At 72.1% G+C, this 113,121-nt stretch carries 101 protein-coding genes, 1 tRNA gene and 2 pseudogenes (1 of these 104 only partly in view); 41 read left to right on the top strand and 63 right to left on the bottom strand.

Features of this window, described 5'->3' with window-relative positions:
• Positions 1-108: 108 nt before the first annotated feature.
• Complete coding sequence (gene glgP / locus ACFV7Q_RS00615; protein ID WP_385422036.1) at positions 109-2,763, bottom strand: alpha-glucan family phosphorylase; 2,655 nt, start codon at positions 2,761-2,763, stop codon at positions 109-111.
• Between the two features lie 178 nt (positions 2,764-2,941).
• Positions 2,942-4,234, bottom strand: a complete 1,293-nt coding sequence (locus tag ACFV7Q_RS00620; protein ID WP_385422038.1) for a PKD domain-containing protein — start codon at positions 4,232-4,234, stop codon at positions 2,942-2,944.
• A gap of 562 nt (positions 4,235-4,796) precedes the next feature.
• Here ACFV7Q_RS00620 and ACFV7Q_RS00625 point away from each other — a divergent pair.
• The 4 genes from ACFV7Q_RS00625 to glgB all read left to right on the top strand — a co-directional run bounded on the left by ACFV7Q_RS00625 (position 4,797) and on the right by glgB (position 12,576).
• Positions 4,797-6,791, top strand: coding sequence for a maltotransferase domain-containing protein (locus ACFV7Q_RS00625; protein WP_385422041.1), 1,995 nt, complete (start codon positions 4,797-4,799; stop codon positions 6,789-6,791).
• On the top strand, positions 6,788-8,482 hold the full coding sequence (treS, locus tag ACFV7Q_RS00630) for a maltose alpha-D-glucosyltransferase (protein WP_385422044.1): 1,695 nt from the start codon (positions 6,788-6,790) through the stop codon (positions 8,480-8,482). Before ACFV7Q_RS00625 ends, treS begins: the two co-directional genes overlap by 4 nt.
• 252 nt (positions 8,483-8,734) lie before the next feature.
• Positions 8,735-10,228, top strand: coding sequence for a maltokinase (locus ACFV7Q_RS00635; RefSeq protein WP_385422046.1), 1,494 nt, complete (start codon positions 8,735-8,737; stop codon positions 10,226-10,228).
• Positions 10,225-12,576, top strand: coding sequence for a 1,4-alpha-glucan branching enzyme (glgB, locus tag ACFV7Q_RS00640; protein ID WP_385422048.1), 2,352 nt, complete (start codon positions 10,225-10,227; stop codon positions 12,574-12,576). The genes ACFV7Q_RS00635 and glgB overlap by 4 nt, the downstream gene beginning before the upstream one ends.
• Here glgB and ACFV7Q_RS00645 read toward each other — a convergent pair.
• Both ACFV7Q_RS00645 and ACFV7Q_RS00650 read right to left on the bottom strand, forming a co-directional pair.
• Positions 12,566-12,934 carry a thioredoxin family protein gene (locus tag ACFV7Q_RS00645; protein ID WP_385422050.1) on the bottom strand — a complete coding sequence of 123 codons (369 nt, stop codon included), beginning with the start codon at positions 12,932-12,934 and terminating at the stop codon, positions 12,566-12,568. The genes glgB and ACFV7Q_RS00645 overlap by 11 nt on opposite strands.
• Positions 12,935-12,948: 14 nt before the next feature.
• Positions 12,949-13,353: a MerR family transcriptional regulator gene (locus ACFV7Q_RS00650; RefSeq protein ID WP_385422052.1), complete on the bottom strand. Its 405-nt coding sequence runs from the start codon at positions 13,351-13,353 to the stop codon at positions 12,949-12,951.
• Between the two features lie 336 nt (positions 13,354-13,689).
• Between ACFV7Q_RS00650 and ACFV7Q_RS00655 the strand changes: the two genes are divergently transcribed.
• Positions 13,690-14,397, top strand: a complete 708-nt coding sequence (locus ACFV7Q_RS00655; protein WP_385422054.1) for a helix-turn-helix domain-containing protein — start codon at positions 13,690-13,692, stop codon at positions 14,395-14,397.
• On the opposite strand, the gene ACFV7Q_RS00660 is transcribed toward ACFV7Q_RS00655, so the two are convergent.
• Positions 14,394-16,406: a hypothetical protein gene (locus ACFV7Q_RS00660; protein WP_385422056.1), complete on the bottom strand. Its 2,013-nt coding sequence runs from the start codon at positions 16,404-16,406 to the stop codon at positions 14,394-14,396. The two genes, ACFV7Q_RS00655 and ACFV7Q_RS00660, sit on opposite strands and share 4 nt — an antisense overlap.
• Before the next feature lie 284 nt (positions 16,407-16,690).
• Complete coding sequence (locus ACFV7Q_RS00665; RefSeq protein WP_385422058.1) at positions 16,691-17,716, bottom strand: ATP-dependent 6-phosphofructokinase; 1,026 nt, start codon at positions 17,714-17,716, stop codon at positions 16,691-16,693.
• Between the two features lie 218 nt (positions 17,717-17,934).
• Between ACFV7Q_RS00665 and pta the strand changes: the two genes are divergently transcribed.
• The 6 genes from pta to ACFV7Q_RS00695 all read left to right on the top strand — a co-directional run bounded on the left by pta (position 17,935) and on the right by ACFV7Q_RS00695 (position 24,815).
• On the top strand, positions 17,935-20,016 hold the full coding sequence (gene pta / locus ACFV7Q_RS00670) for a phosphate acetyltransferase (protein WP_385422060.1): 2,082 nt from the start codon (positions 17,935-17,937) through the stop codon (positions 20,014-20,016).
• A gap of 38 nt (positions 20,017-20,054) precedes the next feature.
• Positions 20,055-21,272: an acetate kinase gene (locus ACFV7Q_RS00675; RefSeq protein WP_385422062.1), complete on the top strand. Its 1,218-nt coding sequence runs from the start codon at positions 20,055-20,057 to the stop codon at positions 21,270-21,272.
• Positions 21,273-21,334: 62 nt separating this feature from the next.
• The gene (gene pyk, locus ACFV7Q_RS00680; protein WP_385422064.1) at positions 21,335-22,765 is read left to right on the top strand and encodes a pyruvate kinase; all 1,431 of its coding nucleotides are present in this window, start codon (positions 21,335-21,337) and stop codon (positions 22,763-22,765) included.
• Positions 22,766-23,199: 434 nt separating this feature from the next.
• Positions 23,200-23,838, top strand: a complete 639-nt coding sequence (locus ACFV7Q_RS00685; protein WP_385422066.1) for a hypothetical protein — start codon at positions 23,200-23,202, stop codon at positions 23,836-23,838.
• Positions 23,774-24,484, top strand: a complete 711-nt coding sequence (locus ACFV7Q_RS00690) for a hypothetical protein (protein ID WP_385422068.1) — start codon at positions 23,774-23,776, stop codon at positions 24,482-24,484. Before ACFV7Q_RS00685 ends, ACFV7Q_RS00690 begins: the two co-directional genes overlap by 65 nt.
• Positions 24,477-24,815, top strand: a complete 339-nt coding sequence (locus ACFV7Q_RS00695; protein WP_385422070.1) for a hypothetical protein — start codon at positions 24,477-24,479, stop codon at positions 24,813-24,815. The genes ACFV7Q_RS00690 and ACFV7Q_RS00695 overlap by 8 nt, the downstream gene beginning before the upstream one ends.
• A gap of 95 nt (positions 24,816-24,910) precedes the next feature.
• Here the strand turns inward: ACFV7Q_RS00695 and ACFV7Q_RS00700 are convergent, their stop codons facing one another.
• The 4 genes from ACFV7Q_RS00700 to ACFV7Q_RS00715 form a co-directional block, all read right to left on the bottom strand.
• Entirely contained in the window at positions 24,911-26,170 is a 1,260-nt protein-coding gene (locus tag ACFV7Q_RS00700; protein WP_385422072.1) for a hypothetical protein, read from the bottom strand.
• Complete coding sequence (locus tag ACFV7Q_RS00705; RefSeq protein ID WP_385422074.1) at positions 26,160-26,726, bottom strand: DUF6114 domain-containing protein; 567 nt, start codon at positions 26,724-26,726, stop codon at positions 26,160-26,162. Before ACFV7Q_RS00705 ends, ACFV7Q_RS00700 begins: the two co-directional genes overlap by 11 nt.
• 112 nt (positions 26,727-26,838) lie before the next feature.
• Positions 26,839-27,483 (bottom strand): DUF6230 family protein, encoded by a 645-nt coding sequence (locus ACFV7Q_RS00710; protein ID WP_385422076.1) that lies wholly within the window; start codon positions 27,481-27,483, stop codon positions 26,839-26,841.
• Between the two features lie 605 nt (positions 27,484-28,088).
• Positions 28,089-29,081 carry a tetratricopeptide repeat protein gene (locus ACFV7Q_RS00715; protein ID WP_385422078.1) on the bottom strand — a complete coding sequence of 331 codons (993 nt, stop codon included), beginning with the start codon at positions 29,079-29,081 and terminating at the stop codon, positions 28,089-28,091.
• A 320-nt stretch (positions 29,082-29,401) separates the two neighbouring features.
• Here ACFV7Q_RS00715 and ACFV7Q_RS00720 point away from each other — a divergent pair, with 320 nt between their 5' ends.
• Positions 29,402-30,031, top strand: coding sequence for a TetR/AcrR family transcriptional regulator (locus ACFV7Q_RS00720; RefSeq protein ID WP_385422080.1), 630 nt, complete (start codon positions 29,402-29,404; stop codon positions 30,029-30,031).
• A 244-nt stretch (positions 30,032-30,275) separates the two neighbouring features.
• Here ACFV7Q_RS00720 and ACFV7Q_RS00725 read toward each other — a convergent pair whose 3' ends face one another.
• From ACFV7Q_RS00725 to ACFV7Q_RS00740, 4 genes are all read right to left on the bottom strand, one after another.
• Complete coding sequence (locus ACFV7Q_RS00725) at positions 30,276-31,976, bottom strand: methylmalonyl-CoA mutase (RefSeq protein ID WP_385422082.1); 1,701 nt, start codon at positions 31,974-31,976, stop codon at positions 30,276-30,278.
• Between the two features lie 75 nt (positions 31,977-32,051).
• Positions 32,052-32,381 carry a DUF3817 domain-containing protein gene (locus ACFV7Q_RS00730; RefSeq protein ID WP_385422084.1) on the bottom strand — a complete coding sequence of 110 codons (330 nt, stop codon included), beginning with the start codon at positions 32,379-32,381 and terminating at the stop codon, positions 32,052-32,054.
• A 109-nt stretch (positions 32,382-32,490) separates the two neighbouring features.
• Positions 32,491-33,000: a MarR family winged helix-turn-helix transcriptional regulator gene (locus ACFV7Q_RS00735; protein WP_385422086.1), complete on the bottom strand. Its 510-nt coding sequence runs from the start codon at positions 32,998-33,000 to the stop codon at positions 32,491-32,493.
• A gap of 21 nt (positions 33,001-33,021) precedes the next feature.
• Positions 33,022-34,293, bottom strand: coding sequence for an MFS transporter (locus tag ACFV7Q_RS00740; RefSeq protein WP_385422088.1), 1,272 nt, complete (start codon positions 34,291-34,293; stop codon positions 33,022-33,024).
• Between the two features lie 163 nt (positions 34,294-34,456).
• On the opposite strand from ACFV7Q_RS00740, the gene ACFV7Q_RS00745 reads away from it, so the two are divergent.
• Complete coding sequence (locus tag ACFV7Q_RS00745; protein ID WP_385422090.1) at positions 34,457-35,458, top strand: DUF5937 family protein; 1,002 nt, start codon at positions 34,457-34,459, stop codon at positions 35,456-35,458.
• Positions 35,459-35,899: 441 nt separating this feature from the next.
• On the opposite strand, the pseudogene ACFV7Q_RS00750 reads toward ACFV7Q_RS00745, so the two are convergent.
• Positions 35,900-36,226: pseudogene (locus ACFV7Q_RS00750) on the bottom strand (XRE family transcriptional regulator); the annotation flags it as partial.
• Between the two features lie 264 nt (positions 36,227-36,490).
• Here ACFV7Q_RS00750 and ACFV7Q_RS00755 point away from each other — a divergent pair.
• Positions 36,491-36,721 carry a hypothetical protein gene (locus ACFV7Q_RS00755; protein WP_385422092.1) on the top strand — a complete coding sequence of 77 codons (231 nt, stop codon included), beginning with the start codon at positions 36,491-36,493 and terminating at the stop codon, positions 36,719-36,721.
• Positions 36,722-36,983: 262 nt separating this feature from the next.
• Here ACFV7Q_RS00755 and ACFV7Q_RS00760 read toward each other — a convergent pair whose 3' ends face one another.
• Both ACFV7Q_RS00760 and ACFV7Q_RS00765 read right to left on the bottom strand, forming a co-directional pair.
• Entirely contained in the window at positions 36,984-37,274 is a 291-nt protein-coding gene (locus ACFV7Q_RS00760; RefSeq protein ID WP_361088838.1) for an MTH1187 family thiamine-binding protein, read from the bottom strand.
• Entirely contained in the window at positions 37,271-37,636 is a 366-nt protein-coding gene (locus ACFV7Q_RS00765; RefSeq protein WP_385422094.1) for a DUF3817 domain-containing protein, read from the bottom strand. Before ACFV7Q_RS00765 ends, ACFV7Q_RS00760 begins: the two co-directional genes overlap by 4 nt.
• Positions 37,637-37,857: 221 nt before the next feature.
• Between ACFV7Q_RS00765 and ACFV7Q_RS00770 the strand changes: the two genes are divergently transcribed.
• The 4 genes from ACFV7Q_RS00770 (at position 37,858) to ACFV7Q_RS00785 (ending at position 40,495) form a co-directional block, all read left to right on the top strand.
• Positions 37,858-38,496, top strand: coding sequence for an AIM24 family protein (locus ACFV7Q_RS00770; RefSeq protein ID WP_385422096.1), 639 nt, complete (start codon positions 37,858-37,860; stop codon positions 38,494-38,496).
• A complete protein-coding gene (locus ACFV7Q_RS00775) occupies positions 38,496-39,146 on the top strand; it encodes an AIM24 family protein (protein WP_179173249.1) in 651 nt (216 codons plus the stop codon). The genes ACFV7Q_RS00770 and ACFV7Q_RS00775 overlap by 1 nt, the downstream gene beginning before the upstream one ends.
• Positions 39,147-39,157: 11 nt before the next feature.
• Positions 39,158-39,955: an AIM24 family protein gene (locus tag ACFV7Q_RS00780; protein WP_385422098.1), complete on the top strand. Its 798-nt coding sequence runs from the start codon at positions 39,158-39,160 to the stop codon at positions 39,953-39,955.
• Between the two features lie 63 nt (positions 39,956-40,018).
• A complete protein-coding gene (locus tag ACFV7Q_RS00785) occupies positions 40,019-40,495 on the top strand; it encodes a MarR family winged helix-turn-helix transcriptional regulator (protein WP_385422233.1) in 477 nt (158 codons plus the stop codon).
• A 151-nt stretch (positions 40,496-40,646) separates the two neighbouring features.
• Here ACFV7Q_RS00785 and ACFV7Q_RS00790 read toward each other — a convergent pair whose 3' ends face one another.
• The 3 genes from ACFV7Q_RS00790 to ACFV7Q_RS00800 form a co-directional block, all read right to left on the bottom strand.
• Complete coding sequence (locus ACFV7Q_RS00790; protein ID WP_099895366.1) at positions 40,647-40,721, bottom strand: 50S ribosomal protein bL37; 75 nt, start codon at positions 40,719-40,721, stop codon at positions 40,647-40,649.
• 156 nt (positions 40,722-40,877) lie between these two features.
• On the bottom strand, positions 40,878-41,837 hold the full coding sequence (gene meaB, locus ACFV7Q_RS00795) for a methylmalonyl Co-A mutase-associated GTPase MeaB (protein WP_385422100.1): 960 nt from the start codon (positions 41,835-41,837) through the stop codon (positions 40,878-40,880).
• An 86-nt stretch (positions 41,838-41,923) separates the two neighbouring features.
• Positions 41,924-43,126: an acetyl-CoA C-acetyltransferase gene (locus ACFV7Q_RS00800; protein WP_385422102.1), complete on the bottom strand. Its 1,203-nt coding sequence runs from the start codon at positions 43,124-43,126 to the stop codon at positions 41,924-41,926.
• Positions 43,127-43,263: 137 nt separating this feature from the next.
• Between ACFV7Q_RS00800 and mce the strand changes: the two genes are divergently transcribed.
• The 7 genes from mce (at position 43,264) to ACFV7Q_RS00835 (ending at position 54,137) form a co-directional block, all read left to right on the top strand.
• Positions 43,264-43,707, top strand: a complete 444-nt coding sequence (gene mce / locus ACFV7Q_RS00805; protein ID WP_385422104.1) for a methylmalonyl-CoA epimerase — start codon at positions 43,264-43,266, stop codon at positions 43,705-43,707.
• Between the two features lie 571 nt (positions 43,708-44,278).
• Positions 44,279-48,808 (top strand): polarized growth protein Scy, encoded by a 4,530-nt coding sequence (gene scy, locus ACFV7Q_RS00810; protein ID WP_385422106.1) that lies wholly within the window; start codon positions 44,279-44,281, stop codon positions 48,806-48,808.
• Between the two features lie 198 nt (positions 48,809-49,006).
• The gene (locus ACFV7Q_RS00815) at positions 49,007-49,942 is read left to right on the top strand and encodes a cellulose-binding protein (RefSeq protein WP_385422108.1); all 936 of its coding nucleotides are present in this window, start codon (positions 49,007-49,009) and stop codon (positions 49,940-49,942) included.
• Positions 49,943-50,114: 172 nt separating this feature from the next.
• Entirely contained in the window at positions 50,115-51,137 is a 1,023-nt protein-coding gene (locus ACFV7Q_RS00820) for an ABC transporter ATP-binding protein (RefSeq protein WP_385422110.1), read from the top strand.
• A gap of 1 nt (position 51,138) precedes the next feature.
• Complete coding sequence (locus ACFV7Q_RS00825) at positions 51,139-51,915, top strand: ABC transporter permease subunit (protein WP_385422112.1); 777 nt, start codon at positions 51,139-51,141, stop codon at positions 51,913-51,915.
• A 204-nt stretch (positions 51,916-52,119) separates the two neighbouring features.
• Complete coding sequence (locus ACFV7Q_RS00830; protein WP_385422114.1) at positions 52,120-53,247, top strand: ABC transporter ATP-binding protein; 1,128 nt, start codon at positions 52,120-52,122, stop codon at positions 53,245-53,247.
• Positions 53,244-54,137, top strand: coding sequence for an ABC transporter permease (locus ACFV7Q_RS00835; protein ID WP_385422116.1), 894 nt, complete (start codon positions 53,244-53,246; stop codon positions 54,135-54,137). Before ACFV7Q_RS00830 ends, ACFV7Q_RS00835 begins: the two co-directional genes overlap by 4 nt.
• 18 nt (positions 54,138-54,155) lie before the next feature.
• On the opposite strand, the gene ACFV7Q_RS00840 is transcribed toward ACFV7Q_RS00835, so the two are convergent.
• Positions 54,156-54,509 (bottom strand): ATP/GTP-binding protein, encoded by a 354-nt coding sequence (locus tag ACFV7Q_RS00840; RefSeq protein ID WP_385422118.1) that lies wholly within the window; start codon positions 54,507-54,509, stop codon positions 54,156-54,158.
• A gap of 239 nt (positions 54,510-54,748) precedes the next feature.
• Between ACFV7Q_RS00840 and ACFV7Q_RS00845 the strand changes: the two genes are divergently transcribed.
• Positions 54,749-55,768: an LLM class flavin-dependent oxidoreductase gene (locus ACFV7Q_RS00845; RefSeq protein ID WP_385422120.1), complete on the top strand. Its 1,020-nt coding sequence runs from the start codon at positions 54,749-54,751 to the stop codon at positions 55,766-55,768.
• A gap of 236 nt (positions 55,769-56,004) precedes the next feature.
• Here the strand turns inward: ACFV7Q_RS00845 and ACFV7Q_RS00850 are convergent, their stop codons facing one another.
• Positions 56,005-56,397, bottom strand: coding sequence for an SCO5389 family protein (locus tag ACFV7Q_RS00850; protein WP_360635747.1), 393 nt, complete (start codon positions 56,395-56,397; stop codon positions 56,005-56,007).
• 220 nt (positions 56,398-56,617) lie between these two features.
• Here ACFV7Q_RS00850 and nucS point away from each other — a divergent pair, with 220 nt between their 5' ends.
• The gene (gene nucS / locus ACFV7Q_RS00855) at positions 56,618-57,289 is read left to right on the top strand and encodes an endonuclease NucS (protein WP_385422122.1); all 672 of its coding nucleotides are present in this window, start codon (positions 56,618-56,620) and stop codon (positions 57,287-57,289) included.
• Positions 57,290-57,355: 66 nt separating this feature from the next.
• Here the strand turns inward: nucS and ACFV7Q_RS00860 are convergent, their stop codons facing one another.
• The 3 genes from ACFV7Q_RS00860 to ACFV7Q_RS00870 form a co-directional block, all read right to left on the bottom strand.
• A complete protein-coding gene (locus tag ACFV7Q_RS00860) occupies positions 57,356-59,920 on the bottom strand; it encodes an ATP-binding protein (RefSeq protein ID WP_385422125.1) in 2,565 nt (854 codons plus the stop codon).
• 186 nt (positions 59,921-60,106) lie between these two features.
• Positions 60,107-60,430 carry an STAS domain-containing protein gene (locus ACFV7Q_RS00865; protein ID WP_385422127.1) on the bottom strand — a complete coding sequence of 108 codons (324 nt, stop codon included), beginning with the start codon at positions 60,428-60,430 and terminating at the stop codon, positions 60,107-60,109.
• Between the two features lie 194 nt (positions 60,431-60,624).
• Positions 60,625-61,473, bottom strand: coding sequence for a 3-hydroxyacyl-CoA dehydrogenase family protein (locus tag ACFV7Q_RS00870; RefSeq protein WP_385422129.1), 849 nt, complete (start codon positions 61,471-61,473; stop codon positions 60,625-60,627).
• A 195-nt stretch (positions 61,474-61,668) separates the two neighbouring features.
• On the opposite strand from ACFV7Q_RS00870, the gene ACFV7Q_RS00875 reads away from it, so the two are divergent.
• The gene (locus ACFV7Q_RS00875; RefSeq protein WP_385422131.1) at positions 61,669-62,244 is read left to right on the top strand and encodes a cob(I)yrinic acid a,c-diamide adenosyltransferase; all 576 of its coding nucleotides are present in this window, start codon (positions 61,669-61,671) and stop codon (positions 62,242-62,244) included.
• On the opposite strand, the gene ACFV7Q_RS00880 is transcribed toward ACFV7Q_RS00875, so the two are convergent.
• A complete protein-coding gene (locus tag ACFV7Q_RS00880; protein ID WP_385422133.1) occupies positions 62,241-62,816 on the bottom strand; it encodes a hypothetical protein in 576 nt (191 codons plus the stop codon). The two genes, ACFV7Q_RS00875 and ACFV7Q_RS00880, sit on opposite strands and share 4 nt — an antisense overlap.
• Before the next feature lie 198 nt (positions 62,817-63,014).
• Here ACFV7Q_RS00880 and ACFV7Q_RS00885 point away from each other — a divergent pair, with 198 nt between their 5' ends.
• From ACFV7Q_RS00885 to ACFV7Q_RS00895, 3 genes are all read left to right on the top strand, one after another.
• Positions 63,015-64,235, top strand: a complete 1,221-nt coding sequence (locus ACFV7Q_RS00885) for a sensor histidine kinase (protein WP_385422135.1) — start codon at positions 63,015-63,017, stop codon at positions 64,233-64,235.
• Complete coding sequence (locus tag ACFV7Q_RS00890) at positions 64,232-64,885, top strand: response regulator (RefSeq protein ID WP_385422137.1); 654 nt, start codon at positions 64,232-64,234, stop codon at positions 64,883-64,885. The genes ACFV7Q_RS00885 and ACFV7Q_RS00890 overlap by 4 nt, the downstream gene beginning before the upstream one ends.
• Before the next feature lie 132 nt (positions 64,886-65,017).
• The gene (locus tag ACFV7Q_RS00895; protein ID WP_385422139.1) at positions 65,018-66,913 is read left to right on the top strand and encodes a glycosyl hydrolase family 18 protein; all 1,896 of its coding nucleotides are present in this window, start codon (positions 65,018-65,020) and stop codon (positions 66,911-66,913) included.
• A 96-nt stretch (positions 66,914-67,009) separates the two neighbouring features.
• On the opposite strand, the gene ACFV7Q_RS00900 is transcribed toward ACFV7Q_RS00895, so the two are convergent.
• The 25 genes from ACFV7Q_RS00900 to ACFV7Q_RS01020 all read right to left on the bottom strand — a co-directional run bounded on the left by ACFV7Q_RS00900 (position 67,010) and on the right by ACFV7Q_RS01020 (position 93,147).
• Positions 67,010-67,456, bottom strand: a complete 447-nt coding sequence (locus ACFV7Q_RS00900; RefSeq protein ID WP_361088883.1) for a DUF2550 domain-containing protein — start codon at positions 67,454-67,456, stop codon at positions 67,010-67,012.
• Positions 67,457-67,586: 130 nt separating this feature from the next.
• Positions 67,587-67,961, bottom strand: a complete 375-nt coding sequence (locus ACFV7Q_RS00905; RefSeq protein ID WP_385422141.1) for a F0F1 ATP synthase subunit epsilon — start codon at positions 67,959-67,961, stop codon at positions 67,587-67,589.
• Positions 67,962-68,088: 127 nt separating this feature from the next.
• Positions 68,089-69,531, bottom strand: a complete 1,443-nt coding sequence (atpD, locus tag ACFV7Q_RS00910; RefSeq protein WP_385422143.1) for a F0F1 ATP synthase subunit beta — start codon at positions 69,529-69,531, stop codon at positions 68,089-68,091.
• Positions 69,531-70,448: a F0F1 ATP synthase subunit gamma gene (locus ACFV7Q_RS00915; protein WP_385422145.1), complete on the bottom strand. Its 918-nt coding sequence runs from the start codon at positions 70,446-70,448 to the stop codon at positions 69,531-69,533. Before ACFV7Q_RS00915 ends, atpD begins: the two co-directional genes overlap by 1 nt.
• A gap of 20 nt (positions 70,449-70,468) precedes the next feature.
• On the bottom strand, positions 70,469-72,055 hold the full coding sequence (atpA, locus tag ACFV7Q_RS00920) for a F0F1 ATP synthase subunit alpha (protein ID WP_385422147.1): 1,587 nt from the start codon (positions 72,053-72,055) through the stop codon (positions 70,469-70,471).
• A gap of 138 nt (positions 72,056-72,193) precedes the next feature.
• Complete coding sequence (locus ACFV7Q_RS00925; protein WP_385422149.1) at positions 72,194-73,009, bottom strand: F0F1 ATP synthase subunit delta; 816 nt, start codon at positions 73,007-73,009, stop codon at positions 72,194-72,196.
• The gene (locus ACFV7Q_RS00930; RefSeq protein WP_385422151.1) at positions 73,006-73,548 is read right to left on the bottom strand and encodes a F0F1 ATP synthase subunit B; all 543 of its coding nucleotides are present in this window, start codon (positions 73,546-73,548) and stop codon (positions 73,006-73,008) included. The genes ACFV7Q_RS00925 and ACFV7Q_RS00930 overlap by 4 nt, the downstream gene beginning before the upstream one ends.
• A 37-nt stretch (positions 73,549-73,585) precedes the next feature.
• Positions 73,586-73,837, bottom strand: coding sequence for a F0F1 ATP synthase subunit C (locus tag ACFV7Q_RS00935; protein ID WP_385422153.1), 252 nt, complete (start codon positions 73,835-73,837; stop codon positions 73,586-73,588).
• Positions 73,838-73,913: 76 nt separating this feature from the next.
• Positions 73,914-74,750, bottom strand: a complete 837-nt coding sequence (gene atpB, locus ACFV7Q_RS00940; RefSeq protein WP_385422235.1) for a F0F1 ATP synthase subunit A — start codon at positions 74,748-74,750, stop codon at positions 73,914-73,916.
• Positions 74,751-74,960: 210 nt separating this feature from the next.
• A complete protein-coding gene (locus ACFV7Q_RS00945; RefSeq protein ID WP_385422155.1) occupies positions 74,961-75,398 on the bottom strand; it encodes a hypothetical protein in 438 nt (145 codons plus the stop codon).
• Positions 75,399-75,673: 275 nt separating this feature from the next.
• Positions 75,674-77,008, bottom strand: a complete 1,335-nt coding sequence (locus ACFV7Q_RS00950) for an MraY family glycosyltransferase (RefSeq protein ID WP_385422237.1) — start codon at positions 77,006-77,008, stop codon at positions 75,674-75,676.
• A gap of 104 nt (positions 77,009-77,112) precedes the next feature.
• Complete coding sequence (gene glyA, locus ACFV7Q_RS00955; protein ID WP_385422157.1) at positions 77,113-78,342, bottom strand: serine hydroxymethyltransferase; 1,230 nt, start codon at positions 78,340-78,342, stop codon at positions 77,113-77,115.
• 136 nt (positions 78,343-78,478) lie between these two features.
• Positions 78,479-79,135, bottom strand: coding sequence for a protein-tyrosine-phosphatase (locus ACFV7Q_RS00960; protein WP_385422159.1), 657 nt, complete (start codon positions 79,133-79,135; stop codon positions 78,479-78,481).
• Positions 79,132-79,779, bottom strand: a complete 648-nt coding sequence (locus ACFV7Q_RS00965; RefSeq protein ID WP_360637101.1) for an L-threonylcarbamoyladenylate synthase — start codon at positions 79,777-79,779, stop codon at positions 79,132-79,134. The genes ACFV7Q_RS00960 and ACFV7Q_RS00965 overlap by 4 nt, the downstream gene beginning before the upstream one ends.
• 46 nt (positions 79,780-79,825) lie before the next feature.
• Positions 79,826-80,671 (bottom strand): peptide chain release factor N(5)-glutamine methyltransferase, encoded by an 846-nt coding sequence (gene prmC, locus ACFV7Q_RS00970; protein WP_385422162.1) that lies wholly within the window; start codon positions 80,669-80,671, stop codon positions 79,826-79,828.
• 39 nt (positions 80,672-80,710) lie between these two features.
• Positions 80,711-81,796 carry a peptide chain release factor 1 gene (gene prfA, locus ACFV7Q_RS00975; RefSeq protein ID WP_385422164.1) on the bottom strand — a complete coding sequence of 362 codons (1,086 nt, stop codon included), beginning with the start codon at positions 81,794-81,796 and terminating at the stop codon, positions 80,711-80,713.
• A 112-nt stretch (positions 81,797-81,908) separates the two neighbouring features.
• Positions 81,909-82,127, bottom strand: a complete 219-nt coding sequence (gene rpmE, locus ACFV7Q_RS00980; RefSeq protein WP_030153765.1) for a 50S ribosomal protein L31 — start codon at positions 82,125-82,127, stop codon at positions 81,909-81,911.
• A gap of 218 nt (positions 82,128-82,345) precedes the next feature.
• On the bottom strand, positions 82,346-83,446 hold the full coding sequence (locus ACFV7Q_RS00985) for an LCP family protein (RefSeq protein WP_385422166.1): 1,101 nt from the start codon (positions 83,444-83,446) through the stop codon (positions 82,346-82,348).
• A 377-nt stretch (positions 83,447-83,823) separates the two neighbouring features.
• Entirely contained in the window at positions 83,824-85,899 is a 2,076-nt protein-coding gene (rho, locus tag ACFV7Q_RS00990; protein ID WP_385422168.1) for a transcription termination factor Rho, read from the bottom strand.
• Positions 85,900-86,329: 430 nt separating this feature from the next.
• Positions 86,330-87,256, bottom strand: coding sequence for a homoserine kinase (thrB, locus tag ACFV7Q_RS00995; RefSeq protein ID WP_385422170.1), 927 nt, complete (start codon positions 87,254-87,256; stop codon positions 86,330-86,332).
• Between the two features lie 420 nt (positions 87,257-87,676).
• Complete coding sequence (thrC, locus tag ACFV7Q_RS01000) at positions 87,677-88,747, bottom strand: threonine synthase (RefSeq protein WP_385422172.1); 1,071 nt, start codon at positions 88,745-88,747, stop codon at positions 87,677-87,679.
• Positions 88,748-88,753: 6 nt separating this feature from the next.
• Entirely contained in the window at positions 88,754-90,046 is a 1,293-nt protein-coding gene (locus ACFV7Q_RS01005; RefSeq protein ID WP_385422174.1) for a homoserine dehydrogenase, read from the bottom strand.
• A gap of 125 nt (positions 90,047-90,171) precedes the next feature.
• A complete protein-coding gene (lysA, locus tag ACFV7Q_RS01010; RefSeq protein ID WP_385422176.1) occupies positions 90,172-91,563 on the bottom strand; it encodes a diaminopimelate decarboxylase in 1,392 nt (463 codons plus the stop codon).
• 19 nt (positions 91,564-91,582) lie between these two features.
• Entirely contained in the window at positions 91,583-92,554 is a 972-nt protein-coding gene (nrtL, locus tag ACFV7Q_RS01015; protein WP_385422178.1) for an ArgS-related anticodon-binding protein NrtL, read from the bottom strand.
• A 116-nt stretch (positions 92,555-92,670) separates the two neighbouring features.
• A complete protein-coding gene (locus tag ACFV7Q_RS01020) occupies positions 92,671-93,147 on the bottom strand; it encodes a PleD family two-component system response regulator (RefSeq protein WP_385422180.1) in 477 nt (158 codons plus the stop codon).
• A 99-nt stretch (positions 93,148-93,246) separates the two neighbouring features.
• On the opposite strand from ACFV7Q_RS01020, the gene ACFV7Q_RS01025 reads away from it, so the two are divergent.
• Positions 93,247-93,318 (top strand) — tRNA-Arg (locus ACFV7Q_RS01025).
• Between the two features lie 271 nt (positions 93,319-93,589).
• On the opposite strand, the gene ACFV7Q_RS01030 is transcribed toward ACFV7Q_RS01025, so the two are convergent.
• Together ACFV7Q_RS01030 and ACFV7Q_RS01035 are read right to left on the bottom strand one after the other, a co-directional pair.
• On the bottom strand, positions 93,590-93,805 hold the full coding sequence (locus ACFV7Q_RS01030; RefSeq protein WP_385422182.1) for a DUF6243 family protein: 216 nt from the start codon (positions 93,803-93,805) through the stop codon (positions 93,590-93,592).
• A 693-nt stretch (positions 93,806-94,498) separates the two neighbouring features.
• Positions 94,499-95,814: pseudogene (locus ACFV7Q_RS01035) on the bottom strand (phosphoribosyltransferase family protein).
• A gap of 196 nt (positions 95,815-96,010) precedes the next feature.
• Between ACFV7Q_RS01035 and ACFV7Q_RS01040 the strand changes: the two are divergent.
• The gene (locus ACFV7Q_RS01040; RefSeq protein WP_385422184.1) at positions 96,011-97,045 is read left to right on the top strand and encodes an XdhC family protein; all 1,035 of its coding nucleotides are present in this window, start codon (positions 96,011-96,013) and stop codon (positions 97,043-97,045) included.
• 45 nt (positions 97,046-97,090) lie between these two features.
• On the opposite strand, the gene ACFV7Q_RS01045 is transcribed toward ACFV7Q_RS01040, so the two are convergent.
• Entirely contained in the window at positions 97,091-97,414 is a 324-nt protein-coding gene (locus ACFV7Q_RS01045) for a plasmid stabilization protein (protein WP_385422186.1), read from the bottom strand.
• Between the two features lie 127 nt (positions 97,415-97,541).
• Here ACFV7Q_RS01045 and ACFV7Q_RS01050 point away from each other — a divergent pair, with 127 nt between their 5' ends.
• Positions 97,542-97,946 (top strand): DUF6479 family protein, encoded by a 405-nt coding sequence (locus tag ACFV7Q_RS01050; protein ID WP_385422188.1) that lies wholly within the window; start codon positions 97,542-97,544, stop codon positions 97,944-97,946.
• Positions 97,947-98,026: 80 nt separating this feature from the next.
• Here the strand turns inward: ACFV7Q_RS01050 and ACFV7Q_RS01055 are convergent, their stop codons facing one another.
• Together ACFV7Q_RS01055 and ligD are read right to left on the bottom strand one after the other, a co-directional pair.
• A complete protein-coding gene (locus ACFV7Q_RS01055; RefSeq protein WP_385422239.1) occupies positions 98,027-99,031 on the bottom strand; it encodes an ATP-dependent DNA ligase in 1,005 nt (334 codons plus the stop codon).
• Complete coding sequence (gene ligD, locus ACFV7Q_RS01060) at positions 99,031-99,972, bottom strand: non-homologous end-joining DNA ligase (RefSeq protein WP_385422190.1); 942 nt, start codon at positions 99,970-99,972, stop codon at positions 99,031-99,033. The genes ACFV7Q_RS01055 and ligD overlap by 1 nt, the downstream gene beginning before the upstream one ends.
• Positions 99,973-100,003: 31 nt before the next feature.
• Between ligD and ACFV7Q_RS01065 the strand changes: the two genes are divergently transcribed.
• Positions 100,004-101,185 carry a Ku protein gene (locus ACFV7Q_RS01065; RefSeq protein ID WP_385422192.1) on the top strand — a complete coding sequence of 394 codons (1,182 nt, stop codon included), beginning with the start codon at positions 100,004-100,006 and terminating at the stop codon, positions 101,183-101,185.
• Between the two features lie 124 nt (positions 101,186-101,309).
• Here the strand turns inward: ACFV7Q_RS01065 and ACFV7Q_RS01070 are convergent, their stop codons facing one another.
• Positions 101,310-102,110 (bottom strand): nuclease-related domain-containing protein, encoded by an 801-nt coding sequence (locus ACFV7Q_RS01070; RefSeq protein ID WP_385422194.1) that lies wholly within the window; start codon positions 102,108-102,110, stop codon positions 101,310-101,312.
• A 185-nt stretch (positions 102,111-102,295) separates the two neighbouring features.
• Here ACFV7Q_RS01070 and ACFV7Q_RS01075 point away from each other — a divergent pair, with 185 nt between their 5' ends.
• From ACFV7Q_RS01075 to ACFV7Q_RS01085, 3 genes are all read left to right on the top strand, one after another.
• Complete coding sequence (locus ACFV7Q_RS01075; protein ID WP_385422196.1) at positions 102,296-102,898, top strand: hypothetical protein; 603 nt, start codon at positions 102,296-102,298, stop codon at positions 102,896-102,898.
• 144 nt (positions 102,899-103,042) lie between these two features.
• Complete coding sequence (locus ACFV7Q_RS01080) at positions 103,043-103,738, top strand: hypothetical protein (RefSeq protein ID WP_385422198.1); 696 nt, start codon at positions 103,043-103,045, stop codon at positions 103,736-103,738.
• Complete coding sequence (locus tag ACFV7Q_RS01085; RefSeq protein WP_385422200.1) at positions 103,735-105,003, top strand: ATP-binding protein; 1,269 nt, start codon at positions 103,735-103,737, stop codon at positions 105,001-105,003. Before ACFV7Q_RS01080 ends, ACFV7Q_RS01085 begins: the two co-directional genes overlap by 4 nt.
• A 54-nt stretch (positions 105,004-105,057) precedes the next feature.
• Here ACFV7Q_RS01085 and ACFV7Q_RS01090 read toward each other — a convergent pair whose 3' ends face one another.
• The 4 genes from ACFV7Q_RS01090 to ACFV7Q_RS01105 all read right to left on the bottom strand — a co-directional run bounded on the left by ACFV7Q_RS01090 (position 105,058) and on the right by ACFV7Q_RS01105 (position 107,661).
• Positions 105,058-105,441: a hypothetical protein gene (locus ACFV7Q_RS01090; protein WP_385422202.1), complete on the bottom strand. Its 384-nt coding sequence runs from the start codon at positions 105,439-105,441 to the stop codon at positions 105,058-105,060.
• 114 nt (positions 105,442-105,555) lie between these two features.
• Complete coding sequence (locus ACFV7Q_RS01095; RefSeq protein WP_385422204.1) at positions 105,556-105,843, bottom strand: hypothetical protein; 288 nt, start codon at positions 105,841-105,843, stop codon at positions 105,556-105,558.
• A 10-nt stretch (positions 105,844-105,853) separates the two neighbouring features.
• Positions 105,854-106,573, bottom strand: a complete 720-nt coding sequence (locus tag ACFV7Q_RS01100) for a TetR/AcrR family transcriptional regulator (RefSeq protein ID WP_385422206.1) — start codon at positions 106,571-106,573, stop codon at positions 105,854-105,856.
• Positions 106,574-106,701: 128 nt separating this feature from the next.
• Positions 106,702-107,661: a diiron oxygenase gene (locus ACFV7Q_RS01105; RefSeq protein WP_385422208.1), complete on the bottom strand. Its 960-nt coding sequence runs from the start codon at positions 107,659-107,661 to the stop codon at positions 106,702-106,704.
• A gap of 279 nt (positions 107,662-107,940) precedes the next feature.
• Here ACFV7Q_RS01105 and ACFV7Q_RS01110 point away from each other — a divergent pair, with 279 nt between their 5' ends.
• Positions 107,941-109,170: a ferritin-like domain-containing protein gene (locus ACFV7Q_RS01110; RefSeq protein ID WP_385422209.1), complete on the top strand. Its 1,230-nt coding sequence runs from the start codon at positions 107,941-107,943 to the stop codon at positions 109,168-109,170.
• A 178-nt stretch (positions 109,171-109,348) separates the two neighbouring features.
• Here ACFV7Q_RS01110 and ACFV7Q_RS01115 read toward each other — a convergent pair whose 3' ends face one another.
• Positions 109,349-110,905, bottom strand: coding sequence for a penicillin-binding transpeptidase domain-containing protein (locus tag ACFV7Q_RS01115; RefSeq protein ID WP_385422211.1), 1,557 nt, complete (start codon positions 110,903-110,905; stop codon positions 109,349-109,351).
• The gene (locus ACFV7Q_RS01120) at positions 110,902-112,281 is read right to left on the bottom strand and encodes an FtsW/RodA/SpoVE family cell cycle protein (protein WP_385422213.1); all 1,380 of its coding nucleotides are present in this window, start codon (positions 112,279-112,281) and stop codon (positions 110,902-110,904) included. The genes ACFV7Q_RS01115 and ACFV7Q_RS01120 overlap by 4 nt, the downstream gene beginning before the upstream one ends.
• Positions 112,282-112,376: 95 nt before the next feature.
• On the opposite strand from ACFV7Q_RS01120, the gene ACFV7Q_RS01125 reads away from it, so the two are divergent.
• Together ACFV7Q_RS01125 and ACFV7Q_RS01130 are read left to right on the top strand one after the other, a co-directional pair.
• Entirely contained in the window at positions 112,377-112,766 is a 390-nt protein-coding gene (locus ACFV7Q_RS01125) for a DUF6325 family protein (RefSeq protein ID WP_385422215.1), read from the top strand.
• Positions 112,766-113,121: the 5' portion of an SHOCT domain-containing protein gene (locus tag ACFV7Q_RS01130; RefSeq protein ID WP_385422217.1), read on the top strand. 94 nt of this gene lie beyond the right edge of the window; the window shows 356 of its 450 coding nt (coding positions 1-356); it begins with the start codon at positions 112,766-112,768; its stop codon lies beyond the right edge, outside the window. Before ACFV7Q_RS01125 ends, ACFV7Q_RS01130 begins: the two co-directional genes overlap by 1 nt.

Below are 113,121 nucleotides of genomic sequence, written 5' to 3' on the forward strand. Positions count from 1 at the left end.
TTTAATAGAGACTGTTGCCAGTCCCTGGGGGCGCCGGGGGTCGGTCGGGGGGGGGTTTGGGGCGTTGCCCCCGACCGCCCGCCCCTGCCGAGGGGCCCTGCCGGGCCGCTACCGCAGCAGTACGCCGCCCTGCGGGCCGCCCTCGCCGCCCGCGTCGGTGTGCACGGGGGCGGCGACCAGCCCCAGCTCGGCCGGCGAGGCCAGCATCGGGTGCGAGGGGAGGATCCGCACGGTGTAGCCGAAGGGCCCGGTGCGGTCGAGGGCGAGCGGGCCCTCGTACACCCAGCGTCCCTCCAGGTCCGGCCCGACGGCCGGCTTGAGGGGGAAGGGCCGCCCGTCGCGGATCACGTCCTGCGGGTCCACCCGGCCGGCGACGGCCTGCACTTCCACGTCCTCGGGTGCGAGCGAGTGCAGCGCCACCCGGACGCGCAGGGTGAGGGTGGCCCCCAGCTCGGCGGTGCCGTTCACGGGAGCCGCGGCCAGCGCCTCCACGTGCTCGACGGCGACCTGGGGCCAGGCGGCCCGGACCCGGCCCTTCCACCAGGCCAGGTCACGGGCCGCCGCGGGGTCCAGTGCCCGGTGGGCGCGGGCGGCCGGGGCGTACAGCCGCTCCACGTACTCGCGGACCATGCGCCCGGCGAGGACCTTGGGGCCCAGGGAGACGAGGGTGCGACGGACCATTTCGATCCACCGCACCGGCAGTCCGCTGCGGTCGGCGCGGTCGTAGAAGCGGGGAGCGACCCGCTCCTCGATCAGCTCGTAGAGACCGGCCGCCTCCAGGTCGTCGCGCCGTTCCTCGTCGGCGCCGAGCCCGTCGGCGGTCGGGATGGCCCAGCCGAAGTCGGGTTCGAACCACTCGTCCCACCAGCCGTCGAGCACGGACAGGTTGAGGCAGCCGTTGAGCGCGGCCTTCATCCCGCTGGTACCGCACGCCTCCAGCGGTCGGAGCGGGTTGTTCAGCCAGACGTCGCACCCCGGGTAGAGCTTCTGCGCCATGCCCATGCCGTAATCGGGCAGGAACACGATCCGGTGGCGCACCCGCGGGTCGTCGGAGAACCGGACCAGCTCCTGCACCAGCCGTTTGCCGCCGTCGTCGGCGGGGTGGGCCTTGCCCGCGACGACGATCTGCACGGGCCGTTCGGGGTGCAGCAGCAGTCGGCGCAGCCGCTCCGGGTCGCGCAGCATCAGCGTGAGCCGCTTGTACGAGGGGACGCGGCGGGCGAAGCCGATGGTGAGGACGTCCGGATCGAGCACGGAGTCCACCCAGCCGAGTTCGGCGTCGGCGGCCCCGCGTTGGCGCCAGGAGGCCCGCAACCGTTCGCGGACCTCCAGCACCAGCTGCTCGCGCAGGCCCCGCCGCAGGTCCCAGACGTCCTGGTCGGCGATGTCGGCGACGGCGTCCCAGCGCTGGGACCCGCCCACCGAGAGGGCGTCCTCGGTGCGGCCGGCGCCGATCTGGCGTGCCCCGAGCCGGACCACCTCGGGGGCGACCCACGTCGGGGCGTGCACCCCGTTGGTCACGGAGGTGATGGGCACGTCCGCCGGGTCGAAGCCCGGCCACAGGCCGGCGAACATGCCGCGGCTGACGGCCCCGTGGAGGGTGGAGACGCCGTTGGCGCGCTGGGCCAGGCGCAGCCCCATCACCGCCATGTTGAACACCCCGGGGTCGCCGCCGGGGTAGGACTCGGCGCCCAGGTCCAGGATCCGCTCGACGGGTACGCCGTCCAGCTCGCCGCCGGGGCCGAAGTGGCGGGCGACCAGGGACCGGTCGAAGCGGTCGATGCCGGCGGGCACCGGGGTGTGGGTGGTGAACACGGTTCCGGCGCGGACCGCCTCCAAGGCGGCGTCGAAGCCGAGGCTGTGCTCGCCGTCGAGTTCCCTCATGCGTTCGAGGCCGAGGAAGCCGGCGTGTCCCTCGTTCGTGTGGAACACCTCGGGCTCGGGGTGGCCGGTGAGCGCGCAGTACGTCCGTACGGCCCGGACGCCGCCGATGCCGAGGAGCATCTCCTGCAGCAGACGGTGATCGCTGCCGCCGCCGTAGAGCCGGTCGGTCACCTCGCGGGCGCCGCCGTCGTTGTCCTCGACGTCCGAGTCGAGCAGCAGCAACGGGACCCTGCCGACGCGGGCCTGCCAGATGTGCGCGTGCAGGACGCGGCCGCCGGGCAGGGAGAGGGTGACGCGGGCCGGGGCCCCGTCGGCGTCCCGCAGCAGGGACAGGGGGAGTTCGTTGGGGTCGAGGACGGGGTAGTGCTCCTGCTGCCAGCCGTCCCGGGACAGGGACTGGCGGAAGTAGCCGTGCCGGTACAGCAGGCCCACGCCGATGAGGGGGACACCGAGGTCGCTGGCGGCCTTGAGGTGGTCCCCGGCGAGGATCCCGAGGCCGCCCGAGTACTGGGGCAGGGCGGCGGTGATCCCGAACTCGGGCGAGAAGTAGGCGATGGCGGCGGGGAGGTCGGTCCCGCCGTCGTGGGTCTGGTACCACCTGGCACCGTGGACGTAGTCGTCGAGGTCGGCGGCGGCGACGGCGAGCCGGCGCAGGAACCGCCGGTCGCCGGCCAGTTCCCGTAGGCGGCCGGCGGATGCGGAGCCGAGCAGGCGGACGGGGTCGCCGCCTGCGGCCTGCCAGCCCTCGGGGTCGACGGATTGGAAGAGTTCGCGGGTCTCCGTGTGCCACGACCAGCGCAGGTTGCGCGCGAGGTCGGCGAGCGGCAGCAGCGGTTCGGGGAGTACGGGGCGTACGGTGAATCGACGAATTGCCTTCACGCGTTCCACCTTCGCAGGCAAGTGCGGATCGGAGCGGCCGCACCACGCTGTGCGACCGCGCAACACCCCCGGAAGGCTAGCCGCGGCCCCGCTCCGGCTGCCACCGTGCTGCGGCGGACGGCCCGTGCCCCGCGAGCTCTCCCTCGAACGGCTCCGGTCTGCTGCGACGGACCGCCGGTCAGGGCCGGGTGAAGAACCCCAGCAGGTCGGCGATCACGTGCGTGCTGCCGCCGTGGCTGTTGGCGACGGTCACGCGGCCGTCGACGACGGGAGTGGTCACGTGGTGCGGAACGGTCTCCCCGGGCAGGGTGTTCAGGCTGCTGGCCTCCGGCCGGGCGGACCCGTGCGCGTACACGGTGAGGAAGCCCGGGCCGGTGGACCCGGTCGCGGTGACGTTGAAGGCCGCACCGATCGCGCCCGCGGGCATGCCGGCGACGGTGGTCGTGGCACCGGGAGCCGGCTTGCCGGTGGCGCGGGTGTCCGCGAGCCGCTGCGGGACGGCCGGGGCGAACAGGGCCTGGCCGCCCTTGCCGTACCAGCCGACCGCGTCCAGCACCAGGTGCGTGGAGCCGGTGTTGGTGAACAGGGTGATCGTGCCGTCCGGGCCGACCGGGACGATCGCCTGGTTCGACTTGTCCTTGCCCGGCTCCACGTTCAGGTTCGACGTCGCCGGCCGCTTCGCCGGGTCGGGGTAGGCGATCACGTGCGCCTCGGCTCCGGCACCGGTGCCCGTCAGGTTCAGCGCGACCGCGGTCGCGTCCGCCGGGATGCCGTGCACACCGGCGACCTTGACGGTACGGGTCTGCCCGCCGCCCAGCGCGGCCCTGCCCGAGTTGAGCTGCGCCTGCACCTTGCCGTCGGCGCCGACGGGAACGGTGACCGTGTTGGAGGAGGTCCCGCCCGCGCGGACGTTGACGTTCGAGGTCGCAGGGCGGGGCTGGCCGGACGGCCACACGCTGAGGTGGGTGTCCTCGGTGGCGCCGGTGACGGTCACGTTGAGGACGGCGGCGGCCATGCCGCCGGAGTGGACGCGGTCCGGGCCGGCCACGCCGACGGGCAGGACCACCGGCGCGGGTGCACCGCCCTGCAGGGGCGGGCCGGTGGTGCGGGTGTCCAGCAGGCGGAACGGCTCGGTGGCGACGTACCCGGACGGCGCGTAGTCGACCTTCACGTCCTTCACGTTGCGGGTGGCCGTGGACGTCGCGTCTTTGGAGTCCCGGACGGTGACCGTCACCTCGTAGTCGCCGGGGCGGGCGTACGTGTGCCGGAAGTCCGTCAGGTCGAAGTGCTGCCCGGTGGTGCCGTCGCCGAAGTCCACCTCGTAGCTCATCTGGATGGGCCAGTTGCTGTTCGAGAAGGTGTTCACCTGGACCGGGGTCCCGGCCGGAGCCCACGGCTGGTTGGTGTACACCCACGCCTGGCTCAGGCCGTCCTGGACCTCGTGGGCGCCACGGTCCAGGTACCCGCCCATGGTGTCGTTCGGGTCTCCCTGTCACTTCGCGCGGGACGCACCCGCTCCTCGGAGCGACCGGTGGTGGGGACACGGTGCCGGGGTCCGGGGTGCCCTGCGCACAACGGCGGGAAACCGGCGACGGCGAGTGCGATTCCGGCCGTCGTCCACCCTGGGCGGGATGGGGCGCTTCGGTTGGTTCGTACCTCGAACGAGTGCACACAAGTGTCCGATGGGACGGGTGTGTTGGGCGGTACATCCGGTAGTGCAGACGGACTTGACGGAGCCTCGGCGGAAGCCCGGCCTCTTCTTGGTCGGCGCGGCGCCACTACGTACGAGTAGTTAACCAAGCACGCGGATTGGGTCGGGCGAGAGTGGGAAGGGCTCCCCGCGTACCTGCACGGCACACCTCGCCCACCCCTCTCCCGCCACCCGAGTGAACGCGGACAGGAGCGGCCATGCCCGCAGCCCAGCCGTCCTCCGAGCGGCTAGAAACAGAGCCGACAGAGCGTGCACCACTTGCCGGCCTCCCGGCCGGCCCGTTGACACCGAGCCCCGCGAACTGCCCCCAGGTGATCCCATCATGATCGGTCGTATTCCCGTCCTGGACGTCCTCCCCGCCACCGACTGCGGGGCCAGACCCGCCAAGGCCGTGGTGGACGAGGTCTTCGAGGTGACCGCCACCGTGTTCCGCGAGGGCCACGACGCGGTCGCCGCGCACGTCCTCCTCCGCGACCCGAAGGGACGGCTGCGGCCCGCCGTGCCGATGCACGAGCTCGCGCCCGGCACCGACCGGTGGGGCGCCCGCATGGCCGCCGACACCGAGGGCCGGTGGACCTACACCGTGGAGGCGTGGAGCGACCCGCTGGCCACCTGGCGGGCCCGTGCCGCGGTGAAGATCCCGGCCGGCATCGACCCGGGGCTCACCCTGCTGGAGGGGGCCGAGCTGTACGAGCGGGCCGCCGCCAAGATCCTCAAGAGGGACGGCCGCGAGCACGTGCTGGCCGCCGCCGCCGCGATGCGCGACGAGGACCGCCCCGTCGACGAGCGGTACGCCGCCTCCCGCGAACCGAGGGCGCACGCCGCGCTGGCCCGGCGCCCGTACCGGGAGCTGGTGACCGCCGTGAAGGCCCAGCCGCTGCTGGTGGAGCGCAAGCGGGCCCTGTTCGGCTCCTGGTACGAGATGTTCCCCCGGTCCGAGGGGGCCGTGGTCGAGCCGGGTGCGAAACCGGTGAGCGGTACGTTCCGGACGGCTGCCGAACGGCTGCCCGCCATCGCCGCGATGGGCTTCGACGTGGTCTACCTGCCGCCGATCCACCCCATCGGGACCACCTTCCGCAAGGGACCCAACAACACGTTGTCCGCGGCCAGTTGGGACCCGGGGGTGCCGTGGGCCATCGGCTCCCCGGAGGGCGGCCACGACGCGGTCCACCCGGACCTGGGGACGCTGGAGGACTTCGACGCCTTCGTCGCCCGCGCCCGTGGCCTGGACCTGGAGATCGCGCTGGACTTCGCCCTCCAGTGTTCGCCCGACCACCCGTGGGTGGAGAAGCACCCGGAGTGGTTCAGTCACCGCCCCGACGGGACGATCGCGTACGCCGAGAACCCGCCGAAGAAGTACCAGGACATCTTCCCGATCCACTTCGACGCCGACATGGCCGGCATCGTCGGGGAGACGGTGCGGATCCTGCGCCACTGGATGGACCACGGCGTCCGCATCTTCCGGGTGGACAACCCGCACACCAAACCGGTCGTGTTCTGGCAGAAGGTGATCGCGGACATCAACAAGACCGATCCCGATGTGATCTTCCTGGCGGAGGCCTTCACCCGCCCCGCCATGATGCGCGCGCTCGCCGCGATCGGCTTCCAGCAGTCGTACACGTACTTCACCTGGCGCAACACCAAAGCGGAGCTCACCGAGTACCTCACCGAGCTGTCCGGCACCCGGTCCGCCTCCGTCATGCGGCCGAACTTCTTCGTGAACACGCCGGACATCCTCCACGCCTACCTGCAGAAAGGCGGCCGCCCCGCCTTCGAGGTGCGTGCCGTCCTCGCCGCCACCCTCTCCCCCACCTGGGGCGTCTACGCCGGGTACGAGCTGTGCGAGAACACCCCGGTCCGGGAGGGCAGCGAGGAGTACCTCAACTCCGAGAAGTACGAGCTGCGACCGCGCGACTGGGAGGCCGCCGAGCGCGAGGGCCGCTCGATCGCCCCGCTGATCACCACGCTCAACCGGCTGCGCCGCCGGAACCCCGCGCTGCAGCAACTGCGCGACATCCACTTCCACTCGACCGACAACGACCAGGTCATCGCCTATTCGAAGCACGCGGGCGCCAATTCCGTACTGGTGGTCGTCAACCTCGATCCGCACCACACCCAGGAGGCGACGGTCTCGTTGGACATGCCGGTACTCGGCCTCGACTGGCACGGGTCCCTCGCGGTGCGCGACGAGCTCACCGGCGAGACCTATCACTGGGGCAGGGCGAATTACGTGCGCCTAGAGCCGGGTCGCACGCCCGCGCACGTTCTCACCGCTCTGCGACCGTCCCCGCCCACCGGAGGGTCACCCACCACATGATGATCAACGATCCCGTCCACGACACCTTCGAGGACACCCCCGCCCAGGACCGCGACCCCGACTGGTTCAAGCGGGCGGTCTTCTACGAGGTCCTCGTGCGCTCCTTCCACGACAGCAACGGCGACGGGGTGGGGGACCTCAAGGGGCTCACCGCGAAGCTGGACTACCTCCAGTGGCTCGGCGTGGACTGCCTGTGGCTGCCGCCGTTCTTCGCCTCGCCGCTGCGCGACGGCGGCTACGACGTCTCCGACTACACCTCCGTCCTCCCCGAGTTCGGCGACCTCGCCGACTTCGTGGAGTTCGTGGACTCCGCGCACCAGCGCGGCATGCGGGTGATCATCGACTTCGTCATGAACCACACGAGCGACCAGCACGAGTGGTTCCAGCAGTCCCGCAAGGACCCGGACGGGCCGTACGGCGACTACTACATGTGGGCCGACAACGACAAGCTGTACCAGGACGCCCGCATCATCTTCGTCGACACCGAGACCTCGAACTGGACGTACGACCCCGTCCGCAAGCAGTACTACTGGCACCGCTTCTTCTCGCACCAGCCGGACCTCAACTACGAGAACCCGGCGGTGCAGGAGGAGATCATGTCGGCGCTGCGGTTCTGGCTGGACCTCGGCATCGACGGCTTCCGCCTCGACGCCGTGCCGTACCTGTTCGCCGAGGACGGCACCAACTGCGAGAACCTCCCGGCCACCCACCGGTTCCTCAAGCGGGTCAGGGCGGAGATCGACGCGCACTACCCGGACACGGTGTTGCTCGCCGAGGCCAACCAGTGGCCCGAGGACGTCGTCGACTACTTCGGGGACTACGAACAGGGCGGGAACGAGTGCCACATGGCGTTCCACTTCCCGGTCATGCCGCGCATCTTCATGGCGGTGCGAAGAGAGTCCCGCTACCCGGTCTCCGAGATCCTCGCCAAGACCCCGAAGATCCCCGAGCGCTGCCAGTGGGGCATCTTCCTGCGCAACCACGACGAGCTCACCCTCGAAATGGTCACGGACGAAGAGCGCGACTACATGTACGCCGAGTACGCCAAGGACCCGCGCATGCGGGCCAACATCGGCATCCGGCGCCGGCTCGCCCCGCTCCTCGACAACGACCGCAACCAGATGGAGCTGTTCACCGCCCTGCTGCTGTCCCTGCCCGGCTCCCCCGTCCTCTACTACGGCGACGAGATCGGGATGGGCGACAACATCTGGCTGGGCGACCGCGACGGCGTGCGCACGCCGATGCAGTGGACCCCGGACCGCAACGCCGGGTTCTCCTCCTGCGATCCGGGCCGGCTGAACCTGCCGGTCATCATGGACCCGGTCTACGGGTACCGGGTCACCAACGTCGAGGCCGCGATGTCCTCGCCCTCCTCGCTGCTGCACTGGACCCGCAGGCTCATCGAGGTCCGCAAGGCGAACCCGGCCTTCGGCCTCGGCTCGTACACCGAACTCCAGTCGTCCAACCCGGCGGTGCTCGCCTTCCTCCGCGAGTACGGCGACGACCTGGTGCTGTGCGTGCACAACTTCTCGCGGTTCGCCCAACCCACCGAGCTCGACCTGCGGGCGTTCAACGGGCGCGTACCGGTGGAGCTCACCGGCGACGTGCGCTTCCCGCCGATCGGCGAGTGGCCGTACCTGCTCACCCTCGCCGGGCACGGCTTCTACTGGTTCCGCCTGCGGCGCGAGTAGGGCCCCCGCCCCTCCGGCCCGCCCTGCCTCCTCGCACACACCGGAGCAGGCCGGGCCCGGGGCACCGCGGGGGCGGCGCCGAACGGGTCCCGTGCCCTCCCCCGCAAACGCACCACCGCACCACCGCACCACGCACCACGCACCACGCACCACGCACCACGCTGACCCGACACCACCCACCACCGGACAGCAACCCTCGCCATCCGGGACACTCTGCGCATTTCTGTGACGGCCCGGGGAAAGGACGACGCCATGTCGGAGGCTGCATCCGCCCGGAGCCGCCAGAGCAGTCCGGCCGCCGTCCCGCTCGGACCGCTGGAGCCGATGCTGCGCTCGTGGCTGCCGCGGCAGCGCTGGTTCGCCGGCAAGGGGCGCGCGATCACCCGGCTCCGCCTGGTCAGCGCCGTCGAGCTGCTGCCGGCCGGGGTCACTCCCGCCCTGCTGCACCTGCTCGCCGGCGTGGACTGCGCCGACGGGGCCACGGACTGCTACCAGCTGCTGCTCGGGGTGCGCCCCGCGCCGCTGCCGCCCGCGCTCGCCCCCGCCCTGATCGGGAACGCCGAGCAGGGCCCGTACGCCGGCCACGCCGTGTACGAGGGACTGGGCGATCCGCGGCTCGCCACGCTGCTGCTGGAGCGGCTGCGCACCCCGGGCAGCCACGGTCCGCTCCGCTTCGACCGGGACCCGGACGCCCTCATCCCCGCCGAGGCCGCTCCCCGGCCGGTGTCCGGCGAGCAGACCAACTCCTCGCTCATCTACGGGGATTCACACATCCTGAAGGTGTTCCGCCGGGTCGGCCCCGGCGTCAACCCGGACCTGGAACTGCCCAGGGCGCTGGCCGCCGCCGGCTGCACCCGCGTCCCGGCACCCGTGGCCTGGTACGAGGCCGACCTGCCCGCCGGCCCGCGCGGCGGCCGGGGCCGCCCCGAGCCGCTGACCCTGGGGGTGCTCCAGCCGTACCTGCGCGGCTCCGACGACGGCTGGCAGCTGGCGCTGCGCCGGCTCGGCGCGGGAGCCGACTTCACCTCCGAAGCGCACGCCCTGGGCCGGGCCACCGCCGAGGTGCACAGTGCGCTGGCCACCGCCCTGCCCACCCTGGCCCTCGGCCCGGGGCAGACGGCCCGGCTCGCCGCCGGGATGACGGCCAGGCTGGCGGCCGCGGCCCGCGAGGTACCGGCGCTGCGGCCCTACGAGACCGGGCTGCGCGGGGCGTTCGACGCCCTGGCCGCCTCCTCCCGCGGCAGCGGGGTGCCCGCCCAGCGGATCCACGGCGACCTGCACCTGGGCCAGACCCTGCGCACCGCCGACGGCAGCTGGGCCCTGATCGACTTCGAGGGCGAGCCGGCCCGGCCGCTGGCCGACCGCCGCCGCCCCGAACCCGCCGTGCGCGACATCGCCGGGATACTGCGGTCGTTCGACTACGCGGCCCGCTCGCACCGGCCCTTCGCCCCCGCCTGGGCGGACGCCTGCCGGGCCGCCTTCTGCGAGGGCTACGCCCGCACCACCGGCCGCGACCCGCGCGAGGACCCCGTCCTGCTGCGCGCGTACGAAACCGACAAGGCGGTGTACGAGGCGCGCTACGAGTCCCGGCACCGCCCCGACTGGCTGCACGTCCCCATGGCGGCCATCCGCCGCCTGGCCGAACGCGAGCGGCCGGCCCGCCGCATGCCGCCGCCCCCGCCGCAGCCCGGCTCCACCCCCACCCCCCACCCCCACCCGAAGCCCCCGAGGAGGCCGCTCGCGTGAGCGCCGCACGACAGCCGTCACCGACCGTCCGCACCGCAGCCCCGCCCGTCGCCGCGGGTAGAGCGCCGACCGCGGCCGAGCCCGCCCCCGAAGCCGGGCCCGCCCCCGAAGCCGGGCCCGCCCGCAAGTCCCGCACGCCACGGGCCCGCCGGGCCGCCGCCGCCCCGCCGCACGGGGTGCGGCCGGGGCCCGCACTCGGTGCGGAAGAGCGGGCCCGGCTGCTCGAAGGCCGCCACCACGACCCCCACGCCGTGCTCGGCGCGCACGCCCTGCGGGGCGGGGTGGCCGTCCGCGTGCTGCGCCCGTACGCGAAGACGGTCACCCTCGTCGCCAAGGGGCTGCGGGCCGAGCTGCACGACGAGGGCGACGGCCTGTTCTCCGGGCTGCTGCCGCTGGCCGAAGTGCCGGACTACCGGTTGCTGGTGGCGTACGAGGACGACGAGATCGAGGTGCACGACCCGTACCGGTTCCTGCCCGCGCTCGGCGAGCTCGACCTGCACCTGATCGGCGAGGGCCGGCACGAGGAGCTGTGGACGGCGCTCGGCGCCCGGCCGATGGTCCACCAGGGCGTCACCGGCACCCGGTTCACGGTGTGGGCGCCCAACGCGCAGGGCGTACGGGTCGCGGGGGACTTCTCCTACTGGAACCCGGTCGCCCACCCGATGCGCTCGCTCGGCGCGTCCGGGGTGTGGGAACTGTTCCTGCCGGGCGTGGGCGAGGGCGCGCTCTACAAGTACGACATCGCCCGGCCCGACGGCAGCCACACCCTGCGCGCCGACCCGATGGCCCGGCGGACGGAGTCCCCGCCCGCCACCGCCTCGATCGTGACCGGGTCCCGGTACGAGTGGGGCGACGGCCGCTGGATGGCCGCGCGCGGCGCCCGCCCGGTCCACCAGGCCCCGTTCTCGGTGTACGAGGTGCACCTGCCGTCCTGGCGGCCCGGGCTCTCGTACCGGCAGCTGGCGGAGCAGCTCCCGCCGTACGTCAAGGAGTTGGGCTTCACGCACGTGGAGCTGATGCCGATCGCCGAGCATCCCTTCGGCGGCTCCTGGGGCTACCAGGTCACCGGGTACTACGCGCCCACCGCGCGGATGGGCACCCCGGACGAGTTCCGGATGCTCGTGGACGCGCTGCACCGGGCGGGGATCGGGGTGATCCTCGACTGGGTGCCGGCGCACTTCCCGCGCGACGACTGGGCGCTCGCCGAGTTCGACGGGCGGCCGCTGTACGAGCACCAGGACCCGCGCCGGGCGTCGCACCCGGACTGGGGGACGCTGGAGTTCGACTACGGGCGCAAGGAGGTCCGCAACTTCCTCGTCGCCAACGCCGTCTACTGGTGCCAGGAGTTCCACATCGACGGGCTGCGGGTCGACGCGGTGGCCTCGATGCTCTACCTGGACTACTCGCGCGGCGAGGGCCAGTGGGCGCCGAACGAGCACGGCGGGCGGGAGAACCTGGACGCGGTGGCGATGCTCCAGGAGATGAACGCGACCGTGTACCGGCGCTGTCCGGGCGTGGTGACGATCGCGGAGGAGTCCACGGCCTGGAACGGGGTCACCCGGCCCACGGACGCGGGCGGGCTCGGCTTCGGGCTGAAGTGGAACATGGGCTGGATGCACGACACCCTGCGGTACGTCCAGAAGGAGCCGGTGCACCGCAAGTACCACCACCACGACATGACCTTCGGGATGGTGTACGCGTACAGCGAGAACTACGTGCTGCCGATCTCGCACGACGAGGTGGTGCACGGCAAGCACGCGCTGGTGTCGAAGATGCCCGGCGACTGGTGGCAGCAGCGGGCCGGTCAGCGGGCCTACCTGGGCTTCATGTGGGCCCACCCGGGCAAGCAGCTGCTGTTCATGGGGCAGGAGTTCGCGCAGGGGGCGGAGTGGTCGGAGGCCCACGGCCCGGACTGGTGGCTGCTGGACCCGTCGTATCCGGCGGCCGCCGACCACCAGGGCGTGCGCACCCTGGTCCGGGACCTGAACCGGGCCTACGCGGCGGCGCCCGCCCTGTGGGAGCGGGACAGCGTGCCCGAGGGCTTCGCCTGGGTGGAGGCGGACGCGGCGGACGACAACGTCTTCGCCTTCCTCCGGTACGCACACGACGGCTCGCAGCTGCTGTGCGTGTCGAACTTCTCGCCGGTGGTGCGGCACGGCTACCGGATCGGCGTACCGGAGGAGGTTCCCGTGTGGCGGGAGGTCCTCAACACGGACCTGGAAGTCTACGGTGGCAGCGGGATCCGCCACCTTGCGCCGCTGCGGCCGCAGCGCGAGCCGGCGCAGGGCCGCCCGGCGAGCCTGCGCCTGACCCTCCCGCCCCTGGCCACGGTCTGGTTCAGGCCGTAGCCGGCGCCGCGAGCGCCGCCTGCTCCATCACCCCTTCGAGCTCCTGGAGCAGGCGGCGCTTGGGCCGTGCCCCGATGAACTGCGCGACGGGCTCGCCCGCGCGGAAGACGAACAGGGTCGGCAGGGACAGCACCCCGTAACGGGCGACGGCCTCCGGGTTGGTGTCGGCGTCGATCCACACGGTCTTGAGCCGGCCGGCCGTCTCGGCGGCGACGGCGGACAGCACGGGGGCGAGCTGCCTGCAGGGGCCGCACCAGTCCGCGGTGAACTCCACGAGGACGGGTAGACCCCGCTCGGCGAGCACCTCCTTCTCGAAGTCGGCATCGGTCACTTCCGTGACTCCGGCGATGTGCACCATGGTCCTCTCCCCTTTCAACCGGTCATCTCACAGCGCGGGACGGCGGCACCGCCGGCCCCTTCGGCGGCCGCCCGCTCGGCCTCGGCGAGCTGCCGCCCGACCTGTTCCCGTACCTCGGCCAGCCGGCCGATCAGCGCGTCGAGCTCGGCGAGCTTGCGCCGGTACACGGCCAGGGACGCCGGACAAGAGTCCCCGGCGGGGTGGCCGGCGCGCAGGCACTCGACGAACGGGCGGGTCTCCTCCAGGTCGAAGCCGAAGTCCTGGAGTGTGCGGATCTGGCGGAGCAGCCGCAGGTCGTCCTCGTCGTAGGTGCGGTAGCCGTTGGGAGACCGCCGGGAGGGCAGCAGCCCGCGAGACTCGTAGTACCGCAGGGTCCGGGTGCTGGTTCCGGCCCGCTCCGCCAGTTCGCCGATGCGCATGGCCCGAACGTAAGCCTTGACGCGGACGTCAAGGCAAGGGTGGGGGACGGGGCGGGGGCGGGGCCCTCGCCACCCCCGTATACGAGGGCCCCGTTATGGATCACGTACGGGGGCGACGGCCGGTTCAGGGCGGGCGAGGGGAATCGGTGAAGATCGAGTGGAGGGGTGTCGCACGGGCCGGGCGGAACCGTACGCTGATCACGGCACCAGGAGCGCGTCCGATTACCGGACGGTCGCCGGAAATCCGGACCAATACCCCGAACTCCATCGGACATTCCTACGAGTTGTGGGCTTGTTTGAACAGTCTGTAGTCGCCACGCCCCCGTCGCTCCTACGGTGTGCCCTGTGCAATCCAGCCCACCCTTCAATGCCCCCGCCGCGCGACGCCTCCGCGCGGCCCTGGGCATGGCGCCCGGCCACGTCGCCTACGGTCTGCGCGCGCAGTACGGACTGATCGTCGAACCCGAGACCGTGATGGCCTGGGAGCGCGGCGAGAGGACACCGACCGCCGCCGAGTTGACCGCCCTCGCCGGCGTGCTGTGGTGCGCGCCCGGCGAGCTGCTCGCCGAACCGGTCACCCTGCGGGAGCACCGGCTGGCCCGGGGCATGCCCGCGGACGAGCTGGCCCGCCGGATCGGCCTGGACACGGGCTCGTACCAGAAGATGGAGGACTCCGGGCGCTGGAAGGGCAACGAACGCCAGTCCGTGGCCCTGGCGCAGGTCCTCGGCCTGACCCTGGCCCAGTTCGTGGCGGCCTCCGGCAAGCAGGAGGAGCTGGCGGAGTTGCTGCGCAGTGCGGTGACCACGCGCTGGCAGGCGTACGTGAAGCCGCTGGCCAAACTCCTGCCGGTGCCCCGGCAGCGCCTGGAGCCGGTGGTCGAGCGGCTGCACGCGGACTACCAGGCCACCATGGTCGCCACCCTCGGCTGGGGCGGGGCCGCGGGCGGCGCAGGCGCGGGAGACGCGGGCCGCGAGTTCCTCGCGACCATCGTCGACCGCTTCTGGTCCTACGCCTCCGCCCCGGGGCAGCCGTCCGCCGGCTAGCGCAGCGGGGCGTACACCACGGCAGCGGTGGGCGTGCCGGCGAGGTCCCGCTTCAGCCGCTCGGCCGTCCCCTGGTCCCCGACGAGGACGGTCGGCGGGGCCGGGCAGGAGGCGATGGCCGTCTTCAGACGGCCCAGGGAGGTCTGGTACTCCTTCTCGTCGACCGGCTTCGGGCCGCCGATCTTGACGTGGAAGACCTCGTACAGCCCCACCATGGCGCCGACGCGGTGGGTGAGCGCCTGGGCGAGGAAGGTGGACTTCAGGTTCAGGTACGAGTCGTTGCTGTACAGGGCGATCACCGGCGAGTCGACGCCCTCCAGGTCGCGCCCGGTCAGGGCGGCCGCGGGCGGGCCCATGTCGCTCTTGCCCTCGCCCCGGGCCCACTTGAGCATGGAGGTGTCGTACCAGGCGGAAGGGTGGCCCCAGCCCGACGGAACCCCCCACTGGACGCTGCCGAACAAGGCGAGCGCGGCGGCGCCCGCGAGGCCGGAGCGCAGCAGCAGGCCTGCCCGCCGGCGCAGCTTCGACGGCGAGGTCTCCGGGGCGGGCGGCAGCATCGTCCCGATGAGGCCCACGGAGATCAGGGCGACGACGAGGGCTGCCGCGGTCAGCTTCTCGAAGTAGTACGCGTACTGGCCGATCGTGAGCTTCTGCCACAGCCCGAAGCCGCCGACGACCGCGGTCGTGCCGAGGACGAGGGACAGGACCAGCCGTCCGGTGCCCGTGCGACGGTTGACCGGGAGCGATGCGGCCAGCAGGGCGAGCAGCCCGCACCCGATGAACACGGGCCGGTCGGGGATGACCATCGGGCCGGCGAGGTTGGACGTCTTGGCCACGTCCAGCTTGGTGAGCACGGAGGCCACGCTGGGCAGGCCGGCGACCAGCGTGCCGCCGGCCAGGACGCCGAGGAGCAGGCGGCGGCGCGGGGCGAACCGCTGTCGGTGGACGATCAGGACGGCGAGGAGGGCGAGGCCGACGAGCGCGCCGTAGAGGTTGTAGACGAAGGTCACGGCGATCAGCCCGGCCACGGCCGACAGCGCGAACTCGGCCCGCCCCATCGCGGGCCGCACCAGCAGGGCCAGGGCGACGGCGAGGAACAGCAGTCCGATGATCTCGGAATCGAAGCCCCGCTCCACCAACTGGGACATGGAGCCGGACACCACCACGGCCGCCACGGTCGCGCAGACCGCGGCGGCGCGCCAGCCGCGCAGGCGGGGGCCGCCGATCCAGCGCGCGGCCCACACCAGAGCGCCGCAGAACAGCGCATGGGCGGCGATGACGTAGAGGAGGTAACGGTGCGTCGCGTCGAGGGCGGAGCCGCCACCGGCGGAGGAGGTCACCAGGCCGTCCAGCCAGGCGAGCAGGAAGTGGGAGCCCTGCGGGTAGACCGCCTCGGCCGGGGTCATCATGTACGTCCTGGCAGCCTCCTGGTGGAGGAAGGCGTAGCCCCCGACGTGGCGGATCCCGTCGAAGTACGAGAAGTGGCCGAGCCGGTCCTCGGCGGTGACGAAGTAGGCCAGGCGCTCGACGGACGACTTGCCGGCCACCGGGTGGTGCATGTAGTGCCACACCACCGCGACGGTGCCGGCGACCAGCGCGTCCGAGCCGCGCAGGCGCAGCGGGAGGCTCGGCCGGCGGCGGGCCAGCCAGCCGGCGACCGTCACCAGGGTCAGCAGGACTCCCCCGCCGGGCACGGGGGCCAGCCCCCACGGCCAGAGCGAGAAGACCAGGCCGAGGCCCATCACGGCCCCGCAGAGGATGAGGGCCGCGGCCACGAGGCGGTCGAGGAGCACCCCGCCCACCCGGATCAGGCTGGCGGTCGCGACCAGGAGGACGGGGACCAGGACGAGGTCCGCCCCGAGCGCGTGGAGGAGCAGCGGCAGCGCCCAGGACGCGGCGACGGCGGCAACCAGCACGGTCCACCGACGTCCGGGTGCGGGCGGGATCCCGCCCTCGTGCGGTGCGCCTGCCCCGGCTTCGCGGGGTCTCGGAACGGTAGTGGTCGCCACGGAGCCGGGCACCTTTCCCTTGAGCAATGGCCATCGGATGACGGGGTCCGGACATCACGGACCGACCCGTCCCACCGACTCGGCAACCACCCAACCCCCGGAGCGGATCATAACTCTCGGTGTGCACGGCGCGACGCCGCCCCCGCGGGCGGTGCCTGCGGGGGCGGCGTGCGGGGCGGGGCGACGGAGGGAACGGCAGGGGGCGGGAAGGCCGGCAGGGGGAAGGCCAGCAGCGGGAACCCCGGCAGGGGGGAGCCAGTAGCGGGAAGGCCGGCGGGGAACGGTCAGAAGACCGATTCGGCCTCGTACATGCGGTCCGCCGGGACCCGCTTCAGCTCGGTGACGGCCGAGGCGAGCGGGGCCAGCACGATGTCGGTGCCGCGCAGGGCCGTCATGTTGCCGAAGTCGCCGCGGTGCACGGCCTCCACCGCGTGCCAGCCGAAGCGGGTGGCGAGGACCCGGTCGTACGCGGTGGGGACGCCGCCGCGCTGGACGTGGCCGAGGATGACCGGGCGGGCCTCCTTGCCCAGGCGGTGCTCCAGCTCGATGGCGAGCCGGTTGCCGATGCCGGCGAAGCGCTCGTGTCCGTACTGGTCGATCGCGCCCCGCTCGTACGGCATGGAGCCCTCGGCGGGGTGCGCGCCCTCGGCGACGCAGATCACGGCGAACTTCTTGCCGCGGGCGAAGCGTTCCTCCACCATCTTCACCAGGTCGTCCACCTCGAACGGGCGCTCCGGCAGGCAGATCCCGTGCGCGCCGCCGGCCATGCCGGACTCCAGGGCGATCCAGCCGGCGTGCCGGCCCATCACCTCGACGACCATCACGCGCTGGTGCGACTCGGCGGTGGTCTTGAGGCGGTCTATGGCCTCGGTGGCCACGGTGACGGCGGTGTCGAAGCCGAAGGTGCGGTCGGTGGCGGAAATGTCGTTGTCGATCGTCTTGGGCACCCCGACGACCGGCATCCCGGCGTCCGCCAGCATCCGGGCGGCGGTCAGCGTGCCCTCGCCGCCGATCGGGATGAGCGCGTCGAGGCCGTATCGCTCCGCCAGCTCGTTGGCGTTCTCGGCGGCCTCGTGGAGACGGGCGCGCTCCATGCGGGCCGAGCCGAGGATGGTGCCGCCGCGGGCGAGGATGCCGCTGACCGCGTTGATGTCGAGGGGGCGGTAGTGGCCGTCCAGGAGCCCCTTGAAGCCGTCCTCGAAGCCGATGACCTCGTCGCCGTGCCCGACCAGCGCACGGTGCACGACCGACCGGATGACGGCGTTCAGGCCGGGGCAGTCGCCTCCTGCGGTGAGAACTCCGATACGCATCGTCCTGTGTCTCCTGCTCCTGGTCACATCGTGAGGCTTGTCCGATTGTTCCACGGGCCCGGTCGGCCCCGCGCCCCGTGACGCTCTCCCGTCAGGCCGTTCGGCCCTCCCGCACGGGCCGTTCGCCCGGGGGGCGCCCTAGCCATCGACGGAGGTATTGTCAAGAGGTCAAGGCCACCCTATCGGGGAAATTTTCGCACCAGGGACGGAGATCACGCGTGACGCGCAGCGTGTATGTGACCGGTATCGACCGGGGTGACGGCCGCCAGGTCGTCGAGCTGGGGATCATGGAGCTGCTGACCCGCCAGACGGCGCGGGTCGGTGTCTACCGGCCGCTGCTGCACGATGCGCCGGACCGGCTCTTCGAGCTGCTGCGGGCCCGCTACCGGATCGAGCAGGACGCCTCGACGGCGTACGGCATGGAGTACCGCGAGGCGTCCGCGATCCTGGCGGAGAAGGGGACCGACGAGCTCGTCTCCCGGCTCGTCGACCGCTACCACGAGGCGGCCCGCGACTACGACGTCATGCTCGTCCTCGGCACGGACTACGCCGAGACGAACCTCCCCGACGAGCTGGCCCTCAACGCCCGCCTCGCCAACGAGCTCGGCGCGGTGGTCGTTCCCGTCGTGGGCGGCACCAAGCGGGCTGCGGAGGAGGTGCGCGCCGAGGCCCGCAACGCCCACCGCGCGTACGAGAGCCTCGGCTGTCACGTCGTCGCGATGGTCGTCAACCGGGTGGCCGCCGAGGACCGGGACTCCATAGCCGAGCGGCTGGCCGCCCGCCTGCCGGTGCCCTGCTACGTCCTGCCGGACGACAAGTCCCTGGCCGCCCCGACCGTCGCCCAGATCACCCGGGCGCTCGGCGGTGAGGTGCTCCTCGGCGACGACGCGGGACTCGCCCGCGACGCCGTCGACTTCGTCTTCGGCGGCGCCATGCTGCCCAACTTCCTGAACGCGCTGACCCCCGGTTGCCTGGTCGTCACCCCCGGGGACCGCGCCGACCTGGTCGTCGGCGCGCTCGCCGCGCACGCCTCCGGCACCCCGCCGATCGCCGGCGTGCTACTGACCCTGAACGAGCGCCCGGGGGACGACATCCTCGCGCTGGCCTCGAAGCTGGCGCCGGGCACGCCCGTGGTGTCGGTGGCCGGCAACAGCTTCCCGACCGCCGCCGAGCTGTTCTCGCTGCAGAGCCGCCTGAACTCCGCGACCCCGCGCAAGCTGGAGACCGCGCTCGGCCTGTTCGAACGCCATGTGGACACCGCCGAGCTGCGCGGGCTGCTGGCGCTGGCCCGCTCCGAGCGGGTCACCCCGATGATGTTCGAGCACGAGCTCCTGGAGCGGGCCCGCGCCGACCGCCGCCGCGTGGTGCTCCCCGAGGGCACCGAGGAGCGCGTGCTGCGCGCGGCGGACGTGGTCCTGCGCCGCGGGGTCTGCGACCTGACCCTGCTGGGCGACGAGCAGGCGATCCTGAAGAAGGCCGCCGACCTGGGCGTCGACGTCTCGGGCGCGCAGCTCATCGACCCGGCGACCTCCCCGCTGCGGGAGCGGTTCGCCGAGTACTACGCGGCGGTCCGCGCCCACAAGGGCATGACGGTCGAGCTGGCGGGCGACGTGGTGACCGACGTCAACTACTTCGGCACCCTGATGGTGCAGGAGGGCCTGGCCGACGGCATGGTCTCCGGGTCGGTGCACTCCACCGCGGCCACCATCCGCCCCGCCTTCGAGATCATCAAGACGAAGCCCGACGCCTCGATCGTCTCCTCCGTCTTCTTCATGTGCCTGGCCGACCAGGTGCTCGTGTACGGCGACTGCGCCGTCAACCCGGACCCGAACGCAGAGCAGCTCGCCGACATCGCCGTCCAGTCGGCGGCGACCGCGGCCGCCTTCGGGGTGGAGCCGCGGATCGCGATGCTCTCGTACTCCACGGGCAGCTCGGGCAGCGGCGCGGACGTCGACAAGGTGCGCAAGGCCACCGGGATCATCCGCGAGCAGCGCCCCGAGCTGGCCGTCGAGGGCCCGATCCAGTACGACGCCGCCGTCGAGCCCTCGGTCGCGGCGACGAAGCTGCCCGGGTCCGAGGTGGCCGGCCGCGCGACGGTGCTGGTCTTCCCCGACCTGAACACGGGCAACAACACGTACAAGGCCGTGCAGCGGTCGGCGGGCGCCATCGCGGTCGGCCCGGTCCTCCAGGGGCTGCGCAAGCCGGTCAACGACCTGTCGCGCGGCGCACTGGTGCAGGACATCGTCACCACCGTGGCCATCACCGCGATCCAGGCGCAGGGCGCGCCGCTCACCGCCTGACCTCCCCTCGAACCCTCATCCAAGGAAAGACCTCCATCGTGACCACCGCATCGCGCGTCCTCGTCCTCAACTCCGGCTCCTCGTCGGTGAAGTACCAGCTGCTCGACATGGCGGACTCCTCCCGCCTGGCCGTCGGCCTGGTCGAGCGCATCGGCGAGCAGACCTCCCGGCTCGTCCACGAGCCGCTGGCCGGCCCGGGCGCCTCGGGCGGCAAGCGGGAGCGGGTGGGCGCGATCGCCGACCACGAGGCGGCCCTCGCGGCGGTCGCGGCGGAGCTCGCCGCAGACGGGATGGGCCTGGACTCCCCCGAACTGGCCGCCGTCGGGCACCGGGTGGTGCACGGCGGGACCCGGTTCACCGCCCCGACGGTCATCGACGACGAGGTGCTGGCGGAGATCCGCAGCCTGATCCCGCTGGCGCCGCTGCACAACCCGGCGAACGTGACCGGCATCGAGGTGGCGCGGGCGCTGCGCGGGGACCTCCCGCAGGTGGCGGTCTTCGACACGGCCTTCCACGCGACGATGCCGGAGCACGTCGCCCGGTACGCGATCGACGCCGCGACGGCGGAGAAGTACGCGATCCGGCGGTACGGCTTCCACGGCACCTCGCACGCGTACGTCTCCCGGGCCACGGCCGCGCTGCTGGGCCGGCCGGTGGAGGACGTGAACGTGATCGTGCTGCACCTGGGCAACGGGGCCTCCGCGTCAGCGGTCCGGGGCGGCGTGTGCGTGGAGACCTCGATGGGCCTGACACCGCTGGAGGGCCTGGTCATGGGCACCCGTTCGGGCGACCTGGACCCTGCGGTGGTCTTCCACCTGGCGCGGGTGGGCGGCCTCTCGGTGGACGAGATCGATTCGCTCCTGAACAAGAAGAGCGGTCTGCTGGGCCTGTGCGGCGACAACGACATGCGCGAGGTGCTGCGGCGTGCGGGCGAGGGCGACGAGTCGGCGCGGCTCGCCTTCGCGGCGTACGTGCACCGGCTGAAGAAGTACATCGGCGCCTACTCGGCGGTGCTCGGCCGGGTGGACGCGGTGGCGTTCACGGCCGGCGTGGGCGAGAACGCCCACCAGGTCCGCGAGGCGGCGGTCGAGGGCCTGGCGGAGCTGGGGCTCGTACTGGACCCGGCGGCCAATGCCGTGCGCTCGGACGGGCCGCGGCTCGTCTCCCCGGACCACGCACGGGTGGCCGTGGCGGTGGTTCCGACGGACGAGGAGCTGGAAATCGCCACTCAGGCGTACGCGCTGGTTACTGAGTAGTCACTTGGACTTTCCACCAGACGGAATATTCCGCTGCGAAACAAACCGATAGGATCCGCTCCATGCGCCGTTCCAAAATCGTCTGCACGCTGGGCCCCGCCGTCGACTCGTATGAGCAGCTGAAAGCGCTCATCGAGGCAGGTATGAACGTGGCCCGATTCAACTTCAGCCACGGTTCCCAGGCAGAACACCAGGAGCGGTACGACCGCGTCCGGCAGGTCTCCGCGGACACCGGGCGCGCGGTCGGCGTCCTCGCCGACCTCCAGGGTCCGAAGATCCGTCTGGAGACGTTCGCCGAGGGCCCCGTCGAGCTGGTGCGCGGTGACGAGTTCACCATCACCACCGAGGACGTCCCGGGCGACAAGTCCATCTGCGGCACCACGTACAAGGGCCTGCCGGGCGACGTGGCCAAGGGGGACCAGGTCCTGATCAACGACGGCAACGTCGAGCTGCGGGTGACCGAGGTCGAGGGCCCGCGGGTCAGGACCATCGTCATCGAGGGCGGGGTGATCTCGGACCACAAGGGCATCAACCTGCCGGGTGCCGCCGTGAACGTCCCGGCCCTGTCGGAGAAGGACGTCGACGACCTCCGCTTCGCCCTGCGGATGGGCTGCGACATGGTCGCCCTGTCCTTCGTCCGCGACGCCAACGACGTCAAGGACGTCCACCGGGTCATGGACGAGGAGGGCCGCCGGGTCCCCGTCATCGCCAAGGTCGAGAAGCCGCAGGCCGTCGAGAACATGGAGGCCGTGGTCGCCGCCTTCGACGCGGTCATGGTGGCCCGCGGCGACCTGGCCGTCGAGTACCCGCTCGAAAAGGTGCCGATGGTCCAGAAGCGGCTCATCGAGATGTGCCGCCGCAACGCCAAGCCGGTGATCGTCGCGACCCAGATGATGGAGTCGATGATCACCAACTCCCGCCCGACCCGAGCGGAGGCCTCCGACGTCGCCAACGCGATCCTCGACGGGGCCGACGCGGTCATGCTGTCGGCCGAGTCCTCGGTCGGCGCGTACCCGATCGAGGCCGTGAAGACGATGTCGAAGATCGTCGCGGCGGCCGAGGAGGAGCTCCTGTCCAAGGGCCTCCAGCCGCTGGTCCCGGGCAAGAAGCCGCGCACCCAGGGCGGCTCGGTCGCCCGTGCGGCCTGTGAGATCGCGGACTTCCTGGACGGCAAGGCCCTGGTCGCCTTCACCCAGTCCGGCGACACCGCCCGCCGGCTCTCGCGCTACCGCGCCGCACAGCCGATCGTGGCCTTCACGACCGACGTCAACACCCGCAACCAGCTCACCCTGAGCTGGGGCGTGGAGTCCCACGTCGTCCCGCACGTGGACAACACCGACGCGATGGTCGACCTGGTGGACTCCGAGATGGTCAAGCTCGGCCGCTACAACGCCGGCGACACGATGATCATCACGGCCGGCTCCCCGCCCGGCGTACCCGGCACCACCAACATGGTCCGCGTCCACCACCTGGGCGGCCCCGACCTGGCCTGACGCCTGACCGGCCCGGCCGCACGGACACCGGGGGCGGCACCCCACATCCCTTCCGGGAACGGGGTGCCGCCCTCGGCGTTTCCCACTCCCGCGACGACTGGCCAGTAGTTTCGACCGAAACCCCACTACCCCCGGTAACTGATCAGGCGGCAGCCGCTGCTGCTGCCGGGACCTCGCAGCGGCAGAAGCCCCGAGGCGGCGACCACGGCCCGCACCGCCGCGAACGCAGCGCCGGGGCGGCGGATCGTGCCCGTGCGGATGCCGACAACGCGACGACCTCCGCGCACAACACGCGAGCCGCTTCCACCCGCGCGGAGGGCGCTGCAGAACGGGCCCGGGCGTCTTCGGACAAGGCCTGGTCGGCATACCAGACCAGCGCGTCCGCCGCCGCGACCGCGCACGCCGCGGCGGCCGACGCCATCGACGCCGCCTCGGTGAACGCCACCAAGGCCGAGGCCGAAGCAAAGAAGGCGCAGGCAGCCTCGCTCCAGGCGACCAAGAACTCGGCCGCAGCCCGGACGGAGGCAATCAAGACGGCCGCGTGGTCGGCCATTACTGCCGGCCACGCCGACGCCACCTCCCAAGCGGCCCCGGCCGCGCGCGACTCGGCGGCCCAGGCCGTACAGCCCGCCAACGGCGCCATCGCGATGGGCACCCCCTACCGCGAGACCGCTGCGGCAGCCGCCTTCGCCGTCCTGGTCGGCCAGTCCGCCAAGGCCGATGAAGCCACCAAGGCTGCCGCCGCCAAGGCGCTCGCCGACAAGGCCTCTGGCGACGCCAAGCTCGCCGCCCAAGCGGCCGCAGCCGCCGCGGCCGACACCGCTGCCGCTCTGAAGTCCTTGGCCGCCGCCCGCAGCTCGGCGGCGAAGCCCGCGCTGGCCGCCGAGGCCACCAAGCAGGGGGACGACAAGACGAAGGAGAAGCGCTCGTCGACGCTCCCAAGCCGGACACCGGCGCGGACCTGTCGCAGGACGAAGAGGCCCTGCTGCTGGCGAACTGCGGTCAGCCGTGTGTTACGAGTTCCGCGCGGCCAAGGAGCTCGCGGCCAAGGACGTGCTCGACTGGGTGATTGAGATCGGCGGGCAGATCCTGCTCGACGAACTCGGCTACACGGACGCCAAGAAGTGCTTCACGCGGCGTGACGTTGAGAGCTGCCTGTGGACCCTGGTCAACGTCGTGATGGTCGGCGTTGCCGTGGCGGAGATCCCCGCCGTCACCAAGGTGATCTACAAGGTCGGCAAGGGCGTCCACACTTTCCTGGAAGGCCTCGACCGGGCTAGGAGAACACCCTGGACCGGACGCGCAAGCTCCTGGAGACCCTCAAGAAGGGCCAGCCCGCGGTCGATTGCCTCGTCTCTGCGGTGGGGGGGTGCACCGCAGAAGGTCGCCCCCAGGAACGCGGTTTCCGCGGCCACCCCGAAGATCTGCGTGCGGTCCGCCATTGGGACAAGCGGATTCTTCTACAAGGTGATGATGAAATCTGCCAAGAACGAGCAGGTGGCCCTAGACTTCAAGGCTCTTGAGGCCAGGCTCGCCGCAGGCAACAAGCAGGCAGGGATCGGCGCCTCCGGCCTCAGTGGAGGAATCGAGTACACGCGTTCCAGGAACGGCGGGAGAATGTTCTTCCGTCGGGTTGGCGATGCCCACGAGATCGTCGCCATGTGCGATAAGAAGCATGAGCCGGCCGTCATCAAGGAGCTCCAGGAGATCTATGCCTGACGATCCCTTCCACGTCGTGCAGACGGACCGGTTCTCGGTCACCTACATCCTCGGGCTCGACGACGATCCCGACACCGTCGAGAACACCGATGCGATCGTCACCGCTCCCGACGGAACGCGTTGGAGTGCCACGTTTCTGACCCATAGCGAAATCGCCAAGGTCATGGATCGCTGGTCGGCCACCGGCGAATGCGCCGACGGCTCGTACTTTCAGGTGCAGGATCTCGTGATCGTCCGCGAGCCCGGTGTGGATGCCATGACCAGAGCGCTGGTGGACATCTTCGACGAGTACGGAATGAACACCGAAGTCCTGCCCAAACTGCCGGACTGAGCCCGCGCGCCCGGCTGAGGCCCACTCCCTTCCGGATGCTGTTGGTCAACCAACAGCGCCCATGCCGGAGCGGGCCTCACGGGTACGTCGCCGGACTATCCCTCCGGCGGGCCCATGTAGTTCTTCAGGCCCGGGACGGTGAGGGTGCCGCCGAATTGGCCGGCCTGGACGACCTTGACGTTCGTGAAGAACGCGAAGGGGACGTTCAGGGGCGGCGGGCTGTTCGGGGAGAACTCGATCGGGATGATCCCGAACAGGTTGCCCTTGAGGTTCTCCGTGTACATCGTCACCTCGCCGCCGCGGATCTTGGACGTGGAGCCCGGGCGGGACTTCAGATGGGCGATGCTCCCGCCCTTGCCGACGGTCTGGTAGAGGTCCTTGATGTCCAGCGAGTCCGCGGTGAACTTCAGGACCTTCTTGGTCTTCCCGCTCGCGGTCTTCACCTCGACGATGCCCTTGTAGTCCAGGCCGTAGAGGGTCAGCAGCGAACTGTCCAGGTACCAGGGCTCGTCCGGCAGGAGCGGGATTCCCGGCTCCAGTTGGGCGTCGGCCAGGGCCTTGGCGTCGTAGGTCGGGCATGGGAAGGGTTGCTTCCCGTCCGCGTCCTTGCCCTTGTCGGCGTCGTCCTTCTCGGACTTGTCCTTGTCCTTGCCCGTCTCGTCCTTGGGCTTGGTCGCCGTGTCCTTGACGTCCTGGGGCAGCTCGCGGACGGTGACGCCGGCCTTCTTCGCGGCTTCGCGGATCGCGTCGGCCGAGGGGTCCGGGGCCGGGGCGGACGGGGCCGGGGGCGCGGGCGTCGTCGGGGTGGCCGACGGCTGCGCGGGCTGGAGCGGCTTGCCGAGCGAGTCGAAGAAGTCCTTGACCTTGTCGCCGACGCCCAGCGGGTCCAGCGGGTTCGGGGTCTTCGAGGCGGACGGCGTGGGGGCGGCCGGGGTGGTGGGGGCCGCCGTCGTGGACCGGGTGGCGTCTGCCTGCTTGCTCGCGGACGGCTTCGGCGCCGGCGGGGTGACACCGGGCTTGGGCGCAGCGGAGGCTGACGGTGAGGCGCTCGCGCTAGGCGAGGGTGAGTCCGACGCCGAGGGGCTGGGGGAGGCCGACTCCGCGGGCTCGTCGGACCGTGTCACGCACGGGCCGGGCGCGAAGGGGATCTCCTTGTCGTCGGCCAGGGCCAACCTGGGCGCCATGCCCATGCCGACCAGGACCGCGGTCGGCATGGCCGCCAGCGCCATCGTCTTGCCGACCGGAATCTGGATCTTGTTCAGCAGCGACTTCCGGGGGGCGGCGTGCCGCGGCCCCTTTCTTTCACGGGACTCCGCGCTCGGGGCCACGCCCGGCTGCGTCTCATCACCCCGCACTGTTCCTCCCGCCATCGGCGTGGGCAGTCGTCTCGCTCGCGTATGCCGTTTCCGTCCCGCGGGGGGCCGGGATGCCCTGGGGGCCGCCCGCCATCGCCTCCGCCTTGCCCGTGTCACCGGCCGGGGCCGCGTCGGTCTCGTCCACCGGGGTGCCGGGCGCCCACGCCAGCGCGAGGGCGCCGCCGATCATGGCCGGGACGAAGCCCAACCCGAAGCCGCCGAGGTTGGACACCGGCAGCGACACCAGCGCCAGCAGGATCGACGCGACACCGGCAAAGACCCGGATCGCCTGCTGGAACCAGAGAGCGAGGCCCAACGTGATCAGCAGGACACCGATGATCAGCGCGCCCGCGCCGCCCGTCGTCGCCATCGCGAGGCTGAGGTTGCCGAGCCGGAAGTCCGCGTACGGGAAGTACGCGATCGGGAAGCCACTGACGAGGGTGAACAGCCCGGCCCAGAAGGGACGGCGGCCGGTCCACGCGTGAACGTGGTAGTACACGACGGTGAGCCAGGCGTCGTCTTCCGCGCGAACATAAACCGGGGCCTTGGTGTTCATGGACAACAGCTCCCTGGAAACGGTGGTACGGAGAAATCTGTGGAACCCGGGCGGGCGGGTGACGAGCCGTCTGCCTGCCGCCCGCGCCGCCCGGTCGCTCACCGGAAACGGATTACTTGACTTCCGAGTCCTGGTAGCACGGCTGATCGCCGCCCATGAGGCGCAGCTTCAGGTCGGGCAGCTTGAACGTGCCCGCCGTCGTCGCCCACGCCTTCTGGCGCACGTTCGTCAGCACCGCGCGGTCGGCGCGCTGTGAGAACGCGTACTTGTTGGAGACCGTGCCGGCCTGCGGCTTGGTCTTGTGGCTCTCGTCGCCCACCGCGACACCGATGTCGAGGTTCTCGAACTCGGCGTCGGTGTCCAGCTCGGCGACATCCAGGTAGATGTTGGTGGCGACGGCCGGCGTGCCCTTGTGGCCCGTCCGCAGCTGCAGCGTGATGTTACCCAGCGGCGTCGGGGTCACCAGAGACTGGCACATATTGGTGATCTCGGCGCGACTGAACCCGGAGATCGTGACCGGGTGGTGCGCCTCGTTGCCCTTGAGATCGTGGCCCTTGGCGATGCCGCCGTACTGGATGAGGTCCCTGCCGTCAAGCTTGTCGGCCCGGACCTTGAAGTCCTGACCCGAGACGCTGAACGACGCCGCGAGGGCGCCCTGTGCCAGACCCACACCGACCGCGGCGGTGGCCGCGATGCTCGGCACCATGACGAGCGCGAAGCGCTTCCATCTGGTTCCGCCACGAACCTGAGAACTCATGTTGTTCCTCCTTCTCGGACGTACATCTCCGGTCCGGGCAGGGCCCGTCCTGGGATGGGAGAAGTGCTACGTCCTCGGGAAGGAGCGCAGGCGGCCGTGCCGCGGCCGGGCCGCGTCCGATACACCGGCGTTCACCCCCGAGCGACAACCACTGGGCCACGCGTTCGCGCGACCAGGAGGACAGGCTCCGCCGGTGCGGCGAAGACCCCCCTGTCCTGCGGCCGGTGCCACTGTCACCGGCCGGCCCGGTGGGGACCCTTCACCACGGCTCCGGCTGGCGGCACTGCGGGAAGGACCGAGCGTCGCCGATCGTGGTCCATTCGGCGCCGGGGCACAAGGGGGTTCGTTACTGGCGGGTAACGGCCTGATAACCGGGGGCCGACCCGCAGCCATCGGGAAGCAACACAGGGTGCCACCCAAGGCCACGACAGAACGGGAGGAAGAGGAATACACCGGACAGTTCACGGGGTTCCATTTACTGCGAGTAACAGCGGCCGCAATTACCAAGTTTTGGTAAAACGCGGCCGCTGTTTATCTCCGTGTCAACAAATCACCGGCCGGTCCGCGACTGCTCCGCGGCCCGGCCGACCGTGCCCGCGAGCCGCCTAGAACAGCGCCCGCGAGAGCGCCGTACGCGCCGCCGTGACCCGGGGGTCGTCCGCCCCGATGACCTCGAACAGCTCCAGCAGCCGTACCCGTACGGCGTTCCGGTCGTCCCCGGCGGTCACCCGCACGGCGTCGACCAGGCGCCCGAAGGCGTCCTGCACGTGGCCGCCGGCCATGTCCAGGTCCGCGGCGTCGATCTGGGCCTGCGGGTCCTTCGGGTTCTCAGCCGCCCTGGCGCGCACCGCCTGCGGGTTCATGTCCTTGACCCGGGCGAGCAGCTCGGCCTGCGCCAGGCCCAGCTTGGCCTCCGTGTTGGCCGGGTCCTCCGAAAGCACGTTCGCGTACGCCTGCACCGCGCCGGCCAGATCGCCCGCGTCGAGCGCGGCCACGGCCGCCTCCAGCAGCGCGTCGTGCGGTCCGGCCGGGGCCTCGGCGGTGACCGCGCCGCCGCCCTCGGCGGCCGGGTCCACCGGGATGCCGATGATCCCGAAGCGCTCCTCGGCGACCTGCACCAGCTGGGCGAGGGTCGCGCGGATCTCCTGCTCGGGAGCGACGCCCTGGAACAGCGGCAGTACCTGGCCCGCGACCACCGCGAACACGGCGGGGATGCCCTGGATGCCGAACTGCTGCATCAGCATCTGGTTGGCGTCAACGTCGATCTTGGCCATGACGAGGCGGCCGTTCGCCTCGACGACGAGCCGCTCCAGCAGGGGGCTGAGCTGCTTGCAGGGCTGGCACCACTCGGCCCAGAAGTCCAGGATGACCGGGACCTCGGAGGAGAGCTGGAGGACGTCGCGCTCGAATCCGGCCTCGTCGACGTCGATCACCAGCGCCGACGGGGGCACCGCGCCGCCGGCCGCGGGCGCACCGCCCTGGGCGGCCTGCCGGGCCGCCTCGGCCCGCGACTGCTCGGCCTTCGCCTTGGCCTCGGCGGCCGCCTTCACCGCGGCGAGGTCGACGACGCCGCTCATGGACATGTTTCTGGGCTGCATGCGTACATCCTCCCCCCTGTGCGCGCACCGACGAAAAAGATCGGCCGAATTGCCCTGCCGGCCGCAGCCGGTCCGGCCCGCGGTCGAACGGTCCGGTGATGCTGTCGTGCCCTGGAACTGCCGTGTGGTGGTGCTGTGGTGGCGCCGGGTCCCCACCTGGCGCCGGTAGCTCTTCGCGTGGTTGCCGCTCTTACGCTACGAGCCGTAGCGTAACTCCCCACGGGTCTCCGTGGACCCCGCGAGCGCACTCGTACCCCGTGATCTGAAGCACACACCCTGGGGCCCGGCGGTTCCGCTACCGGCGGGTATGGTTCTGCGCCATGCGCAACCCCAGCTCCCCCGGCGGCCGCATCGGCCGCCCCAGAAGCGCCGCCGCGGACGCAGCGATCCTCGCCGCGACGCGGGACGCACTGGTCGAGCTGGGCTGGTCGAAGCTGACGATGGGCGACGTCTCGACCCGGGCCGGAGTTGCGAAGACCACCCTGTACCGCCGCTGGGCGGGCAAGAACGAGCTGGTCGTGGATGCGGTCGCGGAGCTCTTCGACTCCCTCGAACTCCCCGACCGGGGCTCCCTCGAAGCCGACATCGAGGACGTCGTCCTGCAGTTCGCGGAGCTGTTGCGGCGCCCCGAGGCCCGTACGGCCCTGATGGCGGTCGTCGCCGAGTCCACGCGGGACGAAGCCCTGCGCGACCGGATCCGGTCCGCGATCGTGGACCGGCAGAAACGTCTCGTCGTACAGGGCCGCGAACGGGCCCAGGCCCGGGGGGAACTCCCGCGCGAGGAGGACGCCGCCCTCGCCGGGCGCACCACGGACCTGATCTTCGACGTGATCGCGGGCACGGTGGTCCACCGCGCGCTGGTCAGCTCGGAACCGGTGGACGAGGTGTGGGTGGCCGCCTTCACGGCCCTGCTGATGCACGGCTTGCGGGGCGCCGCCGGAGCCGCGTGATCCGCCTGGTCCGCACGGTTCACGTGGTACGCCCGGTGCACGTGGTACGCCCGGTGCACGTGGTACGCCCGGTGCACGTGGTACGCCCGGTGCACGTGGTACGCCCGGTGCATGCGGTGCGCCCGGTCCCCGGTTACGGGGAAAGCCGGTCGCGGCTGCCTCAGGGCAGCGGCACCGCGACCGGCCTTCGTCCTGCCTCCGGCGGCCCCCGGGGGAAGTCGGGCAGCGCCGGGGTGTGCGGGGGCTAGAAGCCCGCGGGCTCCGTGTAGGTGCCCCACTCGTCCCGCAGCGCGTTGCAGATCTCGCCGAGCGTGGCCTCGGCGCGCACCGCGTCCAGCATGGACGGGATCATGTTCGACCCGTCGCGGGCGGCGTCGAGCATGGCCTTCAGCGAGGCCCGCACCTTCGCGTCGTCGCGGCGCTCCTTGCGTGCGGCGAGCACGCGCACCTGCTCCCGCTCGACCTCGTGGCTGACGCGGAGGATCTCCAGGTCGCCGGTGACCGAGCCGTGGTGGACGTTGACGCCGACCACGCGCTTGTCACCCTTCTCCAGCGCGCGCTGGTAGACGAAGGCCGACTCGGCGATCTCGCCGGTGAACCAGCCGTCCTCGATGCCGCGGAGGATGCCCGAGGTGATCGGCCCGATCGGGTGCTTGCCGTCCGGGTGGGCGCGCAGGCCGCGCTCCTTGATCTGGTCGAAGATCTTCTCGGCGTCGGCCTCGATGCGGTCGGTGAGCTGCTCGACGTACCAGGAGCCGCCCAGCGGGTCGGCCACGTTGGCCACGCCGGTCTCCTCCATCAGCACCTGCTGGGTGCGCAGGGCGATCTCGGCCGCCTGCTCGCTCGGCAGGGCGAGGGTCTCGTCGAGGGCGTTGGTGTGCAGCGAGTTCGTGCCGCCCAGGACGGCCGCGAGGGCCTCCACGGCGGTGCGCACCACGTTGTTGTACGGCTGCTGCGCCGTCAGGGAGACGCCGGCGGTCTGCGTGTGGAAGCGCAGCCACATCGACTTCTCGTTCTTCGCTCCGTACACCTCCTTCATCCAGCGCGCCCAGATCCGGCGGGCGGCGCGGAACTTGGCGATCTCCTCGAAGAAGTCGAGGTGGGCGTCGAAGAAGAAGGACAGGCCGGGCGCGAACGTGTCGACGTCCATGCCGCGGGAGAGGCCGAGCTCCACGTAGCCGAAGCCGTCGGCCAGCGTGTACGCGAGCTCCTGCGCGGCCGTCGCCCCGGCCTCGCGGATGTGGTAGCCGGAGACGGACAGCGGCTTGTAGGCGGGGATGCCCTTGGCGCAGTACTCCATGAGGTCGCCGATGAGGCGCAGGTGCGGCTCGGGTTCGAAGAGCCACTCCTTCTGGGCGATGTACTCCTTGAAGATGTCCGTCTGGAGCGTGCCGTTGAGGACGGCGGGGTCCACGCCCTGCCGCTCGGCCGCCACCAGGTACATGCAGAAGGCGGGCACGGCCGGGCCCGAGATCGTCATCGAGGTGGTGACGTCGCCGAGCGGGATGTCCTTGAAGAGGACCTCCATGTCGGCGGCGGAGTCGATGGCGACGCCGCAGTGCCCGACCTCGCCGAGCGAGCGGGCGTCGTCGGAGTCGCGGCCCATGAGGGTCGGCATGTCGAAGGCCACGGAGAGCCCGCCGCCGCCGGCGGCCAGGATCATCTTGTAGCGCTCGTTGGTCTGCTCGGCGTTGCCGAAGCCGGCGAACTGTCGGATGGTCCAGGTGCGACCGCGGTAGCCGGTGGCGTGCAGGCCGCGGGTGTACGGGTACTCACCCGGCCAGCCGATGCGCTCGAAGCCCTCGTAGGCGTCGCCGGGCCGAGGCCCGTAGACCGGATCGACGGCATCGCCGGAGAGCGTGGTGAAGTCGGCCTCGCGCTTGCGGGCCTTGTCGTAACGGGCCTGCCAGCGGCGGCGGCCCTCCTCGATGGCGTCAGCGTCCATGCTTCGAATTTACTAGGACGTCCTAGTAAATGTCGATGGGAAACCCCGGGGAGCTTTCTCCCCGGGGTTCGGCAGCTACGCGTCGGCCGTGGCCAGGTCGTCCGTGATCAGCGGCTCGATGTCGGCGCGGACCTTGCGTTCGACGAAGAACGCGGCGCCCGGGATGGTCCCGGACAGCATCACCCACAGCATCCGCCCGAAGGACCAGCGCGCCTTGGAGCTCAGGTCGAAGGCGAAGACCAGGTAGACCATGAAGAGCACGCCGTGGGCCTGGGACACGGCGAAGGTCAGGCCGGCGCCGGTGTCGAAGCCGTACTTGGCCACCATGCAGCCGCAGAGGATCAACAGCATGACGGCGGTCACGTAGGCCATGACGCGGTAGCGGGTCAGCACGCTTCGTTTCATGGCTACGAGCGTAACGGGGGCTCCCGGGCCCGCCGACGCCGGGCGCACGAAGCCGCAGGCGGCCGACGGACGGTGTGAGCAGAACCACGGCGGTCCGCCGCCGCGGGGCCTACCGCTCCTCGAAGTCCCCCGCGGACACCCGTAGCGGCCGCAGCATCGCGAAGATCTCGGCGCATTCCTCGGCGTCGTAGGTGTGCAGCCCGAAGTCGATCGCCATCAGGTCCTTCGTGGCCGCCTCGACGACCTCGCGGCCCTTGTCCGTGATGCTCGCCAGGGTGCCGCGGCCGTCATTGGGGTTGGGGCGCTTGGCCACCAGCCCGGACTTCACCAGCCGGTCCACCGTGTTCGTCACGGACGTCGGGTGGACCATCAGCCGCTCGCCGATCTTCGACATCGGCAGCTCGCCCGCCTTCGAGAAGGTGAGCAGCACGAGCGCCTCGTACCGGGCGAAGGTCAGGCCGTACGGCTTGACCACGGCGTCGACCTCGCCGAGCAGGATCTGGTGCGCCCGCATGATCGAGGTGATGGCTGCCATCGAGGGCGCCGGCCCCCACCGCCGCTGCCACAGTTCGTCGGCGCGGGCGATGGGGTCGAAGGAGAGGCTGAGCGGCTTGGACACGTATATGACCCTACCGGGCGGTCATTTGGCGGTGTGCCCCGTCTCACTCCTCGGTCCGCTCCCCCGGGTGGCGGAGCGCAGCTCGGCGAGCAGGAGCAGGACGACGGCCGTCCCGAGGACGGCGGCCCCGACGACGACCAGATGGACCGGAACGAATTCGGCGGCGAGGCCGGCCAGCGCCATGCCCACCCCCTGGAAGGCCATCAGGCCGGTGCCGAGCAGGGTCATGGCCCGGCCGCGCAGCTCCTCGGGGACGGCGTCGACGTACCACTGGTCGAGGCCGAGGGTGTGGGCCTGGGCCAGCCCGACGGCCAGCAGTGCGGCGAGGACCACGGGCACGCCGGGCCGGACCGCGTACACGAGCAGGGGCAGCAGGCCGACGGCGGCGAGCGGGGCCACCATCCGGGAGCGGGCGGCCGGGCCGAGCGCCGAGCCGGCCCACAGTTCACCCGCGATGGTGCCGACGGGCAGGGCGCACATCATCACCCCGAGCGCGGCGGTGCCCGCGCCGATGGCGTCGGCGTACGGGGCGAGCAGCGCCTCGGGGGCGATCACGAAGACCGGTGGCAACCAGAACAGCAGGGTCAGCGCCCGCAGCCGGCGCTCGCCCAGCACGGCCCGGATCCCTGCGAGCGTCGCGGCAGCCCCAACGGAGGTCCCCGCGGAGGTCCCGGCGGCTGCCCGGGCGGGCCGGGCCCTGGTGCCGTAGCGCAGCAGCAGGGCGGAGCAGAGGAAGCCGGCGGCGGTCAGCGCGATGGCGGTGCGCGGCGCGAGGACGGTGAGCAGCAGCCCGCCGAGGCCGAAGCCGACGAGCTGGGCGCTCTGGGCCACCATCCGCATCAGCGAACGGCCGAGGACGAAGGCGTCGCCGGGACCCAGGATGTCGCCGAGGGAAGCGTTGCGGGTGCCCTGGAACAGCGGCGCGACGAAGGCCATGGCGGCGCGCAGCACGAGCAGCGCGCCGACGGGCGTACCGGGCAGCACCATGGCGGCGGCACACCCGGCGCAGAGCAGGTCGCAGGCGGTGAGGACGCTGCGGGCGGGACGGTGGTCGGCCAGGGGCGCCAGCAGGATGCCGCCGAGGCCGTACGGCAGGAAGCCGAGGGCGAAGGCGAGCGCGCTCATCAGCGGCGAACCGGTGGCGCGGAAGACGAGGACGGTCAGGGAGATCTCGGCGACGACGATGCCGAGCACGGACAGCAGGTGGGCGACGAAGACGTACCGGAACTCCCGGACCCGGAAAACGGGGCGGTAGCCGCCGCGGGCTGCCCGGTGGGCGGTGGTGGTGGCCATGCCGACACCCTGCGGGGCTACGGTGGGCCGCGGCAGTGATTCGCCCCTGCCCGAATCACTCACGGGGAACCGGAGGATCGCGCAGGATCACGAGGGATCACGATCACGAGGGCGGACCTCGGGGCCACGAGGGGAGCGGGGGAACGAGGAGGGGGACCGGACCATGGCTTTCCACTTCCGCTTCGGGCCGGCCGACCTGCTGCGCTGCCGGTTCTCGATCTCGCCGCGCTGGGAGACCCAGGAGGCGGTGCGCACCCTGATGCGCCCGCACCGGCACGCCTACCACCTGCCCTGGCTGCGGCAGATCCGGGCCGCCGCCGAGGGGCTGGACCTGCGGCCCCTGTGGCTGCTGATGCCGGGGGCCGGCCACAACCCGGACTTCCTCAGCCCGCCGCCCGTCGGGCCGTCCGTCACCTTCGAGGAGGAGCTGGCGCGGGTCCGGGCGGCCGGCTCCGCGGATCCGCACGCCGTACGGGAGGACCTGCGGCGGGCCCTGGTGTGCAGCCCGGGCGCGGCGGAGAGCGAGGCCGGCCGGCGGATGCTCGCGGACCCGGCGCGGGCCGTGCGGGAACTGTCCGACCTGCTGGAACAGGCCTGGGCGACGCTGATCGCACCGCACTGGCCGCGGCTGCGGGCGCTGCTGGAGGCCGACATCCTGTTCCACTCGCGGCGGCTCGCGGCCGGCGGCCTGGAGGCGTTGTTCGACGGGCTCCACCCGGACCTGGCCTGGTCCGGCGACACGCTGACCATCCGGAAGCCGGGCCACCACGACCGCAGCCTGGACGGGCAGGGGCTGCTGCTCATGCCGAGCGCGTTCGTCTGGCCGGAGGTCGTCGGCGGCTACGACCCGCCCTGGCAGCCGACGCTGGTCTACCCGGCCCGCGGCATCGGCGCCCTGTGGACGGCCCCGGCCGGCCCGGCCCCGCAGGTTCTGGCCCGGCTGCTCGGCCGGGGCCGCGCGGAGGTGCTGTGTGCACTGGCCGAACCGGCGTCCACCACCGCCCTGGCCCGGCGTCTCGGGCTGGCGCCCGCCACGGTTTCCGCGCACCTGAAGGCACTGCACGGAGCGGGCCTGCTCCTCGCGTCCCGCCACGGCCACCACATCCTCTACGAGCGCACCCCCCTGGGCATCGCCCTGGCAACGGGCGCACCCCCACCGCCGTGACGCGGCGGCCCCGCCGCGGTCCCGCCGCAGGGTGCGCAGGTGCCGGCCGGGGTCCGCCCCCTCCGGCGCGGCCGGGGCATCCCGGTCAGCGGACCGCGGCCAGGCCGTCCTCGTACGCCTCGTTGCGCCCTTCGGCCGACACCGTGCCCGCGGATTCGCGGGCACCGCGCCGACCGGGAGACCGCCCGCCGCCGGCGCCTCGCAGGCGAGCGGGAGAGCCCGCTGCACACCACGCCGTACCGCATTCCGTTCCGCCGCATCCCACGCCGCCCCCATCGGGACGCCCGGGGCCGCACACCCGTCGAACTCGCAACGTCTGGTACCCCGTTCGAAGATGAGGCTCCGACGGAGCGTTAGGACAGGTGGCGTTCGACTGCGGCGGCCTTCGACGTCAGGCCGTGGTCACCCCGGGCCGGTGTCCGCCTTCAGGGCGCACGTCCCCTACTGGACGGGGCGCCCCCGCTCCCACAGTTCTTCAGCATGGTCCCTGAACCGGTCGAACATCCCGCCGTCGCCTTGGCGTCGGAGGTGGAGCACCGGGGAGTCGTGCCCGACGACCCGGGCCAGGTGGGGCGTGACAAGCGCGTGCTGATCGAACCGGAAGACGCTGAGTCCGACGTGGTTCACGGCGTCGGAAGCGGCGCTGAACCGGGCTTCCAGTCCTTCGAGGGGTCCAAGTCGGGTCAGATGCTCCAGCGTGATCCGGATGCGCGTGGAAACCGTGAGGGCAGCCGCTTCGACCTCTTCCCGTTGGCGAGTGATCTCGCCTCAACCGTCCGCGGCACGGGAGGATACGTCCCCGGGGGAGGACGAACATCGCACCGTCCGGCAGGCGACGCGGAGGATGCGACATGGCGACGGCAGCACGACAGGAAGCCACCCGGCCGGAGGGCCCGGAGCCGCCCGGCCATGAGTGCCGGGTGTGCCGCGCGCTGGCCGCTGACCTGGAGGTGGCCGAAGCGGTCGGCAACCTGGAGGCGGCCGGACTGTTGTGTACCGAGCTGCGCAACCACTCCGCGACAGGGGTGCGGGATGACCGTTCGAGCCGTTCTTCGCCACGTCCGCTACGTGATGCGCCGACACCTGTCGGCGGAGACGACCGCCACGGCGCGGTGCCTGGACCCGGATTGCGAGTGGAGTTCCGCCCCGACCGGGAACGCGGACGTGTGCACCGACATGTGCATCGAGCACACGGGGCGGACGGGGCAGATGACCTTCCTGCGGGAGTTCTCGGAGGTGGCCGTCGTGGAACGCGTCCCGTGAGCGCCCCTGCCCGGCTGACGGTCCTGGTGCTCGACGAGGGCTCGGCCGCACCGCCCTGGCCTTCCGGCCCGGTGATTCCGTACGTCCGCCGGCAGCGCAACCCGATCGACGTGGCGCGCTGCCGCCGCGAGGCCTACCGGGAGAACCGGGCGGGGCGAGGGCCGGGCCGCATGCCAGGCGCCGCCCGCGGTCGATGCCGAACGGGAGGGCCCGGGTTCCGCAGTTGCGGCCCCGCCAAGCCCAGGCACCGGCTGTCGGGCCGTCAGGCAAGGTGGCGCTCCACCGTGGCCACCTTCGACGTCAGGCCGTCCGTGACCCCGGGGCGGATGTCCGCCTTCAGGACGAGCGACACCCGGGGCGCCCGTGCCTCGACCGCGGCGACGGCCCGCCGGACGACGTCCATCACTTCGTCCCACTCACCCTCGACGGAGGTGAACATCGCGTCGGTGCGGTTCGGCAGCCCCGACTCCCGCACCACCCGCACCGCCTCGGCCACGTACTCGCCGACCTCTTCGCCGACCCCGAGCGGGGTCACCGAGAACGCGACGATCACGCGTCGGCACCCGCGCCCGCGCCGGCCGCCTCGCGGCGCGCCCGGGCCGCGACGACGCTGTCGGCCTCCTCGCGCTTGAGCAGCTTGTCGCCGTACAGGCCGCCGAACGGCACCACGGCGAGCAGGAAGAACAGCGCGGCCTTCTTGAAGGGCCACTTGGCCTTGTTCCAGACGTCCAGCAGGAACAGCGTGTAGATGACGAACAGGATTCCGTGCAGGGCACCCAGCGGGGGCATCAGGTAGTCGATGTCCGAGATCCGGCTCAGCAGCGAGCCGAAGATCAGCAGGGCGGGGAACGACAGCGCCTCCGGTACGGAAACGAGGCGCAGCCGGTGCAGGGCGGAGGCGGTCTTGATGTCCATCATCAACCTTCGGAGTGGAGGTCTGGGGCCCGTCCAGTGTCTCAGTCGCTTTGCCCGATCTTGACCCGGGGTCGGGTTCCGCTGCGCCCGCCCGCACCCGCGCCCGCACCCGTGCTGGTACCCGCGCCGGCACCCCCGTGCACGCCCGCTCCCGCGGCCCGACACCGGTATCGGACCGAGGGGCCCTGTTCGCCTCCGCCCGCTGCCGTTAACGTCATCCCGTGGCTCAGTTCCGACTCCAAGGCAGCAAGGTGCTCGCCGTCGACCTGACCGGGGACGCCGTGAAAGCGAAGAACGGCTCCATGGTTGCGTACGACGGCCAGATGGCCTTCAAGAAGATGACCGGCGGTGGCGAAGGCCTCCGCGGCATGGTGACCCGTCGCCTGACGGGTGAACAGATGACCGTGATGGAGGTGCAGGGGCACGGCACCTGCTTCTTCGCCGACCGCGCCAGCGAGATCAACCTCGTCAACCTGCACGGCGAGAAGCTGTACGTCGAGTCCAGCAACCTCCTCTGCACGGACGCGTCCCTGCGCACCGGCACCACCTTCACCGGCCTGCGCGGCGGCGCGACCGGCAACGGCCTGTTCACCACCACCGTCGAGGGCACCGGCCAGGCGGCTCTCATGTCGGACGGCCCGGCGGTGGTCCTGCGGGTCAGCGCCCAGTACCCGCTGTCCGTGGACCCGGGGGCGTACATCGCGCACACCGGCGACCTGCGCCAGTCCTTCCAGTCGGGGGTCACCTTCCGGACCCTGCTCGGCGAGGGCTCGGGCGAGGCGTTCCAGATCCGGTTCGAGGGCGAGGGCCTGGTGTACGTGCAGCCCAGCGAGCGCAACACCATCGGGGGCGACGTCTGATGCCGTTCCGCGAGATCAACTCGAAGATGGTCGAGGCCCAGGTCGTGCCGGGGCAGAAGATGTACAGCCAGCGGGGCGCGATGCTCGCGTACCGCGGCAGCGTGTCCTTCACCCCGAGCCTGACCGGCGGCCAGGGGGGCGTCATGGGCATGATCGGACGCCGGGTGGCGAACGAACAGACCCCGCTGATGGAGGTCGAGGGCAGCGGCACGGTGATGTTCGGCCACGGCGGCCACCACGTGCAGGTGATCAACCTGACCGGCGAGACCCTGTACGTCGAGGCGGACCGACTGCTCGCGTTCGACGGCACGCTCCAGCAGGGCACCATGTTCATGGGCTCGCAGGGGGGCGTCATGGGCATGGTGCGCGGTCAGGTGACGGGGCAGGGCCTGTTCACCACCACCCTCAAGGGTCACGGTTCGGTCGCCGTGATGGCCCACGGCGGGGTGATCGAGCTCCCCATCACCCCGAACCGTCCGGTCCACGTCGACCCCCAGGCGTACGTGGCCCACCACGGGGACGTCAGGAACAAGCTCTCCACCGCGCTCGGCTGGCGCGACATGGTGGGGCGCGGCTCGGGCGAGGCCTTCCAGCTGGAGCTGTCGGGTCAGGGCGCGGTGTACGTACAGGCCTCGGAGGAGAAGCTGTGAATTTTGGTCCCGTGACCGGCGGACCGGGCGGCCCGACGGTCTTCGACCCGTACACCCTGCCCTCCGACGACAACGTCAACGCGTACACCTTCTGCGTGGAGCTCAAGGGGAACCAGTGGTTCCTGCAGAAGGGCAAGATGATCGCGTACTACGGGCGCATCGAGTTCGACGGGATCGGCAACGGCCGGTTCGACCGGCTGCTGCGCACGAGCTTCCACTCCCCGCTGCACGCCGGCGACTGGGTGGTGGCCCAGGGCCAGGGCAAGATGCTGCTGGCCGACCGTGCCTTCGACGTGAACTCGTTCGACCTCGACAACGGCAACCTGACGATCCGGTCGGGGAACCTGCTGGCGTACGAGCCCTCCCTCTCCCTCAAGCAGTCCATCGTCCCGGGCTTCCTCACCCTGATCGGAACCGGCAAGTTCGTGGCTGCGTCCAACGGACCGGTGGTGTTCATGGAGCCCCCGCTGCGCGTGGACCCGCAGGCACTCGTCGGCTGGGCGGACTGCCCGTCCCCCTGTCACCATTACGACCACGGGTACATGTCGGGCGTCCTGGGCGGCCTGCGCTCCCTGACCGGCATCGGCGGCACCTCGGGCGAGGAGCACCAGTTCGAGTTCGTCGGGGCCGGAACGGTGCTGCTGCAGTCGTCGGAGGCACTGATGGCGGAGCAGTCGGTCGGGACGGTCGGCGCCGAGCCCGGGGTTCCCGGCGGCGGCAGCGGCCACGGTTCGGCCGGGCAGCTGGAGGCGCTGGGCATCCGGATGCCGGGGCAGCTGGGTGACCTCCAGCGACGCTTCGGGTTGTGATCGTCAGCTTTCCCGATTTTGTACGTCATTCAACTTCTTAGGTAGAGTTCATTCATGGAGACCATGGAGACCGAGACGGCCACCCGCTGGCTTACCGATGCCGAGCAGTGCACCTGGCGGATCCATCTGGACGTCAGCAGACTGCTGATGCACCAGCTGGAAAAGGATCTCCAGCCCTTCGGACTCACCAACAACGACTACGAGATCCTGGTGAACCTCTCGGAGTCCGCGGACCACCGGATGCGGATGAGCGATCTCGCGACGTCCACGCTCCAGTCCAAGAGCCGGCTGTCGCACCAGATCACCCGGATGGAGAACGCCGGCCTGGTCGTCCGCGTGAACTGCGAGTCCGACCGCCGGGGCCTGTACGCCGTCCTGACGGACGAGGGCATGGAGCTGATGCGGAAGGTCGCCCCGCACCACGTGGCGTCCGTCCGCCGACACTTCATCGACCTGCTGCCGCCGGAGGCCCTGGCGGCGCTGCGCGGCTCGCTGGAGCCGGTCGCGGAGCACCTGCGCACGCAGCGCGGCAAGGGCTGATCCGAACCGGGACCCCGGTGTGGTGATCATCGCGCGTAGACCACGCCTCACCAGCAACGCCCTCCGCGACCGCACCACCAGCACCACACACCACAGGAGCCGCACCTCGTGACGGGGTGCGGCTCCTGTGTGGTTCCGGCCGGGGCCGCGGTCAGGCGTTGGGGCGCTTCCCGTGGTTGGCCTTCTTCTTCTTGCGCGCTCGCTTCTTGTTGCCGCGCTTCGCCATGACGCCACTCCCTCGGTGGGCTGATACCGGGCATTCCGGGCGTCGCCAGTCTACGTTCGCCCCTTCCCGGCCCGCAGGGGCCGCGCAGCCGTCCGGGTGAGCCGCCCGGGAGCGGAGCGGGGCCGCCGCGAGCGGGCCGGGACGGCCCGAGCGGGTTCAGCCCTCCGTGAGGGTGGCCAGCAGGGCGTCCGCGGCCGCGTACGGGTCGAGCTCGCCCCGGGCCACCCGCGCCGCCAGGGCCCCCAGGTGGGCGTCCCCGTGCACGTCGGCCATCCGGGTCCGCAGCGAGGTCACGGCGATGGTCTCCACCTCGCGCGCGGCCCGGGCCGTGCGCCGCTCGGCCAGCACCCCGTGCTCGTCCATCCACGCCCGGTGCTTCTCCAGCGCCTCGACCAGCTCGTCGACGCCCTCGGCCCGCGCCGCGACCGTCTTGACGATCGGCGGCCGCCAGTCACCGGGCCCCCGCGCCTCGCCGAGGCCCAACATGTGGTTCAGCTCCCGGGCGGTCGCGTCGGCGCCGTCCCGGTCGGCCTTGTTGACCACGTACACGTCGCCGATCTCCAGGATGCCGGCCTTCGCGGCCTGGATACCGTCGCCCATCCCGGGAGCCAGCAGGACCACGGACGTGTCGGCCTGGGAGGCGATCTCCACCTCCGACTGTCCGACGCCGACCGTCTCGACCAGGATCACGTCGCAACCCGCCGCGTCCAGCACCCGGATCGCCTGCGGGGCCGCCCAGGCGAGGCCGCCCAGGTGGCCGCGGGTGGCCATCGAGCGGATGTACACGCCCGGGTCGGAGGCGTGGTCCGACATGCGCACCCGGTCGCCGAGCAGCGCGCCTCCGGAGAACGGCGAGGACGGGTCGACGGCGAGTACGCCGACCCGCTTGCCCGCCCTGCGGTACGCCGACACCAGTGCCGAGGTGGAGGTGGACTTGCCGACGCCCGGGGAGCCCGTCAGGCCCACCACGTACGCCCCGCCCGTCAGCGGGGCCAGCGCCGCCATCACCTCGCGCAGCTGCGGGGACGCCCCCTCGACCAGCGAGATCAGCCGGGCCACCGCTCTGGGCCTGCCGTCGCGCGCCTGGGCCACCAGCTGGGGGACGTCCACCGTCATGCGTGCTGCGCTCCTCGTTCTCGCCGCGGATGCGGATGGGGTGCGCCCGTACCCGGCGCGGGACGCCGGGTACGGGCAGGGGGTTACTAGGCCTTGGGGACCCGGACGATCAGGGCGTCGCCCTGGCCGCCACCGCCGCAGAGCGCGGCCGCGCCGACGCCGCCGCCGCGGCGGCCCAGCTCCAGCGCCAGGTGCAGCACCACACGGGCACCGGACATGCCGATCGGGTGGCCCAGGGCGATGGCGCCGCCGTTGACGTTCACCTTTTCCGGGGTCACGCCGAGGTCCTTCATTGACTGCACGGCGACCGCCGCGAAGGCCTCGTTGATCTCGATGAGGTCGAGGTCGGAGACCTCCAGGCCCTCCTTCTTCAGGGCGTGCAGGATCGCGTTCGAGGGCTGCGACTGCAGGGAGTTGTCCGGGCCGGCCACGTTGCCGTGGGAGCCGATCTCGGCGATCCACTCCAGGCCCAGCTCCTCGGCCTTGGCCTTGCTCATCACGACCACGGCGGCCGCACCGTCGCTGATCTGCGAAGAGGTGCCGGCGGTGATGGTGCCCTCCTTGGCGAAGGCCGGGCGCAGCTTGGCCAGGGACTCCACCGTGGTCTCCGGGCGGATGCCCTCGTCCTGGCTGAACAGCACCGGGTCGCCCTTGCGCTGCGGGATCTCGACCGGGGTGATCTCGGCCTCGAAGACGCCGTTCTTCTGGGCGGCCGCGGCGCGCTGGTGGGAGCTGGCGGCGAACTCGTCCTGCGGACCGCGCTCGATGCCGAGGCGGGCGTTGTGCTTCTCGGTGGACTCGCCCATCGCGATGTTCTCGAAGGCGTCGGTGAGACCGTCGTACGCCATCGCGTCGAGCATGCCGATCGCGCCGTACTTGAAGCCCTCGCGGGACTTCGGCAGCAGGTGCGGGGCGTTGGTCATGGACTCCTGGCCGCCCGCGACCACGATGTCGAACTCCCCGGCGCGGACGAGCTGGTCGGCCAGGGCGATCGCGTCGAGGCCGGAGAGGCAGACCTTGTTGATCGTCAGGGCGGGCACGTTCATCGGGATGCCGGCCTTGACCGCGGCCTGGCGGGCGGGGATCTGGCCCGCGCCGGCCTGCAGCACCTGGCCCATGATCACGTACTGGACCTGGTCGCCGGCGATGCCGGCCCGCTCCAGGGCGGCCTTGATGGCGAACCCGCCGAGGTCGGCACCCGAGAAGGACTTCAGCGAACCGAGCAGCCGCCCCATGGGCGTGCGGGCCCCGGCGACGATCACGGACGTGGTGTTGTTCGTTCCGGACATGGAGCACAGCCCCTTGAGGATGAGGAGTGAACGAGGGTTTACCTGAATGTACTGAGCGGTACCCGCGCCGTCATCGGGCAGTCGGTGTGATCGCTGGCACGTTGCGTGACCGCCGCCCGCGGCGGTCCACTGGTTCCATGCTGACAAGAATCGACCACATCGGGATCGCCTGCTTCGACCTGGACAAGACCGTCGAGTTCTACCGTGCCACGTACGGCTTCGAGGTGTTCCACACCGAGGTCAACGAGGAGCAGGGCGTCCGCGAGGCCATGCTCAAGATCAACGGGACCTCCGACGGCGGCGCCTCCTACCTGCAGTTGCTGGAGCCCACCCGCGAGGACTCCACGGTCGCCAAGTGGCTGGCCAAGAACGGCGAGGGCGTGCACCACATCGCCTTCGGCACGGAGGACGTCCGCGGGGACTCCGAAGCCATCCGCGGCAAGGGCGTCCGGGTGCTGTACGACGAGCCCCGCCGCGGCTCGATGGGCTCCTCGATCACCTTCCTGCACCCCAAGGACTGCCACGGGGTCCTCACCGAGCTGGTCACCTCCCACCCGGAGGCGGCCGGGCACGAGGGCTGATCGGCCCCGGAGCCGCCGGGTTCGCGTGCGGCACACCACCGCCCGTGGCGTGCCGCGCGCATCCGGCCGTCCGCGTCACCCGTGGCGGCGACGTTCGCGCCCTCCGGTCCGGAGGGCCCAGTACGCGCCGCACGTTTTTTTGATCACATGCCGAGCGGTGCGCGGGAAGCCTTCCGCCCGGATCCGCACCGTCCCCGGGCACCGGCAACGGCGTGACCTGCACGGCCGGATGCGAACCGGAACCGCTGGCCCCACCCCGGATCCATCCATGCGAACATCGCAAATCCACCCTCAAGGGGCGTCCTTGCCCGTCCGCTCCGCCCTCTCCGGCACCCGCGGAGGGTCCTCACGGGCAACCGCGCCCGGGATCAGTGGAAGCACGCACTGATGTCCCCATTCCCCGGCCGGTAGAGTGGCCGTGGCTCGGCCGGGGTTCGGTGCTTCAGACAGGGTCGGGGCCTGTGACCCCTGCCCGGGTATCTGACACCATTCCCCCGGGGGCGCCGTTCAGCGGGCGGACGGTGCTCATTTGGGAGTGAGCTTGCGACCAGGGGACGGATGGGACCGCGCTGTGCGGGGCTACGAAAGCCAGGAGAGCCTTCAGGCTGAAGCCGATCATCTCTCGCTCTTCGAAGCGGAGATGGAGCGGCTCAAGAAGGAGCGCGGAAAAGCCGTCCAGCACGCCGAGGACCTCGGCTACCAGGTCGAGGTCCTGCGCGCGAAGCTGCACGAGGTGCGGCGCGCCCTCGCGTCCCGGCCCGCGTACGACGGCGCGGACATGGGATACCAGGCGGAGCAGCTGCTGCGCAACGCCCAGATCCAGGCGGACCAGATGCGTTCGGACGCCGAGCGCGAACTGCGCGAGGCCCGGGCGCAGACCCAGCGCATCCTGCAGGAGCACGCCGAGCACCAGGCCCGGCTGCAGGCCGAGCTGCACGCCGAGGCCGTCAACCGCCGTCAGCGCCTGGACCAGGAGCTCAACGAGCGCCGCCAGACCGTCGAGGCGCACGTCAACGAGAACGTCGCCTGGGCCGAACAGCTGCGCGCCCGTACGGAGTCCCAGGCCCGCCGACTCATGGACGAGTCCCGTGCCGAGGCCGAGCAGTCCCTGAACGCCGCCCGGGCCGAGGCCGCCCGCGTCGCCGAGGAGACCCGCCGCCGCCTGGCCGCCGACGCCGAGGCCGCCCGCGCCGAGGCCGAGGCGACGCTGCTGCGCGCCCGCAAGGAGGCGGAGCGGCTACTGACCGCCGCCTCGACGCAGGCCCAGGAGGCCACCGAGCACGCGGAACGGCTGCGTTCGGCGACCACCGCCGAGGCCGAGCAGACCCGGCAGCAGACCCTGGACCTCGGCCGCGTCGCCGAGCAGCGGGTCCAGGAGGCCGACGGAGCCCTGCGCGAGGCGCGGGCCGAGGCGGAGCGGCTCCTCGCCGAGGCCAAGGAGAGCGCCGCCCGGCAGCTCGCCTCGGCGGAGTCCGTCAACGAGCAGCGCACCCGCACCGCCAAGGAGCAGGTGGCCCGGCTGGTCGGCGAGGCCACCAAGGAGGCCGAGACCCTCAAGGCCGAGGCCGAGCAGGTGCTCGCCGACGCCCGCGCCGACGTGGAGCGGCAGCGCGCCGAGGCCGCGGAGCAGGCCCGCGCCGCGGCGGCCGAGGACACGGCCGCCCAGTTGGCGAAGGCCGCCCGTACGGCCGAGGAGATGCTGACCAAGGCGTCCGAGAACGCGCAGGCCACCACCCGGGCCGCGTCCGAGGAGGCCGAGCGGATCCGCCGGGAGGCCGAGGCGGAGGCGGAGCGGCTGCGCGCCCAGGCCGCGGCCACGGCCGCGGAGCTCAAGGGCGCTGCGAAGGACGACACCGAGGAGTACCGCGCCCGCACCGTCGAACTCCAGGAGGAGGCGCGGCGGCTGCGCGGCGAGGCGGAACAGCTGCGCGCCGAGGCGGTGGCCGAGGGCGAGCGGATCCGCGGCGAGGCCCGCCGCGAGGCGGTCCAGCAGATCGAGGAGGCGGCCAAGACCGCCGAGGAGCTGCTCGGCAAGGCCAAGGCGGACGCGGACGAGCTGCGCGCCGGGGCGACCGCGGAGAGCGAGCGGGTGCGCGCGGAGGCCGTCGAGCGGGCCACCACCCTGCGCCGGCAGGCCGAGGAGACCCTGGAGCGGACCCGCGCCGAGGCCGAGCGGCTGCGCGCCGAGGCCGAGGAGCAGGCCGAGGCGGTGCGCGCCGAGGCGGACGCCGCGGCCCGCGCCCGGCGCGAGGAGACCGAGCAGGCCCTGGCCGGCAAGCGCGCCGAGGCCGAGGAGGAGCTCACCCGTCTGCACGCGGAGGCCGAGAACCGGCTGGCCACGGCCGAGCAGACGCTGCGTGACGCCCGCGGCGCGGCCGAGGCCATCCGCCGCGAGGCCGGGGAGGAGACCGACCGGCTGCGCACCGAGGCGGCGGAGCGCATCCGCAGCCTGCGGGAGCAGTCGGAGGCGGAGGCCGACCGGTTGCGCACCGAGGCCGCGGACGATGCCGGCCGGGCACGGGCCGAGGCCGAGCAGGTGGCCGTACGGCTGCGCACGGAGGCGGAGACCGAGGCCGAGCGGGTCCGCACGGAGGCCAAGGAGACCGCGGACCGGCTGCGCGCCGAGGCGAAGGCCGCCGCCGAGCGGGTCGCCGAGGAGGCGGCCGAGGCGCTGGCCGCCGCGCAGGAGGAGTCCTCCCGGCGTCGCCGGGAGGCCGAGGAGACGCTGGCGTCGGCGCGGACCGACGCGGACAGCGAGCGGGCCCAGGCCCGCGAGCAGAGCGAAGAGCTGCTGGCCGCGGCCCGCAAGCGCACGGAGGAGGCGCAGGCCGAGGCGGCCCGCCTGACCGAGGAGGCGGAGCGGCGCGCGGCGGAGCTGGTGTCGGCGGCGGAGGCCACCGCCCAGCAGGTACGGGACTCCGTGGCCGGGCTGCACGAGCAGGCCGAGGAGGAGGTCGCCGGGCTGCGCAGCGCCGCCGAACACGCGGCGGAACGCACCCGGACGGAGGCCGAGGAGGAGGCCGCCCGCGTCCGCGCCGACGCGTACGAGGAGCGCGAGCGGGCGACCGAGGACGCCGACCGGATCCGCACCGAGGCCCGTACCGAGACCGATGCGGCGAAGGCGCTGGCCGAGCGTACGGTCGCGGAAGCGATCGCCGAAGCGGAGCAGCTGCGCACCGACACCGCCGACTACGCCCAGCGGGTGCGTACGGAGGCCACGGACGCGCTGGCCGCGGCGGAGCGCGACGCCGCCCGTACCCGGGCCGATGCCCGCGACGACGCGAACCGGATCCGCGGCGAGGCCGGGGAGGCGTTGGAGGCGTCGCGCGCCGAGGGTGCGCGGATCGTCGCCGACGCGACGGCGGAGGCCGAGCGGATCACCGAGGAGACGCGCGCGGCCAACGAGGCCACCGTGGCCGGGGCGGCCGCGGAGGCGGAGCGCCTCACGACCGAGGCCGAGGAGGTGGCCGAGGCCACCCGTATCGAGGCCGCGGGCGTCCTGGACGAGGCCCGGTCGGAGGCCAACCGGCTGCGTACCGAGGCCGCGGAGCAGGCGGACCGGCTCGTCACCGAGGCCGCGTCCGAGGCGGAGCGCCTCACCGAGGAGACGCGCGCGGCGAACGAGAAGACGCGCACCGAAGCGGAGGCGAAGGCCGACAAGCTCACCCGGCAGGCGGCCGACACGATGGCCGCGGCCGAGCGGGACGCGGCCCGCGTCCTGGTCGACGCGCGCAACGAGGGCGACCGCCTGGTCGACGAGGTGCGCGCGGCCAACGAGCTGACGGTCGGCGAGGCGGCCGAGGAGGCCGAGCGGCTGCGCACGGAGGCGGCGCAGGTCCTGGAGGACGCCCGCGCGGAGGGCGGCCGGATCGTCGGTGACGCCACCGCAGAGGCGGACCGGGTCACGGCCGCGGCGGCCGAGACGCTGGAGAGCGCCGAGCGGGAGTCGCAGCAGACCCTCGACGAGGCGCGCGCCGAGGCGGGCCGGCTCCGGTCCGAGGCGGCCGAGCAGGCGGACCGGCTCATCACGGAGGCGGCGGCCGAGGCGGACAAGCTCACGGCGCAGACCCGCCGGGACAACGAGCGCACGGTCGGCGAGGCCGCGGCCGAGGCCGAGCAACTGCGCGCTGAGGCCACGGAGGCGCTGTCCTCGGCGCAGGAGCACGCGGCACGCACCCGCTCGGAGGCCGACCGGGTCGAGGCGGAAGCGCTCGCGGAGGCGGAGCGCACCCTGACCGCGGCGCGCGAGGAGGCCGAGCAGCTGCTGGACGAGGCGCGCGAGGAGGCCGGCAAGCGGCGTACCGAGGCCGCGGAGCAGGTGGACCGGCTCATCTCGGAGGCGGCGGCCGAGGCGGACAAGCTCGCCGCGGACGCGCTGGCGCAGGCCGTGGCAGCGACGACGGCCGCGGAGGAGCAGGCCGACCAGATGGTCGACGCCGCCCGCAAGGAGGCGAAGCGGATCGCCGCGGAGGCCACGGTCGAGGGCAACTCCCTGGTGGAGAAGGCCCGCACGGACGCGGACGAACTGCTGGTCGGCGCGCGTTCGGACGCCGCCGCCATAAGGGAACGGGCGGAGGAGCTGCGCTCCCGGGTCGAGAGCGAGATCGAGGAGCTGCACGAGCGGGCCCGCCGGGAGACGGCCGAGCAGATGAAGTCGGCCGGCGAGCGCGTGGACAAGCTGGTGCGCGCGGCGACCGAGCAGAGCGCCGAGGCCGAGGCCAAGGCCAAGGCGCTGGTGTCGGACGCCAGCAGCGAGGCGAGCAAGGTGCGCATCGCGGCGGTCCGCAAGGCGGAGACGCTGCTGAAGGAGGCGGAGCAGAAGAAGGCCGAGCTCTCCAGGCTGGCGGAGGCCGCCTTGGCGGAGGCGAAGGAGGAGGCCGAGCGGATCGTCGAGGAGGGCCGGCGCGAGCTGGAGGTCCTGGTGCGCAGGCGGGAGGACATCCAGGCGGAGATTTCCCGTGTCCAGGACGTTCTTGAGGCGTTGGAATCTTTCGAGGCGCCCACGGGCGGAAAGCCGTCGATCGGCAGCCAGGGTTCGGGCGGCATGAAGGCCGGTGCCGGTGCGGGGTCCACTCGTTCGGGTGGCAAGTCGTCGGAGTAGCCCACGGGCGGACGCATTGTGTGCACCTGATGGAGGTTCAGGCGAACGAGTGACAAGCATTCTGCCGCCTTGCCACTCAAAAGGGGTGTCATTCTCCAGATCAAACGCCGATTGACTCGATGACACGCCGGTTGGGCGCCTAGGATTCCCCTAACACCTCTCACGTAGCACCTCATCGGTCTCATCGACAGGAACCCCATGAGCGACACTTCCTCCCCCTTCGGCTTCGAGCTCGTGCGGCGTGGTTACGACCGCGGTCAGGTGGACGACCGCATCGCCAAGCTGGTCTCCGACCGCGACAGCGCCCTTGGACGTATCAGTGCCCTGGAAAAGCGGATCGAGGAGCTGCACCTAGAGACGCAGAACGCCCAGGCCCAGGTGAGCGAGGCGGAGCCCTCGTACGCGGGCCTCGGGGCCCGGGTCGAGAAGATCCTGCGGCTGGCGGAGGAGGAGGCCAAGGACCTGCGCGAGGAGGCCCGTCGCGCGGCCGAGCAGCACCGTGAGCTGGCCGAGTCGGCGGCCCAGCAGGTGCGCAACGACGCCGAGTCGTTCGCGGCCGACCGCAAGGCGAAGGCGGAGGACGAGGGCGTCCGCATCGTCGAGAAGGCCAAGGGCGACGCCGCGACCCTGCGCGCCGAGGCCCAGAAGGACGCCGCCTCCAAGCGCGAGGAGGCCGACGCCCTGTTCGAGGAGACCCGCGCCAAGGCCGCCCAGGCCGCCGCCGACTTCGAGACGAACCTGGCCAAGCGCCGCGAGCAGTCCGAGCGCGACCTGGCCTCGCGCCAGGCCAAGGCGGAGAAGCGCCTCGCGGAGATCGAGCACCGTGCGGAGCAGCTGCGCCTGGAGGCCGAGAAGCTGCGTACGGACGCCGAGCGGCGGGCCCGCCAGACGGTGGAGACCGCGCAGCGCCAGGCCGAGGACATCGTGGCCGACGCCAACGCCAAGGCGGACCGGATCCGCAGCGAGTCGGAGCGCGAACTGGCGGCGCTCACCAACCGCCGCGACTCGATCAACGCCCAGCTGACCAACGTCCGTGAGATGCTGGCGACGCTGACCGGTGCGGCCGTGGCCGCCGCCGGCTCCCCGATGGACGACGAGCCGGTCCGCGGCGTTCCGGCACAGCAGAGCCGCTGACGCCGCCTCCACCGGTTCGCCCCGGCGTCACGGTGCGCGTCCTACCACGCCGCTTCTCCGTACGGGCGATTGACACACCGTCTACTCGCCGGTAGCGAAACGTCATGCAAGAGGGCCCCTTGTCACCCTTTCGAGGTGGCGTGGGGCCCTCTGGCGTTCTAGCGTGAGCCGCATGATCGAGCTTGAGGCCCTTACCAAACGATTCGGCGCGAAGACCGCCGTCGACCACCTCAGCTTCCAGGTCAGACCGGGGGTGGTGACCGGCTTCCTCGGCCCCAACGGGGCGGGCAAGTCGACCACCATGCGCATGATGCTCGACCTCGACAACCCGACGAGCGGGACGGTCAGGATCAATGGGAAGCACTACCGGGACCTGTCGGAGCCGCTGAAGCACATCGGTGCCCTGCTGGACGCGAAGGCGATGCACGGTGGCCGCAGCGCGTACAACAACCTGCTCTGCCTCGCCCAGTCGAACCGGATCCCGACGAGCAGGGTCGCCCAGGTTCTGGATCTCGTCGGGCTGACGCCCGTGGCGAAGAAGAAATCGAAAGGGTTTTCGCTCGGAATGGGCCAGCGGCTGGGAATCGCTGCCGCCCTGCTCGGGGACCCGGAAATCCTGATGTTCGACGAGCCCGTCAATGGTCTGGACCCGGAGGGAATTCTCTGGATCCGCAATCTCATGAAGGGACTCGCCGCCGAGGGCAGGACGGTCTTCGTCTCCTCACACCTGATGAGCGAAATGTCGCTGACGGCGGACCATTTGATCGTCATCGGCCAGGGCAGACTCCTGGCCGATATGTCGATGGCCGATTTCATTCACCAGAACTCCCGCAGCTTCGTCCGGCTGCGCTCGCCGCAGCCGGAGCAGCTCAAGGACGTCCTGCACCGGGCCGGAATCGACGCGGTCGGCGTCCCGGACACCGGTGCGCTGGAGGTCGACGGGGTGGCTTCGGAACGGCTCGGCGAACTCGCCGCCCAACACGGGATCGTGCTGCACGAACTCAGCCCGCAGCGGGCTTCACTGGAGGAAGCGTTCATGCGCATGACGGCGGACTCGGTCGAGTACCACGCCCATGCCCCCGGAAGCCCCGGCTCGGCACTGCCGGGCCCCGGTGCCGCCGCCGACGACCGGGTCCCGGCCGGCGCCCCCGCGCGGGGTGCCGGCTACGGGGCCGACCGCAAGGGCGGGCAGTGACATGTCCTTCCCCGCGATCCTCCAGTCCGAGTGGACCAAGATCCGTACCGTCCCCTCGACCGTCTGGACCCTGGCGTCCGCGCTCGTGGTCACGGTCGGCTTGAGCGCCCTGCTGTGCGGCTTCGTCGACTCCACTTTCGAGGACATGCCGAAGGAGCAGCAGCTCACCTTCGACCCGACCATGGCCAGCTTCGCCGGCATGACCCTCGGTCAGGCCGCCGTCATCGTCTTCGGCGTCCTGGTCGTCGGCACCGAGTACAGCACCGGCATGATCCGCACCTCGCTCGCCGCCGTGCCGCGGCGCGGCAGCTTCCTGGCCGGCAAGCTCACCGCGGCCACCGCCCTCGCCCTCATCGTGGGCATGGTCACCAGCTTCGCGTCCTTCTTCATCGGGCAGTCCCTCCTCGGCGAGCACAGCATCGCGATCGGGGAGCCGAACGTGCTGCGCGCAGTGGTCGGCGCCGGTCTCTACATGGCCGTGCTGGCCCTGTTCTCCATGGGCATGACGATGATCCTGCGCAGCTCGATGCTGGCCCTCGGGATCCTGCTGCCGCTCTTCTTCCTCATCTCGCCGATCCTGAGCTCCGTCGACGCCACCAAGAAGGTCGCCGAGTACCTGCCCAACCAGGCCGGCAGCCAGATCATGCAGACGGTCCAGATCACCATGGACGGCAGCGAGCCGCCGTACGGCCCGTGGGGCGGCTTCGCGATCATGGTCGCGTGGGCGCTCGCCGCGGTGGTCGGCGGCTTCCTCGTGCTGAAGAACCGCGACGCCTGACGCCGCCGCGGTGTGGGGTCCGTCTCAGGACGGACCCCACCTCGTGATCCGCCTCAGGGCGGACACCCGCCGTACTACGGGTCTTCCCCGGGTCCGATGTCAGGGGCAGCTCAGGGATCGGGGAGGGATGGAACCGGAGCCTCCTCGATATCCTCTTAATCCTTAACTCGGACGAAAGCCGTCCAGCGGGCAAGGGGCTGAGGAATGATCGAGGCAGTCGGGCTGACCAAGCGCTACGGCGCCAAGACCGCTGTCGACCAGCTGTCCTTCCAGGTCAGGCCCGGCCATGTGACCGGCTTCCTCGGTCCCAACGGCTCAGGCAAGTCCACCACCATGCGCATGATCCTCGGCCTGGACCGGCCCACGTCGGGCCACGTCACGATCAACGGCCGTCCCTTCCGCGAGCTGCCGAACGCCCAGCGGCACGTCGGGGCCCTCCTCGACGCCAAGGCCGTGCACGGCGGCCGCCGCGCCCGCACCCACCTGCTCTCCATCGCCCAGCTGTCCGGCATCCCCGAGCGCCGGGTGGACGAGGTGCTGGCCGTGGTCGGCCTCCAGGACGCGGCCGCGCAGCGCACGAAGGGCTTTTCGCTCGGCATGGGCCAGCGGCTCGGCATCGCCACCGCCCTGCTCGGCGACCCCCAGGTGCTCCTCTTCGACGAGCCGGTCAACGGGCTCGACCCCGAGGGCATCCTCTGGGTCCGCAACCTCATGCGCCGGCTGGCCGCCGAGGGCCGCACCGTCTTCGTCTCCTCGCACCTGATGAGCGAGATGGCCCTGACCGCCGACCACCTCATCGTGATCGGCCGCGGCCGGCTCCTCGCCGACATGGGCACCCAGGAGTTCATCGCGCACAACTCGGCCGGATTCGCGCGGGTCCGCGCGGCCGGACCCGCAGCGGATGGCCGGAACGCGCTGGCAGCGGCCCTGACCGGGGCGGGCGGCCGGGTGCTCCAGGAGTCCGACGGGGCGCTGCGGGTGACCGGCCTGGAGCTGCCGCACATCTCGGACCTCGCGCACGGAGCCGGCGTACGGCTGTGGGAGCTGTCCCCGCACCGGGCCTCGCTGGAGGAGGCCTACATGCGGCTGACGCAGTCCGCCGTCGAGTACACCTCCAGCGAGGACCCGCGGGCGGAGCTGTGGGAAGCGGACCCGCTGGCCCTGCCGGTCTGGGAAGAGGAGCTCCCGGCGCCCGAGGTTCCGCAGGACGGTTTCTTCGCTCCCCCGCCGCCCGGCACGGGCGGCAAGCCCTTCCTGATGCCCGGCAGCCCGGCCGAACTCGCCGGCACCGCCCCCCACGCCCCCACGGACACCCGCGAGGACACCCGATGACCGGCCCCACGTCCACCGCGGACCAGCCGAAGGACCAGTCCCAGGACCGGCCGGAAGACCGGTCGGCCGCCCGGTCGGCCGCCCGCTCGGAGAGCTACGTCTCGCCGCTGCCCGCGCCCCGGCCACACCTGGGCCACGCCATCGCCTCGGAATGGACGAAGCTGGTCTCGGTGCGCTCCACCCTGTTCACGCTCGGCTCCCTCGTCCTGCTCGTCGTCGGCATCGGGCTGCTCGCCGTCATCGAGATCCGCAGCACCGCCGACACGCTCACACCGCCGACCGCGCCCGCCCTGTTCGGGCTGCTGATCGGTCAGGTCGCCGTGATGGTGCTCGGCGTCCTGACGATCACCTCCGAGTACGGGACCGGGCTGATCCGGACGACCTTCACCGCGGCGCCCGGCCGGGCCCGCGTACTCACCGCGAAGTACCTCGTGTTCGCCGGGGTCGCCTTCGCCGCCGTCGCCGGCTCCGTCGCGGCGGTCGGGATCGCCTCCCTGATCCTGCGCGACGGCAGCGGCGGACGGCACGGCGCCGGGGAGTGGTTCCACGCCCTGGCCGGCTGCGTGTACGTCACCCTCCTCGGGGTGATCGGCCTCGCCGTCGGCGCCATGCTGCGGCACTCCGCCGGCGCCATCGCCGTGATGCTGGGGGTGGTCACCGTCCCGCCGGTGGCCGGGGGGATGCTCACCGCCTGGGAAGGCCTGGCCCCGATCGGCCGCACGATCCTCGAGTACAACGCCCCGGTCGCACTGATGCAGCTGTTCGGGATGCCGAACGGGATCGAGGGCGAGCGGCTCCCCAGCGACCTGTCCCACATACTGCTGATCCTGCTGGTGACGGGCGCCGCAGTGGCCGGCTCGTACGTGGTCGTCGGCCGCCGCGACGTGTAGGCCGAGGCCGTCTCCCGGCTAGTACCTCGGGGCGTTCTTGGACCGCTGCACCCGTGTGGTGCGGCGGTCCTTCGCGTTCCAGCACGCCTTGTGCCAGTGCCTGCGGTCGTCCACGCCGCCGTACTCGGGCCAGGCCACCAGGTGCGGCGTGCCGGAAGGGATCTCCTGGTCGCAGCCGGGGCAGCGGTAGCGCTTGCCCACCGCGCTCGCGCCCGCGACGTGACGGACCTTCCAGTCCTCGCCGAGGTATTCCTCCGTGCGCTCCAGCCCGAACCGGTCGGCTGCCGCCGGACCGGGGCCGGAGTCGGAACCCGCCGCCGCACGGCCGGCTGACTTCCCGCCGCCCTTGGGGCGGTTGTGGCGCGGTGACACGTATACCTCACGAATCGGCGGACGGCAGTGACTTCCACCCAGACTACGCGCAGCGGGGGCGCCTCCACGCAGGGTGGCGGAGAAGGGCCGGCGGTGGACCGCCCGCCGAGGACAACCGGCCTGACTATCCCAATAATTTCGTATCGGGCCGTGCCTTTGGCACGTGTCAGACGTTGTTGCCATCAGAAGTGCCGGTCGTACCTGGGGAGGCCGCGTCAGCCAACGAGGAGGCTAAGGCGATGCGCGTAGGAGCGTTTGTAGTGGCGGCCCAGTTCCCGGGCCAGGGGCAGGGGGAGACGCTGCACCGGGCGGTGCGCACGGCGGAGGTGGCGGAGGAGGCCGGACTCGACTCCGTGTGGCTCGCCGAGCACCACTTCGTCCCTTACGGGGTGTGCCCCTCGGCGGTCACCCTGGCGGCCCTGCTGCTGGGGCGGACGCGGCGGCTGCGGGTGGGCACGGCAGTGAGCGTGCTGCCGAACACGCACCCGGTGGCCCTCGGCGAGCAGGCAGCGCTGCTGCACCTCACCTCCGGCGGCCGCTTCACCCTCGGGGTGGGCCGGGGTGGCCCCTGGGTGGACCTGGAGGTCTTCGGTGGCGGCCTGCGCGCGTACGAGAACTGCTTCCCCGAGGACTTGGACGTGCTCCGGCGATGGCTCACCGAGCCGCGGGTGGCCGCGATCGGCGAGCGGCACGTCTTCCGCGAAGTGGCCGTCGTACCGCGGCCGGCGGAGGCCCTGGACGGGGACGGATCGGGGCCGGAAGTGATCGTCGCCTGCACCTCCCCCGCGTCGGTGCGGCTGGCCGCGGAGCGGGGACTGCCGATGCTGCTCGGCATGCACTGCGGGGACGAGGACAAGGCGGACATGGTCGCGCTCTACCGCCGTACGGCCGCCGCGGCCGGTCACGACCCGCAGGCCCCGCACGTGTCGGCCGGGGTGTGCCAGCTCGCGGACCGCACCGCGGACGCGCGCGAGACCTTGACGAAGGCGATGCCGGGCTGGTTGCGGCAGGGCCTGGACGCGCACGTGACGGTGGACGGCCGGACGCGCGCGATGCGGGACCCCGTCGCGTACACCGAGCTGCTGTGCGACCTGCACCCGGTGGGTACCCCGCGGCGGGCGGCGGAGCGGCTGGCCGCGACGGCCGAGCGGACCGGCATCACGCGGTTCGCCCTGCTGATGGAGGGCTCCGGCGACCTCGCCGCGACCGAGGAGAACGTACGGCGCCTCGGTGCCGAGGTACTGCCCCGCATCGGCTGAGGCAGCCGTCCGGCGGCCCCGGCCCGCGGACGGCGCGGGTCCTGGCGCCGGCCTTCCCCCGCTGCCTGGGCTGCCGCTCCGGTATCCGTGGCACCTCCCCCGATACGGAGCGGCAGCGAAAGTACGGTCGTGCAGGTCGAACCGGTGGCGGTGCCGGGCCGGTGGCGGTACCGGGACCAGGGGCCGCGGTCGTGGCGCGCGTCGGGCCGGTCGGGCCGGTCGTGCCGTACGCCGGGCTAGCAGTCCCGCAGCTCCGGGGACTGGTTGAGCAGCTGGGCGCGGACCGACGTGAACCTGGCGAGCCGGTCGTCTGCGGACGCGTCCAGCGGGAACACCGCCACGCGGTGGCAGTTCTGGAAGGCCAGGCGCACCCCGAAGTGCCGCTGCAGCGCACCCCGTATCGCGTCACTCGCGAGCGCGCGCAGCAGCTGCCCGCGCGCGTGCTCGTCCGGCGGCGGCGTCTGGTTGTCGGCGAAGTCCCCGCCGTCCACCTTCAGCTGTGCCACGAGCGAGCTGATCATCTCCCATGCGAAGGGCAGGGAGGTCCGGACGCAGTCGACGAAGGCGGCTTCGTCGACCTCGCCTCGCTCGGCCTGTTCGAGTAGGGCCGGTGAGACGTCGAGCGACATGGGTTCTCCTCTCGCGACCCCGGTCCTCTGGGTAGCCGGAGTCTTACGGGCAGGGACGGGGACCGGCGACGCAGTGTGCACGCTCGACGACCTCCCGCTTCCACGGTAGGCGCCCGCTGGGTGCCGCACCAGGAGAATGCGCATACAACGCGCCATCGGCGAACGGGGCTTTCGGGGGCGAATCGCGTGGAGGCGGGTCGGTCGAGTAGCGTTGCCGTCCATGCGTCTCGTCATTGCCCGCTGCTCCGTCGACTACGCGGGCCGGCTCACCGCCCATCTGCCCTCGGCACCCCGTCTGATCCTCGTGAAGGCTGACGGCAGTGTCTCCGTCCACGCGGACGACCGGGCGTACAAACCGCTCAACTGGATGTCGCCCCCGTGCACCCTCAAAGAGGGGACCGGCGACGAGGCCGGCATCTGGACCGTCGTCAACAAGGCGGGCGAGAAGCTCATCATCACCATGGAGGAAGTCCTCCACGACTCCTCCCACGAGCTGGGCGTCGACCCCGGCCTCATCAAGGACGGTGTCGAGGCGCACCTCCAGGAGCTGCTCGCCGACCGCATCGACACGCTGGGCGAGGGCTACACCCTGATCCGCCGCGAGTACATGACGGCGATCGGCCCGGTCGACATCCTGTGCCGGGACGCCGACGGGGCGACGGTGGCGGTCGAGATCAAGCGCCGCGGCGAGATCGACGGCGTGGAACAGTTGACCCGCTACCTTGAGCTGCTCAACCGCGATCCGCACCTGGCTCCGGTCCGCGGCGTGTTCGCCGCCCAGGAGATCAAGCCGCAGGCGCGCGTCCTGGCCACGGACCGCGGCATGGAGTGCGTCGTACTGGACTACGACGCCCTGCGCGGCATCGAGGACGACAAGCTCCGGCTGTTCTAGGCGGCAGCCAGCTGCTCCGGGCGGCAGCCGGCGGCGGGGCGGTCCGCAGTCCCGGCTGCGCCGGCGCTACGGCGCGGCGGGGCTGGTCCCGGCGGTCGTGGTGGCCGAGCCCGTCCCGGCGGTCGTGGTGACCGTGGGGGACGGGGCCGGCGACTGCGACGGGGACGCAGTGGCGGTCGGGCTCGGGGCCGGGGACGTGGGCGTCGGCTTCGCCGACGAGGGCGTCTGCTGCGGCGGCACCGCCGAGGAGGGTCGGCGCGAGGGAGCGGCGGAACCCGACGTGGTCGGGGAGGCGCTCTGGCCGGGCCGGGCCGGGCCGGACTGCGCCGCGGCCGGGGCCGAGGCCCCCGGCTCCGGCGCAGGATCGTTCCCTCCGGTGCTCGCCGTGCCCGGCGCGGCCGGCGCAGGGGTCGACTGGGTCACCGGACCGCTGCCGGACTCCTCCGCCTCGGACGAGGTCATCGCCAGACCCACCACCGTACCCAGCACCACCGCCGCCAGGACTCCCGCGGCCCCCAACAGCACCGGCTTGCGGCGCTGCCGGTCCGGGCGCGGCGCGGGGCGGGGCGGTATGAGCGGCGGCGGGACCGGGCGCGTCGGCGCGGTCGGCTTCGGGTCGAGGGGGAAGGCCTCCTCGAACACCTCCGACAGGCTGGCCGGCGCCGCGGACCGGCGGATCACCGGCACCGCGGTGGTCGCCGCCCCGGTCGCGGGCAGGGCGGTGGTGACGGCCTCCGACGCGGGCAGCGCAGCCGTCGCCGCCTCCGGAGCGGGCGGCGGCGTGCCGGGCCGGGCCGCAGCCGGGGAGGCGGACCGGCCCGCGGGCGGGAGGACGGACCGGCCCGCGGGCGCCGCGGAAGGCTTCGACGGGGCCGCTCCGGACGGGGACGCCTGCGGCGCGACGGCCGGGCGGGTCGGCGCCGCGGACGACACGGACGCCACGGACGCCGCGGGTGCGTCGGCCGGGGCCGCCAGCCGCAGCGGCGGGGACGCGGCCACGCCCGCCGCCTCGCGGTCGGTGACCAGCGCCAGCGCCCGCCGGCCCGCCACGGTGCCCCGCTTGTCCGCCAGGGCTCCCTTCAGGCCGATCGACGCCTCCAGCTCGGCCCGCGCCCGGTCCAGCCGCCCCTCGCACAGGGCGAGCACACCCAACTCGTGGTGGAAGTAGGCCTGCTCGGCGACCTCCCCGGCCTTCCGCGCGGCCTCGGCGCCCGCACGCAGCACCCGCTCCCAGGCCTCCCAGTGCCGCGAGGCCGCGAACGCGGGCGCCGCACTGCGGGCCAGCAGGACGGCGGCCACCACGTCGGCCCCGCCCAGCGCCGACAGCACCGCGTCCGCCTCGGCCGCGACCCGCGCCGGGGTCACCGAGGAGTGCCCGGTCCACCAGGCGTAGTGGCGGGCGGCCGTACGGGCCTCCTCCGCGGCGGTGTCCCCGTACCCGGCCCCCTCCAGCTGCCGGGCGACCCCGGCGGCCAGCCGGTACCGCGGGCCGACCGGGGTGACGAGCCCGCTGCCGAGGAGTTCGGCGACGGCCGCGTCGGCGTGGGTGTCCCCCACCAGGGCCGGCAGGTGGGCGTGGTGCGGGAGCTCCCCGCCCAGCGCGCAGGCGATCCGCAGCGCGGCCCGGGCCGACTCGCTGACCCGGGAGGCGATCAGCTCGGCCGGGGCCGCGCCCTCGGCCAGCGTCGGCAGCGGTACCGCGGCGGTGTCGCGGGGCCGCTCCTCGAAGACGCCGGGCTCCTCGTCGTCGTCCTCGGTCCGGCCCCGGTTGAGCTCGTCGCGGCGGCGCAGCAGCGCGGCGGCCTGGACGAAGCGCAACGGCAGCCCCTCGGAGGCGAAGCGCAGGTCTTCCGCCCAGGCGGTCTCCTCGTCGGTGAGCGGCCGGCCGACGCCCGCTTCGAGCAGCTGCAGGCAGTCGGAGCGGCTCAGGCCGCCGAGGAACACCTCCTCCAGGTGTGCGTCGTCGCAGGGGGCGGTGTCGGGGGTGGTGGCGAGCAGGTAGGCGCACTCGGGGGTGGCCCGCAGCAGCTCTTCCAGGGCGCTGCCGCCCATCTCCAGGTCGTCGAGGAGCACGATGGCTCCGATGTCCCGCACGCGGGCCAGGAGTTCGTCCCGTTCGGGCCGCTCGGCCGAGGCGTCGTACACGGCCGCGTGGAGGGCGTGCAGCAGCTCGCCCGGCTGCTGGTGTCCGTACCCGGAGAGCCGGACGACGCCGTCGGGGGCCAGTCCGGCGCAGTCGGCGGCGACCGCGTCGAGCAGGGAGGTGCGCCCGGAGCCGGCCGGTCCGGTCAGCCGTACGGAGCGACCGCGGCTCAGCAGCCCTGCGAGGCGCTCGCGTTCCTCCTCGCGCGCGAGGAGCGGCGGGGTGAAGGGGGCGGGGCCGGGCAGTGCGGGCGGGCGCCCGGCGGCGTCCTGCTCGCGTCGGGCCGCCGCGTCGCGCCGGGCGGGGCGGCCTGCGCCGGTGCCGGGCCGGCGGGGCTGGATCTCGCTGCCGTCGACGGGGTTGACGGTGAGGGTGTACTCGCCCGCGGTGAGGGTGGTGATCCGGGCCACGGGGGTGGGTGCCGTGTGCGGTCCGGAGCCCGCCGCGGCGCGCTCCACCGGTTCGGCCTGCCCCTGCGTGCGGTCCATGACCAAGTCCCCCGATCGCGTCCTGCGCCCTTGCCGTAATGCTGCCGGCCTTCGCACATTCCGCTGGTGTTACGGGTCCGGCCTCCGCCCGACCCTAGACGGTGGCCGGCGGTGCACGGAACCGCAGGGGTGCGTTATCCGCCGGACCGTTACGTTTCCGCAGGACAAAGCGGTCGGCGGGGGGTGTCAGACCCTCGGGAGGGATTCCGCTTCCAAGCCGCCCTCGATGGCGAGGATCCGGTGGAGCCGGGTGGCGACGAGCAGCCGCTGCATCTGCGGCGGCACGCCGCGCAGGACGAGGCGGCGGCCGGACCGGCCGGCCCGCCGGTGGGCTCCCATGATCACGCCGAGGCCGGTGGCGTCCCAAGAGTCGAGCCCGGTGAGGTCGAGCACGAGGTCGCCGTGGCCGTCGTCGAGGGCGGTGTGCAGGGCCGCACGGGCGTCAGCCGCGCTGCGCACGTCGAGGCGGCCCCCGACGGCCAGTTCGGCGTGGTCGCCCCTGATGTGCATATGCGCTCCCGGCAGTCCTTGCGTACGTATGGTCCGACTGGTCCGTGGTCGGCAACTCTCACTGGAACTGACTGCCGCATGGGCGGTGAAGTTGCCGACCGTGAGCGAACCGATACCTAAATCACTCGCGAGGCGGAGCGTTCGAACTGGTGCTCAGTGGCGCCCGGTCCCGGAGGCGTCCGCGCCCCGGCGGCTCAGTGCTTGTAGAAGCCCTGGCCGGTCTTGCGGCCGAAGTCCCCGGCGTCCACCATGCGGCGCATCAGCTCCGGCGGCGCGAACTTCTCGTCCTGGGACTCGGTGTAGATGTTGCTGGTGGCGTGCAGCAGGATGTCGACGCCGGTCAGGTCGGCGGTCGCCAGCGGGCCCATCGCGTGGCCGAAGCCGAGCTTGCAGGCGATGTCGATGTCCTCGGCGGAGGCGACGCCCGATTCGTACAGCTTCGCGGCCTCGACGACCAGGGCCGAGATCAGACGGGTCGTCACGAAGCCGGCGACGTCGCGGTTGACGACGATGCAGGTCTTGCCGACGGACTCGGCGAACGCCCGGGTCGTCGCGAGGGTCTCGTCGCTGGTCTTGTAGCCGCGGACGAGCTCGCACAGCTGCATCATCGGGACGGGCGAGAAGAAGTGGGCGCCGACGACCCGCTCCGGACGCTCCGTCACCGCCGCGATCTTGGTGATCGGGATGGCGGAGGTGTTGGAGGCGAGGATCGTGTCCTCGCGGACCAGCTTGTCCAGCGCGCGGAAGATGTCGTGCTTGACGTCCAGCTTCTCGAAGACGGCCTCGACGACGATGTCGACGTCGGCGACCGCGTCCAGGTCGGTGGTCGTGGTGATGCGGGCGAGCGCGGCCTCGGCGTCCTCGGCCGTCATCTTCCCCTTGGAGACGAACTTGTCGTACGAGGCCTTGATGCCGTCGGTGCCGCGGGTCAGCGCGGCGTCGGTGACGTCCCGCAGCACCACGTCCCACCCCGCCTGAGCGGAGACCTGAGCGATTCCGGAACCCATCAGCCCCGCACCGATGACGGCGAGCTTCCCAGCCACTGCACACCCCTCGTTCTTCAAACGGCCAGTCTCGTAGCCTCTCGGCCGGAGACTAGCGGGCGCGAGGGGTGGTGTGACCGCGAAGTAACACGCGTCACGTCTCAGATGACGGACATCACACCGGGACGGTCCACCGCACCCCGCCCGCCGCGGAGTTCGCTTCCCGCCCCCGGCGGGGCTCACTAGGCTGGCCGCATGGTGAACCTCACGCGCATCTACACCCGCACCGGCGACAAGGGCACGACGGCCCTCGGTGACATGAGCCGTACCGCCAAGACCGACCTGCGGATCTCCGCGTACGCCGACGCGAACGAGGCCAACGCGGCCATCGGCACGGCGATCGCCCTCGGCGGCCTCCCGGAGGAAGTCGTGAAGGTCCTCGTGCGGGTGCAGAACGACCTGTTCGACGTCGGCGCGGACCTGTGCACCCCGGTCGTGGAGAACCCGGAGTACCCGCCGCTGCGCATCGAGCAGGCGTACGTCGACAAGCTGGAGGCGGACTGTGACCGCTTCCTCGCGGAGCTGGAGAAGCTGCGCAGCTTCATCCTGCCCGGGGGCACCCCCGGCGCGGCGCTGCTGCACCAGGCCTGCACCGTGGTCCGCCGCGCCGAGCGCTCCACCTGGGCGGCGCTGGAGGTGCACGGCGAGGTCATGAACCCGCTGACCGCCACCTACCTCAACCGCCTCTCCGACCTCCTGTTCATCCTGGCCCGTACGGCCAACAAGGAGGTCGGGGACGTGCTGTGGGTGCCGGGCGGTGAGCGCGGTTAGCGCTCCTTCCCCACCAGGCCGGAGTCCGGGGCCCCGGCCACCGACGGGGCCTTGCGGGGCCAGAGCGTGTACGTGGCCGCCACGATCGCGTGGATGCCCACGACCCGCAGCACGGCGAACCTGGACGCCTCCAGCGCGGACGTGTCCGCCGCGCCGCCCACGAACCAGATCGCGCCCTGCAGCAGGGCGACGGCGACGGCGGCGCCGGCCAGGGTCCGCAGCCACAGCTTCCACTCGTGTGCGGCGCGCTCCATGCCGTACCCGGCGCCGGGCGGCTTCGGACCGCCGGCGAAACGGTACGCCGCGTGCCGGTCGAGCCAGTTCACGGTGTAGTGGCCGTAGCCGACGGTGTAGCCGATGTAGACGGCGGCCAGACCGTGCCGCCAGCTCGGCTCGCCGCCGTTCTTCAGGTCCAGGGTGGTGGCCACGAGCAGCACCAGCTCCAGCAGCGGCTCGCACAGCAGCACCGCCGCCCCCAGCCGGGGCATCCGCGCGAGGTAGCGCAGTGCGAGTCCGCCGGCCAGCAACACCCAGAAGCCGACCTCGCAGGCAATGATCAAGGTGACGAGCACGGTCTCTCCCTTCCGGCCGGCTGGTCCGGCGACATCGGCGCCGACTCCTCGACGGCTGGTTCCAGCCTCCCGTCCGCTGCGCGCCTATACCTCGTCACCGGTGACGATCCGTGACTGCATCCTTCGGTGTACTGCGCCGCCCCCGTCGTCCGCCCTGGTGGCGAGGCACGGCCGGACGCCACCGTGTTGGATGGGACCGTGAACGACTCCGCGCCCGCGACGGCGACCGCCGCGCTCCGCAGGATCCCCCCTCCGCACCGCGACGACGTGATCATCGCGGTGGTCGGCGTGCTCGGCGGGCTGCTGCTGTGGTCGCTGGGGGTCCACAGCACGGGCAGCCGACACTTCTTCCCCGAGTGGGCGGCCCTGGTCCCCCTCCTGGTCATCGGTCCGCTGGTACTGCTGCGGCGCAGCGCCCCCGCCGTCACCCTGCCCGTCGGCGTGGGGGCGACCGCCCTCGACCAGTTCACGGTGGGCAACATCGCCACCATCGTCCTCTTCACGGACCTGATGTACGCGGCCGTCGTCTACGGGAAGCCGACCATGGCGAGGCGGCTCCCGATCAGCACCGGCCTGGTCACCGTCGTCGTCACCATCGCCTCCATGGCCGTACTGGGCGCCCCCCGGGGCCTCCTGCTCGGCGTGCTCACCGGCATCGTCAGCTTCGGCCCGGCCCTCACCGGCGCTACGCTGCGCAATCACCGGGAGGCCGCGATCGCCGCCCGGCTCCGTGCCGAGCAGACCGCCCTGCTGGCCGAAATGGACCGCACCCAGGCCGTGGCCGCGGAGCGGGCCCGAATGGCCCGGGAGCTGCACGACATGGTGGCCAACCACCTGTCGGCGATCGCCATCCACTCCACCGCGGCCCTCTCGATCGACTCCCCCGCCACCAGCCGCGAGGCCCTCGGGGTGATCCGGGAGAACAGCGTGCAGGGGCTGGCCGAGATGCGGAGGCTGATCGGCCTGCTGCGGGCCGCGGGAGCCGGGCAGGAGGCGGTCGCCACCCCGTCCCTGGACGGGCTCGACGCCCTCCTGGAGCAGGCCCGTGTCAACGGCGGGGCGAGCGGACTGGAATTCGAGCTGGACGACACCCGGCGGCCGGACGCCGGACCGCTGCCGGCACCGGTGGAGCTGGCCGCGTACCGGATCGTCCAGGAGTCGCTGACCAACGCCCTCAAACACGCCGCGCCGGGCACGGTCCGGGTGGGCGTGGCCCGCGCCGACGGACTCCTGACCGTGGACGTGGAGTCCCCGTACGGTGAGCAGCCGGGCCCCCGCGCCCCCGGCTCGGGGGCGGGGCTGGTCGGCATGCGGGAGCGGACCGAGCTGCTGGGCGGGGAGTTCACGGCGGGCCGGCGGGGCCCGGTCTGGCAGGTGCGGGCGGTGCTGCCCGCCGAGGAGAAGGCGGTGACGTCATGACCATCCGGGTCGTGGTGGCCGAGGACCAGAGCGCGGTCCGGGCGGGGCTGGTGCTGATCCTGCGCAGCGCGGGCGACATCGAGGTCGTCGGCGAGGCGGCGGACGGCGAGGCGGCGGTGCGACTGGCCCGGGAGCTTCGGCCGGACCTCGTCCTCATGGACGTGCAGATGCCCCGGCTCGACGGGGTGTCGGCGACGCGCCAGGTGGTGTCGGAGGGCCTCGCGGACGTCCTCGTGCTGACCACTTTCGACCTCGACGAGTACGTGTTCGGGGCGCTGCGTGCGGGTGCGGCGGGCTTCCTGCTGAAGAACGTGGACGCCGCCGAGCTGATCGCGGGGGTGCGGACGGTCGCACGCGGCGAGGGGCTGATCGCCCCGGCGGTGACCAGGCGGCTGATCGCCGAGTTCGCGGCCCCGCGCGCGGCGCGGCCCGCGGTGGCTCCGCAGACGGCCGAGGCGGTGGAATCTCTGACCCGGCGGGAGCGCGAGGTACTGGGCTGCCTGGGCGAGGGGTTGTCGAACGCGGAGATCGCGGTGCGGCTGGAGATGGCCGAGGCGACGGTGAAGACGCACGTGAGCAGGCTGCTGGGGAAGTTGGGGTTGCGCAGCCGGGTGCAGGCGGCCGTGTTGGCCCAGGAGTTGGGCCCCTAGGGGTGCGGCGGGCAGCCCAACTCCCTTGAGGTCTGGACCTCTTGACGCTTGGTCCAGACCTTTCTACGCTCGCGGCAACTGTGGTGAGCGTGCCCCGCCGGCGTGCTCACGGGCGGCGCAGGTCCCACCCCCATGTCGCGGTCGACCCCACGGCCACGACGGACCTACGGAGGAGCACCCTTGAGCACAGCACCCCCACCCCGCACCCGTACGTTCAGAAGGCTCGCCGCGGCCGTGGCCGCGCTCGCCGTGCCCCTCGCCGGGCTGGTGGCGCTGGCCGGCCCGGCGCAGGCCGCCGAGTCCGCGACGGCGACGTACACGAAGGTCTCCGACTGGGGATCCGGCTTCGAGGGCAAGTGGACGGTCAAGAACACCGGGACCACCACCATCACCGGCTGGACCGTCGCGTGGGACTTCCCCGCCGGCACCCGGGTGACCTCGGCCTGGGACGCCACCGTCACCGATTCCGGCAACCGCTGGACCGGCAGGAACGTCGGCTGGAACGGCACCCTCGCCCCCGGCGCCAGCGTCACCTTCGGCTTCAACGGCACCGGCTCCGGCGCCCCCACCGGCTGCACCGTCAACGGCGGCTCCTGCGACGGCGGGCCCTCCCAGCCCGGCGACGCCCCGCCCTCGGCCCCCGGCACCCCCGCCGCGGGCCAGGTCACCGAGACCTCGGTGGGCCTCAGCTGGGCCGCGGCCACCGACGACAAGGGCGTCAAGGAGTACGACGTCCACCGCGGCGCCACGAGGATCGCCACGGTCAGCGGGACCTCGTACACCGACACCGGCCTGACCAAGGGCACCGCGTACACGTACTCCGTGACCGCCCGCGACACCGCCGGCCAGACCGGGCCCTCCTCCGGCAGCCTGACCGTCACCACGTCCGGCGGCACCGTCCCGCCCGACCCGGGCGACAAGGTCAAGCTCGGCTACTTCACCAACTGGGGCGTCTACGGGCGCAACTACCACGTGAAGAACCTGGTCACCTCCGGCACCGCCGCGAAGATCACGCACATCAACTACGCCTTCGGCAACGTCCAGGGCGGCAAGTGCACCATCGGCGACGCCTACGCCGACTACGACAAGGCCTACACCGCCGACCAGAGCGTCGACGGCAAGGCCGACACCTGGGACCAGCCGCTGCGCGGCAACTTCAACCAGCTGCGCAAGCTCAAGGCCCAGTACCCGCACATCAAGGTCCTGTGGTCCTTCGGCGGCTGGACCTGGTCCGGCGGCTTCGGCCAGGTCGCCGCGAACCCGGCCGCCTTCGCCCAGTCCTGCTACGACCTGGTCGAGGACCCGCGCTGGGCGGACGTCTTCGACGGCATCGACCTGGACTGGGAGTACCCGAACGCCTGCGGTCTGAGCTGCGACACCTCGGGAGCAGCCGCCTTCAAGAACATGATGCAGGCCATGAAGGCCAAGTTCGGCGCGAACAACCTGGTCACCGCGGCCATCACCGCCGACGCCTCCGACGGCGGCAAGATCGACAAGGCCGACTACGCGGGCGCCGCGCAGTACACGGACTTCTACAACGTCATGACGTACGACTTCTTCGGTGCCTGGGCCGCCCAGGGCCCGACCGCCCCGCACTCCCCGCTCACCTCCTACGCCGGGATCCCGCAGGCCGGCTTCAACTCCGCCGACGCCATCGCCAAGCTCAAGGCCAAGGGCGTCCCGGGCAGCAAGCTCAACCTCGGCATCGGCTTCTACGGCCGCGGCTGGACCGGCGTCACCCAGGCGGCCCCCGGCGGCACCGCCACCGGCCCGGCACAGGGCACGTACGAGCAGGGCATCGAGGACTACAAGGTGCTCAAGAACAGTTGCCCGGCCACCGGCACGATCGCCGGCACGGCCTACGCCAAGTGCGGCAGCAACTGGTGGAGCTACGACACCCCCGCCACCATCGCCGGAAAGACGGCCTGGGCCAAGCAGCAGGGGCTCAGGGGCGCCTTCTACTGGGAGTTCAGCGGCGACACCGCGAGCGGCGAGCTCGCCGCGGCCGTCCACTCCGGTCTTCGGTGAACGCCGCGCACTGAGCCGGCGGACGACGAAGCCGGGGATACGGGGTCCGCCCCCCGTCCCCCCGGCTTCCACGCGCGGGTCCGTACGCCCGACGCCTCAGGCCACGTTCACCCTCTGGCCCGGAGGCGCCGCCTCCAGCCAGGCCAGGAACCCGGTCAGGGCGTCCTCGCTCATCGCCAGCTCCAGCCGGGTTCCCCGGTGGGTGCAGCCGAGCACGACGGCGTCGGACAGCAGCGCCAGTTCCTCCTCGCCCTCGGGAGCCCGGCGCGAGACCACCTCGATGGAATCCCGCTCCAGCAGCCGGCGCGGCCGCGGAGAGTACGAGAAGACGCGGAACCAGTCGATGCGGTCACCGCTGTACCGCGCGACACCGTAGACCCAGCCCTTGCCGGAGAGGTCCGGCTTGTCGGCCACACCCCAGCGCAAGGAACAGTCGAAGGTGCCGCCGGAGCGCTGGATCAGTCTGCGGCGCAGCCCGAACACGAAAAGGCCGATCACCACCAGGGCTACGACCAGGCCGCTCACAAGCAGAGCGAGGAGCATCTTCACCGACCTCCTCGCTCATCGACATACCGCACGTGAAAAAGGGACGTACATCGCCTCAGCCGCGACCCGTCCCGGAAAATTCCGGAACGGACCGCGGCTGAGGTTTCAAACCTGTTCGGTACGGGGCTCAGCGCCCCGCGACCGCGCGCAGCCGGACATCCGCGCGACGCTCGGCGGCCGCGTCGGCCTCCGCCTTCGCGCGCTCCAGTGCCCGCTCCGCCCGCTGGACGTCGATCTCGTCCGCGAGCTCGGCGATCTCGGCCAGCATGGACAGCTTGTTGTCCGCGAACGAGATGAATCCGCCGTGCACCGCGGCGACGACCGTGCCGCCCTCGCTGGTACGGATGGTCACCGGGCCCGATTCCAGCACACCGAGAAGCGGCTGGTGACCGGGCATGACGCCGATGTCGCCGGACGTGGTGCGGGCGACGACCAGGGTGGCCCCACCGGACCAGACGCTTCGGTCCGCCGCGACCAGCTCGACGTGCAGCTCAGCAGCCAAGGTGGCTCCTCGGGTCACCACCCGGCGGGTCAGCCGGGTGTTGGGTCAAATTCTAATGGGCGTGGGGAGAGGGACGGGACGCACCCGCCCCTCTCCGTCAGTCAGCAGTGCTCGTCAGAGCACGGCTTCAGGAGACGCCCAGCTCCTTGGCGTTGGCCTTCAGGTCCTCAAGGCCACCGCACATGAAGAAGGCCTGCTCCGGGAAGTGGTCGAACTCACCGTCGCAGATCGCGTTGAACGCGGCGATCGACTCGTCGAGCGGAACGTCCGAACCGTCCACACCGGTGAACTGCTTCGCCGCGTGGGTGTTCTGGGACAGGAAGCGCTCGACACGACGGGCACGGTGGACAACGAGCTTGTCCTCCTCGCCCAGCTCGTCGATACCGAGGATCGCGATGATGTCCTGGAGGTCCTTGTACTTCTGCAGGATCCCCTTGACGCGGGTCGCGGCCTCGTAGTGCTCCTTGGCGATGTACCGCGGGTCGAGGATGCGGGACGAGGAGTCCAGCGGGTCCACGGCCGGGTAGATGCCCTTCTCGGAGATCGGACGGGACAGGACCGTCGTCGCGTCGAGGTGGGCGAAGGTGGTCGCCGGCGCCGGGTCGGTGAGGTCGTCGGCGGGGACGTAGATCGCCTGCATCGAGGTGATCGAGTGACCACGGGTCGAGGTGATGCGCTCCTGGAGGAGACCCATCTCGTCGGCCAGGTTCGGCTGGTAACCCACCGCGGAGGGCATACGGCCGAGCAGGGTCGACACCTCGGAACCGGCCTGCGTGAAGCGGAAGATGTTGTCGATGAAGAACAGCACGTCCTGCTTCTGCACATCGCGGAAGTACTCCGCCATGGTCAGACCGGCCAGGGCGACGCGCAGACGGGTGCCCGGGGGCTCGTCCATCTGGCCGAAGACCAGCGCGGTCTTGTCGAGAACGCCGGACTCCTCCATCTCCGCGATGAGGTCGTTGCCCTCACGGGTGCGCTCACCCACGCCGGCGAAGACGGAAACACCCTCGTGCAGCTTCGCCACACGCATGATCATTTCCTGGATCAGAACGGTCTTGCCGACACCGGCACCACCGAACAGACCGATCTTTCCACCCTTGACGTACGGGGTGAGCAGGTCGACGACCTTGAGGCCCGTCTCGAACATCTCGGTCTTCGACTCGAGGTCCTCGAACTTCGGGGCCGTGCGGTGGATCGCCCAGCGCTCGGACTCGGTGCCGTTGGCCTCGGGCTCGTTCAGCACCTCGCCGAGGGTGTTGAACACCTTGCCCTTGGTGAAGTCACCGACCGGGACGGTGATGCCCGTGCCCGTGTCGGTCACCACGGCCTGGCGGACCAGGCCGTCGGTGGGCTGCATGGAGATGGCGCGGACAACGCCGTCACCGAGGTGCTGCGCGACCTCGAGGGTCAGCGTCTTGAGCGCGCCCTCCTCGGCCGGGTCGGCAACCTGGACGGTCAGCGCGTTGTAGATCTCCGGCATGGCGTCGACGGGGAATTCCACGTCGACGACCGGGCCGATGACCCGCGCGATGCGACCGGTGGCAGCGGCCGTCTCAACAGAGGTCGTCATTACTTGTCACTCCCCGCGTTCGCGTCGGCCAGGGCTGCGGAGCCACCGACGATCTCGCTGATTTCCTGGGTGATTTCGGCCTGGCGGGCCGCGTTGGCAAGCCGGGTGAGGTTCGTGATGAGCTCACCGGCGTTGTCGGTCGCCGACTTCATCGCACGGCGGCGGGCGGCGTGCTCGGAAGCAGCGGCCTGCAGCAGCGCGTTGTACACGCGGCTCTCGACGTAGCGCGGCAGCAGGGCGTCGAGGACGTCCTCCGCCGACGGCTCGAAGTCGAACAGCGGCAGGAGCTCGCCCTTGCCCGCCGTCTCCTCCTGCACCTTCTCAAGGCTGAGCGGCAGCATCCGGTCGTCCACCGCGTTCTGCGTCATCATCGACACGAACTCCGTGAAGACGATGTGCAGCTCGTCCACGCCGCCCTCGGCCGTCTCCTGGGAGATGGCCTCGATGAGCGGCGCAGCCACGGCCTTCGCGTCCGCGTAGCTCGGGCTGTCGGTGAAGCCGGTCCAGCTGTCCGTGACCTTGCGCTCACGGAAGCTGAAGTAGGCGACGCCCTTGCGGCCGACGATGTAGTGGTCGACCTCCTTGCCCTCGCTGCGCAGCCGCTCGGTCAGCCGGTCCGCCGCCTTGATGGCGTTGGACGAGTAGCCGCCGGCCAGACCACGGTCGCTCGTGAGCAGCAGCACGGCCGCGCGCACCGGGGTCTCCGCCCCCGTGGTGAGCGGGTGCTTGGTGTTGGACCCCGTCGCCACCGCGGTCACCGCACGGGTGAGCTCGGTCGCGTACGGCGTGGAGGCCGCCACCTGGCGCTGCGCCTTGACGATGCGCGAGGCGGCGATCATCTCCATCGCCTTGGTGATCTTCTTGGTCGCGGTAACGGATCGGATGCGACGCTTGTAGACCCGGAGCTGGGCTCCCATGAGTCAGGTCCCTTCCGTCGTTACTTGGTCACCGGCGCGTCTTCGCCCAGAAGCTTGCCGTCCGAGGTCTCGAACTGCTTCTTGAACTCGGCGATCGCGTCGGCGACGGACTGCAGGGTGTCGTCCGACATCTTGCCGCCCTCGCGGATCGAGGTGAGGAGCTCCTTGCGGTTGTGACGCAGGTGCTCCAGCAGCTCGGACTCGAAGCGGCGGATGTCCTCGACCGGGACGTCGTCCATCTTGCCGGTGGTGCCGGCCCAGATGGAGATGACCTGCTCCTGCACCGGCATCGGCTGGTACTGGCCCTGCTTGAGCAGCTCGACCATGCGCTTGCCGCGCTCCAGCGCGGACTTCGACGCGGAGTCCAGGTCGGAACCGAAGGCGGCGAACGCCTCCAGCTCGCGGTACTGGGCGAGGTCCACGCGCAGGCGGCCGGAGATCTGCTTCATGGCCTTGTGCTGGGCGGAGCCACCGACACGGGAGACCGAGATACCGACGTTCAGGGCCGGGCGCTGGCCCGCGTTGAACAGGTCGGACTCCAGGAAGCACTGGCCGTCGGTGATGGAGATGACGTTGGTCGGGATGAACGCCGAGACGTCGTTGGCCTTGGTCTCGACGATCGGCAGACCGGTCATCGAACCGGCACCCATCTCGTCGGAGAGCTTGGCGCAGCGCTCCAGCAGACGGGAGTGCAGGTAGAAGACGTCACCCGGGTAGGCCTCACGGCCCGGCGGGCGGCGCAGCAGCAGGGACACGGCGCGGTAGGCGTCGGCCTGCTTCGACAGGTCGTCGAAGACGATCAGGACGTGCTTGCCCTGGTACATCCAGTGCTGACCGATGGCGGAACCGGTGTACGGCGCGAGGTACTTGAAGCCGGCCGGGTCCGACGCCGGGGCGGCGACGATGGTCGTGTACTCCAGGGCACCGGCCTCTTCCAGCGCTGCGCGCACGGAAGCGATGGTGGAGCCCTTCTGGCCGATGGCGACGTAGATGCAGCGGACCTGCTTGTTGACGTCGCCCGAGCGCCAGTTGTCACGCTGGTTGATGATCGTGTCGACGGCCAGGGCGGTCTTGCCGGTCTGGCGGTCACCGATGATCAGCTGACGCTGGCCGCGGCCGACCGGCGTCATGGCGTCGACGGCCTTGTAGCCCGTCTCCATGGGCTCGTGCACGGACTTGCGCGCCATGACGCCCGGGGCCTGCAGCTCGAGGGCGCGGCGGCCCTCGGTCGCGATCTCGCCGAGGCCGTCGATCGGGTTGCCGAGCGGGTCGACAACGCGGCCGAGGTAGCCCTCGCCGACGCCGACGGAGAGCACCTCACCGGTGCGCTGCACCGGCTGGCCCTCCTCGATACCGCTGAACTCACCGAGGACGATGGCACCGATCTCGCGCTCCTCGAGGTTGAGGGCGAGGCCGAGGGTGCCGTCCTCGAACTTCAGCAGCTCGTTCGCCATGGTGGAGGGCAGACCCTCCACCTTCGCGATGCCGTCACCGGCAACGCTGACCGTGCCGACCTCCTCGCGCGAGGCCGCGTCCGGCTGGTACGACTGGACGAAGGTCTCCAGTGCGTCCCGGATCTCCTCCGGCCGGATCGTGAGCTCCGCCATCTGGGTTCCCTGCTCTCCTTGTTGGGCCCGAAGTCTCTTAGGGGTCTGGGGGCGACCCCCAGGAATCTTCTGCAATTTCTGCACGGCCCAACCGGGCCGCTAGGAATGCTGTGTTCTGTTGGTGGCTGCTGCGGCTGGTCAGCCGGCCATGCGGCGCGCGGCTTCGGTCAGCCGGCTCGCGGTGGAGCCGTCGATGACCTCGTCGCCCACCTGCACCACGATCCCGCCGAGGACTTCGGGGTCCACGTCGAGGTTCAGGTGCATCTGGCGGCCGTACAGCTTCGCCAGCACCGCGCCGAGACGCTGCTTCTGCACGTCGCTGAGCGGAACCGCGGTGGTCACGGTGGCGACCATGCGGTCACGGCGCTCGGCGGCGAGCTTGGAAAGGGACTCGAGTCCCGCTTCCAGGCTACGTCCACGCGGGTGGATGACCAGCCGCGTCACCAGGCGCTCGGTGGCGGCGCTCGCCTTGCCGGAGAGCAGGCTGCGGAGCAGCTCGCTCTTGGCGGCGGCGGTCGCCTTGCGGTCGGTCAGGGCGGCCCGCAGCTCGGTGTTCGAGGCGAGGATCCGGCCGAAGCGGAAGATCTCGTCCTCGACGTCGTCGAGCGTGCCGGCCTTCTGCGCGGCGGTGAGGTCGGCGGTGTCCGCCAGCTCCTCCAGCGAATCCACCAGGTCGCGGGACTGCGACCAGCGGGAGCGCACCATGCCGGACACCAGGTCGAGGGTCTCCCCGCCGACCTGGCCGCCCAGCAGCCGTGCAACCAGCTCGGCCTTGGCCTCACCCGGCTGCGCCGGGTCCGTGAGGACCCGACGCAGCGAGACCTCGCGGTCGAGCAGCGCGGTGACGGCGGCCAGCTCACCGGCGAGCTTCGCCGCGTCGACGGACGTGCTGTCCGTCAGCGCGTCGAGGCGCTCGCGGGAGGCGTGCAGCGCCTCGCGGCTCGCTCCGTTCATCGGGCCGCCTCGGCCTTCGCCTCGAGCTCGTCGAGGAACCGGTCGATGGTGCGGCTCTGCCGGGCGTGGTCCTCAAGGGACTCACCGACGAGCTTGCCGGCCAGGTCGGTGGCGAGCTTGCCCACGTCCTGGCGCAGCGCCTGCGAGGCGGCCTTGCGGTCGGCCTCGATCTGGGCGTGGCCGGCAGCGATGATCTCCTCGCGCTGCCGCTGGCCCTCTGCGCGCAGCTCTTCCTTGAGCGCAGTGCCCTGCTCCAGCGCTTCCTGGCGCAGGCGAGCGGCCTCGTGCCGAGCCTCGGCGAGCTGGGCCTTGTACTGCTCCAGCACGCTCTGGGCTTCGGTCTGCGCCGCCTCGGCCTTCTCCATACCGCCTTCGATGGCCTCGCGGCGCTCGTCCAGAACCTTGTTGATGTTCGGGAGGAGCTTCTTCGCGAGGAAGCCGAAGACGATGACGAAGGCGATCAGACCGATGACCAGCTCGGGGATCGGCGGGATGAGGGGGTTCTCCACCTCAGCCGCAATCTGAACCAGAGGGTTCACATCAGTGCCTTCCGTCTAAGGGTGTTCGTTACCGCGATCAGGAGGTCGGGTAAACGAACGGCATGACCAGACCGATCAGGGCGAGCGCCTCACAGAAGGCGAAGCCGAGGATCTGGTTGGCGCGGATCAGGCCGGCAGCCTCGGGCTGGCGGGCAAGGGCCTGGGTGCCGTTGCCGAAGATGATGCCGACGCCGACGCCGGGGCCGATGGCGGCGAGGCCGTAGCCGATCGAGCCGAGGTTGCCCTTGATTTCGACGCCCTGAGCGAGGGTCTGCGCGAGAACGGACATGCCGGTTCTTCCTTCTCTTTCATGGACCGGTGGGGGTTGGCCACCGGACGAGTGATGGTTTGGGGGTGGGGGCCGGTCAGTGGTGCTCGGCGACGGCGCCCTGGAGGAAGCTGCAGGCCAGGAGCACGAAGACGTAGGCCTGGACAGCCTGGATGAAGAGCTCGAAGGCGGTCATCACGATGACCATCACGAACGAGACGCCCGCGTAGGCGATGCCGATGCCGTTCAGCAGGTACCAGCTGGCGATCGTGAAGAGCAGCAGCAGCGTGTGACCGGCGAACATGTTCGCGAAGAGACGGACCGCGTGGGTGAAGGGGCGCACCAGGACGTTCGAGAAGAACTCGATCAGCATGACCAGCGGCAGGATCCCGCCGAGCGACTTGTCGTAGCCCGTCAGGTTCTTCAGGCCGCCGATGAAGCCGTGGCGCTTGAAGGTGACCGACATCCACATGACGTAGATGACGAGGGCGAGGCCGGCCGGGTAGGCGATGACGGAGGTCACCGGGAACTGGGCGAGCGGAATGATCGACCAGAGGTTCAGGATCCAGACGAAGAAGAACGTCGCGACCATGAAGGGGACGTACTTCTCGCCTTCCTTCTTGCCCAGGGTCTCGTAGACGATGCCGCGGCGGACGAAGTCGTAACCGGCCTCGGCGACCATCTGCAGCTTTCCGGGGACCACCTTCGGCTTGGAGAAAGCCGCCCAGAAGAAGCCGACGATGATGACGCTCCCGAGCAGGGCGAGCAGCATCGTCTTGTTGAAGTAGACGCTGCTGTTCGCGTCGCCGAAGATCGGCTCGAACAGGAACGAGTGCAGGCCAGGAGCCGGGAAGCCACAGCCGTCGAAGATGTGGCAATCGGTCTCGAAGGCGAGCACCTGCGTCGGGTCAGCACTCACCGCGGGCTCCTTCAGCGTGGCGCATAGGTACGGCAACCTCGTTGTGTCGGCGCGGCGCAGGGCCGCGGGTCGGCACGGGACTGGTCTTACGGATGTGGGGGCGGCTGGCAGGCATTGAGCCTCGCGATTGAGCAGGCGTCAGCTCAGATGCCCGCGCCCGCGATGCCGCACACGGCACCGGACGATAGCAGCATCTCGAACGAGCACTTATCCCGCCCCTACCCTTCACGACGAGGACCCCGTGTTTTCGGGCTTGTCACCCTTGTCGGCGTTCGGCTCGACGTAAAGGATCTTGGCCTTCATGTGGGCGCGGGTCTGCGCGGCGATCCAGACGAGCGTGGCGACGACCAGCGAAATGGCGAAGGCCTTGGGGTTGAACAGCGTCGTATCCCGGAACGCGGCGACGAAGACGAACAGCAGCAGGATCTGGGTCGTGTAGAGCGCCAGACCCATCATCTGGAACAGATGGGGCCACGATCGCGCCGTGCGCTGCAGAACGATGAAGCCGACGCCCATGAAAGCGATCACCACCAGCGTGGCGACGAGCGCACCGATGGCCCCCTTGCCGCCCGCGACGACACCGCTGACGATCGCGGCGACAACGCCGGCCACAGCGGTGGGTACGGCGGTTTGCAGGAGGGATCGGACGTCATCAGACCGCATGGCGGGGTAGCTCCGCGTGGTGGTGGGGGTACGGGACTCGTACGGGACGAGCGTAGGCCCGGACCGAGAGAGAACCTCAAGCCGATGGACCGTCGCACTACGGTCCTTCGGCTGTGTCGCCGGGTTTAGTGAACGGTATCACAAACTATTTGATGAGAGCTTTACCTGGGGGGTGTGCCAACTGTCACACATGAGTGTGAACGCGCCCGTGTGTGCGCGACAAGCCATCGACTTGTGTGCTAATGGCGACCGATGTCCGACATGCTCCGCCGCCGTCAGCGCGTCGTTTCGGCCTTACGCCGGTCGGGGAAGCGCGAACGGGGGCCCACCGCGGTCGCTCCGTTGACGCCCGAGACACCCACCGCGATCCGCCGGGCGGGCTCCGGCTCGCGGCCCGAGACGTCCTGGGCGGCGGCCTCGGCGGCCCGCTCGGCGTGCCGGTAGCGCGGCGGGACCAGGAACTCCGCCCACCGCGGGGCCCGCGGCCTGAAGCGCGGCAGGAGCAGCAGCACCAGGCCCACGGCGCTCAGGGCCGCGATCACCAACACGATCCACATCGAGGCGGAGTGCACCGAATAGGCCACCGCCCCGAACGCGATCAGGCCGGACCAGAAGTACATGATCAGGACGGCGCGGCTGTGCGAATGGCCGAGTTCCAGCAGCCGGTGGTGCAGGTGCCCGCGGTCCGCCGCGAACGGCGACTGGCCCTTCCAGGTGCGCCGCACGATGGCCAGGACCAGGTCGGCCATCGGGATCGCGATGATCGTCAGCGGTAGCAGCAGCGGGATGAAGACCGGGAGCATCGCGTGCGTCGCGTTGCGCTCGCCGCCCGCGAAGAGGGCCATCGTGTCCGGGTCCACCTGGCCCGTGATCGAGATGGCGCCGGCGGCGAGGACCAGGCCGATGAGCATCGAGCCGGAGTCGCCCATGAAGATCCGGGCGGGATGCATGTTGTGCGGCAGGAAGCCCAGGCACATGCCCATCAGGATCGCCGCGAAGAGGGTCGCGGGCGCCGCCGCCTCGATCCCGTAGCCGAACCAGATCCGGTACGCGTACAGGAAGAACGCCGCGGCGGCGATGCACACCATGCCGGCGGCCAGCCCGTCGAGGCCGTCCACGAAGTTCACCGCGTTGATGGTGATGACCACCAGGGCCACCGTGAGCAGGTTGCCCTGCCACTGGGTGAGCGCGACCGTGCCGATCCACGGGACGGGGATCCACAGCACGGTCAGGCCCTGCATGACCATCACACCGGCGGCGATCATCTGCGCGCCGAGCTTGATCAGCGCGTCGATCTCGAACTTGTCGTCCAGGACGCCGATCAGCCAGATCAGCGCCGCACCCGAGAGCAGGGCCCGCGGCTCGTTCGACAGCTCGAAGACCCCGTTGAGGTTGGGCAGGTGGTCGGCGACCAGCAGGCCCGCGCACAGTCCTCCGAACATGGCGATCCCGCCGAGCCGCGGAGTGGGCTCGCGGTGCACGTCGCGGGCGCGGATCTCCGGCATCGCGCCGGCCGCGATCGCGAACCTCCGCACGGGCCCGGTGAGCAGGTAGGTCACCGCCACCGTGACGCACAGCGTCAGCAGATATTCACGCACGGGCTGCCCCAGATGTATCGCCGGCCATCTCAGCCCCACACATTAGCTGCGATGTCCCCGGTGGCGAGGACGCGAGGAACCCCGGCAACGGTTGCGGTACGCCCCGCTCGCCCCGATTACCCACCGTACGGGGGAAAGGACCGGGCCAGATCAGCCACGTCCGTGCGGGTTTTGGCCGCTTCCCCCTGCAGCGCGGCCGTGAACAGCGCGGCGATCCGCCCCATCTCCGCCTCCCGCATGCCCTGCGTGGTCACGGCCGCCGTACCCAGGCGGATCCCGCGCTGGTCCCCGTACGGCAGGGCACAGGTGTCCAGCACGATCCCCGCCGCGGCGAGCCGACCGCGGGCGGTGGGGCCGTCGAGGCCGAGGGGCGCCGGGTCGGCGGTGATCAGGTGCGTGTCCGTGCCGCCGGTCGTCACGGAGAACCCCTGCGAGGTCAGCGCCTCCGCCAGCACCCGCGCGTTGGCCACGACCCGGTGGGCGTACGTGGTGAACGCGGGCCGGGCCGCCTCCCCGAAGGCGACGGCCTTCGCGGCGATGGTGTGCATCTGGGCACCGCCCTGGGTGAACGGGAACACCGCCCGGTCGATCCGCTCGGCGAACTCCTCCCCGCACAGGACCATCCCGCCGCGGGGGCCGCGCAGCACCTTGTGGGTGGTCGCGCACACGATGTCGGCGTACGGGACGGGGCTGGGCGCGGCCCCGCCGGCGACGAGGCCGATCGGGTGGGCGGCGTCCGCGATGAGGTAGGCCCCCACCTCGTCGGCGATCTCCCGGAAGACCGAGTACTCCAGGTGCCGCGGGTAGGAGATCGAGCCGCACACGATGGCCTTCGGCCGGTGGGCACGGGCCAGCTGCTGCACCTCGTGGTAGTCGATCAGGCCCGTCTCGGCGTCGACGCCGTAGCCGACGAAGTCGAACCAGCGGCCGGAGAAGTTGGCCGGCGAGCCGTGTGTGAGGTGACCGCCGTACGCGAGCCCCATCGCCAACACGGTGTCCCCCGGCCGCAGCAGCGCGGCGTACGCGGCCAGGACGGCGGCGGACCCCGAGTGCGGCTGCACGTTGGCGTGCTCGACCCCGAACAGCGCGCGCGCCCGCTCCGCCGCGGTCCGCTCGGCCAGGTCGGCGTACTCGCAGCCGCCGTGGTAGCGCCTGCCCGGGTACCCCTCGGCGTACTTGTTGGCGAGCGACGAGCCGAGGGCGGCGAGGACGGCGGGAGAGGTGAAGTTCTCGGCGGCGATCAGCTGGAGCGAGGTGGCCTGCCGCTGCGCCTCCCCGGCGAGCACGTCGGCCATCTGCGGATCCTGCTGCCGCAGCAGCTCGGAGGGCGGGGTGAGGACGCTCATGGCGCAACTCCAGTGGGGGTACCGGGTACCGCCACTGTAGGCCCGCCGGAGCCACCGCGCCCTGCGGGACGAACCCCGGGGGCCCGGAGCCGTGGGCGGCCCGCCGCGACCCCCGTCAGGGCCGCGACGACCGTGGTCAGCGCGGGGCCGCGACGCCCGTCAGGGCCGTGACGACCGGGTCCAGGGCCTGGTTGATCTCGTCGCCGATGGAGCGGAAGAAGGTGATCGGCGCGCCGTACGGGTCGTACACCTCGTCCGCGTCGGGCGAAGGGGCCAGCAGCCACCCGCGGAGCGCCGCCGCGGCCCGTACCAGCGCCCGCGCGCGTTCGGCGACGCCGTCGTCCAGGGGCGGCAGCGTCGCCGGGTCTATCGCCCGCACCAGCCGGGTGAACTCCTTCAAGGTGAACGTCCGCAGCCCGGCCGAGTGCCCCATGGAGATGACCTGCGCCCGGTGGTCCCGGGTGGCGGTCAGGACCAGGTCGGCGCGTATGACGTGCTCGTCGAGCAGCTCGCGCCCCGTGAACCCGGAGGCGTCCGCGCCGAAGTCGGCGAGGACGGCCGCCGCGTTCGCCTCCATGGGGGCGCCCTCGTGGCCCCACGTGCCGGCGCTCTCCACGATCAGGCTGCTCGCCGGGACGTCGCCCAGGCGGTGCGCCAGCGCGTGCCGGGTCAGCCGCTCGGTGATGGGCGAGCGGCACACGTTGCCGGTGCTGACGTGGAGGATGCGGAAGGTACCCGTCCCGCTCACGGGCGGGAGCTGCCCGTCGGCTATGCCACGCCCCTGAGGGCTCACGGGGCCACCTCGAGGTCGGGTACGACCTCCCGCAGCTGCTCGGCGGTCAGCGCGCCCTCGCGCAACAGGACGGGGACCTTCCCGGTGACGTCGACGATCGACGACGGCTGGATCCCGGGGGTGGGACCGCCGTCCAGGTACACCGACACGGAGTCGCCGAGCATCGCGCGCGCCGCGTCGCAGTCCTCGGGTGCCGGGTGGCCGGTCAGGTTGGCGGAGGACACGGCCATCGGGCCGACCTCGGTCAGCAGCTCGATCGCGACGGGGTGCAGCGGCATGCGCACGGCCACCGTGCCCCGGGTCTCGCCCAGGTCCCAGGCCAACGAGGGCTGGTGCTTGGCGACGAGGGTCAGCGCGCCCGGCCAGAAGGCGTCGACGAGCTCCCACGCCTGCTCGGAGAAGTCCGTGACCAGGCCGTGGAGCGTGTTCGGGGAGCCGATGAGCACCGGGGTGGGCATGTTGCGGCCCCGCCCCTTGGCGGCGAGCAGGTCGCCGACGGCCTCCGCGCTGAAGGCGTCCGCGCCGATCCCGTACAGGGTGTCGGTGGGCAGCACGACCAGCTCTCCGCGGCGCACGGCGGAGGCGGCCTCACGCAGGCCCGTCGCACGGTCCGTCGCGTCGTTGCAGTCGTATCGCCGGGCCATCAGCGGGCCTCCTCGTGCAGCAGGTGGGTGGGGGGAAGGGGGGCGCTCACGGCAGTGCCTTGCGGGCCGTCGCGAAGCGGGGGCGGTTGTTGAGGTCGGGGTGGTCGGCGGCGTCGGCCCAGCCCAGCTCCTCGGCGAAGATCCACGGAACCTGCCCGCCCTGGGTGTCCGCGTGTTCGACGACGACGATGCCGCCGGGCCGCAGCAGCCGGTGCGCGGTCCGCTCGATGCCGCGGATGGTGTCGAGGCCGTCCTCGCCGGAGAAGAGCGCCATCTCCGGGTCGTGGTCGCGGGCCTCGGGGGCGACGTACTCCCACTCGGTGAGCGGGATGTACGGCGGGTTCGAGATCACCAGGTCGACCTGGCCGTCCAGCTCGGGCAGGGCTTCCAGGGCGTCGCCGTGGTGGACGGTGACCCGCGAGCCCTCCGCGTTCTTGCGGGCCCAGCGCAGGGCGTCCTCGGAAAGCTCCACGGCGTGCACGCGGGAGCGCGGCACCTCCTGCGCAAGGGCGAGCGCGATGGCTCCGGACCCGGTGCACAGGTCCACGATCAGCGGCTCGACGACGTCCATCGCCCGGACGGCCTGTATGGCCCAGTCCACGACCGACTCGGTCTCGGGCCGGGGCACGAACACCCCGGGCCCGACCTGCAGCTCCAGGTACCGGAAGAAGGCGCGCCCGGTGATGTGCTGGAGCGGCTCGCGCGCCTCGCGGCGGGCGACGGCCTCCCAGTAGCGGGCGTCGAAGTCCGCGTCCTTGACGCGGTGCAGTTCCCCCCGTTTGACGCCGTGGACGAAGGCCGCGAGCTCCTCGGCGTCGAAGCGCGGTGAGGGCACACCTGCGGCGGCCAGCCGCTGGGTGGCCTGGGCCACCTCGGCAAGCAGCAAGTTCACGCTGGTCCTCCGGGCTTGCTGTCGTACGGGGGAGGGGGGTCAGTTCGGGTTCGCGGCCGCGAGCTTGGCGGCCGAGTCCGTGTCGACGCACGACTGGATGACCGGGTCGAGGTCGCCGTCGAGCACCTGGTCCAAGTTGTACGCCTTGAAGCCGGTCCGGTGGTCCGAGAGCCGGTTTTCCGGGAAGTTGTACGTACGGATCTTCTCGGACCGGTCGACGGTGCGGACCTGGCTGCGGCGGGCGTCGGCGGCCTCCTGCTCGGCGGCCTCCTGGGCTGCGGCCAGCAGGCGGGAGCGCAGGATGCGCATGGCCTGCTCCTTGTTCTGGAGCTGGCTCTTCTCGTTCTGGCAGGACGCGACGACGCCGGTGGGCAGGTGGGTGATGCGGACGGCGGAGTCCGTGGTGTTGACGGACTGGCCGCCGGGGCCGGACGACCGGTACACGTCGATGCGCAGGTCGTTCTGGTTGATCTCGACCTCGACCTCCTCGGCCTCCGGGGTGACGAGCACGCCGGCGGCGGAGGTGTGGATGCGGCCCTGGGACTCGGTGGCCGGCACGCGCTGGACGCGGTGCACGCCGCCCTCGTACTTCAGGCGGGCCCACACGCCCTGGCCGGGCTCGGTGGCGCCGTTGCCGCCCTTGGTGCGGACGGAGACCTGGACGTCCTTGTAGCCGCCGAGCTCGGACTCGGTGGAGTCGATGATCTCGGTCTTCCAGCCGACGCGCTCGGCGTAGCGCAGGTACATGCGCAGCAGGTCGCCGGCGAACAGGGCGGACTCGTCGCCGCCCGCGCCCGCCTTGATCTCCAGCAGCACGTCCTTGTCGTCGCTGGGGTCGCGCGGGACGAGCAGCAGGCGGAGCTTCTCGGTGAGCTCCTCGCGGTGCGCGGTGAGCTCCTTGACCTCGGCTGCGAAGTCGGGGTCGTCCGCGGCGAATTCCTTCGCCGTGTCGATGTCGTCCGCCGACTGCTTCCACGCCCGGTAGGTGGCGATGATCGGGGTCAGCTCCGCGTAGCGCTTGTTCAGCTTGCGCGCGTTGGCCTGATCGGAGAAGACCGAAGGGTCGGCGAGCTTCTTCTCGAGGTCGGCGTGTTCGCCGACCAGTTCCTCGACCGCCTCGAACATCGGGGGCTCCTGGGGTGAAAAGTACGAAAAAATGGCTGCGGGACGACAAAGGCGCCGGCCCGGCCGCGCCCGCATGAGCGGGGTGCGGCCGGGGTCCGGCGCCGTGGGCTCGCTACTTCGAGCCGGCAGCCTTGCCGAAGCGGGCCTCGAAGCGGGCGACACGGCCACCGGTGTCGAGGATCTTCTGCTTGCCCGTGTAGAACGGGTGGCACTCGGAGCAGACCTCGGCACGGATGGTGCCCTCGGTCAGGGTGCTACGGGTGGTGAACGACGCGCCGCAGGTGCAGCTGACCTGGGTCTCGACGTACTCGGGGTGAACATCGCGCTTCAAGGTGTCTCCTAGATTCGGGAGGGCACCGGGTCGCAGGGGCCGAATTGCCGCGTGCGTGAACCGGGGCCGACAGACCAGTCTGCCAGGACCGGGCTGCCTGTCAAAATTCCGGGAACGCCCTCCTCAACCACGAGGGCCGGGCGTCTATTCCGTTCCCCCGCGATCCCGCCCGGGCGAGCCCTTCGCGGGGGTGGCGGGCGGCCCCGCCGCGGCGTGCGCTAGCGGACGATGTCGCCGGCCGCGCTCTTGTCACCGGCGGAGTTCGCCGTGGCCTCGGCCGGGACCGGCTGCTCGGCCAGCAGGGCGTCCCAGACCATCTTGGACTCCTTGGCGAGCGGTGCGACGCGGTTGGGGTCGTAGCGGTCCGGGGTCACCGGCAGGGTGATCATGTGCATGTTCTGGGCGTCGATGCCCTGCAGGCTCTGGGCGAAGCCCATGAGGGACTTCACGTCGCCGAGCGGCTTGTCGGTGGTGAGCGCCTTGGTACCGGTGTCGGCGAGGTCGAGCAGCCGTTTGGGGTTGTCGAAGACGCCGATGCTCTTGACCTGCTTGATCAGGGCCTTGATGAAGGCCTGCTGGAGCTGTATTCGGCCGAGGTCGCTGCCGTCGCCGACGCTCTTGCGGGTGCGGACCAGGCCCAGTGCCTGCTCGCCGTTGAGGCGGTTGGTGCCGGCCGCCAGGTTGAGGTGGCTGCCGTCGTCCTTGATCGGCTTGGTCGTGGTCACCTCGACGCCGCCGAGGTTGTCGATGATCTTCTTGAAGCCCGTGAAGTCGACCTCGATGTAGTGGTCCATGCGGATCCCCGACATCTTCTCGACGGTCTTGACCGCACAGGCCGCCCCGCCGATGGTGAAGGCCTCGTTGAACTGCGAGCGCGAGCTGCCGCGGTCGGTCTTGCCGTTGCTCGTGGTGCACGAGGGGCGGTTGACGATGGTGTCGCGCGGGATCGACACGACGGTGGCCTTCTTGTGGCCCTCGTACAGGTGGACGATCATCGCGGTGTCGGAGCGGGCCGAGCCGCCGTCGTCGCGGCCGTACTCGCCGTTGGCGCCGGCCCGGGAGTCGGAGCCGAGGACGAGGATGTCCATCGAGCCGTTGTCCACGTTCTGGGGACGGTCGGCGCCGAGCGCCTGGTCGATGTCGACCGTCTTCAGATTCCCGCTGATCTTGAAGTAGAACCAGCCGAGTCCCGCCCCGCCGAGGAGAACCACGCCGGCCGCGGTCCAGGCGGCCGCGGCCAGGGCCTTGCGCTTCGCCGGTTTCGGCCGGCCCCGGTCCGCGGCGGCGCGCCGCCCCCCGCCCCTGCTCTCCTCGCTCATGCTCTCCTCAGTTCTGGGTGCGGGCCCGGCCGTCCGTCCGGCCTCGGGCTTCCCCCGCCTGCCCCTTGACACAGACGGGGGAACGCCTCCGGGGGTTCCACGGCCCGGCCGTCCACCGCCCGCGGGGACCGCGGATGTGGCGAAGCTCGCACGCAGGGCCGGACCGGGCGGGGCGCACGGGCCGGAAGGGCCGTACGGGGCCGCAGGGGCCGCGCTGGGCGCCGTACGGGGACCCCCGCGACCAACACGGGCGATTCCGTGCCCGTACGGCCCCGCAGCCGCGTACCGGCCCCGTCGCTCCGTACGGGCGGAAAACGCGGGACCGCCCCCGCCGCGGCTGCGGTGGGGGCGGTCCCGGTGTGGTGCCGTGACGGCGGTCAGTCGTCGTTCTTGCCCGCCGGCGTCGTCTTGGCGATCTGCATCAGGAACTCGGCGTTCGACTTCGTCTGCTTCATCTTGTCGAGCAGCAGCTCGATGGCCTGCTGCGAGTCGAGCGCGTGCAGCACCCGGCGCAGCTTCCAGACGATGGAGAGCTCCTCGCTGTTGAGGAGGATCTCCTCCTTGCGGGTGCCCGACGGGTCGACGTCGACGGCCGGGAAGATGCGCTTGTCGGCGAGCTTCCGGTCGAGCTTGAGCTCCATGTTGCCGGTGCCCTTGAACTCCTCGAAGATCACCTCGTCCATGCGCGAGCCGGTGTCGACCAGCGCGGTGGCCAGGATGGTCAGCGAGCCGCCGTCCTCGATGTTGCGCGCGGCACCGAAGAAGCGCTTCGGCGGGTACAGCGCGGTCGAGTCGACACCACCGGACAGGATGCGGCCGGAGGCGGGCGCCGCGAGGTTGTACGCGCGGCCCAGGCGGGTGATGGAGTCCAGCAGGACGACCACGTCGTGGCCCAGCTCGACGAGGCGCTTGGCGCGCTCGATGGCCAGCTCGGCCACGGTGGTGTGGTCCTCGGCCGGGCGGTCGAAGGTCGAGGAGATGACCTCGCCCTTGACCGACCGCTGCATGTCGGTGACCTCTTCCGGACGCTCGTCGACGAGGACGACCATCAGGTGGCACTCGGGGTTGTTCGTGGTGATCGCGTTGGCGATCGCCTGCATGATCATGGTCTTGCCGGTCTTCGGCGGGGCCACGATCAGACCGCGCTGGCCCTTGCCGATCGGCGACACCAGGTCGATGATGCGCGTCGTCAGCACACCCGGGTCGGTCTCCAGGCGGAGCCGGTCCTGCGGGTAGAGCGGGGTCAGCTTCTGGAACTCGGGGCGACCGCGACCGGATTCGGGCGCCATGCCGTTGACGGAGTCCAGGCGCACGAGCGCGTTGAACTTCTCGCGGCGCTCGCCGTCCTTGGGCTGGCGCACGGCACCGGTGATGTGGTCACCCTTGCGCAGACCCGCCTTGCGGACCTGGGCGAGGGACACGTACACGTCGTTGGGGCCGGGCAGGTAGCCCGAGGTCCGGATGAACGCGTAGTTGTCGAGGATGTCGAGGATGCCCGCGACGGGGATCAGGACGTCGTCGTCGGCGACCTGCGGCTCGCCCGGGGCGAACTCGTCGCGGCCGCGACGGCCACGGCGGTCGCGGTAGCGGCCGCGACGGCCGCGGCGGCCGCCCTCGTCCTCGAAGTCGTCCTGCGGCCCGGCGTCCTGGCGGCCCTGCTGGCCGCCCTGCTGGCCCTGACCGCGGCCGCCCTGCTGGCGGTCACGGTCGCCCCGGCCGCCGCCCTGGCCCTGGCCGGGGGCGCCCTGGCCCTGCTCGTCGGTCTTGGCACCGCGCTCACGGCGGTCGCGCTGACGCTCACCGCGCTCCCCGCGCTCACCGCGGTCGCGGCGGTCGCGGCGGCCGCGGCCCTCGCCCTCCTGGCCGCCCTGGGCGGGCGCGGAGACGGCGGTGGAGGCCTCGGCCTTGGTCTCGGCGGGCGCGGCGACCGTGGCGGTCTCGGGCTTGGCCTCGACGGTCACGGTGGCGGCGGCCGCGTTCTCCGGGCTGCCGGAGGGGGCGGTGGCACGGCGGCGGCGGCGCTCACCGGCCGGGGCCTCGTCGCGCTCGGCTTCGCTCGTGCGGGCGGTGCCCCCGGCCGGCTGGCCCGGGATCTCGATCTGCGCCGGGGCGGCGGGCTTCTCGGCGGGCACCTCGGCGGCGGCCTCGCCCGTGCGGGCCTTGCTGGTGGCGCGGCGCTTCGGCTTGGCCTCGGCGGCCTCGGCTGCGGGGGCCGCGGCCTTGGCGGTGCTACCGCCCGCCTGCGCCTCCTTGATGACCTCGATCAGCTGGCTCTTGCGCATGCGCGCGGTGCCCCTGATACCGAGGCCCGACGCGACCTGCTGCAGCTCGGCCAGGACCATGCCTTCGAGGCCGGTGCCGGAGCGGCGGCGCTTGGGCGCGGAGGCCGCGGCGGGAGCGCTGGTGTCGACGGAGGTGTCGGCAGCGCCCATCAGATCGGTGGTGTCGCTCACGAAGGGTCCTTCCCTGGAGCGGACGTCGGCCTGTCTGGCTCGGCGACCGGTTGTGCTGTCCGGCAGCAGTCCTAGGTGTGTGGACTGCGCCGGGGCGGTGGTCCGCCGGTAGAGGTACGGCGGAGAGAAACGTGCATGAGTGGTTCCGGCGAGAGGCCCCCGAGCTGGAAGCGTGGGAAGTTCACGCCGATTCCGATTCCGGAGCGTGCTCGAAACTGCCGGAGTGATCAAAGCAGTCGGGGAGGCTCCCGGAAGAAAGGTGGTCCCTGATGGGGACACTGAGCGCCGAGCCAAGGCGGCTTCGGCTGCGCACTTGAGAGTAACACTACCGGATCCAACAGATATTCCCCCTCTCAATCACCGGCAATCGCGCCGTCCGCGCGGGCGGCCTGCCCTGGCCGCCCGCCCCTCGGCTGACCCGCCCGTACGGCTAGCCGCCCTGGGTACCCAGCGGAAGTACGCTCGCGCCCGCGGCGTCGAGGGCCAGCCGGTTGGCCGCCCACCCCTCGCCCGCGAGCTGCGCGACCTTGTCGGCCGCGCCGCCTTCGGCCAGCGCGAGGACCGTGGGGCCCGCGCCGGAGATGACCGCGGGGATCCCGTCCGCCCGCAGTCGGTTGACGAGTGCCACGCTCTCGGGCATCGCCGGGGACCGGTACTCCTGGTGGAGCCGGTCTTCGGTGGCCGGCAGGAGCAGCTCGGGACGCCTGGTCAGGGCCTCCACGAGCAGCGCCGCACGGCCCGCGTTGACGGCCGCGTCCACGTGGGGGACGGTGCGCGGCAGCAGGCCGCGCGCGGTCTCGGTGAGGACGGGCTTGGAGGGGACGAAGACCACCGGAACGATGGAATCGGAGGGCTCCATGCGGATGGCCTTGGCGCTGCCCCCGTCCATCCAGGCCAGGGTGAAGCCGCCGAGCAGGCAGGCGGCGACGTTGTCGGGGTGGCCCTCGATCTCGGTGGCGAGCTCCAGCAGGGCCGCGTCGTCGAGCCTGGCCTCGCCGCCTATGGTGACGGCGCGGGCGGCGACGATGCCGGCGCAGATGGCTGCGGAGGAGGAGCCGAGGCCGCGTCCGTGCGGGATGCGGTTGGCGCAGACGACCTCCAGGCCGCGCGGCTGCCCGCCCAGCAGGTCGAAGGCGGTGCGCATGGAGCGTACGAGCAGGTGGCTCTCGTCCCGCGGGAGGGTGTCGGCGCCCTCGCCGGCGATGTCGATGTCCAGGCCGGAGTCGGCCACCCGGACGACCACGTCGTCGTAGAGCCCCAGGGCCAGACCGAGGGCGTCGAAGCCCGGGCCGAGGTTGGCGCTGCTGGCAGGGACGCGCACCCGTACGGCGGCGGCGCGGAACGCTGGACCGGCCATCGTCCGATGACACTCCTTGTGACTGTGCGAGAAGTTCGCTGCGAATGTACTGGAGAAGGTACGACACCCGGGGGCCCTCGGGGCAGCACCGCGGTCATATGCACGGTGGCGGATGTCAGTACAGCGTATCGAAGGAAGGTTCTCCCGCGACATAGGGCGCACGGGAGGCGCACGATGCGTGTCGCCTCCTCCAGCCGGAATTCCGCTGGGTTTTGCCGCCGTACGACCCGAGTTGCCGGATTCCACGAGCCTTCCGGAGCGGATCCGGAACGCCCGGGAAGACCCTGCCGAGGGTACGGAATCCGGCAACTCGGCGCGGACCGCCGGTGCTTCGGCGGTCCGCGCCGGTCGGACGGGACCTCGGGCCGGGGCTCAAGCCAGGGCTTGAACCGGGGCTCGAACCGACCCTCGGGGCCGGCCTCAGACCAGGCCGAGGCGGACGGCCGCGGCCTCCGCGTCCACCGGAACGGTGACGGGCTGCGGAGCGCCGGCGACCGCCCAGTCGGGGTCCTTCAGGCCGTTGCCCGTGACCGTGCACACGATCTTCTGGCCGGGGTCGACCAGGCCCTGCTCGGCGGCCTTGAGCAGGCCGGCGACCGAAGCGGCCGAGGCGGGCTCGACGAAGACGCCCTCCTGCGCGGCCAACAGCCGGTAGGCGGCCAGGATCTGGCGGTCCGTCACCTCGTCGATGAAACCGCCCGACTCGTCCCGCGCGGCGAGCGCGTGCTCCCACGAGGCCGGGTTGCCGATCCGGATCGCGGTGGCGATCGTCTGCGGCTCCTTGACGACCTCACCGCGCACGATGGGCGCGGAACCGGACGCCTGGAAACCCCACACGCGGGGCGTACGGGAGGCCAGGCCGTCGGCCTTGTACTCCTTGAAGCCCCTCCAGTACGCCGTGATGTTGCCGGCGTTGCCGACCGGCAGCACGTGGACGTCGGGGGCGTCGCCGAGCGCGTCCACGATCTCGAACGCGGCCGTCTTCTGGCCCTCGATGCGCACCGGGTTGACGGAATTGACCAGCGCCACCGGGTAGTTGTCGGAGAGCGCGCGGGCCAGGTCCAGGCAGTCGTCGAAATTGCCGTCCACCTGAAGGATCTTGGCGCCGTGCACGAGCGCCTGGCCCATCTTGCCGAGCGCGATCTTCCCGCGGGGCACGAGGACCGCGGAGACCATCCCGGCGCGCACCGCGTACGCGGCCGCGGAGGCCGAGGTGTTGCCCGTGGAGGCGCAGATGACGGCCTTGGCGCCGTCCTCCTTGGCCTTGGTGATCGCCATGGTCATGCCGCGGTCCTTGAAGGACCCGGTGGGGTTCGCGCCCTCGACCTTGAGGTGCACCTCGCAGCCCGTGCGCTCGGACAGGACCTGCGCGGGTACGAGGGGAGTACCGCCCTCGCGGAGCGTCACCACCGGCGTCGTGTCCGTGACCGGCAGACGGTCCCGGTACTCCTCGATGATGCCGCGCCACTGGTGGGTCCGATTGCTGCTCATGGGTCCTTACTCCCCTTCAACACGCATGATGCTGGCGACACCGCGGACGGTGTCCAGCTTCCGCAGCGCCTCGACGGTCCCGGAGAGGGAGGCGTCGGGTGCGCGGTGGGTGACGACGACGAGGGAGGCCTCGCCGTCCTTGCCCTTCTGCCGGACGGTGTCGATCGACACACCGTGCTCCGCGAAGACGGTCGCCACCTGGGCGAGGACACCCGGCTTGTCCGCCACATCGAGGCTGATGTGGTAGCGGGTGACGACGTCCCCCATGGGGCTGACCGGCAGCTGGGTGTAGGCCGACTCGCCGGGCCCCGTTGCCTCGGCGAGCTTGTTCCGGCAGACGGCGACGAGGTCGCCCAGGACCGCCGAGGCGGTCGGCGAACCGCCCGCGCCGGGCCCGTAGAACATGAGCCGCCCGGCCGCCTCCGCCTCGACGAAGACGGCGTTGTACGCCTCGCGGACGGAGGCCAGCGGGTGGCTGAGCGGGATCATCGCCGGGTGCACGCGCGCCGTGACGGACCCGCCGTCGGCGGCCCGCTCGCAGATCGCGAGCAGCTTGATGGTGCAGCCCATGCGCTTGGCGGAGGCGAAGTCGGAGGCGGTGACCTCGGTCATGCCCTCGCGGTAGACGTCGTCGAGCCGGACTCGGGTGTGGAAGGCGATCCCGGCCAGGATGGCGGCCTTGGCGGCGGCGTCGTAGCCCTCGACGTCGGCGGTCGGGTCGGCCTCGGCGTAGCCCAGGGCGGTGGCCTCGTCCAGGGCCTCCTGGTAGCCGGCGCCGGTGGAGTCCATCTTGTCGAGGATGAAGTTCGTCGTGCCGTTGACGATGCCCATCACCCGGTTGATCTTGTCGCCGGCGAGGGACTCGCGCAGCGGGCGGATCAGCGGGATGGCGCCGGCCACGGCGGCCTCGTAGTACAGGTCCAGCCCGGCCTGTCCGGCGGCCGCGTGCAGGGCTGCGCCGTCCTGGGCGAGGAGCGCCTTGTTCGCCGAGACGACGGAGATGCCGTGGTCGAAGGCGGTGGTGATGAGGCTGCGGGCCGGCTCGATGCCGCCGATGACCTCGATGGCGACGTCGATGTCTCCCCGTTTCAGCAGGGCGGTCGCATCGGTGGTGATCAGCGCGGGGTCGATGCCCTCGCGCACCTTGGAGGGACGGCGCACGGCGACACCCGCCAGCTCGACGGGCGCGCCGATCCTGGCCGTCAGATCGTCGGCGTGCGTCGTCATGATGCGCGCCACCTCTGAGCCGACCACTCCACAGCCCAGCAGCGCCACCTTCAGCGGACGCGTACGCATCATTCGACCTACGCCTTTCGATCTTCCATCGGCACCCGGCGGGCGGATTTGCACGCCGGGTTTGAACCAGTCTCACCCAATGGACACGAGTTTCCATCCTCGGTCCATTGAATGAGACAGCTATTTCATCATCCGAGGTCGAGACGCAGGAGATCTTCCTCCGTCTCGCGCCGGACGATCACCCGCGCCACCCCGTCGCGCACGGCGACGACGGGCGGACGCAGTGCGTGGTTGTAGTTGCTGGCCATGGAGCGGCAGTACGCCCCGGTGGCGGGTACGGCGATCAGGTCGCCCGGGGCCAGGTCGGCCGGCAGGTAGGCGTCCTTGACCACGATGTCACCGCTCTCGCAGTGCTTGCCGACGACGCGGGCGAGCACCGGTTCGGCGTCGGAGGTGCGGGAGACGAGGGTGACGGAGTACTCGGCGTCGTACAGGGCGGTGCGGATGTTGTCGGACATGCCGCCGTCCACGGACACGTACGTGCGCAGACCCTGCAGCGGCTTGATCGTCCCGACCTCGTAGAGCGTGAACGCGGTCGGCCCGACGATGGCCCGGCCCGGCTCGACGGAGATGCGCGGTGCGCGCAGCCCGGCCGCCTCGCACTCGCGGTCGACGATCTCCTTCAGCGCCTTGGCGATCTCGTGGGGCTCGCGCGGGTCGTCGGAGGAGGTGTAGGCGATGCCGAGGCCGCCGCCGAGGTCGATCTCGGGCAGCTCGATGCCGTGCTCGTCGCGTACGTCGGCCAGCAGCCGGACGACGCGGCGGGCGGAAACCTCGAAGCCCGCCATGTCGAAGATCTGCGAGCCGATGTGCGAGTGGACGCCGAGCAGCTCCAGCGAGTCGTGCCCGAGGGCGCGGCGCACGGCCTCGGCGGCGGAACCGTCGGCGACGGCGATGCCGAACTTCTGGTCCTCGTGGGCGGTGGCGATGAACTCGTGGGTGTGCGCTTCCACGCCCACCGTCACGCGGATCTGCACGGGCTGCCGTACGCCCAGCTCACGGGCGACGTGCGCGACGCGGGCGATCTCCTGGAAGGAGTCGAGGACGATCCGCCCGACGCCGGCCTCGACGGCGCGGGTGATCTCCGCCCCGGACTTGTTGTTGCCGTGGAAGGCGATGCGCTCGGCCGGCATCCCGGCGGCGAGGGCGGTGGCCAGCTCCCCGCCGGAGCACACGTCCAGATTCAGCCCCTCCTCCTTGAGCCACTTCACGACGGCCTTGGAAAGGAACGCCTTCCCGGCATAAAACACATCGGCATCCGGCCCGAAGGCGTGGGCCCACGCCCGGCACCGGTCCCGGAAGTCCTCCTCGTCGAGGAAGTAGGCGGGGGTCCCGAACTCCTCGGCGAGCCGGGTGACCTCGACCCCGCCGACGCTCACCACCCCGTCGTCGTTCCGCCGGACGGTCCGGGACCACACCTTCTCGTCGAGGGCGTTCAGGTCGGCGGGCGGCGGGGTGTAGTGGCCCTCGGGCAGGACGTCGGCGTGGCGGGGGCCGGCGGGGTGCGCGGAACGGCTCATCGGTATCTCTCTTCGCGGATCACAGGCAGTCGGGTGCGGGGATGCCGAGCAGGGCCAGGCCGCCGGCCAGCACCGTCCCGGCGGCTTCGGCAAGGGCGAGCCGGGCGCGGTGGGCGGCCGAGGGTTTCTCGTCCCCCTTGGGCAGGACGCGGTACTGGAAGTCGAGCAGCACGTCGGCCAGCTCGACGAGGTGCCTGACCAGCCGCTCCGGCGCACGGTGGTGCGCGGCGGCCTCAAGGACGAGCGAATGATCGGCGAGCACGCGCAACAACCCGGCGCAGTCACCGAACCCGGCTCCCTGCACGGGCAGCAACTCGGGCCCGAACCCGAGCAGCCGGGCATTGCGCGCCAGCCCAACAGCACACGCGTGCGCGTACCGGACCCGGAAGAACTCACTGGACTCGTCCTGCACGAGCAGCGTGTCGCCGAACGAAGGCGTCTCACGGGCCGGAACGCACAGCATGGCCCAGACGGCGGCATCACGCCCGAACCGCGCGACGACGTCCCCGTCCCGCCGGGCGACGGGCGCGACGTTCGGCGGCGGCTCCGCACCGGAGACCCTCTGACTCGACAGGATCCGCCCGACGGCACGCCCGACGACTACGGCGCGCAACTCGCCGGCGACAGGAGGAGGTGCGGCGGAGACGGCGGGAAAGGCACCCACGAGGCGCAGCGCGTCGCGCACCACGTCAACGGAGGACCGCTCCTCCAGGACGAAGTTCAGGAAGCCGGCGCCGGTGACCTCGACACGGGCGATCCCGGCCTCTGCACCCAGCCGGCCGGCCAGCACTCGGGCCACGTCACCGGGCGGACGGCCGGCCGCCTTGGCGACCTGGAAGGCGACGGGGGTGGCGTACTCCCCCACCCCACCGGGACGGGTCCGCTCGACGACCACCCGCGCGGGCACCGCGGCACCCACGGGCAGCTCCCCGTCCTCGACGGCGCAGCGCACGGCGCGCACGACGGTGCGGGTGAGATCGGCGGGGGTCACGGGACCAGCCTAGGGGAGACACCCCACGGTCACGCGAACGGTTTCGCCATGTGAACAGTGGCCCGAACAACCCGGCGCCGAGAAGCCCGGCATCGCGCCAGCAGGAACGAAGGGGGCTAGCCCCTCCCCCTCCCGGCGGGAGCCCCTTCACGCCCTTCCCGATCGCGCCGCTCGACGAGCCTGCGCACGACCCGCACCAGCTCGGCGGGCTCGAAGGGCTTGGCGATGAACGCGTCGACCCCGGCCTCGATCCCGTTTTCCACCTCGTGCTGCGTACAGGCGCTGACGATGGCGACGGGCAGATGACGCGTCCGCGGATCGGCCTTGAGCTGCGTGGCGGCCCCGAGCCCGTCCAACCGCGGCATGACCACGTCCAGCGTGATCACATCGGGAGCCACCTCGTGCACGACGTCCAGACACTCGGCACCATCGCTCGCGGTCACGACCTCGAAGCCCTCCAGCTCGAGATTGACCTTGATCAGCTGCCGGATGACCTTGTTGTCGTCGACAACAAGCACCCGACCCGAGGCGCCTGGCACAACTCGAGAGTAGGTCCGCTCCCGCCCCCGCGTCCGGGTTTTCGCCACTTCCACCCCGTCCGAGCGACCCGGGCGCCCCTCCCCGGGAAACGGTTACTGATCACCCCGCGGAAGCTGGTAGTGTTCAACCCGTCGCCGCACAGCGAACGACACGCCCCCGTAGCTCAGGGGATAGAGCAACGGCCTCCGGAGCCGTGTGCGCAGGTTCGAATCCTGCCGGGGGCACTTCTGCCGGACCAGCGAAACCACTCGCTGACCAGCGCAAGTGCCAAAGACGAAGCCCCGAACTCAGTCCCACTGAGTCCGGGGCTTTCTCGTTGTCTCTCATTGTCTCTCACTGTTCACGAGCGAGTGGCGCGTGAGCGGCTCACGCCCCTACGCCGCGCCTCGGCGCGACGGGGGACTGTTCGCCCTCCCCTATGCGGAAGCAGGGCCCGGACCGCTCGTCGGGGTCCGGGCCCTGCCCCGTGCGGTGCCGCCCCGGGGCGGCGGTGCGTCAGCTCTGTGCGGTGTCCTCGCCCGCCTGCCCGGCGCCCTCAGCTGCGCCGGTCTTCTCGCGCATCTTGCGCAGCAGCTCCGCCTTCTTGTCGGCGGCACCCTGGCGGTCGAGGTTGCGGTGCGGACCGTTGTTCTGCCGTTCGGCGCGGGACAGCCGCTTGCGCTGGCCGCCGCCCTGGCCCACGGGGTTGTTGATGTTCTTGCTCTTGGTCACGGGTTCTGCCGGTCCTGGTGTGAAGTGATCTAAGGATTCATCGGTGGGTGACGGGCGGCGACGTCGAACGATGTCAGCAGGGCCCGTCACGCTCTCACTCGTAAACCGGTGTCTGGAAGAACATGACCACGACGCTACCCGGTTCCGTCGGCCCCGCGCACAAGCTTTTCGCCGCCCCGGCGTCGGCGGGGACTGCGGCGAGCGCCCCGGGCCAGCCGTGCCCTTCCGGGAATCCCAGCGCCCCGCCCGGCGGGCTACCTCGGCGACGGGCGGGCCGGCGCGGCGCCAGTTCGTGATGCAGGTGGACCGCGGGTCGTACGGGCGGCGCGCCAGCGCCGAGGTGGTGGCATACCGTCCCCGGCGTGTGGGCCGACTTCAAGGAAGCGCTGACCGAAGCCGTACTTCGCCAGGCGTGAGCCGGCCCTGATGCCCCGCCCGTGCCTTCTGCTGAGTGTGGCACGTCGGTAAGTCCGCTCCCCCGTTCACCCGTGACCGTCCGCGCTGCCGTCGACTGCGGCCAGCCCAGTGGCGGTGTCGGGAACCGTCAGCGCGGCTGGTCCGGGCGGGTGGGGTGCGGTCCCGCGGTCAGGCCGGTGGCTTCTCGACGGGCGCGTCGCTGCCGGCCCAGACGTAGACGCACGGCAGGTCCAGCCGCGGTCTTGCCGGCGCTCGCCCCGAATGTCGTGGGGCGCCTCAGGGGGTGGTTGTGGGGAGGTGGGTGGTGAGCCAGGTGGTGGCCAGGGTGGAGACTTCTTCCAGGGCGCCCGGTTCCTCGAAGAGGTGGGTGGCGTCCTCGATGACCTCCAGGCGGTTCTCGCAGCGGAGTTGGGCCTGGGCCTCGCGGTTCAGGGCGAGGACCTGGGTGTCGTCGCCGCCGACGATGAGGAGGGTCGGGGCGCGGACTGCGGGGAGAGAGGTCGCCAGGTCGGGACGGCCGCCGCGGGAGACCACCGCGTAGACCGGGCAGTCCGGGGATGTTGCTGCGGTGAGGGCTGCGGCTGCGCCGGTGCTCGCGCCGAAGTAGGCCAGGTCGACCTCCGGGCTGCGGGTGCGGAGCCAGGTCGTGGCGGCGGCCAGGCGGGCCGACAGGGTGGGGATGTCGAAGACGTGGGCGCGGGTCTGTTCCTCGGCCGGGGTGAGGAGGTCGAAGAGGAGCGTGCCCAGGCCGGCGCGGTTCAGGGCCGAGGCCACCTGGCGGTTGCGGGGGCTGTGGCGGCTGCTGCCCGAGCCGTGGGCGAAGACCACCACCGCGCGGGCGTTCGGCGGGAGGGTGAGTTCCCCGGGGAGGGCGAAGCCCGCCGCGTCGATCACGACGTCGATCGTCGTTCGGGTTGGGCTCATGGCGGTGCCTTCGGGGGGTTGGGGGGCGTCGTCCCGCTCGCCGCTCGGGTGAGGAGGGCGATGACCTCCTCGTCGGGGGTCTGGGAGAAGTCCTGGTACCACTGGCCCACGGCGGAGAAGCCGGCCGGGGTGGCCAGGAAGACCACGTCGTCCGCCGCCTCCGACAGGCGGGACACCGCGTCCGGAGGGGCCACCGGGGCCGCCATGACCACCTTGGCCGCGCCCTGGGCCCGTACGACGCGGCAGGCCGCGGCGGCCGTGGCGCCGGTGGCGATGCCGTCGTCGACCACGATCGCCGTGCGGGCGCGCAGCGTGACGCGGGAGCGCCCGGCGCGGAAGCGGTGGGCCTGGCGGGACAGTTCCTCCTGTTCCGCCGCCTCCACCTCGGCGATGTCCTGCGGCGTGATGCGGCCGCGGCGGACGATGTCGTCGCTGATGACGCGTACGCCGCCTTCGCCGATGGCGCCGAAGGCGAGCTCGCGCTGGTACGGGACCCCGAGCTTGCGCACGACGATCACGTCGAGGGGTGCGTGGAGGGCGTGGGCCACGTGGAAGGCCACCGGCACCCCGCCCCGGGGCAGGCCCAGCACCACGGGGTTCTCCGGCTCGTACTTCCGGAGGGCCTCGGCGAGTCGTCGTCCCGCGTCGTCGCGGTCGGTGAAGAGCACCTGGTCTCGCCGCCTCGTCTTGGCGTTCGATTCGACCTCTTCTTCGAGAGGAACTCATCGGGGTCGTTTGTGCAAGTGGTGGTTCCGGTGATCCGTACGAGGGAGGGGTCCCGGGGTCTGTGGGATCGGGGGGTGGGTAGGGGTGGGGAGCGTGCGTAGGTTGGCGGTGGGGCCGGGACGAGGACGGGGCAGCGCGATGCGTGGACTGGTGGAGACGGCGCGGCGGTGGGCGGCCGAGGGGCGGACGGGGTTCTTGGCGCGGCCGGTGGCCGAGCAGGGGTTCGGGCCGCGTGACCCTGCGGGGGCCCTGCTGCTGGACGCGCGCGGGGAGTGCGTCGGGTCGCTGTACCGGGGTGTGTTCGACGCCGAGCTACTGGCGGAGGCCGGGGGCTGGACGCCGGGGGCCACCGCCCGGGTGTGCGAGGTGTCGGTCGGGCCGGAGGAGGCGGCCGGGGCGAGGCTGACCTGTGGGGGCCGGGCCGAGATCCTGCTGCAGCCGCTGGCTTCGGTGCCGGCGCAGTGGTGGGAGCTGCTGGCCGCGGGGGTGGGGGCGGCGCTCGTGACCCGGCTGAACGAGCAGGCGGACCGGGCGGTCAGCGAGGTGGTCCGGGCCGTCGACTCCCCCGCCGACGAGGCCGGCCGGCGGGCCGGTGAGCTGCTGGCGACGCGCTGGCCCGGGCGGGACGCCGTGTACGGGGATTCCGGGCTGGTGCTCGTGGAGGCGTACCCGTCGGCGCCCCACGTGGTGGTCGGCGGGCCCGAGGAGGGGGAGCTCGCGCAGCTCATCGGGGCCCAGGCGCGGCTCCTTGGTTGGGGTGCGCAGTACGTGGGCACGGTCGCGGAAGCCGAGGAGCTGCTGGTGGCGCGCCGGGACGCGGCCTGCCTGGTGATGCTGAGCCACGATCCGGAGTTCGACGTGCCGACGCTGCGGGCAGCGCTCGCGCTCGGCATCCCGTACGTGGGGGCGCTGGGCTCACGGAAGACCACCGTCCGGCGGCGGGAGGGGCTGGAGGCGGCCGGGGTGGCGGAGGGCGAGGTGGCGCGGGTGCACGGGCCGATCGGGCTCGACCTGGGCGCCCGTACGCCGGCGGAGACGGCTCTCGCGATCTGCGCCGAGATCCTGGCGGTGCTCAGCGGGCGCGAGGCGCGGGGCGGCAGCCCGGGGGCGCCGGGCACGCCGGGGGCGCCGGCTGTGCCCGGCCTGCGGGAGTCGGGCGGACCGCTGCGGTAGCCGGCCGGCCGGACGAGCGGGCGGACGGGCGGACGGGCTTGGGTGTCACTTGCCGAGGGCTCGCTTGAGCTGGGCCTTGGTCATCTCCGAGCGGCCGCGGATGTTGCGCTGCCTGGCCTCCTCGTAGAGCTGCGCGTGCGTGGGTCCCTGGGCGCCCGAGTGGGAGCGCAGGCCGCCGCGGCGCGACGAGGACATGTCCTCCAGGGACAGACGGCTCGCGGTCTCGGACTCTCCGGCGCGGGCCCGCTCCTTGTTGACCGTCCGGGCGGCGATCTCCTTGGCCTCTTCTTCGGGGACGCCGCGTTCCTCGGCACTCTCCTTGATGTGTTCGTACTGGCGTTCGCGCTTGGGGGAGGATCCGCGGGGCATGGCGTGACCCCTCCTTCCAATTCGGGCTCCTGCCCGCCTACCCTCCGCAGCGGCTGCCAGTCGTCCGGCTTTCACATTTCTCGCTCCCATCAGGCGAATACCGGGCGAAGCCGGGAATATGACCTGTATGGACACGACACTGAGCTACCTCGCGGTCGATGCGACCCTCGGCGACATCGTGTGGTTCCTCCTCGTGGGCATCGCGATCGCCGGGTTCCTGCTCGCCGGTTTCAAGCTGGGCCAGCGCGTCCGGGCCAAGGAGCCCCCGCCGCCCACCCCCGAGAGCCAGCCGCACCTGCCCGACGGCGGGGCGGTCCACGAGGTGCGCGAGGAGCGCGACCAGGTGGAGATCCCGGAAGGCGGACTGCGCCCCCACGAGATGCAGGGGTACGGCAACTTCGGTGACACCACGTCGGCCCACCCCGACGAGGTCCGCCACCGGCGCGAGTCCGGCTACGAACGCCCCAAGGGGCCCGGACCGCACCCCCAGCCCGGCTCGCCGCCGAACTCGGGACGCGGCGCCCACGCCTGACCGCCCCCGGCGCGCCGCCGCCCCCGCCCCCGCCCGCTCACTCACCGTCCCTGACCTGCGCCGCCCGCCCGCGGCGCAGGTCAGACGTCTGTGCGGAGCCTGAGCACCTCGGGCGGGGGGTGCCGGGTGGAGGTGTGCCGGACCTCGGCCGCCAGCGGCGGGTCCAGGCGGCGGTACGGGACCTCGCCGATACCGATCGCGGTCGCGGTGGCCCCCGTGACCGCCGTGGCCCCCGTGGCCCCCGTGGCCGCGGTGACCCCCGTGACCTCCGTCGGCCCCGTGGCCCCCGTAGCCCCCGTAGCCCCCGTAGCGTCCGTGCCCGCCGCGGGCGCGGTGCCGTCGGCCGCCTCCGCCCGCCGGGCCAGCTCCGCCGCCAGTTCCGCCCGCTGCGCGGCCGTCAGCGGGCTCGACACCAGCGGCGTCTCGTCCTCGACCGGCAGGACCAGCACCAGCGCCTGCGGGCGGCGCGGGGTGCCGGTGTAGCCGACCACCGCCGCGTCCCGCACCTCGGTGTGCCGCAGCTTCCGCCAGCCGCGGCGGCCCGTCGGGTATGCCTGGTCCAGCCGCTTGACGACCAGGCCTTCGATGCCGCTGGCGGGGAGGGTCTCGTACCAGGTCTCGGCGAGCTCCGGGTCGGTGGTCATCGGGACCGGCTGGAGCGGCGGGCCGAGCGGGAGCAGCAGGTCCAGCAGAAGGGCCCGGCGCCGCTCGTACGGGCGCCCGCGCACGTCCTCCCCGGCCAGTTCGAGGACGTCGAAGGCGGCGTACGAGGCCGGCAGGCTCTCTGCGAGGACGACGGCCTTGGCCGCGGTGGCCGCCGCCCGCCGTTGGACGAGGGCGAAGTCGGTGCGGCCCTCGTGCCAGACGACCACCTCGCCGTCGAGGACGGTGCCGGCGGGCAGCCGTCGGGCGGCCGTCGCCAGGTCGGGGAAGGCGCTGGTCACGATGCGGCCCGAGCGTGCCTGGAGCAGCACGGCCCCGGGGGTGCGGACCACCACCAGCCGGTGTCCGTCGAACTTCGGCTCGTAGGCCAGGCCCGCCCCGCGCGGCAGGGTGCGTACGGGGGCCGCCAGGGCGACCTGGATCACGGCCGGGTCCCGCGGGGTGCGCTGCGCTTGTGCGAGGAGCCCGTTGTCCGGCGCTCGGGGAGGCGGTGGGCGCGGTCCGGGTCGAGCAGCGGCGCGAACAGGTCGCCGTCACGCTCAAGCCTGGGCGGGATGCCGTCGGCGAGGAACACCAGGTCGGAGGGGGTACGGCAGGCCTCTACCTCGTCCCAGGACACCGGTGCGGAGACGGTCGGCCGGGCGCGTGCGCGCAGGGTGTAGGGCGCGGCGGTGGTCTTGGCGGCGGCGTTCTGACTGTGGTCGACGAAGACCTTGCCGGGGCGCAGGGACTTGGCCATGCGGTGCACGACGAGCTCGGGGAGCTCGCGCTCGGCCTCCTGGGCGAGGGCCTTCGCGTACGCCGACACCAGCTCGGACGCGATCGGCTCCAGTGGTACCGCGAGGTGCAGCCCCTTGGACCCGGAGGTCTTCGCGTAGGCGGCCAGCCCGTCGGCGGCGAGGCGCTCGCGCAGCCAGCGCGCTACGCCACAGCACTCGACGACGCTGGCGGGCGCGCCGGGGTCGAGGTCGAAGATCAGGCGGTCGGCGACGGCGGGGCTGCCCGCCGGCCATTGGGGGGTGTGGAACTCGACGACGAGATTGGCGGCCCACATCAGCGAGGCCATGTCGGAGACGACCACCTGTTCGGCGGAAGGGTCGTCGGAGCGGGGCACGGGGGCGGTTTTCACCCAGGCGGGGGTACCGGGCGGTGGGTTCTTCGTAAAGAAGAGCTGGCCTTCCGGACCGTCGGGGTAGCGCAGGAACGACACCGGCCGGTCGTGGATGTGGGCCAGCAGCGGACCGGCGACGGTGGCGTAGTAGTGCAGCACCTCGCCCTTGGTGAACCCGGTCTCGGGGTACAGCACCTTGTCCAGATTGCTGAGCGAGATGCGACGCCCCTCCACCATCGTGATCGGCGCCATACGATGAGAGTGCCACGAAACGGGAGGAAACGTGCGATCCATCTGGAACGGGGCCATCTCCTTCGGCCTGGTCAGCATCCCGATCAAACTGGTGAACGCCACGGAGAGCCACTCCATCTCCTTCCGTCAGATCCACCTGGACGACGGCGGACGCATCCGCTACCGCAAGGTGTGCGAGCTGGACGGCGAGGAGGTGCCGAGCGACGAGATCGGCAAGGGGTACGAGGAGGCGGACGGCTCGATCATCCCGATCACGGACGAGGACCTGGCTCAGCTGCCGATCGCCACGACGAAGACCATCGAGATCGTGTCGTTCGTACCGGCGGATGAGATCGACCCCCTGCAGATGGATGCGGCGTACTACCTCGCGGCGAACGGCGCGACGGCCGCCAAGCCGTACACGCTGCTGCGCGAGGCGCTGAAGCGGAGCCGTCGGGTGGCGATCGCCAAGTACGCGCTGCGGGGGCGGGAGCGGCTGGGCATGCTGCGGGTCGTCGACGACGTCATCGCGATGCACGGGCTGTTGTGGCCGGACGAGATCCGGGAACCCGAGGGCGTCGCCCCGGAGGGGTCGGTGTCCGTACGGGACGCGGAACTGGACCTCGCGGACGCGTTGATGGCGACGCTGGGAGAGGTCGACATGGCGTCGCTGACGGACGAGTACCGCGAGGCGGTCGAGGCGATGATCGAGGCGAAGGCGGAGGGCGCCTTCGAGCCGCCGTCGGAGGCGGAGGTGAAACCGGCCGGTGGCAGGGTGATCGACCTGATGGCGGCGTTGGAGAAGAGCGTACGGGCCGCCAAGGCGTCCCGGGGCGAGGGTCGGGGTGAAGCAGAACCCGGGGAGGCCGCTGAGGCCGGTGGGGCTGGTGGGGCCGGTGAGGCCGAGGTGACACCGCTCCGCCAGAGCGCGCCGCGCAAGCGGGCGCCGGCCGCACCGAAGGCGGTGGGTGGGAAGAAGTCGACCGCGTCGACGGCAGCGGCGAAGAAGACGGCGGGAGCCAGGAAATCCACCGCTGCGTCGAAGCGGGCCGAGTCGACGAAGACGCCGGCCGGCGCGACCAAGTCGACGGCGAAGACGGCCAAGACGGCCAAGACGGCCAAGACCACCAAAGCGGCCAAGAAAGCGACAGCGGGTGGCGACGGCGGCAAGGCAGCGGCCAAGAAGACGACGGCCGCGAAGAAGACCACAGCGCGGAAACGGGCTTCGGCATAGGGACGGCGGGGCCGCCCGCCCCGGCCCGCCCCGACCGGCACAGCCGGTCAGCGGCGGCACCCACCCGGCACGCCCGCTCCGCCCCCCGGATCCCCGGCTGAAGGAGCCTGCCCGCCGTCCCGCGTCACCGCTCCAGCCACGTCCGGGCGTCCCGGGCCAGCGCGTACAGGGCGTCGACGTCCGGGGGTTTGAGGGTGGGTGGGGACGAGGCGAGGGCGGCGCAGGCCGTGGCCGGTTCGAGGACGCGGATGTCGCGGACCGTGGGGGCCACCTCGACGCGGGAGGCGTCGACCAGGGCCAGGGACGGGGTGACCGGGGCACCCAGGGCCCGGGTGGCGGCGGATGCCGCGCGGCGGATCCAGCGGGGGTCGGGGCGGGGGTCGGCACGGCCCACGCCGAGCAGGAGGTCGCCGACGACCGCGCGTTGGCGGCGGCCCGGGAGGCTGCGGATGCAGAAGACGCCAGCGGGGCCGATCAGGAGGTGGTCGATGCGGCCCGGCGTGCGCAACGGGAGGCAGTGCAGGACGCGCCAGCCGTCCGGTTCGAGGGCGTCGAAGAGGTCGCCCATGCGCTGCTGGGCGATCAGCTCCTGACGGAGGCGGTGGCGGGTGCGGGTGCCCACGGAGCCGTGGGCGAGTTCGCCGAGCAGGGTTTCGCCCGGGCGGTTCGGGGCGAGGTCCTCGTCCGGCGGCAGGGCGAGACGGCGCAGTTCCGCGCGGGTGGGGACGGGTGGCGGGCCGACCGTCCAGGCGCCGCTCAGGTACGGGCGCAGGGCCGTGAGTACGGCTTCGCGGTGCTGGTCGCCGAGCACGCTGACCCGGTTGGTCCGCCGGTCGTACCAGGCGACCGCCTGCCCGTCGGGCAGGTTGACGTAGAGCCGGCCGCGACCGGGGCGGCCGCTCGGCAGCACTGTGAGTCCGCGCATGGACGTCACCCCCCGGGTCAATGGGAGCAGGGTGGGGGCTGGGGGGCAATCCCCCGGAGGGGGTTCTTCTCGGTCGTGTAACGGCTTCTACGGGAAGCTGCCGGGTTCCTGTTACACGCCCATCGCGGTACCGCAACGGCCGCTTCCTAGGTTGGTGGTGATGACATCGGCTGGGAGGGTTCCGCGTGAGCATCGTCCGTAATCTGGTCCGCGCCGCCGCAGTGAGCGCGTGCGCGGGGGGCCTGCTCGCGCTGCCCGCGGCCGCGGCCCTCGCCGAGGGGATGCCCGCCGCGTCGGCGGCGCGGACGCTGGTCAAGCGGGTGGCCCTCGCGGACGGGGTGTCCCGGGCCGAGGTGTACGAGGTGGCGGACGGCGTCTACCAGGCCGACATCCTCCGCGGTGACGGCACCCGGGCGGCCACCCTGGACAGCGGGGACGGCCCGGTCGAGGTCGGCGGCGGGGCCCTGCACGCCGACCTGCGGGCCGACGGGCGGATCACGTCCTGGGTCGGCGGCCCGCGGACGGCCGGTGAGGCCGACGGCCGCGCACCCCACGGGAACGCGCCCGACGGGAGCGCGCCCCACGGACCCACGCGCGGCGACCACAAGACGGGCACGCGGGACGGGGTCGTCCTGGCCGCACCCGACACGGGCGTGCTGCGCCTCGACACGCTGGCCGACGAGCCGGGCGACGGGGTGTTGCTGCTGGCCGCGGGCGGCGGCATCGCGGCGGTGGGGGCCGCCGGGCTGGGGTACGCGATGCTGCGGCGCGGGCGTACTGACGGCTGATTCCGGGGAGATTCCGGGGGAAGCGGGGCATATCTCTGCGTGTGGTCGTACCGCGGAGAGGAGGTCCCGGGGCTCGTGAGGTCGTCCCTCCTGCGTACGGCTCTGCGTACGGCTCTGCGTACGGCTCTGCGTACACCCCCGGGCGTGGCCGCGTGTGCCGTACTCCTGCCGGTTCTCGCCGGATGCGGTGGGAGCGGCGGTCCGGTCAGCGCGGGGCCCGCGCCGACCGCGAGCGGGCCCGTACGGCTGTGGCCCGGCCGCGAGGGGGCGACCGTACCGCCCGCCGATCCGGGGGGCGCGCCCGCGGTGTACGTGCCGGGGCTGCCGCCCGTCCGGGGCCAGAACGTGCACGAGGTGGATCCGGTGGCGCTGGTCAAGGCCGAAGTGGCGGCGGGGAGCGCCGGCGTGCCCCCGGCGACCGCGGCCGCGATCCGGGCCTGCGGGAAGCAGCCTGCCGGGGCGTGCCCGGTGCTGACGCCGTACTACCGGGATCTGACGGGGAACGGCCGGGACGAGCTCGTCGTCGGCATCGACATGCCGGACGGGATGATGTCCGTACGGGTGTACACGGCGGACCGGAACGGCCTGCTCAACCGGATCATGGCGACCACGGAGTCCGTGGTGGGTGTGGAACTGGCCGGGCGGGACGTGGTCCTGCGGGTGCCGAGCGGGAACCCGGGCTACGAGCTGATCACCGCATGGTCCTGGGACTCCAAGGAGCGGACGATGCTGCCGACGCGGGAGCAGATCGTGCGCGTGCCACAGGCGCAGGCATCGCCAGGCGCACCGCAACAGGCTTCGCCGCGGGTGTCACGGGACGCGTCGCAGGGGCCGTCATGAGGGCGCCGGCGTGGACGGCGTCGCTGACCTGGAAGTCGGGGTGCTTCATCGTCGTCATGTGCTGTGCGCTGGCTGCGGCGCTGGGCGTGCTGGTGCACGTGGAGGTGACGCGGCAGACGGTGGCGACGGCGCGCGAGAAGGCGCTCGACAAACTGCGGAACGTGGTCCTGGCGTACGAGGCCGGCGAGCCCCTGCCGCCCGGTGCGGGGCTGGATCCGCCGGGGCTGCCGCTGCCGCTGAGACGGTTGGCGCTGACCGGGCGGCGGGCGACGATGCTGGACGAGGACCGGCCGGTGATGTGGGCGGCGGCACCGGCGGACGGGAAGGCCCTGGCCGCGTACGTCGACCATGCGCAGGGCGCGCGGACGATCAGCGGGCTCGACAAGGCGATCATCGGCTCCTCGGTGCTGGCGATCGGCGGGACGCTCCTGCTCGGCGCCTTCGCGGTGACCCGGGTGACGCGGCGGCTGCACCAGACGGCGACCGTGGCCCGGCGGATCACGCAGGGCGACCTGGACGCGCGGGTGGACGACCCGCGGACGAAGGACCCCGCACGGCACCAGGACGAGGTGGCGACGGTGGCGGCGGCCCTGGACACCATGGCGGGGACGCTCCAGGCGAAGCTGCTGCGCGAGCAGCGGTTCACGGCGGACGTCGCGCACGAGCTGCGGACCCCGCTGACGGGATTGCAGGCGGCGTCGGAGCTGCTGCCGGAGGGGCGGGCGACGCAAATGGTACGGGAGCGGGTGCGGACGATGCGGGGGCTGACCGAGGACCTGCTGGAGATCTCGCGGCTGGACACCGGCAGCGAGGTGGTGGAGTCCGACCTGCACCAGCTGGGGCCGCTGGCCCGCCGGGTGGTACGGGCGTCCGGTACGGACACGGAGGTGGCGGTCGTCCGGGACGCGCACGTGGAGACGGACCGGCGGCGGCTGGAGCGGGTCCTGGGCAACCTGGTGGCCAACGCGCACCGGCACGGCCGGGCCCCGGTGGTGCTGACGGTGGACGGCCCGGTGGTGACGGTCCGGGACCACGGGGATGGCTTCCCCGACTACCTGCTGGACCACGGACCGGAACGCTTCCGCAGCGGGGGCTCCGGCGGGCACGGGCTGGGCCTGACCATCGCGGTCGGGCAGGCCGAGGTGCTCGGGGCCCGACTGGAGTTCCGCACCGCCGAAGGCGGCGGCGCCCTTGCGGTCCTGACCCTCCCGAAGGCCCCTCCGGGCGTCCCCGACGGGCCGGGCGCGCCGGACGTGCGGGGCTAGCTAGCGGCCTGGCGGAGGGGCGGGCGGGCGGGGTGGCTTCCCCGCGACCGGGCCCTACGCGTGCGACGGCAAGACCGGCGGCCAGGGGTAGCCGAGTTGCTCGGCATCATGAGAACCACCCCACACCTCGGCGGTGGCACGGGTATCGCCCGCGGTCAGGCGCGCCTCAAGGTGCTCGGCCCGGTCGGCAGGGTCGGACGGGCCGGACGGGGCGTCCACGAAGATCGCCAGGGTGAGCCCGACCTGGATCCAGGGTCGGTCCGCCCCGGTCCTGGCACGGGGATGGATCAGGACGACGTGGATCCGATCGGGTTCACTGCGCAGGGCCCAGACGCCTTCGACCTCGCAGTCCCACCGGGTCGGGCGGACCTCCGCACCGTCCTCGCCGGGCGGAGGGCAGACGATGCGCAGGCTGAGGAGCTCGGGATCTTTGGCCATCGATCGATGGTCGCGAAACCGGCCGGAGCCGTCACGCCCGATTCGCATGACCAGCGTGCGGGGCAGCTGCCGGCGGACCGGGCGGGGCCTGCCCGTCGGCGGGCCCACGCGTGCTCACGAGGTCGGCGGGGGCGGCGGCGGGGTGGGCTTGGTCCAGGGCCAGCGGAGTTTGGGCTTCTGTGCGTTCGGGGCGTACGCGTACTTCCAGCCCTTCTGGAGGCCCAGCCGCTTCGTGTAGCCCGAGGGCACCCGCTCGTACAGCAGCACGGTCGGGGGACCGCCGTCCGGCGCCGGGACCGGGATCTCGTACCACTTCGGGGGGTGTCCGGTCGGGCCGACGAGGATCGGCAGGGTGCGGCCGTCCATCGGGCCGCCCTCGAAGGGGGTGGGTTCGCTTCTCACCCCTCCAGTGTCACAGCAGGTGGGCGGCCTCGGAGACCACCGGGATCACGCGCCGCGCCAGGACCCCGGCCGGGCCGTCGGCGGTTTCCAGGGCCAGCGCCGCCCGGGCCGCGGCGGCCGTCTCGGGGTCGGTGGCGGCGGTGGCGGTCAGCAGGGCGATGAACTGGTCGACCAGCCAGTCCCGCAGGGTGCCGGCGTCGGGCTGTTTGCCCTCGTCGATCCATATCAGGGAGGCGGCTTCGACGGCGGTGATCCAGGTGCGGACCATCATGCGCAGCCGTGGTCCGGGTCCGGGGGCGGGGACGGACAGGTGGAGGAGGATCTCCCGGGCGGCGGCGCGGCGGATGCCGTCGACGGTGGCCGTCGTGCGGGAGGTCTCCACGACGCTGCCGCCCTGGAGGAGGGCGGCGAAGCCCGCGTCGTGCTCGTCGACGAAGGCCAGGTACTGGTCCAGGGCCCGGGCCAGGCGCTGGGTGAGCGGGCCCGTCCGCGGTACGGCGAAGCACTCGTCGAGCAGGTCCGCCGCCGAGCGCAGGGCGGCTTCGTACAGCTGCTGCTTGCCGCCGGGGAAGTAGCGGTACACCAAGGGCCGGGAGACGCCGGCCGCCTCGGCGACGTCGTCGAGGGAGACCTCCTCCGGTGCCCGGTGCGCGAAGAGCGACAGCGCCGCGTCGAGGAGCTGTGCCCGCCGCTCCTCGACGCTCAGCCTGCGGTACGCGGGTGCGGTCATGCCCGCAGGGTAGCCGCCGCCGGGTAGCCGTAGGGCAGCTGTACGGCAGGCACGGGTCAGGCCCGGGGCAGCCGCTGCCGGCCGCGTCGGCCGTTTCCGGCATCCGCGGCAGGCGCGCGGCACCCGCTTCAGGCCAGGAGCCCAGAGCTCTGCCAGAGCCTGCGGCCGACGCCGCGCAGTACTCCGATGTCGTCGAGGAAGTCGGTGAGCCTCTTGGCGCCGGTCTGCATGACCTCGCGGCGGTGGCCGCTCGCCTTGACCTGGGCGACGGCTTCGCGCCGGTCGAGGCCCACGTTCTCGTACACCTTGGGGTTGACGAAGGCGAGGGAGAAGACGCGGGCGGCCTCGCCGCAGCTGATGCGGGTCAGCTCCTGCTCCCAGCGCGGGGCGGTGAGCATCTGGCGGCGCAGTTCCTCGCGGGCGTAGCGGACGTGCCGGGCCTCCTCGATCACGTGGATGCGGGTGACGCCGCGGACCAGTGGCTGGATGCGCTCGTCGGGGAAGGTGAGGCGCTGCATCCAGTCGAGGACCTCCTCGCCGAGCAGGGTGCAGGCGAAGGAGCCGGGGGTGGTGGACACGGTCTTGAGGACGCGGGCGAGGTTGTGGTTGAGGCGGGAGACCGGGTAGGCGGGGGCGCCCGCCTTCTGGATCATGCGGGCGAACATCATCGAGTGCCGGCATTCGTCGGCTATCTCGGTGAGGGCGTAGCGGACGTGATTGCTGGTCAGGGACTTGTCGTAGATGTGCCGGACCAGCAGCTGCATCAGGATGATCTCGAACCAGATGCCGAGGGAGGCGAGCGAGGCGGCCTCGTGGCGGGACAGGTCGATGCGCTGCTCCTCGCCCATCCGCTTCCACATCGGAGTGTCGTAGAGGGAGAGCAGCTCGGGGGGCCAGTAGTACGCGCCGTCGACCAGCGGGGCTTCCCAGTCGAGTTCCTCGTCGGGGTCGAAGGAGTGCTTGGCCGAGGAGTCGAGCAGGCGTGCGGCGGTCTCCTCGCGGTCCTTGAGGAGGCCGAGGGCGTCCTTGAGGACCTGGTGGTGGTCCGTGGTGCGGTCGCTCGTGTTCGTCACGTTGGTGGTCGTCATGGCGGGGCACCTCGCCCTGGTCCGGGGTGGGTTGGGTGGGGTTGGCGGGTTGGCGGGTTGGCGGGTTGGTGGGTTGGTCGGGTCGGGCTGCGTCTGCGGCCTGCTGCGGCCACTGACTACTGGCCGCGGCCCGTCCCGGGGCGGTCACCAGTTATGAGACTGCTTGTCAGCAAGGGCGTCAATCCCCTGCGCGTCACTTGTTGACTGCTCGTCTACCAACGTGTGTCATTGCCAACGATCCTGTCCTGCACGGCAGTACGCGAGGCGAGGGGGGCGTCAGTGTCGACGCACGAGCTCTACACCGCAGTCCCGGCCGAGGACGTCTGGCAGATCCCGGCCACCGGCTCGGCCCGTTTCAACTGGGAGTACGCGGAGGGCCGCGAACGGCTCCTCGCCCTCTACCAGAAGGGCAAGGACAAGCAGTGGGACGGCGCCAAGCGCATCGACTGGGACCTGCCGGTCGACCCGCACAACCCGCTCGGCACCCCGGACGAGGCCCTGACCCTCCACGGCACCCGCTACTGGCCGAAACTCACCGAGCGGGACAAGGGCGAGCTGCGCCGCCACTACGCCGCCTGGAACTTCAGCCAGTTCCTGCACGGCGAGCAGGGCGCGATGGTGTGCGCGGCGCGCATCGTGGAGTCGGTACCGGACCTGGACGCGAAGTTCTACTCCGCCACGCAAACCATGGACGAGGCCCGGCACGCGGAGGTCTTCGGGCGCTTCCTGCACGAGAAGATCGGGCTGCTCTACCCGATCAACGACAGCCTCCAGGGGCTGCTCGGGGACACCCTGCGAGACTCCCGCTGGGACATGCCCTACCTGGGGATGCAGGTGCTCATCGAGGGACTGGCACTGGCCGCCTTCGGGATGATCCGCGACACGACCGACAAGCCGCTGCCGAAGCAGATCCTGGCGTACGTGATGCAGGACGAGGCACGACACGTGGCGTTCGGGCGGATGGCGCTGCGCGACTACTACCGGCAGCTCACCGATGCCGAGCTGCGCGAGCGCGAGGAGTTCGTGATCGAGGGCTGCCACCTCATGCGTGACCGGCTGCGCGGGGTGGAGGTGCTGGAGGACTTCGGCGTCCCGCGGCAGGAGGCGGTGCAGTTCACGGAGCAGTCGGAGTTCCTGCACCTGTTCCGCCGGCTGCTGTTCAGCCGGATCGTGCCGTGCGTGAAGGACATCGGGCTGTGGGGGTCGCGACTGCAGAAGGCCTACGTGGACATGGGGGTCTTCGAGATGGGCGACTCCAACCTGGACCTGTTGATGAGCCAGGACGAGGAGGTCGCCGAGGCCCTCGACCGCGAGCGGTTCGCAGCCGAGGAGGCGGAACGGGTCGCCGAGGTGGCGGCCGCCATCGCCGAGGGCGCCGGGGACGGCTCCTCGTCCTCGGGCGGGGACGGGGCAGGGGCAGGGGCCGGAGCAGGGAACGGAGCCGAGGGCGGGTTCGGCGGTGCTGCCGCGGCCCGGGTGGACGGCCGTACGGGGCCCGGCGTCCCGTAGCGGGCCGCCGGACCGCGGGCGCCATTGGCAACCGGATCGGCGGACCCCGCCGGGGAGCGCCGACCGGGGCTGCGGCCCCGTACCGGGCCCGGACCCGGCTACCGCCGCGGGGCGTCCAGCGGGTACGCGCGCCCTCCCTCGTTCGGTAGCAACCGTTCGGGCCGTGGCGCAGGGGCTGTCACTCCGCGGACGCCGGCCTCGACGCGGACGCCGGCCTCGACGCGGACGCAGGCCTCGACGCGGGCGGCCGCCCCGGCGCGGACGCAGGCGCCTGCGGCGCATCGCGCAGCGCCGCCTCCATCACGGCCCGGGCGATCGGCGCCGCCGCGCTGTTGCCGCTGACGTGCCCGTGGTCGCCCGCCGCGTCCTCGACCACCACCGCGACCGCCACCCCCGGCAGCGGCGCGTCCTTGGCCTTGGCCCAGCCGATGAACCAGGCGTACGGGGTGCCCGCGTTGCCGACGCCGTGCTGGGCGGTGCCCGTCTTCCCGCCGACCTCCGCGCCCGGGATCGCCGCGTTGCGCCCGGTCCCGTCCTCGACGGCCCTCACCATCAGCTCCTGGAGCCGCAGGGCCGTCACCGGGTTCATGGCCCGGCCGAGGCTGCGCCGGCCGGTGCGCCGGACCAGGCTCCCGTCACCCCGGGCGGTCCGCTCCACCAGGTAGGGGGCCCTGAGCTCGCCGCCGCCCGCGACGGCCGCGGCCACCATCGCCATCTGCAGCGGGGTCGCCTTGGTGTTGAACTGCCCGATCGAGGACAGGGCGAGCTGGTCGGGGCTCATGTCGGAGTCGAAGTTCGACCGCGACACCCAGGCCGGGACCCGCAGGTCCCCGTCGTTGAACCCGAAGCGTCGTGCCGCCTCCGCCATCCCGCGCAGCCCCACCTGCACGCCGATCTTCGCCATCACCGTGTTGCAGGAGTTCTGCACCGCCTCCGCCATCGAGGCGTCCCGGCAGCCCGGGCCCGCGTTCGGCAGCAGGGTGCTGGTGCCGGGCAGTGGGTAGGGGTCGGGGGTCCGGGTCGGCGCGTCCACGTCCGTGACCAGGCCCGCGTCCAGCGCCGCGGCCGCCGTCACGATCTTGAACGTGGAGCCGGGCGGGTACGTCTCGCGCAACGCCCGGTTGAGCATCGGCCGGGCGGGATCCGCGTTCAGCCGCGTCCACGCCGCGGTGACGGCCGGGCCCGTGCCGGAGAGCGTCCCCGGGTCGTAGGAGGGGCTGCTGACCAGCGCGAGGATCCTCCCGGTGGCGGGTTCGAGTGCGGCCACCGCGCCCCGTTTGCCCGCCAGCGCGGTGTACCCGGCGCGCTGCACGGCTGCCCGGACGGTGGTTTCGGCGTCGCCCCCGTCGGGGCGGCCGCGGGCCAGCTCGTACCAGAGGGGGAAGAAGGAGAGCTGAGGGTCGGTCCCGGCGAGGACGGGGTCCTCGGCGCGCTCCAGCAGGCTGGTGCCGTAGGTCTGGGAGGAGAAGCCGGTGACGGGCGCGTAGAGCGGGCCCTCGGTGTACGTCCGTTCGTAGCGCAGCAGTTGGCCGCTGTCCCGGGAACCGGTGACGGGCCGCCCCTCGACCAGGACGTCACCGCGCGGCTGGGCGTACCGCTCGATGGCGGGGCGCTTGTTGGCCGGGTTCGCGCCGTAGGCCGCGGCCTCCCAGACCTGCACCCGGAGCACATTGGCCAGTAGGGCCGCGAGCAGCAGCGCGCAGAACCACGCGCACCAGCGGATGTAGCGGATCACCGGCCGGCCCCCGCTCCCGCAGCGGCGGGAAGCGGTCTGCGGGCACTGTCGCTGAGCCGGACCAGCAGCGCGACGATGATCCAGTTGGTGACGACGGAGGAGCCGCCCTGGGCGAGGAAGGGCATGGCCATCCCGGTCAGCGGGATCAGGCCGGTCACTCCCCCGGCGATGCCGAACACCTGGAGGGCGATGATGGAGGCGAGCCCGGTGGCCAGCAGCCGCCCGAAGGAGTCGCGCAGCGCGAGCCCGGCGCGGAAGCCGCGGTCCACGAGGATGCCGTAGAGCAGCAGGATCGCGGTGAGGCCGACGAGGCCGAGTTCCTCGCCGGCGGTGGCGAGGATGAAGTCCGACGTGGCGGCGAAGCCGATGAGGAAGGACTGGCCGTGGCCGAGTCCGGCGCCGAGGAGCCCGCCGGCGCCGAAGGCGAAGAGCGACTGGGCGAGTTGGCCGGGTCCCTCACCGCGCTCGATGGAGGCGAAAGGATTCAGCCAGTCGTCCACCCGGCTGTGCACGTGCGGTTCGACGCTTCCGACGGCGTACGCGCCCGCGGCGGCGAGGGCCAGCCCGACCGCGATCCAGCCGATCCGCCCGGTGGCCGTGAACAACATGATCACGAACAGGCCGAAGAAGAGGAAGGAGGTGCCGAGGTCCCGCTCCACGACGAGCAGGCCGACGCTGAGCAGCCAGATCGCGAGGATCGGGCCGAGGACGCGGCCGGGCAGGAGCCGCAGCCGCCAGAAGAGGCGGCGGCCGGTCAGGGCGAGGGCGGTGCGGTTCGCGGCGAGGTAGGCGGCGAAGAACACGGCCAGCAGGATCTTCGCGAACTCCCCCGGCTGGAACGAGAGTCCTGCGAACCGGATCCAGATGTGCGCCCCGTTGACCGCCGGGAAGAAGACCGGGACCAGCATCAGCACGAGGGCCGCCGCCACCGACAGGTACGCGTAGCGCTGGAGCACCCTGTGGTCGCGCACGACCGCGACGACGAGGACGAACAGGGCGATCCCGAGGGCGGACCAGCGCAACTGGTCCCCGGCGGCGGCGTGGGCCGGAGTGGCCAGGTCCAGTCGCTGGATGAGGACCAGGCCGAGCCCGTTGAGCAGGAAGGCGATCGGCAGCAGCACCGGGTCGGCGTGCGGGGCCCGGAGGCGGACGGCGAGGTGGGCGAGGAGGGCGGCGCCGCCGAGCCCGGCGGCGTAGCGGACGGCGGTCCCGGGCAGCCGCCCGGTGGCGGCGAGGCCGACGCAGAGGTGGCCGAGGACGCAGATGAGGACGGCCCCGGCGAGGAGCGCCAGCTCGGCTCCCCCGCGCCGGGACGGACGGACGCCGGGGGGCAGGTGCGGGGATGGCTCCGCCACCTCAGCCGTCAGAGCGGTCATGCGGGAAACGTAGCAAGTGAACGGGTGACATGTCCGGCTATGTCATAGGGTGCCGAAGAATCGTCAGGAACGGTCGGAAGTGGGAGCCGCGGCACATGGGACCTGTGGAGTTCATCGTCCTCGCCTTCCCGGAGGAGCAGCTGCGGGTACCGGCGGTCGAGGCGGTGCTGGGATTGCGGAAGACCGGGAACGTGCGGCTGATCGACGGCCTGGTCGCCACCAAGACCGCGGCGGGTGAGGTGCTGGCCGCCGAATTCGACGAGTTCGTCGAACTCCAGGGCCTGCTCGCCCACCGGGAGGCCGCCCCCCTGATCGGCCCGGAGGACGTGAACGAGGCCGCGGACCTGCTGGAGCGCGGAAGCTGTGCCCTGCTGCTGGTGGTGGAGCACGTCTGGGCGGAGGACGCCGCCATCGCCGTACGGGCGGCAGGCGGCCGGATCGCGGGATCGGTCCGGATCCCGGCGGAGCGGCTGGGGGCCGCCTGATGTTCATCCGACCCGTCGGCCCCGTCGTCCACCCGGCGCGCCGCCCCGCGGGCCGGCCGCTGCTGCGCGGGATCCTGGCGCGCGGCGCCTACGTCTGGGACGTGGCCCACGTGCCGCCGCGGCTCCCGCAGCACGACACCGGGGCGCCCGCGCCGCCGCCCGGGCCCGTGCAGGCGCCCGTCGCCGGCGGGGCGGTGGAGGGAGAAGCGGCCGGGGAGCCGGTTTGGGAGTCGGCCGGGGGGCCGGCCGGGGAATCGGCCTGGGAGCCGGCCGGTACTGCGGCCCGCTCTGCGCCCGGCGGGGAGCCCGGCCCGACCGCCGAGCCGCCGGGGGTTGAGGCCGGGGGCGACCTGAC

Origin of the sequence: Streptomyces sp. NPDC059851 (assembly GCF_042732005.1) — a bacterium.
Classification (GTDB): domain Bacteria; phylum Actinomycetota; class Actinomycetes; order Streptomycetales; family Streptomycetaceae; genus Streptomyces.

What these genes read in the sequence shown, in the direction of transcription:
- ACFV7Q_RS00620 (WP_385422038.1), bottom strand. Translation starts at nt 4,234, where the DNA reads ATGGGCGGGTACCTGGACCGTGGCGCCCACGAGGTCCAGGACGGCCTG.
- ACFV7Q_RS00625 (WP_385422041.1), top strand. Translation starts at nt 4,797, where the DNA reads ATGATCGGTCGTATTCCCGTCCTGGACGTCCTCCCCGCCACCGACTGC.
- treS (WP_385422044.1), top strand. Translation starts at nt 6,788, where the DNA reads ATGATGATCAACGATCCCGTCCACGACACCTTCGAGGACACCCCCGCC.
- ACFV7Q_RS00635 (WP_385422046.1), top strand. Translation starts at nt 8,735, where the DNA reads ATGTCGGAGGCTGCATCCGCCCGGAGCCGCCAGAGCAGTCCGGCCGCC.
- ACFV7Q_RS00645 (WP_385422050.1), bottom strand. Translation starts at nt 12,934, where the DNA reads ATGGTGCACATCGCCGGAGTCACGGAAGTGACCGATGCCGACTTCGAG.
- ACFV7Q_RS00650 (WP_385422052.1), bottom strand. Translation starts at nt 13,353, where the DNA reads ATGCGCATCGGCGAACTGGCGGAGCGGGCCGGAACCAGCACCCGGACC.
- ACFV7Q_RS00665 (WP_385422058.1), bottom strand. Translation starts at nt 17,716, where the DNA reads ATGCGTATCGGAGTTCTCACCGCAGGAGGCGACTGCCCCGGCCTGAAC.
- pyk (WP_385422064.1), top strand. Translation starts at nt 21,335, where the DNA reads ATGCGCCGTTCCAAAATCGTCTGCACGCTGGGCCCCGCCGTCGACTCG.
- ACFV7Q_RS00695 (WP_385422070.1), top strand. Translation starts at nt 24,477, where the DNA reads ATGCCTGACGATCCCTTCCACGTCGTGCAGACGGACCGGTTCTCGGTC.
- ACFV7Q_RS00705 (WP_385422074.1), bottom strand. Translation starts at nt 26,726, where the DNA reads ATGAACACCAAGGCCCCGGTTTATGTTCGCGCGGAAGACGACGCCTGG.
- ACFV7Q_RS00710 (WP_385422076.1), bottom strand. Translation starts at nt 27,483, where the DNA reads ATGAGTTCTCAGGTTCGTGGCGGAACCAGATGGAAGCGCTTCGCGCTC.
- ACFV7Q_RS00715 (WP_385422078.1), bottom strand. Translation starts at nt 29,081, where the DNA reads ATGCAGCCCAGAAACATGTCCATGAGCGGCGTCGTCGACCTCGCCGCG.
- ACFV7Q_RS00720 (WP_385422080.1), top strand. Translation starts at nt 29,402, where the DNA reads ATGCGCAACCCCAGCTCCCCCGGCGGCCGCATCGGCCGCCCCAGAAGC.
- ACFV7Q_RS00725 (WP_385422082.1), bottom strand. Translation starts at nt 31,976, where the DNA reads ATGGACGCTGACGCCATCGAGGAGGGCCGCCGCCGCTGGCAGGCCCGT.
- ACFV7Q_RS00730 (WP_385422084.1), bottom strand. Translation starts at nt 32,381, where the DNA reads ATGAAACGAAGCGTGCTGACCCGCTACCGCGTCATGGCCTACGTGACC.
- ACFV7Q_RS00740 (WP_385422088.1), bottom strand. Translation starts at nt 34,293, where the DNA reads ATGGCCACCACCACCGCCCACCGGGCAGCCCGCGGCGGCTACCGCCCC.
- ACFV7Q_RS00745 (WP_385422090.1), top strand. Translation starts at nt 34,457, where the DNA reads ATGGCTTTCCACTTCCGCTTCGGGCCGGCCGACCTGCTGCGCTGCCGG.
- ACFV7Q_RS00755 (WP_385422092.1), top strand. Translation starts at nt 36,491, where the DNA reads ATGACCGTTCGAGCCGTTCTTCGCCACGTCCGCTACGTGATGCGCCGA.
- ACFV7Q_RS00765 (WP_385422094.1), bottom strand. Translation starts at nt 37,636, where the DNA reads ATGGACATCAAGACCGCCTCCGCCCTGCACCGGCTGCGCCTCGTTTCC.
- ACFV7Q_RS00775 (WP_179173249.1), top strand. Translation starts at nt 38,496, where the DNA reads ATGCCGTTCCGCGAGATCAACTCGAAGATGGTCGAGGCCCAGGTCGTG.
- ACFV7Q_RS00785 (WP_385422233.1), top strand. Translation starts at nt 40,019, where the DNA reads ATGGAGACCGAGACGGCCACCCGCTGGCTTACCGATGCCGAGCAGTGC.
- meaB (WP_385422100.1), bottom strand. Translation starts at nt 41,837, where the DNA reads ATGACGGTGGACGTCCCCCAGCTGGTGGCCCAGGCGCGCGACGGCAGG.
- ACFV7Q_RS00800 (WP_385422102.1), bottom strand. Translation starts at nt 43,126, where the DNA reads ATGTCCGGAACGAACAACACCACGTCCGTGATCGTCGCCGGGGCCCGC.
- mce (WP_385422104.1), top strand. Translation starts at nt 43,264, where the DNA reads ATGCTGACAAGAATCGACCACATCGGGATCGCCTGCTTCGACCTGGAC.
- ACFV7Q_RS00815 (WP_385422108.1), top strand. Translation starts at nt 49,007, where the DNA reads ATGAGCGACACTTCCTCCCCCTTCGGCTTCGAGCTCGTGCGGCGTGGT.
- ACFV7Q_RS00820 (WP_385422110.1), top strand. Translation starts at nt 50,115, where the DNA reads ATGATCGAGCTTGAGGCCCTTACCAAACGATTCGGCGCGAAGACCGCC.
- ACFV7Q_RS00825 (WP_385422112.1), top strand. Translation starts at nt 51,139, where the DNA reads ATGTCCTTCCCCGCGATCCTCCAGTCCGAGTGGACCAAGATCCGTACC.
- ACFV7Q_RS00830 (WP_385422114.1), top strand. Translation starts at nt 52,120, where the DNA reads ATGATCGAGGCAGTCGGGCTGACCAAGCGCTACGGCGCCAAGACCGCT.
- ACFV7Q_RS00835 (WP_385422116.1), top strand. Translation starts at nt 53,244, where the DNA reads ATGACCGGCCCCACGTCCACCGCGGACCAGCCGAAGGACCAGTCCCAG.
- ACFV7Q_RS00845 (WP_385422120.1), top strand. Translation starts at nt 54,749, where the DNA reads ATGCGCGTAGGAGCGTTTGTAGTGGCGGCCCAGTTCCCGGGCCAGGGG.
- ACFV7Q_RS00850 (WP_360635747.1), bottom strand. Translation starts at nt 56,397, where the DNA reads ATGTCGCTCGACGTCTCACCGGCCCTACTCGAACAGGCCGAGCGAGGC.
- nucS (WP_385422122.1), top strand. Translation starts at nt 56,618, where the DNA reads ATGCGTCTCGTCATTGCCCGCTGCTCCGTCGACTACGCGGGCCGGCTC.
- ACFV7Q_RS00860 (WP_385422125.1), bottom strand. Translation starts at nt 59,920, where the DNA reads ATGGACCGCACGCAGGGGCAGGCCGAACCGGTGGAGCGCGCCGCGGCG.
- ACFV7Q_RS00865 (WP_385422127.1), bottom strand. Translation starts at nt 60,430, where the DNA reads ATGCACATCAGGGGCGACCACGCCGAACTGGCCGTCGGGGGCCGCCTC.
- ACFV7Q_RS00875 (WP_385422131.1), top strand. Translation starts at nt 61,669, where the DNA reads ATGGTGAACCTCACGCGCATCTACACCCGCACCGGCGACAAGGGCACG.
- ACFV7Q_RS00890 (WP_385422137.1), top strand. Translation starts at nt 64,232, where the DNA reads ATGACCATCCGGGTCGTGGTGGCCGAGGACCAGAGCGCGGTCCGGGCG.
- ACFV7Q_RS00895 (WP_385422139.1), top strand. Translation starts at nt 65,018, where the DNA reads ATGTCGCGGTCGACCCCACGGCCACGACGGACCTACGGAGGAGCACCC.
- ACFV7Q_RS00900 (WP_361088883.1), bottom strand. Translation starts at nt 67,456, where the DNA reads ATGCTCCTCGCTCTGCTTGTGAGCGGCCTGGTCGTAGCCCTGGTGGTG.
- atpD (WP_385422143.1), bottom strand. Translation starts at nt 69,531, where the DNA reads ATGACGACCTCTGTTGAGACGGCCGCTGCCACCGGTCGCATCGCGCGG.
- ACFV7Q_RS00915 (WP_385422145.1), bottom strand. Translation starts at nt 70,448, where the DNA reads ATGGGAGCCCAGCTCCGGGTCTACAAGCGTCGCATCCGATCCGTTACC.
- atpA (WP_385422147.1), bottom strand. Translation starts at nt 72,055, where the DNA reads ATGGCGGAGCTCACGATCCGGCCGGAGGAGATCCGGGACGCACTGGAG.
- ACFV7Q_RS00925 (WP_385422149.1), bottom strand. Translation starts at nt 73,009, where the DNA reads ATGAACGGAGCGAGCCGCGAGGCGCTGCACGCCTCCCGCGAGCGCCTC.
- ACFV7Q_RS00935 (WP_385422153.1), bottom strand. Translation starts at nt 73,837, where the DNA reads ATGTCCGTTCTCGCGCAGACCCTCGCTCAGGGCGTCGAAATCAAGGGC.
- ACFV7Q_RS00945 (WP_385422155.1), bottom strand. Translation starts at nt 75,398, where the DNA reads ATGCGGTCTGATGACGTCCGATCCCTCCTGCAAACCGCCGTACCCACC.
- glyA (WP_385422157.1), bottom strand. Translation starts at nt 78,342, where the DNA reads ATGAGCGTCCTCACCCCGCCCTCCGAGCTGCTGCGGCAGCAGGATCCG.
- ACFV7Q_RS00965 (WP_360637101.1), bottom strand. Translation starts at nt 79,779, where the DNA reads ATGGCCCGGCGATACGACTGCAACGACGCGACGGACCGTGCGACGGGC.
- prfA (WP_385422164.1), bottom strand. Translation starts at nt 81,796, where the DNA reads ATGTTCGAGGCGGTCGAGGAACTGGTCGGCGAACACGCCGACCTCGAG.
- ACFV7Q_RS00985 (WP_385422166.1), bottom strand. Translation starts at nt 83,446, where the DNA reads ATGAGCGAGGAGAGCAGGGGCGGGGGGCGGCGCGCCGCCGCGGACCGG.
- thrB (WP_385422170.1), bottom strand. Translation starts at nt 87,256, where the DNA reads ATGGCCGGTCCAGCGTTCCGCGCCGCCGCCGTACGGGTGCGCGTCCCT.
- thrC (WP_385422172.1), bottom strand. Translation starts at nt 88,747, where the DNA reads ATGAGCAGCAATCGGACCCACCAGTGGCGCGGCATCATCGAGGAGTAC.
- ACFV7Q_RS01005 (WP_385422174.1), bottom strand. Translation starts at nt 90,046, where the DNA reads ATGATGCGTACGCGTCCGCTGAAGGTGGCGCTGCTGGGCTGTGGAGTG.
- lysA (WP_385422176.1), bottom strand. Translation starts at nt 91,563, where the DNA reads ATGAGCCGTTCCGCGCACCCCGCCGGCCCCCGCCACGCCGACGTCCTG.
- ACFV7Q_RS01040 (WP_385422184.1), top strand. Translation starts at nt 96,011, where the DNA reads ATGCGTGGACTGGTGGAGACGGCGCGGCGGTGGGCGGCCGAGGGGCGG.
- ACFV7Q_RS01045 (WP_385422186.1), bottom strand. Translation starts at nt 97,414, where the DNA reads ATGCCCCGCGGATCCTCCCCCAAGCGCGAACGCCAGTACGAACACATC.
- ACFV7Q_RS01050 (WP_385422188.1), top strand. Translation starts at nt 97,542, where the DNA reads ATGGACACGACACTGAGCTACCTCGCGGTCGATGCGACCCTCGGCGAC.
- ligD (WP_385422190.1), bottom strand. Translation starts at nt 99,972, where the DNA reads ATGGCGCCGATCACGATGGTGGAGGGGCGTCGCATCTCGCTCAGCAAT.
- ACFV7Q_RS01070 (WP_385422194.1), bottom strand. Translation starts at nt 102,110, where the DNA reads ATGCGCGGACTCACAGTGCTGCCGAGCGGCCGCCCCGGTCGCGGCCGG.
- ACFV7Q_RS01085 (WP_385422200.1), top strand. Translation starts at nt 103,735, where the DNA reads ATGAGGGCGCCGGCGTGGACGGCGTCGCTGACCTGGAAGTCGGGGTGC.
- ACFV7Q_RS01090 (WP_385422202.1), bottom strand. Translation starts at nt 105,441, where the DNA reads ATGGCCAAAGATCCCGAGCTCCTCAGCCTGCGCATCGTCTGCCCTCCG.
- ACFV7Q_RS01100 (WP_385422206.1), bottom strand. Translation starts at nt 106,573, where the DNA reads ATGACCGCACCCGCGTACCGCAGGCTGAGCGTCGAGGAGCGGCGGGCA.
- ACFV7Q_RS01105 (WP_385422208.1), bottom strand. Translation starts at nt 107,661, where the DNA reads ATGACGACCACCAACGTGACGAACACGAGCGACCGCACCACGGACCAC.
- ACFV7Q_RS01120 (WP_385422213.1), bottom strand. Translation starts at nt 112,281, where the DNA reads ATGACCGCTCTGACGGCTGAGGTGGCGGAGCCATCCCCGCACCTGCCC.
- ACFV7Q_RS01125 (WP_385422215.1), top strand. Translation starts at nt 112,377, where the DNA reads ATGGGACCTGTGGAGTTCATCGTCCTCGCCTTCCCGGAGGAGCAGCTG.